At 45.6% G+C, this 115,343-nt stretch carries 106 protein-coding genes and 3 pseudogenes (2 of these 109 running past the window's edge); 78 read left to right on the top strand and 31 right to left on the bottom strand.

Translation table 11 applies throughout. The annotated features are described in order from the left end of the window. The 5 genes and pseudogenes from HRM2_RS26750 to HRM2_RS21970 form a co-directional block, all read left to right on the top strand. Window positions 1-291 carry the 3' portion of a hypothetical protein gene (locus tag HRM2_RS26750; protein WP_148214691.1) on the top strand. Its footprint begins 114 nt before the window's first position, so 291 of the gene's 405 nt are visible here — the last part of the coding sequence; its start codon lies beyond the left edge, outside the window; the stop codon is at window positions 289-291. A gap of 73 nt (window positions 292-364) precedes the next feature. Then, window positions 365-730 carry an IS66 family insertion sequence element accessory protein TnpA gene (tnpA, locus tag HRM2_RS21985; RefSeq protein ID WP_049770495.1) on the top strand — a complete coding sequence of 122 codons (366 nt, stop codon included), beginning with the start codon at window positions 365-367 and terminating at the stop codon, window positions 728-730. Further along, window positions 730-996, top strand: a complete 267-nt coding sequence (tnpB, locus tag HRM2_RS21980; RefSeq protein WP_015906234.1) for an IS66 family insertion sequence element accessory protein TnpB — start codon at window positions 730-732, stop codon at window positions 994-996. Before tnpA (HRM2_RS21985) ends, tnpB (HRM2_RS21980) begins: the two co-directional genes overlap by 1 nt. Then, complete coding sequence (locus HRM2_RS21975; protein WP_015906233.1) at window positions 986-1,192, top strand: hypothetical protein; 207 nt, start codon at window positions 986-988, stop codon at window positions 1,190-1,192. The genes tnpB (HRM2_RS21980) and HRM2_RS21975 overlap by 11 nt, the downstream gene beginning before the upstream one ends. Window positions 1,193-1,425: 233 nt before the next feature. Next, window positions 1,426-2,028, top strand: a pseudogene (locus HRM2_RS21970) (class I SAM-dependent methyltransferase); the annotation flags it as partial. Window positions 2,029-2,127: 99 nt separating this feature from the next. Here the strand turns inward: HRM2_RS21970 and yjjJ are convergent. Both yjjJ and HRM2_RS28450 read right to left on the bottom strand, forming a co-directional pair. Next, window positions 2,128-3,465, bottom strand: a complete 1,338-nt coding sequence (gene yjjJ, locus HRM2_RS21965; protein WP_015906231.1) for a type II toxin-antitoxin system HipA family toxin YjjJ — start codon at window positions 3,463-3,465, stop codon at window positions 2,128-2,130. Between the two features lie 140 nt (window positions 3,466-3,605). Beyond that, a pseudogene (locus tag HRM2_RS28450) lies at window positions 3,606-3,722 on the bottom strand (IS91 family transposase); the annotation flags it as partial. A gap of 29 nt (window positions 3,723-3,751) precedes the next feature. Between HRM2_RS28450 and HRM2_RS21960 the strand changes: the two are divergent. From HRM2_RS21960 to HRM2_RS21950, 3 genes are read left to right on the top strand one after another with little or no spacing between them, the layout of a single operon-like run. Then, complete coding sequence (locus tag HRM2_RS21960; RefSeq protein ID WP_015906230.1) at window positions 3,752-4,984, top strand: DUF6361 family protein; 1,233 nt, start codon at window positions 3,752-3,754, stop codon at window positions 4,982-4,984. Next, window positions 4,977-6,803, top strand: coding sequence for a hypothetical protein (locus HRM2_RS21955; protein WP_041273434.1), 1,827 nt, complete (start codon window positions 4,977-4,979; stop codon window positions 6,801-6,803). The genes HRM2_RS21960 and HRM2_RS21955 overlap by 8 nt, the downstream gene beginning before the upstream one ends. Then, window positions 6,800-10,066, top strand: a complete 3,267-nt coding sequence (locus HRM2_RS21950) for a helicase-related protein (protein WP_015906228.1) — start codon at window positions 6,800-6,802, stop codon at window positions 10,064-10,066. The genes HRM2_RS21955 and HRM2_RS21950 overlap by 4 nt, the downstream gene beginning before the upstream one ends. 505 nt (window positions 10,067-10,571) lie before the next feature. Here the strand turns inward: HRM2_RS21950 and HRM2_RS21945 are convergent. Beyond that, window positions 10,572-11,537 carry a DDE-type integrase/transposase/recombinase gene (locus tag HRM2_RS21945; RefSeq protein ID WP_015906227.1) on the bottom strand — a complete coding sequence of 322 codons (966 nt, stop codon included), beginning with the start codon at window positions 11,535-11,537 and terminating at the stop codon, window positions 10,572-10,574. 258 nt (window positions 11,538-11,795) lie between these two features. Between HRM2_RS21945 and HRM2_RS21940 the strand changes: the two genes are divergently transcribed. From HRM2_RS21940 to HRM2_RS21930, 3 genes are all read left to right on the top strand, one after another. Next, a complete protein-coding gene (locus HRM2_RS21940; RefSeq protein WP_015906226.1) occupies window positions 11,796-12,116 on the top strand; it encodes a helix-turn-helix domain-containing protein in 321 nt (106 codons plus the stop codon). After that, window positions 12,116-13,414: a type II toxin-antitoxin system HipA family toxin gene (locus tag HRM2_RS21935; protein ID WP_015906225.1), complete on the top strand. Its 1,299-nt coding sequence runs from the start codon at window positions 12,116-12,118 to the stop codon at window positions 13,412-13,414. Before HRM2_RS21940 ends, HRM2_RS21935 begins: the two co-directional genes overlap by 1 nt. A gap of 167 nt (window positions 13,415-13,581) precedes the next feature. After that, entirely contained in the window at window positions 13,582-14,265 is a 684-nt protein-coding gene (locus tag HRM2_RS21930; protein ID WP_015906224.1) for a hypothetical protein, read from the top strand. Window positions 14,266-14,589: 324 nt separating this feature from the next. Here the strand turns inward: HRM2_RS21930 and HRM2_RS21925 are convergent, their stop codons facing one another. From HRM2_RS21925 to HRM2_RS28140, 3 genes are read right to left on the bottom strand one after another with little or no spacing between them, the layout of a single operon-like run. Then, a complete protein-coding gene (locus HRM2_RS21925) occupies window positions 14,590-15,654 on the bottom strand; it encodes an IS91 family transposase (RefSeq protein WP_012662389.1) in 1,065 nt (354 codons plus the stop codon). Then, entirely contained in the window at window positions 15,651-15,821 is a 171-nt protein-coding gene (locus HRM2_RS28145; protein ID WP_012662388.1) for a tyrosine-type recombinase/integrase, read from the bottom strand. Before HRM2_RS28145 ends, HRM2_RS21925 begins: the two co-directional genes overlap by 4 nt. Further along, window positions 15,803-16,564 carry a tyrosine-type recombinase/integrase gene (locus tag HRM2_RS28140; RefSeq protein ID WP_012662387.1) on the bottom strand — a complete coding sequence of 254 codons (762 nt, stop codon included), beginning with the start codon at window positions 16,562-16,564 and terminating at the stop codon, window positions 15,803-15,805. Before HRM2_RS28140 ends, HRM2_RS28145 begins: the two co-directional genes overlap by 19 nt. 241 nt (window positions 16,565-16,805) lie before the next feature. Here HRM2_RS28140 and HRM2_RS25615 point away from each other — a divergent pair, with 241 nt between their 5' ends. The 3 genes from HRM2_RS25615 to HRM2_RS21905 all read left to right on the top strand — a co-directional run bounded on the left by HRM2_RS25615 (window position 16,806) and on the right by HRM2_RS21905 (window position 19,548). After that, window positions 16,806-18,611: a DUF4062 domain-containing protein gene (locus HRM2_RS25615; protein ID WP_049770494.1), complete on the top strand. Its 1,806-nt coding sequence runs from the start codon at window positions 16,806-16,808 to the stop codon at window positions 18,609-18,611. Next, window positions 18,602-19,144: a hypothetical protein gene (locus HRM2_RS21910; RefSeq protein ID WP_015906222.1), complete on the top strand. Its 543-nt coding sequence runs from the start codon at window positions 18,602-18,604 to the stop codon at window positions 19,142-19,144. The genes HRM2_RS25615 and HRM2_RS21910 overlap by 10 nt, the downstream gene beginning before the upstream one ends. 101 nt (window positions 19,145-19,245) lie before the next feature. Then, the gene (locus HRM2_RS21905; RefSeq protein WP_015906221.1) at window positions 19,246-19,548 is read left to right on the top strand and encodes a non-canonical purine NTP pyrophosphatase; all 303 of its coding nucleotides are present in this window, start codon (window positions 19,246-19,248) and stop codon (window positions 19,546-19,548) included. Window positions 19,549-19,773: 225 nt separating this feature from the next. Here the strand turns inward: HRM2_RS21905 and HRM2_RS26275 are convergent, their stop codons facing one another. Further along, entirely contained in the window at window positions 19,774-19,995 is a 222-nt protein-coding gene (locus tag HRM2_RS26275) for an ATP-binding protein (RefSeq protein WP_269719630.1), read from the bottom strand. Between the two features lie 140 nt (window positions 19,996-20,135). Here HRM2_RS26275 and HRM2_RS27235 point away from each other — a divergent pair, with 140 nt between their 5' ends. The 4 genes from HRM2_RS27235 (at window position 20,136) to HRM2_RS21890 (ending at window position 22,649) form a co-directional block, all read left to right on the top strand. Next, entirely contained in the window at window positions 20,136-20,393 is a 258-nt protein-coding gene (locus HRM2_RS27235) for a hypothetical protein (protein ID WP_015906220.1), read from the top strand. Further along, complete coding sequence (locus tag HRM2_RS21900; RefSeq protein WP_015903890.1) at window positions 20,365-20,646, top strand: transposase; 282 nt, start codon at window positions 20,365-20,367, stop codon at window positions 20,644-20,646. The genes HRM2_RS27235 and HRM2_RS21900 overlap by 29 nt, the downstream gene beginning before the upstream one ends. Beyond that, on the top strand, window positions 20,627-21,475 hold the full coding sequence (locus tag HRM2_RS21895; RefSeq protein ID WP_015906218.1) for an IS3 family transposase: 849 nt from the start codon (window positions 20,627-20,629) through the stop codon (window positions 21,473-21,475). Before HRM2_RS21900 ends, HRM2_RS21895 begins: the two co-directional genes overlap by 20 nt. 325 nt (window positions 21,476-21,800) lie before the next feature. Next, window positions 21,801-22,649 (top strand): tyrosine-type recombinase/integrase, encoded by an 849-nt coding sequence (locus HRM2_RS21890; protein ID WP_015906217.1) that lies wholly within the window; start codon window positions 21,801-21,803, stop codon window positions 22,647-22,649. Window positions 22,650-22,848: 199 nt separating this feature from the next. Here HRM2_RS21890 and HRM2_RS27910 read toward each other — a convergent pair whose 3' ends face one another. From HRM2_RS27910 to HRM2_RS21840, 13 genes are all read right to left on the bottom strand, one after another. Continuing rightward, entirely contained in the window at window positions 22,849-23,019 is a 171-nt protein-coding gene (locus HRM2_RS27910; RefSeq protein ID WP_232364119.1) for a hypothetical protein, read from the bottom strand. A gap of 108 nt (window positions 23,020-23,127) precedes the next feature. Beyond that, window positions 23,128-23,376 (bottom strand): ATP-binding protein, encoded by a 249-nt coding sequence (locus tag HRM2_RS28135; RefSeq protein ID WP_269719596.1) that lies wholly within the window; start codon window positions 23,374-23,376, stop codon window positions 23,128-23,130. Then, entirely contained in the window at window positions 23,342-23,863 is a 522-nt protein-coding gene (locus HRM2_RS21885) for an ATP-binding protein (RefSeq protein WP_015906215.1), read from the bottom strand. Before HRM2_RS21885 ends, HRM2_RS28135 begins: the two co-directional genes overlap by 35 nt. Next, complete coding sequence (gene istA / locus HRM2_RS21880) at window positions 23,856-25,328, bottom strand: IS21 family transposase (RefSeq protein WP_015906214.1); 1,473 nt, start codon at window positions 25,326-25,328, stop codon at window positions 23,856-23,858. The genes HRM2_RS21885 and istA overlap by 8 nt, the downstream gene beginning before the upstream one ends. Next, entirely contained in the window at window positions 25,325-25,465 is a 141-nt protein-coding gene (locus HRM2_RS27905) for a hypothetical protein (protein WP_232364118.1), read from the bottom strand. Before HRM2_RS27905 ends, istA begins: the two co-directional genes overlap by 4 nt. A gap of 397 nt (window positions 25,466-25,862) precedes the next feature. Further along, the gene (locus tag HRM2_RS21875; RefSeq protein ID WP_041273016.1) at window positions 25,863-26,531 is read right to left on the bottom strand and encodes an ATP-binding protein; all 669 of its coding nucleotides are present in this window, start codon (window positions 26,529-26,531) and stop codon (window positions 25,863-25,865) included. A 1-nt stretch (window position 26,532) separates the two neighbouring features. Beyond that, window positions 26,533-28,221, bottom strand: a complete 1,689-nt coding sequence (locus HRM2_RS21870) for an integrase (protein WP_012663098.1) — start codon at window positions 28,219-28,221, stop codon at window positions 26,533-26,535. Further along, window positions 28,208-28,789 (bottom strand): hypothetical protein, encoded by a 582-nt coding sequence (locus HRM2_RS21865; RefSeq protein WP_012663155.1) that lies wholly within the window; start codon window positions 28,787-28,789, stop codon window positions 28,208-28,210. The genes HRM2_RS21870 and HRM2_RS21865 overlap by 14 nt, the downstream gene beginning before the upstream one ends. Next, the gene (locus HRM2_RS21860) at window positions 28,789-29,160 is read right to left on the bottom strand and encodes a CHC2 zinc finger domain-containing protein (protein ID WP_015906213.1); all 372 of its coding nucleotides are present in this window, start codon (window positions 29,158-29,160) and stop codon (window positions 28,789-28,791) included. Before HRM2_RS21860 ends, HRM2_RS21865 begins: the two co-directional genes overlap by 1 nt. A 300-nt stretch (window positions 29,161-29,460) precedes the next feature. Beyond that, entirely contained in the window at window positions 29,461-29,859 is a 399-nt protein-coding gene (locus HRM2_RS21855) for a hypothetical protein (protein ID WP_012663014.1), read from the bottom strand. A gap of 173 nt (window positions 29,860-30,032) precedes the next feature. Further along, window positions 30,033-30,299, bottom strand: coding sequence for a hypothetical protein (locus HRM2_RS21850; protein ID WP_232364116.1), 267 nt, complete (start codon window positions 30,297-30,299; stop codon window positions 30,033-30,035). After that, window positions 30,268-30,780, bottom strand: coding sequence for a hypothetical protein (locus HRM2_RS21845; RefSeq protein ID WP_015906212.1), 513 nt, complete (start codon window positions 30,778-30,780; stop codon window positions 30,268-30,270). The genes HRM2_RS21850 and HRM2_RS21845 overlap by 32 nt, the downstream gene beginning before the upstream one ends. 183 nt (window positions 30,781-30,963) lie before the next feature. Further along, window positions 30,964-31,503 (bottom strand): integrase core domain-containing protein, encoded by a 540-nt coding sequence (locus HRM2_RS21840; protein ID WP_015906211.1) that lies wholly within the window; start codon window positions 31,501-31,503, stop codon window positions 30,964-30,966. A gap of 124 nt (window positions 31,504-31,627) precedes the next feature. On the opposite strand from HRM2_RS21840, the gene HRM2_RS21835 reads away from it, so the two are divergent. The 6 genes and pseudogenes from HRM2_RS21835 to HRM2_RS21810 all read left to right on the top strand — a co-directional run. Continuing rightward, complete coding sequence (locus tag HRM2_RS21835; RefSeq protein ID WP_012662549.1) at window positions 31,628-33,346, top strand: IS1634 family transposase; 1,719 nt, start codon at window positions 31,628-31,630, stop codon at window positions 33,344-33,346. Window positions 33,347-34,004: 658 nt separating this feature from the next. Beyond that, window positions 34,005-34,274 (top strand): type II toxin-antitoxin system TacA family antitoxin, encoded by a 270-nt coding sequence (locus HRM2_RS21830; RefSeq protein ID WP_015906210.1) that lies wholly within the window; start codon window positions 34,005-34,007, stop codon window positions 34,272-34,274. After that, on the top strand, window positions 34,271-34,804 hold the full coding sequence (locus tag HRM2_RS21825) for a GNAT family N-acetyltransferase (RefSeq protein WP_015906209.1): 534 nt from the start codon (window positions 34,271-34,273) through the stop codon (window positions 34,802-34,804). The genes HRM2_RS21830 and HRM2_RS21825 overlap by 4 nt, the downstream gene beginning before the upstream one ends. 104 nt (window positions 34,805-34,908) lie before the next feature. Further along, entirely contained in the window at window positions 34,909-35,562 is a 654-nt protein-coding gene (locus tag HRM2_RS21820; RefSeq protein WP_015906208.1) for an HAD family hydrolase, read from the top strand. A 172-nt stretch (window positions 35,563-35,734) separates the two neighbouring features. Continuing rightward, window positions 35,735-36,148 carry a DUF1254 domain-containing protein gene (locus HRM2_RS21815; RefSeq protein ID WP_049770493.1) on the top strand — a complete coding sequence of 138 codons (414 nt, stop codon included), beginning with the start codon at window positions 35,735-35,737 and terminating at the stop codon, window positions 36,146-36,148. A gap of 409 nt (window positions 36,149-36,557) precedes the next feature. Next, window positions 36,558-36,851, top strand: a pseudogene (locus HRM2_RS21810) (DUF1214 domain-containing protein); the annotation flags it as partial. Window positions 36,852-36,892: 41 nt separating this feature from the next. On the opposite strand, the gene HRM2_RS21805 reads toward HRM2_RS21810, so the two are convergent. Both HRM2_RS21805 and HRM2_RS21800 read right to left on the bottom strand, forming a co-directional pair. Then, window positions 36,893-38,302, bottom strand: a complete 1,410-nt coding sequence (locus HRM2_RS21805; RefSeq protein ID WP_232364114.1) for a trimethylamine methyltransferase family protein — start codon at window positions 38,300-38,302, stop codon at window positions 36,893-36,895. 170 nt (window positions 38,303-38,472) lie between these two features. Next, on the bottom strand, window positions 38,473-38,793 hold the full coding sequence (locus tag HRM2_RS21800; protein WP_232364113.1) for a hypothetical protein: 321 nt from the start codon (window positions 38,791-38,793) through the stop codon (window positions 38,473-38,475). 719 nt (window positions 38,794-39,512) lie between these two features. On the opposite strand from HRM2_RS21800, the gene HRM2_RS21795 reads away from it, so the two are divergent. Beyond that, window positions 39,513-40,982: a trimethylamine methyltransferase family protein gene (locus HRM2_RS21795; RefSeq protein ID WP_015906203.1), complete on the top strand. Its 1,470-nt coding sequence runs from the start codon at window positions 39,513-39,515 to the stop codon at window positions 40,980-40,982. Window positions 40,983-41,306: 324 nt separating this feature from the next. Here the strand turns inward: HRM2_RS21795 and HRM2_RS21785 are convergent, their stop codons facing one another. Further along, window positions 41,307-41,993 (bottom strand): GntR family transcriptional regulator, encoded by a 687-nt coding sequence (locus HRM2_RS21785; protein WP_015906202.1) that lies wholly within the window; start codon window positions 41,991-41,993, stop codon window positions 41,307-41,309. A 1,237-nt stretch (window positions 41,994-43,230) separates the two neighbouring features. Here HRM2_RS21785 and HRM2_RS21780 point away from each other — a divergent pair. The 40 genes from HRM2_RS21780 (at window position 43,231) to HRM2_RS21600 (ending at window position 91,597) form a co-directional block, all read left to right on the top strand. Further along, a complete protein-coding gene (locus HRM2_RS21780) occupies window positions 43,231-44,739 on the top strand; it encodes an ABC transporter substrate-binding protein (RefSeq protein WP_015906201.1) in 1,509 nt (502 codons plus the stop codon). Window positions 44,740-44,810: 71 nt separating this feature from the next. Next, on the top strand, window positions 44,811-45,737 hold the full coding sequence (locus HRM2_RS21775) for an ABC transporter permease (protein ID WP_015906200.1): 927 nt from the start codon (window positions 44,811-44,813) through the stop codon (window positions 45,735-45,737). Then, window positions 45,734-47,812 carry a dipeptide ABC transporter ATP-binding protein gene (locus HRM2_RS21770; protein ID WP_015906199.1) on the top strand — a complete coding sequence of 693 codons (2,079 nt, stop codon included), beginning with the start codon at window positions 45,734-45,736 and terminating at the stop codon, window positions 47,810-47,812. Before HRM2_RS21775 ends, HRM2_RS21770 begins: the two co-directional genes overlap by 4 nt. Continuing rightward, window positions 47,809-48,750, top strand: a complete 942-nt coding sequence (locus tag HRM2_RS21765) for an ABC transporter permease (protein WP_015906198.1) — start codon at window positions 47,809-47,811, stop codon at window positions 48,748-48,750. The genes HRM2_RS21770 and HRM2_RS21765 overlap by 4 nt, the downstream gene beginning before the upstream one ends. 85 nt (window positions 48,751-48,835) lie before the next feature. Further along, window positions 48,836-50,281, top strand: coding sequence for a trimethylamine methyltransferase family protein (locus tag HRM2_RS21760; protein ID WP_015906197.1), 1,446 nt, complete (start codon window positions 48,836-48,838; stop codon window positions 50,279-50,281). 11 nt (window positions 50,282-50,292) lie between these two features. Continuing rightward, the gene (gene hutH, locus HRM2_RS21755) at window positions 50,293-51,837 is read left to right on the top strand and encodes a histidine ammonia-lyase (RefSeq protein ID WP_015906196.1); all 1,545 of its coding nucleotides are present in this window, start codon (window positions 50,293-50,295) and stop codon (window positions 51,835-51,837) included. A 7-nt stretch (window positions 51,838-51,844) separates the two neighbouring features. After that, on the top strand, window positions 51,845-52,003 hold the full coding sequence (locus HRM2_RS27900) for a hypothetical protein (protein ID WP_232364111.1): 159 nt from the start codon (window positions 51,845-51,847) through the stop codon (window positions 52,001-52,003). Between the two features lie 23 nt (window positions 52,004-52,026). Then, window positions 52,027-52,782: a histidine utilization repressor gene (gene hutC, locus HRM2_RS21750; RefSeq protein WP_148214690.1), complete on the top strand. Its 756-nt coding sequence runs from the start codon at window positions 52,027-52,029 to the stop codon at window positions 52,780-52,782. A 26-nt stretch (window positions 52,783-52,808) separates the two neighbouring features. Beyond that, complete coding sequence (locus tag HRM2_RS21745) at window positions 52,809-54,266, top strand: trimethylamine methyltransferase family protein (RefSeq protein WP_015906193.1); 1,458 nt, start codon at window positions 52,809-52,811, stop codon at window positions 54,264-54,266. A gap of 18 nt (window positions 54,267-54,284) precedes the next feature. After that, window positions 54,285-54,446: a hypothetical protein gene (locus HRM2_RS27230; RefSeq protein ID WP_187149298.1), complete on the top strand. Its 162-nt coding sequence runs from the start codon at window positions 54,285-54,287 to the stop codon at window positions 54,444-54,446. Between the two features lie 36 nt (window positions 54,447-54,482). Beyond that, window positions 54,483-56,342, top strand: a complete 1,860-nt coding sequence (locus HRM2_RS21740; RefSeq protein WP_015906192.1) for an aldehyde ferredoxin oxidoreductase family protein — start codon at window positions 54,483-54,485, stop codon at window positions 56,340-56,342. 151 nt (window positions 56,343-56,493) lie between these two features. Further along, the gene (locus HRM2_RS21735) at window positions 56,494-58,527 is read left to right on the top strand and encodes a urocanate hydratase (protein WP_015906191.1); all 2,034 of its coding nucleotides are present in this window, start codon (window positions 56,494-56,496) and stop codon (window positions 58,525-58,527) included. Window positions 58,528-58,816: 289 nt separating this feature from the next. Beyond that, on the top strand, window positions 58,817-60,433 hold the full coding sequence (gene ftcD / locus HRM2_RS21730) for a glutamate formimidoyltransferase (RefSeq protein ID WP_015906190.1): 1,617 nt from the start codon (window positions 58,817-58,819) through the stop codon (window positions 60,431-60,433). Between the two features lie 775 nt (window positions 60,434-61,208). Next, on the top strand, window positions 61,209-61,454 hold the full coding sequence (locus HRM2_RS27225; RefSeq protein WP_049770492.1) for a hypothetical protein: 246 nt from the start codon (window positions 61,209-61,211) through the stop codon (window positions 61,452-61,454). 679 nt (window positions 61,455-62,133) lie between these two features. After that, window positions 62,134-65,559 (top strand): hypothetical protein, encoded by a 3,426-nt coding sequence (locus HRM2_RS21720; RefSeq protein WP_148214689.1) that lies wholly within the window; start codon window positions 62,134-62,136, stop codon window positions 65,557-65,559. 288 nt (window positions 65,560-65,847) lie between these two features. Further along, entirely contained in the window at window positions 65,848-66,153 is a 306-nt protein-coding gene (locus HRM2_RS21715) for a HigA family addiction module antitoxin (RefSeq protein WP_041273431.1), read from the top strand. Window positions 66,154-66,425: 272 nt separating this feature from the next. Continuing rightward, window positions 66,426-66,659 carry a hypothetical protein gene (locus HRM2_RS21710; RefSeq protein ID WP_015906186.1) on the top strand — a complete coding sequence of 78 codons (234 nt, stop codon included), beginning with the start codon at window positions 66,426-66,428 and terminating at the stop codon, window positions 66,657-66,659. Beyond that, complete coding sequence (locus HRM2_RS21705; RefSeq protein WP_083776634.1) at window positions 66,656-67,015, top strand: type II toxin-antitoxin system PemK/MazF family toxin; 360 nt, start codon at window positions 66,656-66,658, stop codon at window positions 67,013-67,015. The genes HRM2_RS21710 and HRM2_RS21705 overlap by 4 nt, the downstream gene beginning before the upstream one ends. Window positions 67,016-67,109: 94 nt before the next feature. Continuing rightward, complete coding sequence (locus HRM2_RS27220) at window positions 67,110-67,460, top strand: hypothetical protein (protein ID WP_232364110.1); 351 nt, start codon at window positions 67,110-67,112, stop codon at window positions 67,458-67,460. 177 nt (window positions 67,461-67,637) lie between these two features. Then, on the top strand, window positions 67,638-68,252 hold the full coding sequence (locus HRM2_RS21695) for a pyridoxamine 5'-phosphate oxidase family protein (protein ID WP_015906183.1): 615 nt from the start codon (window positions 67,638-67,640) through the stop codon (window positions 68,250-68,252). A 183-nt stretch (window positions 68,253-68,435) separates the two neighbouring features. Beyond that, the gene (locus HRM2_RS21690) at window positions 68,436-72,551 is read left to right on the top strand and encodes a coiled-coil domain-containing protein (RefSeq protein ID WP_015906182.1); all 4,116 of its coding nucleotides are present in this window, start codon (window positions 68,436-68,438) and stop codon (window positions 72,549-72,551) included. 718 nt (window positions 72,552-73,269) lie between these two features. Continuing rightward, entirely contained in the window at window positions 73,270-73,500 is a 231-nt protein-coding gene (locus HRM2_RS27895) for a hypothetical protein (RefSeq protein ID WP_232364109.1), read from the top strand. A gap of 423 nt (window positions 73,501-73,923) precedes the next feature. Beyond that, window positions 73,924-74,808 (top strand): homocysteine S-methyltransferase family protein, encoded by an 885-nt coding sequence (locus tag HRM2_RS21680; protein ID WP_015906181.1) that lies wholly within the window; start codon window positions 73,924-73,926, stop codon window positions 74,806-74,808. A gap of 386 nt (window positions 74,809-75,194) precedes the next feature. Beyond that, window positions 75,195-76,793 carry a cation:proton antiporter family protein gene (locus HRM2_RS21675; protein WP_015906180.1) on the top strand — a complete coding sequence of 533 codons (1,599 nt, stop codon included), beginning with the start codon at window positions 75,195-75,197 and terminating at the stop codon, window positions 76,791-76,793. Between the two features lie 149 nt (window positions 76,794-76,942). Further along, on the top strand, window positions 76,943-77,362 hold the full coding sequence (locus tag HRM2_RS21670; protein ID WP_015906179.1) for a hypothetical protein: 420 nt from the start codon (window positions 76,943-76,945) through the stop codon (window positions 77,360-77,362). Between the two features lie 46 nt (window positions 77,363-77,408). Further along, window positions 77,409-77,792: a hypothetical protein gene (locus HRM2_RS21665; protein WP_015906178.1), complete on the top strand. Its 384-nt coding sequence runs from the start codon at window positions 77,409-77,411 to the stop codon at window positions 77,790-77,792. 107 nt (window positions 77,793-77,899) lie between these two features. After that, on the top strand, window positions 77,900-78,718 hold the full coding sequence (locus tag HRM2_RS21660) for a Rossmann-like domain-containing protein (protein WP_015906177.1): 819 nt from the start codon (window positions 77,900-77,902) through the stop codon (window positions 78,716-78,718). An 83-nt stretch (window positions 78,719-78,801) separates the two neighbouring features. Beyond that, a complete protein-coding gene (locus tag HRM2_RS21655; protein WP_015906176.1) occupies window positions 78,802-79,419 on the top strand; it encodes a class I SAM-dependent methyltransferase in 618 nt (205 codons plus the stop codon). Window positions 79,420-79,431: 12 nt separating this feature from the next. Then, window positions 79,432-79,596, top strand: a complete 165-nt coding sequence (locus tag HRM2_RS26265) for a transposase (RefSeq protein WP_332306297.1) — start codon at window positions 79,432-79,434, stop codon at window positions 79,594-79,596. A 205-nt stretch (window positions 79,597-79,801) separates the two neighbouring features. Then, window positions 79,802-80,284: a universal stress protein gene (locus HRM2_RS21650; RefSeq protein ID WP_015906174.1), complete on the top strand. Its 483-nt coding sequence runs from the start codon at window positions 79,802-79,804 to the stop codon at window positions 80,282-80,284. A gap of 678 nt (window positions 80,285-80,962) precedes the next feature. Then, complete coding sequence (locus tag HRM2_RS21645) at window positions 80,963-81,874, top strand: homocysteine S-methyltransferase family protein (RefSeq protein ID WP_015906172.1); 912 nt, start codon at window positions 80,963-80,965, stop codon at window positions 81,872-81,874. A gap of 118 nt (window positions 81,875-81,992) precedes the next feature. Beyond that, window positions 81,993-83,165 carry an endonuclease/exonuclease/phosphatase family protein gene (locus HRM2_RS21640; protein ID WP_083776633.1) on the top strand — a complete coding sequence of 391 codons (1,173 nt, stop codon included), beginning with the start codon at window positions 81,993-81,995 and terminating at the stop codon, window positions 83,163-83,165. A 55-nt stretch (window positions 83,166-83,220) separates the two neighbouring features. Continuing rightward, window positions 83,221-83,778 (top strand): isochorismatase family protein, encoded by a 558-nt coding sequence (locus tag HRM2_RS21635; protein WP_015906170.1) that lies wholly within the window; start codon window positions 83,221-83,223, stop codon window positions 83,776-83,778. 191 nt (window positions 83,779-83,969) lie between these two features. Next, the gene (locus HRM2_RS21630; RefSeq protein ID WP_015906169.1) at window positions 83,970-85,109 is read left to right on the top strand and encodes a PQQ-dependent sugar dehydrogenase; all 1,140 of its coding nucleotides are present in this window, start codon (window positions 83,970-83,972) and stop codon (window positions 85,107-85,109) included. A gap of 560 nt (window positions 85,110-85,669) precedes the next feature. Beyond that, window positions 85,670-87,316 (top strand): methyl-accepting chemotaxis protein, encoded by a 1,647-nt coding sequence (locus tag HRM2_RS21625; protein WP_015906168.1) that lies wholly within the window; start codon window positions 85,670-85,672, stop codon window positions 87,314-87,316. A gap of 655 nt (window positions 87,317-87,971) precedes the next feature. Further along, entirely contained in the window at window positions 87,972-88,340 is a 369-nt protein-coding gene (locus HRM2_RS21620) for a DUF362 domain-containing protein (protein WP_015906167.1), read from the top strand. A 343-nt stretch (window positions 88,341-88,683) separates the two neighbouring features. Further along, window positions 88,684-89,013, top strand: coding sequence for a hypothetical protein (locus HRM2_RS21615; RefSeq protein ID WP_015906166.1), 330 nt, complete (start codon window positions 88,684-88,686; stop codon window positions 89,011-89,013). Between the two features lie 259 nt (window positions 89,014-89,272). After that, complete coding sequence (locus tag HRM2_RS21610; protein ID WP_232364107.1) at window positions 89,273-90,013, top strand: LemA family protein; 741 nt, start codon at window positions 89,273-89,275, stop codon at window positions 90,011-90,013. 13 nt (window positions 90,014-90,026) lie between these two features. Beyond that, entirely contained in the window at window positions 90,027-90,938 is a 912-nt protein-coding gene (locus tag HRM2_RS21605; RefSeq protein WP_041273427.1) for a TPM domain-containing protein, read from the top strand. Between the two features lie 2 nt (window positions 90,939-90,940). Then, window positions 90,941-91,597 carry a TPM domain-containing protein gene (locus HRM2_RS21600; RefSeq protein WP_015906163.1) on the top strand — a complete coding sequence of 219 codons (657 nt, stop codon included), beginning with the start codon at window positions 90,941-90,943 and terminating at the stop codon, window positions 91,595-91,597. Between the two features lie 496 nt (window positions 91,598-92,093). Here HRM2_RS21600 and HRM2_RS21590 read toward each other — a convergent pair whose 3' ends face one another. Beyond that, complete coding sequence (locus tag HRM2_RS21590; protein WP_015906162.1) at window positions 92,094-92,309, bottom strand: type II toxin-antitoxin system Phd/YefM family antitoxin; 216 nt, start codon at window positions 92,307-92,309, stop codon at window positions 92,094-92,096. A gap of 249 nt (window positions 92,310-92,558) precedes the next feature. Here HRM2_RS21590 and HRM2_RS21585 point away from each other — a divergent pair, with 249 nt between their 5' ends. Beyond that, a complete protein-coding gene (locus tag HRM2_RS21585) occupies window positions 92,559-94,289 on the top strand; it encodes a cation-translocating P-type ATPase (protein WP_049770491.1) in 1,731 nt (576 codons plus the stop codon). 300 nt (window positions 94,290-94,589) lie between these two features. Here HRM2_RS21585 and HRM2_RS21580 read toward each other — a convergent pair whose 3' ends face one another. Next, window positions 94,590-95,846 carry an IS110 family RNA-guided transposase gene (locus HRM2_RS21580; RefSeq protein ID WP_015903451.1) on the bottom strand — a complete coding sequence of 419 codons (1,257 nt, stop codon included), beginning with the start codon at window positions 95,844-95,846 and terminating at the stop codon, window positions 94,590-94,592. A gap of 105 nt (window positions 95,847-95,951) precedes the next feature. Between HRM2_RS21580 and HRM2_RS28130 the strand changes: the two genes are divergently transcribed. The 7 genes from HRM2_RS28130 to HRM2_RS26260 all read left to right on the top strand — a co-directional run bounded on the left by HRM2_RS28130 (window position 95,952) and on the right by HRM2_RS26260 (window position 101,507). After that, window positions 95,952-96,947 (top strand): cation-translocating P-type ATPase, encoded by a 996-nt coding sequence (locus HRM2_RS28130; RefSeq protein WP_269719595.1) that lies wholly within the window; start codon window positions 95,952-95,954, stop codon window positions 96,945-96,947. 188 nt (window positions 96,948-97,135) lie between these two features. Further along, window positions 97,136-97,603: a tautomerase family protein gene (locus tag HRM2_RS21570; protein ID WP_015906159.1), complete on the top strand. Its 468-nt coding sequence runs from the start codon at window positions 97,136-97,138 to the stop codon at window positions 97,601-97,603. 146 nt (window positions 97,604-97,749) lie between these two features. Then, window positions 97,750-98,838: a DUF711 family protein gene (locus tag HRM2_RS21565; RefSeq protein WP_232364106.1), complete on the top strand. Its 1,089-nt coding sequence runs from the start codon at window positions 97,750-97,752 to the stop codon at window positions 98,836-98,838. 87 nt (window positions 98,839-98,925) lie between these two features. Continuing rightward, a complete protein-coding gene (gene tnpA / locus HRM2_RS21560) occupies window positions 98,926-99,291 on the top strand; it encodes an IS66 family insertion sequence element accessory protein TnpA (protein WP_041272989.1) in 366 nt (121 codons plus the stop codon). Continuing rightward, window positions 99,291-99,644, top strand: a complete 354-nt coding sequence (tnpB, locus tag HRM2_RS21555) for an IS66 family insertion sequence element accessory protein TnpB (RefSeq protein WP_012662744.1) — start codon at window positions 99,291-99,293, stop codon at window positions 99,642-99,644. The genes tnpA (HRM2_RS21560) and tnpB (HRM2_RS21555) overlap by 1 nt, the downstream gene beginning before the upstream one ends. A 44-nt stretch (window positions 99,645-99,688) precedes the next feature. Further along, window positions 99,689-101,284, top strand: a complete 1,596-nt coding sequence (tnpC, locus tag HRM2_RS21550; protein ID WP_012662743.1) for an IS66 family transposase — start codon at window positions 99,689-99,691, stop codon at window positions 101,282-101,284. A 40-nt stretch (window positions 101,285-101,324) separates the two neighbouring features. Beyond that, window positions 101,325-101,507 carry a DUF711 family protein gene (locus HRM2_RS26260; protein ID WP_269719629.1) on the top strand — a complete coding sequence of 61 codons (183 nt, stop codon included), beginning with the start codon at window positions 101,325-101,327 and terminating at the stop codon, window positions 101,505-101,507. 91 nt (window positions 101,508-101,598) lie between these two features. Here HRM2_RS26260 and HRM2_RS21545 read toward each other — a convergent pair whose 3' ends face one another. The 5 genes from HRM2_RS21545 to HRM2_RS21525 form a co-directional block, all read right to left on the bottom strand. Next, the gene (locus HRM2_RS21545) at window positions 101,599-102,423 is read right to left on the bottom strand and encodes an MBL fold metallo-hydrolase (RefSeq protein WP_015906157.1); all 825 of its coding nucleotides are present in this window, start codon (window positions 102,421-102,423) and stop codon (window positions 101,599-101,601) included. An 86-nt stretch (window positions 102,424-102,509) separates the two neighbouring features. After that, a complete protein-coding gene (locus HRM2_RS21540; RefSeq protein ID WP_015906156.1) occupies window positions 102,510-103,256 on the bottom strand; it encodes an amino acid ABC transporter ATP-binding protein in 747 nt (248 codons plus the stop codon). Next, complete coding sequence (locus HRM2_RS21535) at window positions 103,249-103,914, bottom strand: amino acid ABC transporter permease (RefSeq protein WP_015906155.1); 666 nt, start codon at window positions 103,912-103,914, stop codon at window positions 103,249-103,251. Before HRM2_RS21535 ends, HRM2_RS21540 begins: the two co-directional genes overlap by 8 nt. A 1-nt stretch (window position 103,915) precedes the next feature. Beyond that, window positions 103,916-104,638, bottom strand: coding sequence for an amino acid ABC transporter permease (locus tag HRM2_RS21530; protein ID WP_015906154.1), 723 nt, complete (start codon window positions 104,636-104,638; stop codon window positions 103,916-103,918). A gap of 76 nt (window positions 104,639-104,714) precedes the next feature. Beyond that, a complete protein-coding gene (locus tag HRM2_RS21525) occupies window positions 104,715-105,617 on the bottom strand; it encodes a transporter substrate-binding domain-containing protein (RefSeq protein WP_015906153.1) in 903 nt (300 codons plus the stop codon). A gap of 997 nt (window positions 105,618-106,614) precedes the next feature. On the opposite strand from HRM2_RS21525, the gene HRM2_RS26255 reads away from it, so the two are divergent. The 5 genes from HRM2_RS26255 (at window position 106,615) to HRM2_RS21505 (ending at window position 115,059) form a co-directional block, all read left to right on the top strand. Further along, window positions 106,615-106,776, top strand: coding sequence for a hypothetical protein (locus tag HRM2_RS26255; RefSeq protein WP_202944669.1), 162 nt, complete (start codon window positions 106,615-106,617; stop codon window positions 106,774-106,776). Window positions 106,777-106,942: 166 nt separating this feature from the next. Next, on the top strand, window positions 106,943-110,485 hold the full coding sequence (locus HRM2_RS21520) for a choice-of-anchor U domain-containing protein (RefSeq protein ID WP_015906152.1): 3,543 nt from the start codon (window positions 106,943-106,945) through the stop codon (window positions 110,483-110,485). A 407-nt stretch (window positions 110,486-110,892) separates the two neighbouring features. Then, window positions 110,893-112,992: a methyl-accepting chemotaxis protein gene (locus HRM2_RS21515; RefSeq protein ID WP_015906151.1), complete on the top strand. Its 2,100-nt coding sequence runs from the start codon at window positions 110,893-110,895 to the stop codon at window positions 112,990-112,992. A 46-nt stretch (window positions 112,993-113,038) separates the two neighbouring features. Further along, window positions 113,039-113,542: a hypothetical protein gene (locus HRM2_RS25600; RefSeq protein WP_049770489.1), complete on the top strand. Its 504-nt coding sequence runs from the start codon at window positions 113,039-113,041 to the stop codon at window positions 113,540-113,542. A gap of 767 nt (window positions 113,543-114,309) precedes the next feature. Then, window positions 114,310-115,059 (top strand): MBL fold metallo-hydrolase, encoded by a 750-nt coding sequence (locus tag HRM2_RS21505; RefSeq protein WP_015906148.1) that lies wholly within the window; start codon window positions 114,310-114,312, stop codon window positions 115,057-115,059. A gap of 93 nt (window positions 115,060-115,152) precedes the next feature. On the opposite strand, the gene HRM2_RS21500 is transcribed toward HRM2_RS21505, so the two are convergent. Further along, window positions 115,153-115,343, bottom strand: partial view of a succinate CoA transferase gene (locus HRM2_RS21500; protein WP_015906147.1) — the 3' portion only. Its footprint extends 1,297 nt past the window's final position; the window shows 191 of its 1,488 coding nt (coding positions 1,298-1,488); the start codon falls outside the window, past its right edge; its stop codon occupies window positions 115,153-115,155.

Genomic DNA, 115,343 nt, shown 5'->3' with positions numbered 1-115,343 from the left:
TCTTGGTATTTGCATCGCATGTCAGAATATTTATGGCTTGGTCTTATACTATTAAAATACGGTAGAAACGAAGGATTAAACAGGGGGATGAAAATATTATTTTTTATCTCAAAAAACATAAAAGATTTTTCTTTTCCAAAACTGTCTAAAATTTTTAGTCTCAAAAATTCTGATCAAAGTGTAATTTACAATATTATCGTGAACAATATAGACAAAGCTGTATTAGCACCTTTAACTGTTTTGTATCGGCATTCTTCACATCCGTTGTTTAATGAAGTAAGCGCCCTATAAACCCCATCTTTTAATGCCTGCCCACCCGTGGCATATTAAGCCAACTTTCACACTACAGGAGGCTTATTCAATTATGACGGAAACTTTACAGGTGCACGGTTCGGTAGAGCAATCGATTTCTGATGATGAACGTGAACAGTTTTGGAAGTCCCATATAGAGTCTTGGTCCCCATCAGGATTAAGCCAGGCAGAATATTGCAGAAGAAACGATTTAAACATACCCCGTTTCAGATACTGGAAGCATAGGTTTCGCAAGGAAAATTTACCCTTAGACTTTGTTCAGATTCCTTCAGTGCCTGTTAAATCAACTCGGCTGTTTCAGCACACTGGCAACCCTTCTCTTCGAATCATTATGAACTCTGAATTTACCATTGAAGTTCAGGATGATTTTTCACCGGTGGTCCTTGAAAAGGTTATTCTGACCCTAAAGGGGATGTGATGTTTTTGTCCTCATCCAACATTCGGGTCTACCTGGCCATGGGCATTACCGACATGCGTAAATCCATTGACGGTTTGTCGATCCTGGTAAGTGAACATCTGGAACTTGACCCCTTTTCCGGCCATCTGTTTGTTTTTTGCAATCGAAAACGCAATATGATTAAAATCCTTTATTGGGACAGGAATGGTTTCTGCCTGTGGCACAAAAGGCTGGAGAAGCATTTTTTTAAATGGCCAACTTCCATAAGAGGAGATCATGACCATTGAGCGGCCCTATACAACCAAGGAAGTCTACAAAGTGGTCACTCCAAAAAAGCTTGTTATTACTACGGCTTTTTATTCTAAAAAAGGTGTTGCTGATCTGAAAGCAGAGTTCCCGAATACCATTATCCTCTTATACGGTCAAGAAGCTGATGATATCAATGATGATGGGATGCTTATGCCCTGGCCTTGGTTTGATTGAGGATAGACTAAAGTAAAATATCTACTGGATAGGCTATCTTTTTGTTGTAACTCTCCCCCAAAACGGCACTTTAAGAATTGAATCAAAATTGCCAACGCTGCTCTTGCTACGGGTCGCAAAAAGCCGCGACCGCAGAAGAGCAGCGTTTATGTGTAATCAGGTGCTGAGTATATATGTCCCAAGATGAATTAGAAAAACAGAATAAGGTCACTGCATAGTACGACAAATTCTCGAGAATGTACGATGTATTCTCTCCGAAAAAGTATTATCACAAAGCAAGGTCGCAGGCTATTAAAGAACTACGACTCAACAAAGAGAAATCAGTTTTAAATGTGCCGGTAGGTACCGGCCAGAACTTTGAATACTTCCAACAATATCTTAGAAATAGTGGATTAATCGTTGGTGTTGATATTTCACGGGGCATGTTAGGCAAAGCACAAAACAAAATAGACCAAAGCCAATGGGACAACATCAAGTTATTGAACCAAGACGTAACAAATTTAGGATCCAGTTTAGTAAATGAGTTTCTGGAAGAGAATAGCCTTAAGGGCTTCGATGCAATATTGTGTGATCTTGGTTTGTCTGGTTTTCCACAATGGAAAGAGGTTATTGATATTTTAGTATCAATGCTATCGACAAATGGGCGTATTGCCATTATGGACTGGTATATTGTGAGAGGTAATTTTGTTAGGTGGATTGGGAAAGGCGAAGTTAATAGGCCAATTGGGCAGCACATAGAAACAAGAGTTGCTGATTTTCAGGTTGATTCATCATTCAATCGTGGTGGCGTATTTGTAGCCTCTGGAAGTAAAATACATGAGAGTAAAAAAACATAACAATCACTGGACGGGACCGCGAGCAACTCAGCCGCCTCTTTCGAGTTTTTTTGGCGTGGCCCGTCAGTTCAAACGTTCACTCAATGGCAGTTTTTATTCTTAATCTACCAGAAGGGAAGCCACTGGATTCCCTCTGCTCAAAAAGGCCCTGAACTCACTAGAGATGTGTTCATCTCCTAGGACGTTTTCCCAGAAGGCATATGCCAATCGCCGTAAGCGGGTGATGTCGTTTTTATTGAGCTCCGGATCAGAAATTTCCGAGGTATCAAAAAAGAATGGCCCAACCTCGCCGACACTTTTTGGGGCAAAGCCCATGGAACACATATCATAACAGGGTAATAGTTTAAACATTTCCCCGTCTACGAATAAGCTGAGGTTCCCCAAATGCATGTCCGTATTGTGAATTAGTTGCCCGAAATACAATAGTTGCCCGGCAACATGAACATCCTGATCACGTACTATCCCCCGCTCTTTCAATGCACCCATCACGCGGACCCAGTTATGGCCGAGGCCAGTAAATTCGTTATCAATTACCTGCAATGAAATCATTGAGTATCTACCGGATACTCCCAAACGGTCAAATCTTTGTGTTTCGAGGAACAGACGTCCTTCTGCTTCGAGGAATCTGGTCTGGGCAGCAGGACATATATTATCATTGATGATTTGCGCTGCATGATATTCGGTTATCAAAATATCACGCCATCTCTTTGCAATATCGGTGTCATCCTTGGGGGAAAATTTAACAATAACATGGGACTCGTAAAGGCTGCTGAACGCGGTAAACTTAGGCTGTTCTCCCCCAGCGGATGACCCCGGAACTTCCCCTTTCAGGACATCCTCTGCCAACTTTGGATATAATTTTTCAGTTACCCCATAAGGCCGGCGGGTCAAACGCAAGATGGACTGTTCTCCAAGGATAAAATTCCCGGGCAGGTCATCGCCATTGGATATCAGATATTTCCCGATATGGGTATTGGTCCATTGCCTTGGATCAGAGGGAAACGCTTCGAGGTGTGTTGCCATTTTACGTGAGATCTGTCTACCTAAAAACCCCTGGGGTCTTAAATCGTAAAGAAAATATGGCAAATCATCGTACAACCCGTTTCCACTCTCACCCAGCAGTAGAGGAGAAATATTTGTTACGGGTTGCAGAAGATAACCACCGTGGATTAACGGGCGAAGGTATGCCACCACACTGATTTTACCGAGGTGGTCCACCAGACCTAATGGTATTTTATTATTCACGCCAAATGCATTGCAGGTCGCTGCATACCTGATTGATCTTCCATCTTGAATATGTGCAATATTGTCGCCCAGCTCCCTGAGTCTGCGTGCAACTGAACTCTGACTCAGGCCGGTTGCAGCCTGGATTTCTTTGGATGTTGAAGGGCCTCGTTTCAGATACTCTTTGATTGACAGCGGCATAGGATAACTCATACTTGTATTTTGGTTTATATAGTGACTAACAAATAATTACACATATTATGGCATATATGTCGTAAAATCAATATATTATTTCATATGCTTAAACCAGTTTGGCTTGATACATGACTTATATATAGAGAAAGCCCCCGGGTACAATCGACAACCCATTCCGGGCGAACTCCTCTTGGGACCGACAAGTTTTCTTTGTTCAACCCGTCAAGAAAACGGGCGCGAAAGACCTTGGTTAAGGCCTTTTGATTGAACAAATACACATTAACAAAAATATTGAGATACAAATATGTCATACTTTTCCTGGCTGGACTATTCAGAATCTGAACGTAATAAAGTCCTTGACCTGGTCAATGCATTGGGAGACCGTGATACGCGGGATGAACTAGGTATCGGCACTGTCAGAGACGCTTATGCAGATCTGCTTTTCCCCGGGACTTCCACAATCCAGACACGTGCCCGTTACTTTCTTCTTGTGCCTTGGATTTATCTCACTATTGAAAGACGGTTGAGATCAACTAAAGCTGCCGGGAAGGAGGACATTGCTAAACGGCTCCGAAATGAAGAAGTGGGCCTGATAAACTATCTTGCAGCATCTGATGACCCGGAAGGAACCATCGGCATTGAGGCTCGTAAAACTTTAAAACGGCTTCCCAGCACTGCCTACTGGAGCGGTCTTTCTGCCTGGGGTATTAAGCTCTGTCATGGTTCACAGGATCAATACAATCATGCGCTTCATGCCAATGGTCCTCCAAGACCTCTGACCGGCAGAGGCAGTGATGACGCCATTGAGGCGGATAGACAAAACTGGCATCCGGGATTGCCGCCTTGCCCCAGGGGGTTTCCCTATGCAGACATCTCTTTCCGTCTAACCGGCGAAGAAGCAGGTTACCTGAGGGAAAGAATTATGCATAATGCCCCAGGTACCTTTCTTGCCTTTCTGGCAGACCAGGGAAAGTCCGGCTCTTCAGCTCAGTTTCCATGGGAGCATCCCCAGATGTGCGAGGTACACGGCAAAATCCGTAAAACCATACAGCATGCTCAAAATTTTTCTGAGACCATTCATGGCGCAGCGTTGCTGTATAATTATCTGCTGGCAAAAGCTTCAGAGCAAGAGGACCGAATTGTTGAATACACCAGGAAGTTTACTTTGTGGACTGAGCTGATCCAGACTCGACAAGAAACGTTTTGCCAATGGGATCGGGAAGAATTCTGGGATACTGCCCTTTCCATGAATCCAAAGATTCCCAGTCAGACAAAATTATTTGTCGATACGTGGTTTGATCTGGCATTGAATACAGATGAACCCCAGCAACTGCTTGATCATCGTCAGACTGAAAATTTTATCCGTGGTAGAGAGCGTTTTTTGAAACGAGGGCAGGCGAGACTCCAGAATCAAAGAGCTCTTGAATTATGGGGGGGAGCAGCCGGGACCGGAAGGCTTGATTATCGGTGGAGTACGGTGAGAACCTTACTTGCCGATATTCAGAAAGCCTTTACAGAGGAGCCTGCAGATGCTTAATCCCCACAATCGAAACCTTATGTTTGAGACCCTCCGTCCCCCTGTGGGGTATCTGCTGGATCATGCCATCGGGTGCACGTTTTCGCTGGATCTTCATGCCCTTCTCACCACACCACTGGCCTTTACTTTTTTTGACTGGGAAGACGAGTCCGGCAGCATTACTTCAGATCCTCTGGCTGTGCTTGAGTCGGTGAGACGCAATGCCGACAGGATCAGCATCTTCTGTCAGGCCGGGCAGATATCTGTTCCACGTAAACAGGAACGGATCTTTGCCTATCTTGAACAGTCTGTTCACGAAGTGCTGCCACCTTTGGCTAACGGAGTATTTCATCCCAAGATATGGCTCATACGCTATACCCATGAAACCGAGCCGACCCAGTATCGGTTTATCTGCCTCAGCCGCAACCTTACCTTTGACAAATCATGGGACACTGTGCTTGTCTTGGATGGACAACTTTCGAAAAGGGTCTATGCATACGCGGTCAACAATCCTGTGGGTGATTTTATTCAGCGGCTGCCCGGACTTTGCCTGACCTCTCTGGATCAGACGACCATCAATAAAGTGGAGCAGATGCAGCATGAGGTGCGACGGGTTTTTTTTGAGCCGCCTGGGGGGATAGAGGAACTTTCTTTTCATCCCATGGGGATACCGGGGTATCAAAATTTCACATTTGGGCCGCCCAAACGGCGGGTGCTGGTCATGTCGCCGTTTCTTTCTGAGACTTTTGTTAAAGACCTGGTCTGGCAGAGAAAAAATTGCGTGCTGATCTCTCGTCAGGAATCACTGGAAACGATCAACCCAGAAACCCTGGAGCAGTATGGAACGGTTTTTACCTTAAATCATGACGCTGAAACCGAAGAATTAGACGATGGGGTGCTTTCGGGGCTCCATGCCAAACTGTTTATTATGGATGACGGATGGAAGGCGAATGTGTGGACCGGTTCGGCTAACGCTACAGATGCTGCCTTTAATACCAATGTGGAATTTCTTGTCTGTCTCAGGGGAAAACTGGGTAATCTGGGGATTGGTAAACTGCTTGAGCAGGAGGGAAGTCATACTAGCTTTTCCGATCTGCTCCAGGAGTACAGGGGGGAGGCAGAACCGGCAGAACCGGATGCGATACAAAAGGCTCTGGAAAAAAGGTTGAGGGCGGTTCGCCTGGCATTACTGTCCGCCAGGCTCTTTGCTGAGATTACACCGGTTGAAAGTACCCGGGAGTTCCAACTGGAGTTAAAAACAGTCTCTGAAAACGAGATGGTCTTAATCGGGGATGTGAAAATTCGCTGTTGGCCGATTACCCTGCCTTCCCATCGTGCAGTGCCGTTTGAAGTGTGCCGGGGACTTGGAGTGAATTTTGGGAAGGTGTCACTGGATGCGCTGACTGCCTTTTTTGCCTTTGAGCTGGAATGTACAGACAATGGCCAAACCTGCACGGAGCGCTTTGTCACAAAAGTTCCCCTTGTGGGTGAACCGGAAGGCCGTATGCAAAAGCTTCTGGGTTCTTTGCTGAAAAATAAATCACAGGTGTTGCGGCTGCTCCTGCTGTTGTTGGCCGATTCGTCAATGTCCATGGAGAAGCTGTCAGCGTTCCACGGTTTTTCGGGCATTGCCGGATCATTCTCTGACAGCTCGTCCGGTGGAATTCCACTCCTTGAATCCCTGGTGAAGGCACTGGCCCGGAGTCCGGAAAAACTGGACAGGATCAACCGTCTGGTTGAGGATCTTGATAAAACTGACCAAGGCGTGAATTTGCTTCCGGACGGATTCATGCCGGTATGGGAATCCATCTGGCAGATCCGTAAAGAGATGGTTTCATGACGACCCGGCCGGATGTAAACGCAGTTCTCCGGGGATTAAAGCCCTTTCAGCGCGACACGGTTGAATATGTTTTTGACCGCCTTTACCATTCCCCGGAAGGCAGCCATCGGTTCCTGATTGCTGATGAAGTGGGTCTTGGAAAAACATTGGTGGCCAGAGGTATCATTGCCAAAGCCATTGACCATATGTGGGATAATATCGATCGCATTGATATCGTTTATATCTGCTCCAATGCAGACATTGCCCGTCAGAATATCAATCGCCTGAACATAACCGGGCAGGTGGGCTTTGCCCATGCCTCCCGGCTTACTCTGCTTCCCGCGATCCTCAAAGGCTTTGATCGTAAATTAAACTTTGTTTCCTTTACTCCCGGCACATCTTTTGATCTGAAGTCAAGCACCGGCATTCAGCAGGAGCGAGCCCTGCTTTTCCACCTGTTAAGGAAGAGATGGGATCTTCCTTACATTCCCTGTTGCAACGTCATGCAGTGTGATGTCGGGGATAAGGACCGGTGGCGTGCATCTTTGAAAAATTACAAACCGGGCCTTGATCTGGATTCACAGATTGTGGCGTTGTTTTTTGATAGGCTGAAGACGTATATTGCCCGGGAAAAAGAGCAGGGCCTTCCTGATCTTCACAGCCGGTTTCTGGATCTATGCACTCGCTTTGCTTATTACCAGGAGCATAGGAATTTATCCAGGGACAAGGTCCGTGAACGAAACAGGGTCATTGGAGAGCTGCGAGCGATTCTGGCAGGAACCTGTTTAAAGGCACTTGAGCCGGACCTGGTCATTCTGGATGAGTTTCAACGCTTTAAACATCTCTTGAACGATGATTCAGATGCCGGGTTGCTGGCACAGGAGCTATTCAGCTATACGGATGAAGATACTGACGTTCGCACCATTTTGTTGTCTGCAACGCCATATAAAATGTACACATTGTATGAGGAGTCCGGTGAGGATGATCATTACCAGGACTTTCTTGCCACCCTTGAGTTCCTTGAAAATAATCCCCGCAACAGTGCTGAAATAAAATTAATAATCGAAGAATACCGCCGTGAAATGTATCGGTTTGGGAATGGGGATTCGGGTAGGCTGCTGATACTCAAGCAGAAGTTGGAAACAGCGCTCCGGAAAACGATGGTCCGAACCGAGCGCATTACATCAATGCCGGGGCATGATGATATGCTGACCGAAATTTCAAATACATCCCTGGGGCTTCCCCCTTCTGAAATCAAGGCCTATCTTGCCATGCAGACCATCTCCGGAATGATCGGCCAGGGCGAAGTTATTGAGTATTGGAAGTCGGCTCCTTATCTGCTGAACTTCATGGATCATTACAAATTTAAAGAGGCCTTTGTCCAGGAGATCAATGGGTCGTCCAATTCCCGATTTACGCAAATTTTACGCAATTCACCCAAGGCTTTCCTTTCCTGGAAGGATATCCAGTCGTATCAGCAGGTGGATCCGGGGAATGCCCGGCTCAGAAAACTGATGGTCGATCTTTTGGATAACGGCGACTGGCGGTTATTGTGGACTCCACCGTCACTTCCCTACTATGAGCTTGCTGGGGCATTTAAACAGTGTGAGGGTAAAAACATCACCAAAAGGCTTGTTTTTTCCTCCTGGACCGTTGTTCCAAAGGTTCTTGCAGCCATAGTGAGCTATGAAGTTGAGCGGCGGATGTACCGGTCTTTTGAAGAAAACCCGGTGAATACAGCGGAAGAAAGACAGAAACGTCGACCCCTGCTGCAGTTTGCCTTCAGCAATGAACGATTGACCGGGATGCCGGTGCTGGGGCTCCTCTATCCGAGTTTCACCCTGGCCCGCCTGGGTGATCCATTACCGTTTTTTAAAAACAGACCTGATAAGGTGACAGAGACCCTCAAGTCCACCGATATACTTACCGGTATTGAACAATGCATTATCGAAAAACTGGCACAATTACCGGACGGGGATGAGGATTTGGAACGAAGCGATGAATCCTGGTATTGGGCTGCCCCCATTCTCCTGGATATTCAGGAAGACAAAGCTGCAGCTGAAATGTGGTTGAAGCAGGCGGGATTGCCCCAGATCTGGAGCGGCAGTTCTAAGATGAATCATGAGGGTGGGGGGGATTCCCGCTGGGCAGATCATGTCGACTATGCTGCTGGGCTCATGGATGGAGAGACTCTGCGACTGGGCAGGCGGCCGAAAGACCTTTCATGGGTGCTTGCTCAAATGGCCCTTGCCGGTCCTGCAGTCGCTGCACTGAGATCCCTGTGCAGGATCTCGGATGATCTTCGGGAGTGTTCTGATAAATCAACGAGAAATAAAGCCGGATGTGTTGCCTGGGGATTCCGGAAACTGTTTAACCGGCCGGAAGTGACGGCCTTGATCAGGGGTATGAAACGGGACGTGCCCTATTGGCGCAGCACCCTTGAATACTGTGTGGATGGAGGGTTACAGGCGGTTCTTGATGAGTATGCCCATATCCTGCAGGAATTTTTAGGCGTGAGTGATCTGCCTCCGGATAATGCTTTACAGGAAGTGGCGAATACCATGACGTCAGCCTTGTCCCTGATGACTTCACGGGTTGAACTGGATGATATCTCATTCAAGAATCCGGATCACTGCATTGAAATCCGGAAAAAGAGCATGCGCAATCATTTTGCCCTGAGATTTGGCGTGCAGCAATCCGATGATGGAAACGAAAAAACCCGTGAAGATCATGTCCGGACAGCGTTCAACTCCCCTTTCTGGCCATTTGTGCTGGCTTCAACCTCAGTGGGCCAGGAAGGACTTGATTTTCATCTCTATTGCCATGCCCTGATCCATTGGAACCTTCCTTCAAATCCTGTTGATATGGAGCAGCGGGAAGGGCGAATTCATCGCTATAAAGGACATGCTGTCAGGAAAAACCTGGCCAAACGATATGCCGATTGTATCACCGACAGTCATCATCCGGATCCATGGGCTGACATGTTTGAAATGGCACGAAACGAACACTGGGAAGCAAGCCGGGGACTCATACCGTTCTGGAGTTTTCCCATCAAAGACGGTGCGCGCATAGAAAGACATGTGCCCACCTTACCACTAAGTCAAGACATTGAAAAGTTGCAGGCGCTTAAAAAATCGCTGGTCATTTACCGGATGGTGTTTGGTCAGACACGGCAGGAAGATATGATTGATTATCTGTTATCCAGGTTAGGAGACGCAGATGTTGATGCTGTCTCAAGGCAATTGCAGATCGAGTTAGGCCCGCCAAAATCGGAGGACGTCTGACCTAATTCCGACACTGAAAATGCTGACGGATAAACCGCAGAATCTGATCTGCAGGGGCATTCCCCTGGATTCCGCCCACACCAACGGCCACGGCAAGTTTCCCCCACATGTACTACCTGCCTGATGCCGGAACTTGCCTTAAGAACGCCTAAGCATTCTTTTACAGGTGCTGCCAGACTGCCTGTGGTTCTCCAAAAATGAATCAGGAAGAAAATGCATGGTAATTTGATCTTGAACTACTGTTTCAGCCAGTTCTAATTTTTTGAATCTGATTAAATTTTAATAACAGGATTTAATTAAACCTTGAAGATACGACAAGATTTTAAATACAGGACGCAGATATACGAAAATTTGAATTTTCAAATTTTCGTTCTCGAAAAATCAGCTTAAGCAGCTTTATCCCATTTATACATATGGTGTAATCCACCAATTCTGGGGGAGGAAATAATTTTTGAAGATTTAAATGGTTTGTTTTGAATTTCTCGTCCGTTTGGAGAATCCCGCCCTACTGCCAATGGCATCTTTCATTGTTGTAATATTCAAAAATTTGGTTCAGAAAGTCCCTCAAATGTTCTTCGTTAAAGATGATCATTTGATTTAACATATCATTTCTAACCGAAAGGACATAGCGTTCTGCCACACCATTTTGCCAGGGACATTTGTAGCTTATCACTTTTGGCTTTATACCTATATCCTTAATGAACTGCTTTACCCGGGCTGAAAAAATTGAATCCCGGTCAAAGATCAAATACTTTGGAGCGCTGTCAAAAGGAAATGCATTTTTCAACTGCTGAACTACCCACTCTGCTGTAGGATGCTCAGTAACATTGAAATGAACGATTTTTCTCCTCGCATGATCAATAATGAAAAATACATAAAGAGTCTTGAAGCTAATGGTTGGGACGGTAAAGAAATCCATACCCATTATGTGCTCGCGATGATTTTTTAAAAACACTTTCCATTGTTGTCTTTTCCCCTTGGTCTTATCCAGGTCATCGGGTCTAATCTTTTTAAGATATCGAGATATGGTTCTTTGAGAAATCTGATTTTTAGTATAGCCAAGTTTCAAAAACTCAGAATACATTCTGGGAGCACCCCAGGTAAAGTTTTCAATTGCTATTTTTTTTATATGCTGACGGATTTCCAGTTTTATTGATGGCCTGCCAAGTCTTTTATGTTTAGCTGACTTTTTGGTCCAATATTTTCTGAAACGCCGCCTTTGCCAGTTAATAACAGTTTCGGGTTTAACGATTATCAGTGCATCCATCCATTTGGGCCAGGTCCTTTTTAATGCGACTAACAACGAACGGGTTAGATCTGTGATATTTTTTGAGTCTTCTTTCTTTGTTTGGTAAATCATTAATTGCTGCCGCAGTTCTATGGTTTCCAAAATAAGGTTATCTTTTGATTTGAACAGGATCTGAATTATTGTGAACTGAAAAGTCAACAGCCGGATAAACGCCCGATACATTATGTGCTCCTTATTTAATTTTCAGCAAGAAACATAACTGAATATCAGGTTCATTTGTGATTGACAATAAAATTTGAAAAACCTGCAATGCGCTGGTATTGTGGTATGATCCTATATTGGCAAACCACAGGACAACAACGTCCCTTTTACTCCAAACAACGAGTACCGAGCGCAAGAATGCATCTTGTCTCAATGGAAAATATAATGTACAATAGATCAATTTTTGAATATTATATTAACCATTGAGGTTTGAAAAAGATGGCAAAAAAAAGAGTGATAATCTCACCTACACTGGAAGATCTTCTATCGACGGTCGGAGAAAACATCAAACTTGCGCGCTTACGCCGCAAAATTACTGCGACCATGCTGGCAGAGCGTGCAGGTATTAGTCGTGTAACCTTAAGAAAAGTTGAGAATGGTGAAAGCAGTGTCACAATGGCTATTTATGCTAATGTTCTTTTTTGTCTCGGCCTTGAAAAGGATTTATTACGACTTGCCGGAGACGATCCTTTGGGGCGGCGCTTACAAGATGCTGAATTGACTCATACAACTGAGCGTGTCGCTAAGAGGAAGAAGTAATGGCTGTAAAACGACATATAAAAGGCCCAGCAAGAAAATCCATTCAAGTTTGCGCTCATTGGCAGGGGTTGGGAAATCCTATTCTGATGGGAACACTTTATGCCGCCCCTTCAAGAGGAAAAGAGATTTTTTCTTTTGAATACTATCCTGCTTGGCTCAAGTCTTCGCATGCACAAGTTCTTGACCCTGGTTTAATGCTATTCTCAGGCCCGCAATATGCTCGCGACGGGCATGATAATTTTGGCTTGTTTCTGGATTCTTCTCCAGATCGCTGGGGCCGTGTTTTAATGCAACGCAGAGAGGCTCAACAAGCGAGAGCAGAAGAAAGAAATGTGCGCCCACTTCTTGAGTCAGAGTATTTACTTGGCGTCTATGATGGTCATCGCATGGGGGCTCTACGCTTTCGCCTGGGAGATGATGAGCCTTTTTTAGACAATCAAGAAGATATGGCTGCACCGCCATGGACAAAATTACGGGATTTGGAATATGCCAGCTTGCAGTTAGAGCAGGATGATGCTGAAAACGACAAGGACTATATGAAGTGGCTGAAAATGCTTATTGCCCCTGGAGGGTCACTTGGTGGGGCACGCCCCAAAGCGAGTGTATTAGACGAGAATAGTCATCCATGGATTGCCAAATTCCCTTCTCTCCGCGATGAAATCAACGTTGGTAAATGGGAATACCTTGTTTGTCAATTGGCGAAAAAAGCAGGTATTGTAATGGCACATTCTGATATCCGACATTTTTCAGGAGAATATGATACCTTCCTCACAAAGCGATTTGATCGGACAGAAAAAGGTGAGCGCCTACACTTTGCCTCAGCCATGACGCTTCTTGGCAAAAAAGATGGTGATGGAGGGGATACAGGTGTCAGCTATTTGGATCTTGCAGATTTTCTTGTCCGCAATGGTGCACAAGCCAATGAGGATTTGGGACAGCTTTGGCGGCGGATCGTCTTTTATGTATGCGTATCCAATACTGATGATCATTTGCGAAATCATGGCTTTATGCTGACGGATAGAGGATGGGCACTCTCACCTGCTTATGATATCAACCCTGTTGCAACCGGTGGCGGATTAGCTCTTAATATCTCAAAAGAAGATAACAGCCAGGACCTTGATCTTGTGTTAAGCATTGCCCCTTATTTCCGTGTAGGCAAGGATCGTGCAAATGAGATCATCCAGGAAATAACCACTGTTGTAAGATCTTGGCCGAACATGGCAAAAAGACTAAGTATACCATCTCGTGAATTAAGCGTAATGAAAAGCGCTTTCCGAGTGGCAGATGAAAGCACATAATTTCATTGGCGAGTGTGATTAATGGGACGACCATAAAATTATAATATTCTGCCTGTATATGACGAAATTTCAGTATCTTGGATCAATGCCGATTTCCAACAAAAAAATGCACCGGATAAACCGGTGATTTTCGTGTTATGCGATTTAATAATATTTAAGAATAATCAATGAAAAAGACTTTAATTGTATTGGGGATAATATTAGCTGTAAGCATTGTTGCTTACTTAGTTGTAATTTTCTCTTATGTTGTCAACTTTGGTGCAACTTGGAGTTGTGAACAAGGAGACTGGGGAACATTTGGTGATTTTGTGGGTGGCACGCTTAACCCACTATTTAGCTTCATGGCATTGATTGCAATTTTAATAACCATTGTGCTACAAAGTAAAGAGCTTGAACAAACAAGAATTGAGCTTGCTCGCACGGCAGAAGCGAATGAAAAACAGTCTATTTATCTTGCGTCGCAGCAACAAAGAGATGATATCTACCGCCTAATATCTAAGCTCGCAGAAAGAATTAACAATACTTACAACAAAAACCATTTACCAAATGAGCATTCTATTTATACGGCACTGATTGGACCCTTGAACGTTAATGATAACGATGCATACTTTACTTTGACTGGTGAAATGCTAAATCCACAATCAAGTGGTTACAGCAGAGTAAAATATATTGAGTCAGACCTAAAGTCATTGGCATCTCTACTTGACGAGTACGAAGTAATTTCGTCTAAAATTTCATCCAAACCGACACCTTTACGAAGTTTCTATGTTAATGAATACTCTCATATGGTTAAGGTGTTTTGTGATGAAAAATGGTTCGATGAAGCTTTGATCGAGTACTATTCAAAATAAAGCATAACGAATAAGGTTAGATTGTGTGAGCGCAGCGAACCACAATCTGAACCGTTTGTTGGACAAGCCCGGTCACACCTTATATAGAAAATAGCTTTTTCGGAGCAAGGCCGCCTGATCAGACGGATGTGGGGCAGGACCGGTTCTTTTTTCGAAAAATTGATCTTTGAAATAAATTCATCAAATTATCGAGGCCGTTCGAACCCAAAAAGGCTGTTTTCTGCGCGCAAGTATGCGTTGCCGGGAGAACCAGTTTCCTTTCACGCTTAGTGATGTGCGGAATTTGGATTAGTCAACACCTCCTTTTCAGCTCGTTCATGCTGGTCAGGCAACCAGCGGCAGAAGAATTTGTGTTTGGATGATTTTCATCTTTGCTCCACAAATGGGACAGGTGATGGCGGGTCGTTTTTTCTGTCTGCTTGCAAGCATACGGAATGGAATGACTCGCAATATTAGCTGAAGGAGTTTAATGAGTTTCTTGCTGCAGGGATGAAGGAATCCATAACACCGGATTCTACGAAAACCCTTGGGCAGGATATGGAGCATGAGCAGATAAAGAAATTTTTCTCCGGTCACGGTCCGGGTTTTGTATTTTTTAGACTTTGCGTGCAGGTAACGGAAGGTCACCATGCCGTCTTCGCATCGCAAGATGTCCTTTTCCTGAATGACTCCCCGGTAAAGATATTTTCCAAGATAGATGATGGCCTTGTCGCCGTTGCCGACGTTTTTGCAATGAACAATCCACTTTTCGGGGCAATCCCCGGGCAGTTTCAGGCCCTGATCGACCAAGGCTTCCAGCATTTTTGCCCGGAAGACCTTTGCCAGGGCCCTTTCGTTGAAGAGGTATCCGGCCTTTTTCTTCCATAAACGGGTTAGCATGTTGATGCTTGCCGCGGGCATGACGACATGAATATGGGGATGATACTCGAGCTCTCGTGAATGCGTGTGGAGTATGGCGGTGAACCCGGCTGCTCCACCAAGTTTTTTGTCGTTCCGGGTGAAGGTTTTCAGGGTCTCCTGGACACAATCAAACATCAGGGAATAGACGATTTTCTGGTGCCTCCATGTCAAGGCCCGAAGTTGCCTGGGGAGGGTGAAGGTGGCCAGGTAGTATTCGGCCGGGAGTCGCTTGTCCAGTTGATTTTCGATCCACTGCTGGTTTTCATGGTTCTGGCAATGGGGGCAGTTTCTGTGACCACAGGAGTGGGGAATATATCTTTTTTCGCCGCAGTCATGATCTGTGCATTGTGCCAGCATGTGCGGGCCATGCTCCTGCCTGCACTGCTCCATAGCCCAGAGGGCCTTTTGGTGACTGGGTAGGATTGAATCTTTGTATTGCTCCAGAAAGCCATGCTTGAATTTGTTGATTATTGTGGAGATTAGAATCATTTGACACCTCCCCAGGTAATATCAAAGGTGTCGGTCAAGGAATTGACGGCCTGGCGGGCGTTGTTTTTAGTGACGGTCGTCAGGTGAGTATATCTGGAGGTAGTCAGGATGCTGACATGTCCCAGGATCTGCTGGAGTTCGACAAGATCTACGCCGGATTCCAGCATATGGGTGGCATAACTGTGGCGAAGCGAGTGGCATGAAATTTTTTTTTAATACCGAGTTGCGTGACCACGGCCTTCATGGCAGTCTGAATTCCGCCTCTGTCCAAGGGCGTATCTACCAGATGTGCATTTTTCAGCCCCCGCTTCCGATTGGGAAAGAGGAACTCTGAGTGTCGATGGACAGACCAGAAATTTCTCAGGGTCTGCAAGGTCTTCTCCGGCAGGGGAACCAACCTGTCCTTGTTTCCCTTGGCGTCGCGGATGTGGACCCGCATATTGACAGAATCGATATCGCCGGCCTTCAACCTGATTCCTTCTCCAAGACGCAAGCCCAGTGAATAGGCTGTGAAGAAGAAAACCCGGTAACTCAACTGTCGTGTAGCGCAGACCAGTTGTTGGAGTTGTTCTACCGAAAGAATATCCGGAATCCTGGTGGTCTTCGGTGGTTTGATCAGGGGGATGTCCTCCCAGGTCTTGCCCAGCACTCTGGTGTAAAAAAACTTCAGGCCATAAAGGTCGAGCTTGACTGCACTCCAGGAACGGTTCTCGAGCAGGTCGTTGAAGTAATCAAGGAGTTGGTCGGTGGTCAGGTTTTCGACCCGGCAGTCGAAATAGTTGCCGATCCGCCTGATCGCCCGTGAGTAGGCCTCGATGGTCTTAGGTTGCAGGCCTGCCAGTTTCAAGCATTGAAGATGCTTATGGTAATACTTGTTGAATTTTGGATCATTGGGCATGCTGGTGTCCATTGTAAACCTCCTTTTTGAAGTAACTGGTCAATGGCGGATGCGTTGGCATCGCCTTTTCCGGTATATCACTATAAGAAGGCAAAATTAAAATGTGTTGATTTTTAAAAAAGGTGGGACTTGCAGTCTCCGCGTAGCGGCTTCGTCCAACAAGCGGTCGCAGTGGATCGGGCTTCCATATTGCTCTGCCTGCTACTGAGATAGTCATTAACCCTTTGTCTGAGCATTGGAGAATGAATCAATAATGAGTAAAATATTTAAAATATTTGTTTCGTCTACATATATCGATCTTGTTAAGGAAAGAGAACAGGTCATAAAGGCGTGTCTCGAAATGGGACACATACCTGTAGGAATGGAAATGTTTAGCGCCGCAGAAGAAGAGCAATGGAAGATTATTCAAAGGCAGATTGATGAAAGTGATTATTATGTAATATTGGTGGCTCATCGATATGGCTCTACAACCGAAGAAGGAATTTCTTACACAGAGAAAGAATACGATTATGCTGCCTCAAAACGAATTCCGATTCTTGGTTTTGTAATAGATTATAGCGCTGCTTGGCAACCGAATTGGATAGATCAGGATGAAAAAAAGAAAAGATCACTTATATCTTTTAAAGAGAAAATAAAAAATAGGCTAGTTGACTTTTGGTCTGACAAAAATGAATTACATGCTAAGTTTTCTATCGCACTAATGAAAGCAATTGCAAATAATCCGCGTCCTGGCTGGGTACGAGACACTATACAATTAAATTTGCTAGAGTATGAAGGGCAAAGGGATTTTAGTAAAATTAGAGATTTTGCAGAGCAATCGTTAAATGAAATCGGCAACGATACATTACATATCTACATGACGAACTTTGACTTTAAAAAACAAGGGTCATTAAGAGATAAATGGCATAAATTTTTTATAGATAAAGGAAACAGGGTTTTTCAACACTTAATCTATTGTATTAGAAGCGCTGATGATTGTGATTTTATACTTGGTCAAATTGAAACTATTAAAGAGTTTAGGGCCAAAGAAGGTGTAAATATCAATTACGAGCTCAGGGTTATTTTCGATCATGCCCAAACCGACCTAAGCCCATTGTCTTTATTAATTTTAGATGATCAAAAAGCATTCCTGTCTCACGATACAAAAAATAATAAAAAAATGTCACTTCAATGTTATCGTAAAAAAGATGTAGAGTTTATTAAACGCCTTTGGGAATCATTTTTACATAAAGATAATACGCTTTTGTATAGCAAAGAACTTGGAATAAGAGAGGATAGCATTAAATTGTTATTGGCCAGAAAATCAGCCTACCTAATAAAGGATAACTTTAAAGAAGATGAAGTGCATAGAATTTCTTTGCTAATTAAGGATCACAATATTTTTATCTCAGAACCTATTGGTTGCTATTTAATAGGCAGTCTTACAAATATTAATAGCGTTCAAGCAAATGATATAGACCTTGTTTTTTTATTTGATGGGAAAACATGCCATCCAGAAGAAATGATAAAGATGACACACCTGCCCGGACTTGTTAAGGCGCTAAACATAAACCTCAATCTAAATGGTATACCCTATTCAAATAATAACATAGGTTACCCAACGATCGATATCTTGTGTGATTGGACTGAATATATTAAAAAGCAAGACGCAGTGTCAGTAATCGATATTGCCCTCGGAAATTATAAAATGCTTTGGGGTAATAACGACGATTATTTAGAACTTAAAAACACAGAATTAAACAATCAATTAATTAAACAACGTCTCGCAACGTCATATAACTATATAAAGAGAAACTGTTCCTCAAAAAAAGAGACGCTTATCAAAATCGCAGGGAAACAATTTCTTCAGTCTTTTTCAACCATTCAATCGTCTTGCTTTAATCCAAGTTTATATTTAAAAAACATAGAAAAAAACAGTCAAGTTTTATATTTAAAACCTGTCTTAGCATATTATTCCCCTGAAAGTTTTCTTGGTAGCGATATAATTGAGGAGATCTTGGAATGCTATAATATTTTGAGAGCCATAGAGATAGAGAGGTGTAATGTACAATGGATATAAAATTATATAAAATAAATAATAAATCTGAGTTGGCACAGTATTACTCATTAACCCATTATAAGATAGAAAAAGAATTTTTTTCTTTCACGCCACTGTGCCCTGATGATTTTGAGAATGCATTAAAAATTTATAACAAATTTATTCCTTTAATAGCAGGCGACATAAGAGACAGTTCAGGTGAACTATTGGGGTATAAAATATGGAAAAAAATTACAGATTGGCATTATCACAGCATGATTGAAATCATAAGAAAGTCCCAAAGAAGAAAGGGGTTTTCAAAAAAATTATCTGATAGCATAAAAAAAAATGTGGCCCCTAAATTAGAATACTTAACTAAAATTGTGGGTGTTGAAAATATCTTGATAGAATGTGAACCTGCAACCTTTACACCGCTCCATCACAGCTTATCGATTTCGAAAGAGGAATTGGTATTAATGGAAAATTTAAATCTTCAATGTGACTTAAGAATTATTCCAGAGCATTTTTTAACACCTGGCAGGGATGGGTTCTTAAAAACATATAAAATCATCTAACCATTGTTTCCAGGGAATTGCTTCCGCTGTGTTCCAGCAACCCATGAACCGCAAGTTCACGGCAGTCATTTTTTTTAAGAGTATTAGAGAGGAATCAAAAATTGGAAATCCGTTTTGTAACTAAAAACCCGCATAAGGCTAAGGAAGTAGAGTCCATTATAGGCGATATTGGTATTTCCATAATTCATGCTCCTCTCAAAATTCATGAAATTCAGACTGAAAACATTTATGAAATTGTCAGAGATAAGGTACTAAAGGCTTTCGAGCAAATTGGAAGGCCTGTTTTTATAGAGCATACAGGACTCTATATCAGTAGCCTTAACGGTTTTCCCGGGGGCTTAACACAATTGTTTTGGGATAAATTGGAAACAGGGGCGAGAAATCCAGCCAAAAACATCGTTTAAAAACCAGCCACAAGGTCTGGGTGACGCAAATCTGCGTATTTGATTTTAATTAAAAATCAATATTCACTTATTCCTCTGAACTCAAAGAAAAGACCTCCTGGTTGATAAAGGATGCAGAAATTGAAATTATTACAAAGATGTACACTCTGATTATAGCGCACAAATCCAGGCGTTAAATCAGGTGCTCATCCTCCAAAAGTTCTGCGCCCCTATGGCTAATTTTTACTATGATCTCTTTCGATAACTTTCTCCCTCCAGGATAAGGATTTCCGAGTTGTAAACGAGTCGGTCTGCAATCGCCGTAGCGGCGGTGGTCCCATCAAAAATGTTTCCCCATTTAGCGAAGGGCAGATTAGTCGTAATAATTGTCGACTTTTTTTCGTGCCGTGCGCTTATGACCTGGAAAAATAGATTTGATCCATCTTTGCCCAGCGGAAGATAACCAATTTCGTCTTATGACAAGTTGAATATTATGTGAAGTAAAGTACAAAAGCCCTTGCCAATCCGGGATTTATTTAAATCTAACTTCACATAATAATTAAATGATAGAGGTAGCAGTGTACCTTTTAATAAAAAGAGGAGGAAAAATGAAAAACACTGCTATTTCATTGACAGACTTAATTCGCAAATCAAAAAAGCATCTATCTCTGCTTGGTTATGCAAAAGGAACAAAAAACCATTATTGCCGTATTTGGGAACATTTCCTAAAATATGCGGACCAAAAAGGTTATAATGGACCCCATAATTTGAACCAGTTGCTAAGAGACACAACAAGTGCTAAAGCCAGGTTCAAATTTATACCGGAACAGGAGGTCCATGAGAAAGAGTTACAGCGGAAAACTTAAGGCAAAAATGGCAATTGATATGATTCGAGAACAAGAAACCGTGGCTGAATTATCATCCAGATATCAAGTTCATCGCTCAATGCTTACCAAATGGAAAAAAGAGGCAATAGAAGGGTTGCCCGAACTTCTTTCAAAGACAAAAAAGAACAAAAATGATGATGAAAATTTGATTGCAGGCTTATACATGAAGATCGGTCAACTCGAAGTAGAGAATGACTATCTAAAAAAAAAGGTTGAGGCAATTAGTAGCTGATAGAAGGCACCTGATAGATATAACCCACTCAGATATCAGCATTAACCGGCAATGTGAATTGCTGCAAGTTTCAAAAGGAGCCCTTTATTACCAACCAAGGCCAATAGATCCTTACACGCTTTTGTTAATGGATCTAATTGACAAACAGCATACAATAACCCCTTTTTATGGGAGCCGAAGGCTAGTGGCCTGGTTGAAGCAGGAAGGACATCCAGTAAATCGCAAGCGGGTTCAAGGACTGATGAAAAAGATGAGGATTGAAGCCATCTATCCCAAGCCCAAATTAACCAGGAGGAATGAAGCACATAAAGTCTATCCATATTTATTGAGGGGTGTAAACATTGCAAGAATCAATCATGTGTGGAGTACAGACATAACTTACATTCGAATTGGTAATGGTTTCGGGTACTTAACGGCGGTTATAGACTGGTTCAGCAGATATGTCTTGTCCTGGCGACTCAGTAACACCCTTGAAAACACCTTTTGTGTGGAAGTCCTGGAAGAAGCCTTAAGTATCGCTGAACCTGAGATTTTCAACACAGACCAAGGCTGCCAGTACACAGCGACAAATTTTTTGAAGGTTCTGACAGACCACAAAATCAAGGTCAGTATGGATTCAAAGGGCAGAGCACTCGATAATATTTTTGTGGAGCGCCTTTGGCGAACGGTTAAATATGAAGAGGTTTATTTAAAAAGCTACCAGAGCATGAAAGACGCACAAAGCTCATTAAAAACTTATTTGAATTTTTATAACAAAAAGAGGCTTCACCAGGCATTAGAATACAAGACCCCTGAGTCAATCTATTGTATGGTTAATGAAATGAAATAAAAGGAATTCTATCTGATTAGATTTGGGAGGCCAGCCCCCCAAGCCCCCCGGGATTTAACGCTTAAAGGACCAAAGTATGGAAAGGGCAGTGCGTGGTGTAATCTCACTGCCCCTATACTTCAGTCACCAGCTGCGGCGCTTAGGTTGCTTCCCAGCATGGCCTTATCCTCCGAGCTGGCAGGGAAAGATACCAGGGAAAAATAAAAATTTAAAGACTTCTTTTAAAATGGTCAAAGGAGGTTAAACCTCACGCATAAAAAAAGGCATTTGGGTTGGCAAATTAAATTTTAAATGTAGCTTAAAAAAAGGGAGAATCGGTCTTGACATGGGGTCCACTTTAGGTCATAAGCATTTTTCAAATGAATTAGGTGACTCATTCTTGGATGATTGTTTCGGAATTCAGCCAGGTATGAAGCTTTTGAACTCACAGGTTTTTAAAGTAAGAACGATACATGTCTTGGCTGATATGTTGGAAAACAATTGTTTTTTAAAGTGTCATCAAAAACCAGGAAAACAAGCTTCTCCACAGTTTAAAGATATTTTAGAAAACTATGGAAAGCTACAATTAGCAAAAAAAATATCAAAACGAACGCTCCAGGGTAAAAAGATTATTCTGGTTCGATTCCTAAATTTTCTTAATAAACAGGGAATTACTGGCATTGAAGCCCTTACATCAGATGAAGTTTTATCTTATCTTGATACGTTAAAAGAATACAGCTCTAACACCAGATCTGGAATTATGTACACTGTGAGAGATTTTTTATTGTTCCTTCACTTAGAAAAGCATATCAAGACCCCTTTAAATAATTTATTCCCTGTCATTTTTACCAACAAATATGAAAGACTTCCATCATATTATTTATCAGAAGAAATTCATAAAATCCTTTGCCAGATTGACAGAAATACAGTGATCGGGCGTAGAGATTATCTTATTTTGCTTTTAGCTGTCCAGTTTGGCATGCGTGCTGGCGATATCCGTCAACTTAAATTTAAAAACATAAAATTGAGTCGAAACACTGTTGAATTGGTTCAGCAAAAAACAAAAAGATTTCTGCAATTACCAGTGACAAAAGAGTTGAAATACGCTTTAGCCGACTATCTGAAAAATAGTCGACCAAACGTGGATGACCCACATATTTTTATTAAAAGTAGGTCTGTCCATCCGAAAAATTAGATCCGGACAGAATTATAGTTATATTTGAAACAAGAACAGGTCACAAATCTAAAATCCAAGGGAATTCAAAAACGTGATTTGATAATTCCCCAAAAAATATCGCTCTTTGAAAGAATGATCAAGAAATGACGCTGAGTTTTGGTCAAAATCTAAGATCAGTAAATCAGCTCAAGTTGGATATGCTGTAACCAAAATCTTCTTATGCGGCTTTCTGCCAATCATATCGATGATGAAGACCGCCAACACGTGGCAAAGCAATCACCTTTCTGATTTCTGGCTTTTCCTGGACAGGCCTTCCTCTTGGTGAATCTTTATCCAGACCAAGATGCGTACGATCCATATGATAATACTTGAAATATTCGGAAAGCATACGCCTCTGTTAGCGGCGGCGTGAAAATGTCATAAAATGCCCGGTTTGAAAATGTATGTTTAAAAACGGCCGGCGGATCCCTTTTTTTGGGTCTGCCGGCCATAAGATTTATTCAGTTTTTTCTTTTCGCATTCTGTAACTTGCTCCTTCGATGACCACCGCCTCGGTATGATGCAGTAATCTATCGAGCAAAGCAGAGGTAAGTGTGCTGTCATTGTTGAAGATAGCAGGCCAGTCCTGAAACACACGATTTGTGGTAATAATGATCGATCCTTGTTCATATCGTTGACTGATAACCTGGAACAGTAGGTCTGCACCGGTTTTATCGATAGGCAGGTACCCCAGTTCGTCTATCAAAAGCAAAGAGGGTTTGAGGTATTTTTTTCAACTCCTGCTTCAACTGACCTGCATGCTGTGCTGCCACAAGATTATTCACAGCATCGATGGCAGATGTGAACAACACATTCTGATTTTTGAGACAGGCCTGGTATCCAAGTGCTATAGAAATATGGGATTTCCCCACCCCGACGGGCCCAATGAGGATAACATTGCTTTTTTCTTCGATGAACTTCAGGCGGAATAGGTTTTCAATCTGAACCCTGTTGATTTTTTTTGGCCATGACCAGTTGAACTGATCCATTGTTTTTACAACCGGGAACCGGGCCAGGCGGATTCGACGTAGAACAGCCTTGTCCTTTCGCAGCCCAGCCTCCTGTTTGATCAATTCTGATAAAAAATGGACATGGGTCCATTGTTTTTGAGCGGCTGCTGTTGCCGCAGTTTCATAATTTTCCCTGATATAGGGAAGCTTCAGATACGCCAGGTGCATCTCAAACTCATTCATGGTCACCTCCTGTTTTGTATACGGACAGATCCGGTGGATCAATGGTCAAGTTCAACAGATCACTGCTTCTGGTGACATGTAGTGCACCGGGTTCATGGGTCAGACGGGACCGCTGTTCCAGGATATTGGTGATGTATTCACTTGAAAAGGCATCGAATTTAATGGCATCTTCAATGGCCAGGGCGACCTGTTCTTTGGAATAGATCTCACTGAGGGCAACAATTTTGCGAATATGATGGAAGGGGGTCAACCGCCGCTGGCCCAACTGTTGATAATATTCTGAAGCCTTGTCAGACAGGGATAAAAAACGCATATAAATAGCCTGGTCTGCTGCTTTTTTCCTTTGTTCCAGCAGTACTTTGGAATGATCTGGGTTCTGGATATCCTTTTTCCTGTCATAACTTCTGGCATGCCGGGCCACCAGGGTACTATCATGGTAGATGCCCAGGTGATCCGGATATTTTCTCAAGGTGAGTCTGACACCGGCCAGTTGGGCAGGGACCGTGTATCGGTTGTCGTCAAGGCTGACCCTGTACTGAACAGATGCACGTACCTGGCTGGTCTGACCAATATCGTAAGGTGAGACCGGCAAACCTCGAAGATAGGGCTTTTCATCTGCAAACATATCTATGGGACGCTTGCCGGTTTCTTTATGAATTCTGACATTGGCCACCGTATCCAGCCATTGTTTCGCCAGCGGTTCCAATACGCTGAAGTCCGGTATATCCAGGCCGCTCAATAAATTTTTTTTGACATACCCTACCGCGTTTTCCACCCGGCCTTTTTCATTGCCCTTGCCCACGTTGCAGGCCACAATTTTAAATCCATAATGACTGGCAAAATCAAGATAACCCGGGTTGAACACCGGACTGGTTCCGAGGGGTCTCTTCAACACAGCGGATTTGAGATTATCCACCATTATTTTTTCGGGAACCAAACCAAAAAAACGGAACGCATTCTGATGACATCCCAAAAAATGCTCCATGGTCTGGGATAAGGTAAATTCAAGATACATCAACCGGCAGTAACACAGCACCATGACAAAAAAGCTCAACCTGCGAAAGGTGGACCCTACACGGACCGAACCATATGATCCCCAGTCTACCTGGGCGCATTCACCCGGTGCAAACACCAGTTTCAAAAAGGGTTTTACTTTGGGTGGACGGATTTTCCTGACATAATCCTCCACAATGGTGATACCACCTTCAAACCCGTCTTCCCTGATACGTTGAAAGATCTGCTTGGCGCTGTACGGATGGGTTTCCAGCAACCGGATGATCTGGTCTTTGAACGGATCCAGCTTGCTTGTTTTGAATGCAGTTTTCCTGGGATGATACTTTTTTTCATTAGCCCAGAATGCCACGGTCCGCTGATCCAGGCCCAGTTTGACGGCCACCTGGCTGTATCTCAGATGATCTCGGGTGTAATAATTTCTGATCTGCACATACGTTTCATAATCAATCATCGGCCACCTCCTGCCGCACCGGCCAACACTTCTGCCAGGCTCATCATCTGACCCGAACCCCGGGGAATAACACGGGGTTCCAGACTGAGTACCTGGTATATCGGCTCCTGCCAGGCGATCAAGTTGTTTTTTATCAAATGATAAGATGCAAATACTCTAACGCTTTTTATCTGCCCTGTTTTTATAAAAAAGGCCTCAATAACATTTATAATCAGCTACTTGCATAGCATTGGCCCTAATCGTGTTTTCGCAAAATACTCTAACGCTTCAAATAAACATCATTTTTTACAGTAGGTTAATGCTATTTTATAGCAGTGTTGCACGGAATGTGTATTTCAAAAATCAGTCAATGAAGTTTGAGAAGTTGTAAACAAAAATAGACCATTCGCTAAAAAAGCGTAATGGTCTATCCTGATTTAATTATCTTGTCCGAGGTATCTAATCTGGACGATCTAAAGTTTTAGAACAGCAAAATCAGTCCTTTCTGGCCTCACATTATTTCTTGGTGAAATTTTTCCATGTGCCTTATGTTCGTTATTGAGGAGGAAGATCAGAGAGAAATTCCAAGGCAAGATTGATGTCAACAAAGGTGTATTTCAACTCCTTTGCTCTGTCCCTGCAGTCTGTACAAATTTCTCTGAATTTTCTCATATCGCCTTTGGTCGTCATATAAATCTGTTCAATGGCCTCCTGTTCAATATCCTTGTACTCGACAATGAAATCTTCTACCACAATCGGGTATAGAATAAGCGTTTTCAAGCGGCTGAGGATGTCTGGATGCTCGCGGGTTAAAAAGGTCCTCACCTTTGGTAATCCTGCAAATACAATGGGAACACCGGCATCGATAACCCTTTTGAGGTAGGGCCAGACCCGGGGATCAAGATCGTTTGCCTCGTCGATTAAAATAAAGCAGTTGGACAGACTGCATATCATTTCCAAATATTGAGGGGTTCGCCGGTAGGTGGCGATTGTGTCGTAATTTAGCTTCTTTAAAATCGATGCCAGGGTTTCATGTATGTTGAACAGTGACTCCACCCAGACGGCATGAAGTTTTTTCGGTTGCAGCAATTTCAAGAAACGGGTTTTACCCACGCCATAATCACCCTCGATCAAGACGCTCTGCCTACGATAGATTCGGTTATATGTGGCCCCCAGATAAGAAATGCGGCGTTTGTCATTTATAAAATCTTCTTTTCGTTTCATGTCATATTTCTCCAGAAAACGCATACGGTGCCACATGGATTCTTCGATAATGGCTTTCACAATCGAGAATAAAAGCATTGAACAGCACTGCCCCTTTTATATTCGTGGGTTGCTGCATCTTTTTTATATAGGTGGTGTATCTTTTCTGGTTATGCTGAAGGATTTGCTTTGCCATGGGCATGGAAAGACCTTTTTTATAATTTTTAATCAGGAGGGGCCGATCGACGACCATGCTGTTGTGCTCCAAAAAGGCGATGATCTGATCCAGCTCATTTTTGTCCGGCAATATGGTCAATACTTTTAACGGCTTTTCAAAGGGCTTTCGGGCAAGGGCTTCTCCCCAAAAAATACCATCCTCCCTGGGCTCAAAAAGGAAAAGCTTGTCATTGTATCTGGATATCTGAACGGGTGTACTTTTATGGGAGCTGAACTTGTCTACACCCATGGTCACATAGTAATCCTGATTTTCAAATCTGATGGTCTTCTGCTTTGATACCGTGGCTTTTGTTTTTCTAAATCCATATTTCATGTGCTCCTTGACCTGATCAGTACAAAAGGTCAGTGTGCTGGTAAATGTTTTAAAAAAGTCTGTGAGCTTTTTATCCGGCACCCAGGCACTGACTTTTCCTTTTTCAGAGAAATAGTGGCGTGTACAGTTGTGTTCATGGCGATATTTCTCCATAAGTGAGCTTGTTTTTAACTCATCCAAATTTATATCAAGGAGGGTAACGGTGATTTTTTCTTGTTTTCCTTTTTTGAAGATGTACCCGGGCTCTGTCTTTACGATCCTTTTTTCAAACGCCTTGATGATTCGGATTTCAAAATTATGAAGGCTGCGGTGGGATGATTCCAGGTGAGCCTTATCCTTGGGAGCATGGATCCTTGAGAAATCAGGTTCCATATAAAACCCGTTCGGGGTGGAATGTTTCAAATTCAAGTCGTTGATGGGGCGCTTAAGATTTAAAAAGCCCTTGGCATTATCCGGCCGGATACGAATCTTTTTTTGGGGAAATGGCCTATCCAGTAAAAATTTGGTGAACAGGTTCACGGAGTTCCAACTGCTTTCGGAAAAATACGCATCCAGGACAAACATATAACGAGAGCCCGTATCATAAAATTCTATGACCTGGGGCTTTTGCCAATGACCCTTGTCGTTTCTGATCTTAAAATATCTAAAAATACAGCCATCCATCTGGATCAGATCAAACACCGGTTCTGGTTTAAAACTATTTTTGACCGGAATATCGTCCTCGAAATCTGGTTTATTCAAATATGATTTGAGGTTTTCACGGTAAACACAGTGCCTGAGGGCATGGATGGAGATCCTCTTTTTGAACTCTTTCTCAAGCCAGTGGTGATAATTTTTAATGGTTCTTGCCTTATGGGTAATAAAGATGAACCGTTGGCTTGACGGATCACACGACTCTTTTACCATTTCTATAAAACGTCTGCGGACCTGTTCGGAGAAAGAACGGGGACGTCCACTGCACTTGCGGCCCTCCATGACCTTCTTTTCCACAAGTAGGAGTGGCCCCGGAATAATGCCGGTTTTTTGATATTGATCTTTGTAATATTTTTTACTTGCTCGTTTGGCCGAGCCTTTTTTGTTCATGATCTTTTTATGGAGCAAAAGATTGAAACGGTCATCAAGCGTCAGAGTAGGTATGACCTTCAGGTTATCCGTGTCCATTGCCGTTCTCCCTTGTCAATATTTTTTCCCGAATGACCCGGTTCCACAATAGCCCAGCCTGGCGAGATGTCTTTTGCCAGTGATCCTGTTGGGCCAGTCGAACCTGGTCAAGCATTGCCTGGACAGCATCCATATAGGCTTTGCTGACCTGATCGGTTAAATCCACAGGTTCGTCTTTACTGCCGGTGTCGTTTTCTTTTGCGGAATCAATGAACTGTTTGATGTTTGGTGCGGTTATCTCCATGGCGGTTTTTAAAAATGCCTTCCATATTTTACGCTGTTCGATGGGATCCAATGGGGCCAGGGGGCGCACCTGGGATTCATTGTTGGGAAGAATGTCTCCAATTGGAGACAGATTGTTGATAACCTTATAGGATTCTATCAGGCGATAAGCTTGGGCTCTGCCCATATCCCAGCGCACTCTGGCATAAGTTTCAAAACTACTGAAAAGATTGAGTTTATACAGCCGGGTATCTTTTATCTCTTTCAGAGCTTTGCCTATTTCATGGAAATGACTCTGATTACGGGCAATAAGATTCTCCAGACGGGTCAACCGATCCTGTTCCATTATCCTAATCCTCCCGGCATGGTCTGGCCGATGCCTCCGATAAAATTTTGCAACCCCTGTCTGGCATCTTTGTTCTGATTCGGAACTTTGACCATCAGGCGTTTTAAGAACAGAACGCTCTCTTTAAACCCGATTCTCTGAACAGTCATCACAAGATCGATGGTGTTGAAGTTTCTTTCACATCGAAAGCACCGGGCCAGGTTGGTGGCTGGGTTTATGGCTGTCTGGAATTCATTACAGATCGGGCACAGAAAACGGAAAAAGCCTTCACTGATTTTTGATGGCATTTCCAGTTGCTCCCTTATCAACATTTCCACAGGGATAAAATTTCTTAATTCAAACAACTCTTGGGATGAAAATTTTTTTGGCATGGGTCCTCACATTTGTCGGGGTTATCAAGGAACTTTGCCTTAAACTCAAGGCAAGGTGTAAAAAATCCTATTTTTAAACTACTATAATAGCCCCATCCTTGTCTGTTGTGTCTTAAACGCCTTTAGGTATTAGTCCGTTCGTATCTCCTTTGTTTTCAGAGGTTTAGGTTAATGATGTGTCTTAAAACCCTAAGTCGATTACTTTGTTGGGATATCAATGAATTACAGTTGGTTAAGCCTATGATGCGTCTTGAAACTCCGATTCTATTAGTCGAGGTTTTTATCCATAAACACCCCCCCCTATCTGAACGCAGTTTTTGAATCGTATGACTGATTCAGTATTTGCCAAGCTACATATTGGATGACGATCATATTTCTTGTTCCATACTCGTTTTCTAAAATTTCATATGGCAATACGGGCTTTGCCAGGCAGTTGGGCGGGGGGTGTTCATGGGGAGGTATGCTGGATTTAAATTCCTTAGAAGATTCTTCCTCAATCTTTTCTAATTTTTTACCCAGATAGTTATTTTTAAAATATTCACCGTTTTTTTTGTTCCATTTTTGACAGTTTCTTCGGTGCTGTTCAGTTTTGCAGGCAGACCTTCCGCATGTCGTCTGTCGTCCTTTTTGGCGGACATCCGGCTTAAACCATTTGCGGCAAATACAGCAGGGGCGTTTTCCACTTGAACTTTTTGCCATTATATTTTCTCCAAATTTAAATCTGGATGAAAATATAGTCCTAAAAATTGATTTTGTCGTAAAAGCGGCGGGGTAAGCGGGGTATGATTTATTTTCTATTTGGCGGGGTATTTGCGGCGGGCTGCCCTAATCATAGCGTTATAGTATTTTGCGAACGATTTGGGGGGTAGGCGTTAGAGTATTCGCATCTTAACAATCAAACCGGACCGGGCCTGCCGCAGGGTATTCATATCCATGTTCAGCTGCTTCATGATTGATTTATCCGCGTAGTAACTCAGCCCCCGGGCATCCGCAACACAGACTAAGAACAGATACAAGGCCGATTGTTCATGGCTGCATGACTCAATGTACCGCTGCCGGACCAACCGGTGATCGATCCAGCTGAAGCTTTTGGGAATTTTACGAATTCTATTTTTCAGAACCGGTTCTTTTACAATCATGCTTATCTCCTTTGTTTTGGGGTAGGAACAATAAAACTTCCTGCCCGAATTGTTCCATACGAAGGAGGGTCCTGGCTATGTCATCTTGTAACGTTGAACCGATAAAACTGGATATTAAACCAATTATTACAGCTGGTTGTACGGTTAAGTGATCTTGTAACGCATAAGATGACTGTATGGAAATATCCTCTTTGTTTTCAGCAGGTTGTAAAGGTAAGTGATCTTGTAACGCAATCGAAGGTTTTTTGCGTCGACTATACCCCGGGTTCTTTTTACGCCATTTTTGAACCCGCTCAACATTATCCGGACCAGAAAAATATCCCTGGTTCTCAAGCTTGGTTAACCATTTTTTCTGACTGGCCGCCTTGCTGGCCTTTCGACATTCAGGCTTTCGGCAATATTCTTGCTTGTTGATATTCCTGGGATCGGGGGGAAACAATTCATTGCAATTCTGGCACTTTCGCTGTTCATTCTTTTTCATTCACAACCAGCCTCCACATATCATCGTCCAAGATGTAGATATGGTTATGCCTGAAAAAGATTGTCAGTGAAACGGGAAGAAGATGAAGAAAATCTGTTTAAAAAAATTGAAATCAGGAAGAAAATAAAAAGAAGAAGGGTACATCTTCAAACCAGGAAGAATATGGCACTTTCAGGTCGCCCCTCACAGCCTCAAATGATCTTCATTCAAAACAACAAGATGGTTAAGACAATCATTCTTGATACTCCCGATCAGTCGCTCGCAATATGGATTTTGCCATGGACTTTGTGCTGTGGTTTTTACTTCTGTTATTCCCATACCTCGAACTCGATTTTGAAAAACCTTGCCATAAATTCCGTCACGGTATCTTAATAAATATTTCGGTTCTGAATCCCATGGACATGCTTCAACGATCTGCTGTGCTGTCCATTCGGCACTTGGATTCTCAGTCACATTGAAATGAACAATTTTACGATTCTCATGCAACAGAACAATGAAAACATATAATACCCGGAATGTTGCAGTAGGTACGGTGAAGAAATCTATCGCAACTGTATTGTGCATATGGTTTTCTAAAAATGTTCGCCATGTTTGGGAGGGAGGCTTTCCTGTCCTGAATCGTTTCAAATAATTTGAGACCGTTGTTTCATCAATTTTGATACCCAGCGTCAACAACTCTCCATGGATGCGCGGGGCTCCCCATGTTGGGTTTTCGTTGGCCATTGTCTTAATAACTGACCTTTCGCTTATTTTTTAGAGGTATTTGAATTAACGAGGCTCTTTGCACTGGACAATTAAGGCCAGCCGTGTCATGGTCATCATAAAACCCATTACCTGGAGGTTTATGATGGCCCCAAAAATTGAGAGAATCGATACGATACCGCTTATCATCGCAACCCTTGAAAAGATGAACGTTCAAAAAACAATTGACAGTATTTTTATTGCTCATGGTAACTGGATCGGTCTCAGCTATGGTCAGTTGACGGTTTTGTTCGTAACCTATGTGTTGCATTCCTTGACCCATCATTTTTACGGGGTGGAATCCTGGGCAAATCAACATAAAACAGTTATAGAACGTGTGACAGGCTGGAACGTGGGTGAAAAAGATGCCACAGACGACCGCCTGGGGAAACTTGCACAGGTGTTTGGAGAAAACGACGAATACATATCAGAGTTTCAGATTCAGATGGGGCAAGGCATTATCTGTGCTTACCAGTTACCGACAAAAATTGTTCGCTATGACACCACGGCTTTCAATGTGTACCATGACCCAGAGAGCAGAAAGAACGGTATCTTGGAATTTGGTCACAGCAAAGATCATCGGCCAGATCTTCTTCAATTCAAACAAGGCCTTGCAACATTGGACCCGTCTGGGGTTCCCATTTTAAGCGAAACTCTTCCGGGGAACCGTGCTGATGACCCCTGCTATTTCCCAGCCTGGCAGCGTATGGTGAAAACCATCGGCAACCCTGATTTTTTGTATATTGCAGATTGCAAGGCAGCCGCCCTTGAAACCCGTGCTGCAATAGATCATGAAAAAGGATATTACCTTTTTCCATTACCAATGACCGGTGAGATTCCCCGTCTTATCAAAGAGTTGGTTTTGAACCCTGGGCAAGCCTTTCAAGAGATTGTGTTGCTCCCAAAAGATGAAGACCAAAACGAACGGGTGGTAGGCAAGGGATTTGTCGTGAATCAGCAAATGGAAAAACAGCTCGAAAGCGGAACAGTTCATCGATGGCAGGAAAGATGGATGGTTAGCCTGAGTAATAGCCATGCGCAGCGTCGGAAAAAATCGTTTCAAGATCGTTTGGACAAAGCCGAAAGCAAATTGGCTAAACTTAAGGCAAAGACCAACGACTCCGTAGATTCTTTTAAGCTCAAAGCCGAAAAGATATTGCAGGCATGTAACGTTGAGGCCTATTTTCATCTTGAAATCAACGACTCCGTAACCTTGCAGAAAAAATATATTGGTAGAGGACGCCCAGGGCCAAACACCCCTTTCAAAATGGTGGAAGTCCTGAATTTGGACTTAATGGTAAATCGAAATGAAGAGGCGATTGAAGAATTCAAAGCGTTGGCTGGTTGGCGGATCTTTGCAACCAATGTTGACGAAAACAGTATGACGCTTAACCAAAGCACACAATACTACAGGGATGAGTGGCTTGTAGAACGGGGTTTCCATCGACTAAAAAAAGGGCATATCCCTGTACTGCCTTTATTTTTACGTCTGCAGAAAAGAATCAAAGGCTTGATGGTAATGTTGACCATTGCCCTTCAGGCATTGACCCTGATGGAATTTGTCGTCCGCAGGGAGTTATCCAAAGCAGATGAACCTATTGCAGGGCTTGTTCCCGGAAATCCAAAAATGAAGACAAAACGCCCCACTGCAGAACGATTGCTTTCACAATTTGACAGCCTTCACCTTTTGATCGAAGAAAAGGGAGAAAAAATTTCCGGTGTCGTGGTTGAAGAATTGACGGCTTTACAGAAAAGAATCTTAACGCTTCTGGATTTGCCAGAAAAAACCTATGACCTTTCCTTCGTGGTCGGAAAAAAAAATTAGGCGTACAAAAATGAGCGAAACCCAAGTAATAAGGTTTCTGATTTCAATTGATATTTTAGGTCTTCCGGGTCCTCTTTTTCGAGATTTCCAGGTCCAGAAAAACTTGAACCCTTTACGATGCCAGCCGATTACGGTTTCAGGTTTTACAATTATAACGGCATCTTTCCAGTTTTTCCAATATCGTGATAATAAAATCCAAAATAATCGATCTCGCAATCGAATTTTGGGTCGTTTATTGGAATGATGGTATATGGATAACTGATGGCGTAGCGCAATATTTTCCATAGCGAGGGCAGAGTGATTTTTAAAAAGCGAAATCAGGATTGAAAACAACAAATTCAGCAAAATCTATGATTTTTCCATTCAGTAACATCTTTATTTTGATATTCAGTGTATGTATTTCCCCTGAAAATGAATTCAAATATCAGAATGAATATTTATTCTTTGATAATAATTTTGTCAATGATTACAGTTGTTACCTAATTTTTCGGAGGGACAGGGTAGGCGTTAGAGTATTCGCATCTTAACACATGATCTAATATTGGCAAACCACAGTTTTTGTACGGACCAATTCCGTACTTATTGACAAGGCGTTTAGAATACTATACTCTTAATAAAGTACGGAATAATTACGTACGAAACAAAGAGGAGGACAACAATGGCTACCACTCGCCTTGACATGAGATTAGATCAAGAGATTAAAGCAAAAGCTGAAAAAGCGTCGGCCTTGCTTGGATTAAAAAGTCTTACTGAATATATTGTCAAACTAATTGATGAAAACGCAACCCAGGTGATTGCTCAACATGAAAGTATCATCGTTGAAAATGATATTTTTGATCTTTTTATTAGTGCTTGTGAAAAAACTCAAAAACCAAATAAAGCTCTGCTGGATGCGAAATCTTTTGCCAAAAAGCAAGGGATCAAATGAGTTGGGCTAAAGAATTCATAGAGCTTGACAAGGCTATCCACGATCGGGCTTCATTTGATTGCGGTGAAGTTGAATTAAATGAATTCATCCGAACTAAGGCTGCAAAGCATATGATCGCAGGCATAAGCAGAACAATGCTATTGCCCGCCTCCGTTCCACTTCCTAACGGTAAATACCCCATTTGTACCTTTTATACAATTGCACCTAGTTCTATTAGCAGAGGAACTTTACCAAAAAAACTTATGAAAAAGTTGCCACGTTATCCTGTGCCAGTATTTTTACTTGCTCAGTTAGCTGTTCATTCAGAATATCATGGTCAAGGTTTGGGGAAAATCACCCTAATAAAAGCACTTGAATATTTATGGGAAATAAATTCTCACATGAGAGCCTATGCAATTATCGTCGATTGCATAAATGAAGCTGCTGAGAATTTTTATTCAAAATACGGTTTTGAAGTATTGTGCTGCCAAAATAGTAAGGTACGAATGTTCATGCCAATGAAAATTGTAGGGCAATTATTTCAACAATAATATTCATATCGTACCAGATGTTCGATTTTACAACTTAAAAATGCACCGGATTTCACCGGTGATTTTCGTGTTGGACAACCCACTAAAAACACGAGGGAAATTACGTGAAATATAAGGCTGTTATTTTCGACTTAGACGGGACGTTGCTTGATACCATAGAAGACCTTGCAGATTCAATGAATCGTGTTTTGCATGATAGAGGGTTTCCAACACACCCGACAGAAGCATTTCGCTATTTCGTCGGTAGTGGAATAGCCATGCTTGTGTCACGCGCACTGCCACTGGATAAGCGTAATGATACGCTGGCAGCAGATTGTTTGGAGGCGTTCAAAAGGGAGTACAACTGTAACTGGAACAAGAAGACCAAGCCGTACAAAGGGGTATCAGAATTGTTAGATGCCCTTACTGCAAAACATACTAAGATGGCTGTGCTTACAAACAAACCTCAACATTTCGCTGAGCTCTGCGTTCGGGAGTTTCTTTCCAACTGGAAATTTGCAGTGATACTTGGCCAGAGAGATGGATTTCCCATTAAGCCTGATCCCACGGGACCACGAGAGATAGCCCGGCGTTTGGATATTCCATCACAAGAGTTTCTCTATCTTGGTGACAGTGATGTTGATATGATAACGGCTATTGGCGCCAACATGCTCCCAGTTGGCGCGATGTGGGGATTTCGTTCAAAGAAGGAGTTGCTGGAAGCTGGTGCAGTTAAAGTCATTGGTTGGCCAACGGAACTTCTGGAATTTGTGGACTGATTGCCCAACAAATCGCTAAACTCGCGTTGCCAAAAGCCGCGCCGCTTCGCTCTGCAACTTTTGGCAACCGGTTAGCTCAAACGTTATACACCTGTTTATTTTGAAATGATCTTTCAGGCACTTAAGAAAGTGGAAATGAAAAAAACTGCTTAGGAAAAATGTTCATTTCTATTTGGCCACATCAATAATTTCGTCCGTGCCGAGTTCAATCGCTATTTTTTTCAACGCCGTGAAAATTGATGCTTTCGGCAAGCTCTGCCACCACAAAAAGCCAACTACCATCGAAAAGCAGAACGTCGTGCGAATGAACCGCGACACCCTCTATTCCAACGGGGTTTTTGATTTCGATGCTGCACCTCTGACAATAAACATGCCTGACCCCGGACAGAGATTTATGTCTTTACAGGTCATATTCCAAGACCACTACACGGTGGACGTTGTTTATGCGCCAGGTCTTCAAGCTTACACAAGGGAGAAGGTGGGAACACGCTATGCGTACCACATTTTTCGCACATTGGCAGACCCGCAAAATCTGGATGATCTAAAAGCGGCCAATACCCTTCAAGACGCGATCAAAGTAGAGTAGAGAAAAAGCGGCATCTTCGAGGTACCGATCGCTGCAATTTATACCTCAGTATTTCCAATGTTATCACCGGAAAAAAACTGACCCACCCACCACCGGTTTTTTGACCCACCCTAAATAAAAAATTCAATAATTGCATATACTTATGCATCTTGTTCTTTTTCTTAAAACCGGTGATTTCTATATTTTTTTCTTTAATATTTTTAAGTTACTGAAATAATTGACTTATTTTGACGATGTGTTTTGTTGCCGCAGGCAACCGCTAAGATTAATAAGAAATAGCTGAATGTGGGCGTTTGCAATGCCTTTAAATCATGACATATATTTTTCAGGGTGGGTCACTATAAAGCCCTTTGGTGGGTCAGGAATTAACCGGTGATAACAATTTCCAAAAAACAACGACGGGAAGACGCCATATCCTTTGGTGGATAAAGACATTCCTGTGGACGGTTTTTGGTCCATCAGCGTTTATAACGCCAAAGTCTTTTTCGAGAAAAACGATTTTGCGGCTCACTCAATCAACAACTTGACAGCCAAACCAGATGCGGACGGATCATTCTCCATTCTCTTTGGCGGTGACCCGGCAGGTGTCCCAAACTACTTTCCGATTACATCCGGTTGGAACTACACCGTCTGCCTCTACCGCCCGAAAAAGGAAGTGATCAACGAAACTTGGAAATTCCCGGAAGCACAGCCAGCGAATTAATACATGCATTCCGTAAAAATATTCGATTCTGGATTCCTTCATTATAATGAGATAATATCTATTCCTTTTTCCTTTGCGGCGGCCTTGACAATTTTATCAAGTTCTCGATGGATTTCAGGTGTCAGACTTCTGGGCTCATGGTTTTTCAATATTTTTTCTGCCTGAGCTTCTGCCTTTTCCATGATGCCTTTGCTTCCCTTGGCCATCCAGGCATCCCTTGATTCACGCGAGATAAGGGGAGGCGTAAGCAATTCTGTGCGGCAATGCTTTAATGTGTGGGGATGGGAAAGAAAATTATTGGGAAAATGGCCGACTTGTTGGAACAATTCCAATTCCATCGTCTCTTTACGGACTGTGATACCTTCAATGGAACGCCCAATCATTTGAAACACTTCACAGTCCAGCATCAATTGGGCATCAGACCAGATCGTATGATTTTGAATCATTCCTGCTCCCCATATAAGATTAATGCCAGCCAAGGCTTCCAACTGTCCTTGAAGGGCTTTCTCAAAACCTGATTGGGGGTCATAAATTTTGCTGTCGGTATTTGGACCATAGATCATGCTGTGAATACCGTAATATCTTGCAAGCTGTGCTGAAGCCACGGTTAACATCCCCAATTCAATACTTCCGGAGGCCAGGGTGCCGTACCGCATGTCCATGGGAAGGGTGAAACAGCTGTACATCACTCCGGTCCCGGGGCGGAGTAATTGAGTGACCACCAGCATTGAAAGAATTTCGGCATTCATCAGCGCTATTGTACTGGACAAAGTCACCGGTGCACTGGTTCCAGGACTGGCCATGGACTGAAGGATAACAGGTAGACCCGCCTGGCACGCAAGTTTAATGGCATCAATCTGTTCTGAGTGCCAGCTCAATGGGGATGATGAAGATGCTTGAATCAAAACGTCCTGGCCCGTCAAACGCCCTATTTCAATGCCCCATTTCACACTATCTTCCATTGCACCCAGAGCAAATATTTTGGCACTGTTACGCAGGCACAGTGCATAATAACAAACCAGATTAATCTCCACGGGGCAATCTGAAATAAATCCCAATCCTGCGTTGGCACCGGCCATAATATCTAATGCATCCGTAAGCCTGAGTGTTTTCTCTGCGTCTGCCACTGTTCCAGGCCTTAATTTTCCTGTTTTGATGTCCATTATTTCCATACCGCTGCAAGGGCCAAAATGGACCCTTTTAGGCTCAAAGAGCAAATCATTTTTTCCGTTTGCAGATTTTAAAGTAAATTCTGAAGGGCAGGTATTTAAGGCTTTTTCAATCAATTCAGAGGGAAGCTTTGCGATCTTTTTTTTCATATTGACACGACAGCCATGGTCAGCCAATAAGCTCAATACAGCATCATCCTCTATAAATACACCGATTGTGTCAAGCAGTTGAAGACTCATCTGATGAATGAGCTCAATTTCATTCTGATCAATAACTTTCAAAGGCTCTTTACAATAAAAACTTTGAGACATCATTTTCCCTTTCTGTTTTCTATTAATTTAGTATCGCAGATTTTATAACTTGAACGAAATAGCTTGCCTTTTGGCCCATCTACTGCGTTGCATCAAAGGCCCAATAGGGCCGAGCTATTAAACCTTTAATGCGCCTCTCACTACTGGTTGGTCAACGCACCAACGGCTGCCGTGCGTACCGCCACCGATGATTGCGCATTGTCTGCTAAAAATTCCTGGCCGTCTTTGATAAAGATTGCACGCCACTGGGTCTCGTTTATGCGCCTGGGACAAAGGTCTTTCAGTTGAAAGGAAAATCCTTTGGCTTCCAGTATTGCAGATAGTTCCGGAGCAGCATGAATGTCATGGGCAGCATGGGTGGGAACTGCTTCACCAAGGTAATGTTTGAGTTGCTTTTCCTGTAATTCGGGTATGGATTCTGATATTGTGGTCTCCAATATGATGGTTTTGTGTGCGGGCATGAAGTTAACGTCTCCCTGCATGGGGGATATTCAACCACTAAATGCAGTCAGGGTCAATCGTTTTGAGAATTTTATGAATATTTTAGAGGAATTAAACCCGTTTTCTTCAAGTTTTGGTATGTTTAGTCACCTCAAGCTGGACTGAAAAGGAAACCCGCCCCCCGGGGGAATTTCCTTTTCACAGTGAATAATAAATTTGCAATTTTTATTGCAAAGAAACTCAAACAAGCGCCCCTGCTTCCACTTATATTGTTGTGAACAACATAAGCAAAAAATGGGCACCCTTCATTCCTACTTTACACTTTCATGTGGTGCCTTCCCATTTTGCAGTGATCATTCTTAAAAAGTGTAAAGTACTTTTAGAGTCAAATGAAGGATGCTAAAAAATGAAAATAAATCCATTTTTTCGACGCCAAATAGTTACAAATTTTTAACCGCTCTGGTTATAATCAAATTCGTTTAGGTTTTTAGAACTTATAATATATCAATAAATTATTTTGATATATTATAATTAGATATTAATAATATTTAAAATCAAAATTACAATATTTATTCGATACGGTATTGATGGCAAGCGATCAACATGATACAGGATTAAAATGGTTTTTAAATTAAAAATGTTCGGGTATGTTTTGATTTGGGTGGGATGAAAACGGTATCCCTGGGGAATCGGCCTAAAAAAATAAACAACATTTTTTTCACAGTGGAGGTCAAAAAACGTGATTCAGTCTTCAAATATTCAAACCAAAGCCGTTGGGATGAAAATCCTGACCGAGGACCAGATCTGGGAAATCAAACAGGCGGCCTTTGATATTATTGAAAAGGTGGGGTTTAAATGCCAGCACAAAGAGGTTCACAAGATGATGAAACAGGCAGGTGCCTGGGTGAAGGAAAACAACATCAAAATACCTCGATATATTGTTCAAGAGTGTCTGGTGACAACCCCCAAGGGATGGACCATCTTTGACAGGAATGGCCGTCGGGCCATGGAGGTGGAAGGGGAAAAAAGTCATTATGGGACCTCCACAGCCAGTCCCTTTACACGGGATGCATTCACCGATGACATCCGCAAGACCACCATCAACGATATCGCCCTGGGTGCCAGGGTCGCAGACGCGCTTCCCGGAATCGATTTTGTCATGCCCATGGGAACGGCCCAGGATGTACCGGCAGATGCGGCAGAAGTTCATGAATTTGAAGCCATGGTTTCCAATACCACCAAACCTTCTGTCTTTATCGGCTACACAGCGCTTGGCTGCGAATATGTTTACGAGATGGCCGCTGTGATTGCAGGGGGCCAGGAAAACTTAAGCCAGAAGCCCTTTCTTATCGCCTACCCCGAAGCCATTGCCCCGCTTTTTTTCCCCAACGAAGTGGTTGAACGAATCTTTGTGGCAGCCGACCGGTTTATGCCCCAGCTGCCCGGCTCAACCGTCCAGGCAGGGGCAACCGGGCCGGTTACCCTGGCAGGAGTGATCACCCAGATCACGGCGGAATCCCTTATTCATATCACCATTGCCCAATTACGCAAACGAGGGTGCCCTGTGGCCATGAGCGGCAATGTGGGTATTCTGGATATGAAGACCGCTCTCATGGCAATGGGGGCGCCGGAAAACAATCTGGCCCTGATTGCCCAGGCAGAGGTGGCACGATCGTTTGGACTGCCCACCTGGGGCCTGGCCGGTGCAACCGATTCAAAACTGCTCGACGCCCAGTCGGGCCTTGAAAGCGCTTTTTCTATATTGAGCCAAGGTCTTTCCGGGCTCAATCTGATCCATGATATGGGTTATATGGCCTCGGGTATGGCCTGCTCTCTGGAACAGCTGGTAATGGGCAATGAAATTGTGGGCATGACCAAACGCTTTGTTGAAGGGATTACCGTCACCCGGGAAACCATTGCCCGGCAAATCATAGAAGATGTCGGACCGGGCGGTCATTTTTTGGTCCAGAAGCATACCGTGGACCATTTTAAACAAGAGCTGTGGACTTCCAAACTGCTCAACCGCCAGACCATTGATGCCTGGAAGACATCCGGCAAACCGTCCATGGAAGACCGGGTAAAGCAGGAAGTTCGGGAAATTTCTGAAACACACCAGCCAGATCCCCTGAGCGACAAAATCATATCCGAGCTGGATCGATTGAAACGGGAAGGGGAAAGGGAAATTCTTGCCAAATTGGAAAAAGGATAAGCAAAAATCATGGTCAATGGGTGCAGCAAACCTATACTTGTCTGCGGTTTGATAACAGCCAGGGGCAAGGATATGAGATCTCCAGAGAACGGGCCAAACAGATTGGGGGTCCATTCCAACAAAAAAAGGTTGATGCAATCGGGTGAATTGGGCCGGGATGACAAGGGCAAACTGATGGGGCCATCTGCAATTGCTGCCCGGGCTGCTGTTTTCCCCATTTGCCGGCCCGGAAAATGCCATTGAGATGAAGAAAATATGATAGCCATATTAACCAAACAAACCGTAAAAAGGGAGGGAAGTATATAGCCACACCGGTCCAGAAAATCACCGTCCGCGACTGGATTCGGAAACCCCCAGGTGCCAGGAACCGGCTTCTTCCTGCATGATTTTGTCCATGATGCTTGTTCTGGCGTCATCCAGCTCTTTTTGAAGGGCTTTCTTAGCACCCATTGGATCATGGGCTTTCAGCCGTTCTATGAGTCGGCCATGGACATTGCTCATGATTTTTCCCGAACGGACAATAATCATAAACCGCGCCAACCGATCGTGTAGATGTTTGATTTGTTTGGCCAGTTCCTGGTTACCCGAGGCCTGGGCAATCAGAAAATGAAAGTTTTTATTTTCTTCGGTGTACCGGGCATAATTGGCATCGTCATCTGTTGTAAACCCTTCATGTACGTTTTCAAGACGGATAACCTGCTCATCAGAGATTTTTTCTGCCGCACGTTCAACAGCTGCCAACTCGAGGATTTGTCGAAGCTCCAGCATATCATTGAGTTCTTTTAAGCTCACCAGGGTAATATAGTAACCCGATCTTGGTTTTATGGTCACCAGATCTTCCTGACTGAGCATTTGCAAAGCATCCCTGACAGGTGTGACGCTGGTCCCGAATTCATTTTTTAAAATGTCAATGGATAGCCGTTCTCCTGGTTTTTTCTGACCGGTAATGATATCGGCTCTGATCCGCTGATATATGGTGTGCTTGGTTTCATTGCCTATTTTTCTGGGCATGGAGTTTCTCCTGTTCGGTAATTTGATGCAGATGTGTCTATATAATAGTCCGTTTTTAATATCAATAATTTAATTGTTGTAGCTTATAGAATTGAATTTTGATTAGTTGATAAATATATTAATCAATATTAGTATTATTTATTGATATATCAAAATCAATAAAAAGTGATTTCAAAATACATATTTTAGGGGATCGGAAATTTTAAAATACACCAATAGGGCGCTGGATTTTAATTTTTCCGAGTCCCTTAATCTGTGCAGTATTCATTATTTGCGGATGGGTGGCCGGGAGCTTCGGGTGAAGGCTGGAGCAGCAGGAGAGGGCAAAGACCTTTTGCCCCGGATTTCAGCCCCGTTCGAAGCCCCTCTGGTCATGGACTGTTCTTATAACCCACATGTCCTAGCGGACACAACGAAATATGAAACACGATGATACAGGGCAGGCGATAGTACCATTCCGCCCCCTTTGGTTACCCTGACCGGAACGGTAAACGTCGGGGGGATTTCTGCCCTTCCAGACTAAAGCGCAGGAACTGCGGGCTAAAGTCCTCAAACAGCCTGCGCTTCTTAACGCCTGGAAGGGCAAAAATCCTATCCCCTTTGGTTTACAATGTTCCGATCAGGGAAACCAAAGAGGGCTCGAAAGTCGAGACTTTCACAATGATGTTTCGACATGCGTTTCTTATAAACCGCTAAAACAAACTACGAAAGGAAAAAGAGATGAAGGTATTGATAATCTTTAACCGTGAGCCATACGACAATACCGATGTGACTTGGAACGGGTTGCGCTTGGCAAACGGGGTCAAACGGTCAAACGGGTCGGACCAAGCAAAAGCTTTTAACCGTTTGTTTTTATGCGAATAGTTTTGTTTAATTGGACAAAACCGGCTCTTAGATGCCCCCTTTTGATCGTGAAATGGGTGTTCTAAGAGGAGATTGAGGCCAAAATAAACGTCAAAAATATAAATTGTGATACTTATTAAAACCGGAATGACACCTGGTCTTTTTTAGTGTTGACAAAGAAAAAGAGAACTTGTACGCACTAGTCTATAATAGTACAAACAATACAAGACAATACCGGGTGGAACAGACCGGATAAGCAGCATACAGCCAATTTGAGACCGGAAAATGGGTTTACATAACCCAAAAAAAAATGAGGGAATGGATCCTGATGAAAGTTGGATATATTGTGCCCTAACACGGCTTTTTTAAACCCATCACTAAGAAAGGAAACCCCATGAAATCAAGTCACTTGTACCGTTTTATTCTTGGATGGATTGCAATTTTCGCGATCATTTCAAGTTCCAACGCCATGGCGGCAACAGCCACCAAAATCAGAATCGGATCCCAGCCCGTAAACGCTTTGGATCCCCACTTTATCGCCAGTATCGCAGATATTCTGGTCACAGAGCAGATGTATCATCACCTCACCTTTATCGATCCCAGCAACAACCCGGTCTCTGATCTGGCCCTCAGCTGGGAGTCCCCGGACGGCAAGGTCTGGACCTTTACCCTGGATGACGGCCCTGTTTTCAGCAACGGTACGCCGGTAACAGCAAAGGATGTGGTCTTTTCCTACAATCGCCTCCGGGACCCGAAAATCGGCGCCCCCACGGTAAAACTCTATGAAAATGTTTCAGAAATAACCGCTCTGGATGACCACACCGTCCGTTTCACCCTGAACCAGCCCAACCCGGACTTCCCTTCGGACGCGGGTGATTTCCACGCATGTGTCATCCCGGACGGCACCAAGAACCCTGGAAAAGCGCACATCGGTTCCGGCCCTTACATGATCAAATCCTATTTCCCCGAAGACCGGCTGATCCTGAAAAAAAATCCCCATTTTAAAGGCAAGGTCAACCTGGATGAAATTCATTTTATTTTTTCTCCTGACATTGGTGGTCAGATCGAAGCCCTCCGGGGCGGAGAGCTGGATTTTGTGGGCGGTCTGACCACAGAATTTGCCGAAACCATTAAAAATGCCTCCAACACCAAGCTGCTGCTCAACTCCGCCAATATGCACTGGGTCATTCACATGAGAAGCGATGCCGGACATGTGGCGGCTGACAGCCGTGTGCGCAAGGCCTTGAAACTGGCCACGGATCACCAGTCCATCATCAATGCCGTTCGCCCGGGCCTGGCCTCCGTGGGCAACGGGTTCTCCCCTGTGGGACCTGCCTTTGCCGGACTTCACCTGGTTGAAAAACCGGTCATGGACCTGGAAAAGGCAAAGGCTCTGCTGGCGGAAGCCGGTTTTGCCAAGGGCCTCACCATTGATTTAGTGGCCCAGAACCAGTTGGATGTCATCCCCATTGCAACGGTCTGGAAGGAACAGATGTCCAAAATCGGCGTCACCGTCAATATCCAGGTAATCCCCACCGATGTCTATTACGGCGAAGGTGAAAATTCCTGGCTCAAATGTGATTTCGGCATCACGGACTGGGGGTCACGGGCAACACCGGTTACCTATTTCAACCTGGCCTATGTGAGCGACGGTCCCTGGAGCAGTTCCCACTGGAAGGATGCCGAGTTTGATGACCTGGTCCATCAGGTGGGCATTGAGATGAAACTGGACAAACGTACCGAGCTGTATCATAAACTCCAGCGCATTCTCATTGATCGCGGGCCGGTCATTGTGCCCTATTTTGAAAAAGCCGTGGTGGGTGTCTCCAAGAACCTGAATGGGGTTGAACTGCCGTCGGACTGGGCACGGACCCGGTTCTGGAACGCAAGTATCACCCGTTAACCCCCTCAGCTGCCGGGACAGCCTTGCAAGCATCGACCAAGGCTGTCCCCGAAATAAAAAAGGAATGCCTGATGAACCACACCGAGTCCAAACGATTGTCCTCTGCAGACGAAGCCGCACTCCTTGCAGATGCAGGGGTGCCGCCACGGGCCTCTGCCTGGCGCACAAACTTGAAACGCCTGGGGCGAAATCCCCTGGCCATGACCGGGACCTGTGTGTTCGGTTTCTTTCTTCTCATGGCATTTATCGGGCCCTGGGTGAGCCCCCATGAATTCCAGGCCCAGGATATCGCCAGCCGGCTCCAGCCTCCCAGCACCACCCATTTTTTCGGAACCGACCAATTCGGCAGGGATATCTTCAGCCGAATCGTTACCGGTAGCCGGGGTATTTTTCTTCTGGGTGGCACCGGCACCATCCTGGCCGGAATTGTCGGCATCACCCTGGGACTTTTGGCCGGTTACCTGGGCGGATTGTGGGATGAAATTCTCATGCGGATCCTGGACATTTTACTGGCTTTCCCACCCCTTCTTCTGGCCCTGGTCATCGTTTCCAGTGTCGGGCCCAACATGGGCAACCTGATTCTGGTGGTTGCCATTCTCTATGTTCCTGTTCTGGCCAGGGTTACCCGCAGCATGGTTTTGGACATCAAAACCAAAGAATTTGTGGAATCCGCCATCACCCGGGGTGAAAAACAATCCCATATACTGTTCCGCGAAATTCTGCCCAATGCCATTCCTCCGCTGCTTGTGGAACTGGCCATGCGATTCTCCTATGCCATCTTCCTGGTGGCCTCCCTGGGGTTCCTGGGACTGGGTGTTCAACCCCCATCACCGGATTGGGGGCTGCAGATCAATGAAGCAAGATCTTACTTTACCCGGGCCCCCTGGATGCTGCTCTTCCCGGCCGGGGCCATATCCCTCCTGGTGGTTTCCACCAACCTGATGACCGACGGACTTCGGGACATACTCAATCCCGATGCGGGAAAGGGGACCTCATGAACACTTCAAAGGGCACCGCTCTGGACATCCGCAACCTGACCCTGGGGTATCGAACCGAAGACACAGAACTGGATGTCGTCCGCCAGGTTTCCCTCAGCATACGGGCCGGCGAGAGTTTTGGCCTGGTCGGGGAATCCGGATCCGGAAAATCCACCCTGGCCATGGGCGCCATCGGCTATATGCCCGATAACGGATATATGCGTACAGGAGAGGTCTTTCTCAAGGATCGCCGCCTCACCGGCCTGACCCGGCCGGAGATGACCCGGATTTGGGGAAAGACCATTGGCGTGGTTTACCAGAATCCTCTCACCGCCATGAACCCGTCTCTGACCATCGGACAGCAGATGGTCGAGGCCGCAAAATCCCATACCGACCTGTCCCGGGTCCAGGCCCTGGAACTGGCACATGAGATGCTGACCCGGGTGGCCATGCCCAAACCAGAAGCCATTGTAGCCCAGTACCCCCACCAGCTGTCCGGGGGCATGCTCCAGCGCTGTGTCATTGCCATGGCCATGATCAACTCGCCGGACCTGCTCATCATGGATGAACCCACCACCGCCCTGGATGTCACCAGCCAGGCCGTGGTTCTGGATCTGGTGGCTGACCTGAGAGAAACCTTTTCGTCTACCATTCTCTACATCACCCATGACCTGGCCGTGGTGGCAAAGATCTGCCAGCGCATCGGCGTGCTGTATGCCGGTGAACTCATGGAAGTGGGAACCATACATGACATTTTCAACCGGCCGGCCCACCCCTACACCCTGAGCCTTTTGGGATGTGTGCCCCACTTTGATGCCCAGGCCAGACGCAGGGCCATGGACAGTATCCCCGGGCGCATCCCCCGCATGGACGAGCTTCCCCAAGGGTGTGTGTTTGCCCCCCGATGCCAGTTTGCGCTTCCTGAATGTCACACAAAACAGCCCCGGCTTGAGACCGTTGACAAGGAGCACCAATCGGCCTGCATCCGCCATGCCCATATTCTGGGTCTGGCCCGTGACACCCGTCAGATGAAGGCTTACCCCACACCCAAACCCGGCAAACAGGTGCTGTCCATCAGCTCGTTGAAAAAATACTATCCCGCTTCCGGCTCTTTCTTCTCTTCCCGGAACGCCAAGATGGTCAAGGCGGTGAACGGGGTGAACCTGACCCTTGACAAGGGGTTCACCATGGGCATCGTGGGGGAAAGCGGATGCGGAAAAACAACCCTGATCCGAACCATTATGGGCCTATTATCTCCCACCCAGGGAGAGATCCGCCTGGACAATATCGCCCTGGCCCCCCGGGTGGCCGACAGACCCCTGGACACCCTGAGAAAAATTCAGATGGTGTTCCAGAACCCCGAGGCCTCGTTGAACCCGCGCCATACCATCGCCCAGTCCATCCAGCGTCCCATGGTGCAGCCGGGGATACTGAGCCGCCGGGAGATCATCACCCGAACCTTTGCCTTACTGGAAGCCGTCAACCTGCCGGCCAGCTATTACAACCGGATGCCCGGGGAACTTTCCGGGGGTGAAAAGCAGCGGGTGGCCATTGCCAGGGCATTTGCGGCCGATCCCAGTGTGGTGCTTCTGGACGAGCCCTTGTCCGCCCTGGACGTGTCAGTCCAGGCCTCTTTGATCAACCTGCTCTTCGAACTCCAGCACCTGAATAAAACCACCTATTTGTTCATCTCCCATGATCTGGCAACGGTCCAGCACCTGTCCGACTGGATTGCCGTCATGTACCTGGGCCGGATCATGGAAACCGGACGATCCGACAAGGTGTTTGCCCCGCCCTACCATCCCTACACAGAGGCCCTGCTGTCCGCCATTCCCGTTGCCGACCCCAATATCCAGCAGCAACACATCCGGCTTGAAGGCAGTGTGCCCAGTGCCATGGAAATCCCGGACGGCTGCCCCTTCCATACCCGGTGTCCGAGAAAGCGGGGAAGCCTGTGTGAAACCCAGGCCCCCCCCCAGCAGGAAGGCCTGGATGGCCACAGCATCTGCTGCCATATCCCCATGGAGGAACTGGGCCGTATCCAGGCTGCAGCCTTTGTTCCAACCCAGAAAACACAGGAGGCACCCCTTTCATGAAACAATTTATCCTAAAACGCTTCGGGTTTGTCCTGTTGACCCTCCTGGTCTCGTCCATCCTTATTTTTATCGCCACCCAGATACTGCCCGGGGATGTGGCCCGGATGATTCTGGGGCGGTTTGCCACGGACGAGGCCCTGGCAAATCTCAGAGAACAACTGGGGCTGAACCGACCTCTGCTGGTTCAATACACAAGCTGGTTATGGAATTTTATCCAGGGGGACTGGGGCGTTTCCCTCAGTACGGACAGTCCTGTAATGGAACTTGTGTTCAGCCGGCTTAAAAATTCGGCCATGCTGGCGGTGGTGGCCTTTGCCATGTATGTCCCGGCAGGCATTTTTTTGGGGCTCATCGCTGCCTTTCGGCGGAATCGGTTCCTGGACCATATTATCTCCGTGGGCTCGCTTGCCTTTATCGGCCTGCCGGAATTTGTGACCGGTGTTATCCTGGTATCGGTTTTTTCCATCAAACTCCACTGGTTCCCGGCCAACGCTGCCATTAATCCGGAAGCAGGGTTTTTGGAAGCCCTGCCCAAACTGATCCTGCCCGCCATTACCGTGTGCATGGTCAGTCTGGCCTACATCACCCGCATGACCCGCTCCAGCACCCTGGGGGTCCTGGCCATGGACTTTGTGCGAACCGCATATTTAAAAGGACTTCGGCCCTACCAGGTTTTGTTCTGGCATGTACTGAGAAATGCCCTGCTGCCAACGGTTACGGTGGTGGCCATCGGCGTGGGATGGCTCATTGGCGGGCTCATTGTCACCGAATCTCTGTTCAGTTACCCGGGACTGGGACGGCTTCTGTTGTTCGCCATCCAGCGCCAGGACCTGCCGCTTATCCAGGCATCCACCCTGCTTCTGGTATCCATTTTCTGTGTGTCCAACCTGGCCGCAGACATTCTCTATGCCTGGTTAAACCCGAGAATCCGGTACTGATGATTTCAAATTACCCGTCACTTATGACGACAGCAAGCTTAACCCTACTACACCAAAATGTTCGCATATTTCTAAGGAGTCTAACATGTCAAATTTTGAAATTGGTTTTGAACCCACGCTTACCTTCCTCAGTGATGAAAATAAGCAGAAACTCTATACCTCAGCCCTGAAAATCATTGAAGAAACCGGCATGATCGTATTGCATGACGGTGCTGTAAAACTGCTCAAGGATGCCGGCTGCAGCGTGGAAGAGACCGGCAAGGGTAGCCGGATCAAAATCCCCGCCGCCCTGGTGGAAAAAGCAAGAAAAACCGTTCCCAACAATATTGCAATCTATGACCGTGAGGGCAACCATGCCATGGATCTGGGAGGGCGCCGGTCGTATTTTGGTACGGGTTCCGACCTGCTCTGGTCTGTGGAGTCAAAAAACATGGAGCGCCATCATACCGGTCTGGCAGACATCAAAACTGCGGCAAAGGTGTGCGATGCACTGCCGAACATCGATTTTATCATGTCCTTTGCCCACCCCCATGACATCACCCCTTCCCGATCCTATCTTGAAAGTTTCAAGGCAATGGTGGAGAACTGCACCAAACCCATTGTCAATACAGCAGAAGGACGAAAGGACCTTGCGGCCATGTGGGAAATCTCCAAAGTGCTCCGGGGCGGAGAACAACAATTGCGGGAAAAACCTTACTGGATTCAGTACGCGGAACCCATCAGCCCGTTGAAACATCCCTTTGACAGCTTGGATAAACTGATTTTCTGTGCGGAAACCGGCTCTCCGGTAATCTACTCACCGGCCCCCATTGCCGGTTCCACAGCCCCCATGACCATTGCCGGGCATATTGTACAGGGACTTGCAGAATCTTTTTTCGGCATGGTGGTTCATCAACTGGCCGCACCCGGGGCTCCCTTTCTCATGGGAATCGGCGCTGCTGTTCTGGACATGGGCACCAGCCAATGCTCCTACAATGCACCCGAGTACATGATGACCTATATGGCCATGGTGGAGATGAGCAATTGGCTCGACATCCCCAACTGGGGCTACGGCGGCACCAGTGATGCCCCGATTCCGGATATGCAGGCATCCTATGAAGCCGGCCTGGAAGCCTTCATGTCCGTTTTTGCGGGGTCCAACCTCAACCATGACGTGGGATACCTTGATTTTGGACTCAGCGGCAGTCTGGAGATGATCATAATTGTCAATGAGATGGTGGATCAGATCAGACGGATGCATAAAGGGATCCCCATTAACGATGACACCCTTGCACTGGACGTGATTCCAAATGGCGCTGCCCAGGAACATTTTCTGACCCAGCCCCACACCCTTAAACATTTGAGAAAAGTGCAATGGACACCGGAACTCTTCTGTCGCAAGAGCCATGAGAAATGGGTGGAACAGGGTCGAACCTCCCTTCTTGACCGTGCCCGCACCAAACTGAACAAGATTCTTGAAAATCATATCCCCCTGGCCATTGCCCCTGAAAAACAGCAGGCCATTGATGACATCACCGGTCAATTCATTTAGGAAAACATCCCATGACACGTATATTTCTGGATCGAGAAAAAATAACCAATGATGATCTGGTCGCTGTGGCCCGTTATAATGCTGTGGCAGATTTCTCTTCGGAAGGCGAGGCACGGGTGGAGAAAACCTCTGCCCTGATCCGCAGGTGGATTGCGGAAAAACGAGTGATTTATGGCATTACCACGGGGTTTGGTGCCCTTTGCAATGTGACCATACCCGAAGAGGATACCCAGCAGCTCCAGAACAATATCATCATGAGCCATGCCGCAGGTGTGGGAAATCCCCTGTCCGAGGAGGTGGTCCGGGCGATCATGGCCTTAAGGATTCATGATCTGTCCATGGGATATTCCGGGTGCCGGATGAAGACCATCCGTCATATGCTGGCGTTTCTCAACAACGGCGTTTCCCCCATTATCCCTGAAAAGGGGTCTGTGGGTTCCAGTGGAGATCTGGCGCCCACGGCCCACCTCGGGCTGGTTCTCATCGGCCAGGGAGAGGCAATTTATCAAGGGAAACGCCAGCCCGGCGGTGACATCCTGCGACAGATCGGTCTTGAACCCCTGGTCCTGGAAGGGGGAGAGGGCCTAGCGCTTATCAACGGCACCCAGGTGATGACGGCCATTGGCGTCCTGGTGGTCAATGACGCCATCCAGCTCTCCAAAACCGCCGATATTGCCTGCGCCATGAGTCTGGAAGTGCTCATGGGGAGCAACTCTGAATTTGATCCGAGGATCCATCAAATTCGTCCCCACCCCGGACAGATTGCCACGGCCGACAATATTTTAAAATTGATTGCGGAAAGTGAGATCATTGAATCCCACCGGGGATGTGCCCGGGTTCAGGATGCCTATACCCTGCGCTGCGCCCCCCAGATTCATGGTGCCAGCAAGGATGCCGTTGCCCATGCAAAGCGGGTAATTGATATTGAGATCAACTCCACCACCACCAATCCCCTTATTTTCTCCGACACGGAAGAGGTGCGCCTGGGCGGCAACTTCCACGGGCAACCCGTTGCCATGGCAGCGGACTATCTGTCCATGGGTATTGCCGAGCTCGGCTCTGTATCCGAGCGCCGGGTGGAACGTCTGGTCAATCCCCAGCTCAGCGATCTTCCTGCTTTTCTGGTGAAAAACAGCGGGCTTAATTCCGGATACATGATTGCCCAGTATGTGGCGGCAGCCCTGGTCTCCGAGAACAAGGTACTTGCCCATCCCGCCTGTGTGGATTCCATTCCCACCTCTGCCAACAAGGAAGACCACGTCAGTATGGGCACCATCGGTATCCGCCAGAGCCGTGAAGTCCTTGGCAACGTGGAAAACGTGGTGGCCATCGAGCTGTTGTGTGCAGCCCAGGCCTATGACCTGATCACCGAAAAAAAACCCATGAAAGGGGGGCTTGGCACCCGGGTGGCCTATGGGGTGATCCGAAGCCATGTGCCCTATCTTGAAAGCGACAGGGATCTTTCCCGGGATATTGAAACCATGGTAAAGGTTCTCAGAAGCGGTGAAATCCTAGCAGCTGTGGAAAAAGCCATCGGCCCGATCTCCGGCAGTTGAACAAGAAATGCCCCCTATAAAGGGGGATAAATGCGTGGGCCAGAATGTTCCCAGGCCGGACAATGATCGTTATATTTATAAAGACATGGAACTGCTCAAGGATCTGGTTCACCATGGAGATCTCTTGTCCATTGCAGAAAAAGTGGTAGGGGAATTGGAGTTTTAATGGTTTTTAAACTCAGGAGGCAGATGAAAGATTTGACCGAGGAGCCCAAAGCACTTTACCAGCAGGTCAAGGCCCATATTTTAAAAAAAATTGATTCCGGTGAGTGGCTGCCGGACACAAAGATTCCTTCAGAAAACCAATTGGTAAAAACCTTGAATGTCTCGCGTATGACGGTCAACAGGGCCATGCGCGAGCTGTCCGAGGACGATCGCCTGGTTCGCATCCAGGGTGTTGGCACCTATGTTGCGCGTCCCAAGCCCATTGCCGCCCTGTATGAAATCCGAAATATTGACGAAGAGATCAAGGAATGGGGCGGAATTTATTCCTGTACGGTGATTCTATTGGCACAGGAAAAAGTGTTTCCCGAATTGGCAGTGGCCATGAAGATGCCAATGGGAACAAAGGTGTTTCATTCCGTCATTGTTCACAAGAGCAATGGTAAGCCCGTAATGCTGGGTGATCGCTTTGTGAATCCCCTGTTTGCCCCGGATTATCTGAAACAGGACTTTACAAAAATAACCCCGTCCAAATACCTCATGGGCATTATTTCTCCCACCGATATCGAACATATTATTGAAGCGGGTCTGCCCGATGAACAGACCCAGCAGTTGCTGGAGATCACCGCCCAAGACCCCTGCCTCTACCTCCATCGTCAAACCTGGAGCGGGGAAGGGGTGGTGACCCACAGCCGCATGATCTATCCCGGCACCACCTATAGAATCAGCGGCCGGTTTAAAACGGTGTTCAGCTATCACGAGCCTTCACTCGGTAAGGCTTAGCCGTCCCATTGAACGGGAGAGACCCCATGAATACGCACAATTTGTATGTGAATACTGCCCACCTTTCCCCTTTGACCGAACAACAGGTCAACCAGATTCACCATGCCACCCTCCAGATTCTGGAAGAAACCGGCATCTGGGTTGGCAATGAGACCTTATTGGAAATGGCCCGTTGTCGCGGCCTTTGTGTGGACGGGCAAAAAATTTGTTTTACAGAAGCGGTTCTGGAAGAGGCCCTTTCAACGGCTGCCAATGCGTTCACACTCAAGGCCAGGAACCCGGAAAATGATCTGAAATTTGCCCTTGATGTCACCGCAGTGGGAATGGGCCGGAGTGCCCCCTTTATAATGACCCCTGAAGGGAACAGACGGAATGCAACCGGGGCAGATTTTCTGGAGTTAATGAAACTGGGGCAAAGCCTGAATGCGATCCAGATGCCCGGCCCCCTGGTTTTCCCCGAAAAAATGGCCCAGGAGGATGTCTACGCGTTCATGATGGCAGCCCAGGTGCGCTATTCAGACAAGCCCTGTCACCTGTCCAAGGGCGAGGATTTAAAAATTTTATGCATGGCCATGGGCATCACGGTTGATACCCTGAAAAAGGATGCGGACAAAGGGATCAGCTACGCCCAGACCACCGTCAACAGCCTGTCTCCCCTGGCCCTTACCAGCGGGCAGGGACAGTTGTTAATAGATGCGGCAGAACATGGCATTGCCATCTGTCTTTCTCCCACCCCGGCCACCGGATCTACCGGGCCCTGCAGTCTCATGGGGAACCTGATTTTAAACAATTGTGAAACCCTGGGGATGCTGATCCTGTCCCAATGGGTTCGTCCGGGGCTTCCTGTTTTCTACGGCGCCTTTCCCAGTGCTTCGGATATGCGGACCATGAGTGCCACCTATGGCGGACCTGAATCCCGAAAGATGGAGCTTGCATCCGCCCTGATGGCCAAACATTACAACCTTTTGTCCCGAAGCAATGTGAACAATGATGCCCAGGTCTGTGATTTTCAGGCCGGGGCCGAGTCCATGTTCAACCTTGTGACCGCCTTCCAGGGTCAGGTCAATTTTATTCCGGGTTGCGGACACCTGGCCAGCTTTGCCGCAGCCTCCCAGGCCAAACTGATTCTGGATGCTGAGCTGACGGAATATGCCCGGTATTTTGCAAAACCCATCCCGGGATCTGACAGCCTGGACGAGACCATCAAATTGATCCAGGAGACAGGCCCCCGGGGCAAATATGTCACCAGCTTCCATACCTTTTCCCATTTCAGGGAGGTGCTGCACCATCCGGATCTTTTTCCAAGGGTTTCCCATGATAAATGGTGCAAGGGCCGGAAAAGTTTACAGGCAGACGCCCAACACAAGGCGGATCATCTCCTGGAAGCTTACCAGCAACCCCCCATTGACAAGGATCTTGATCGCAGGCTTGCTAAGTTTTGTGAACCGGGCCTAGGGGAAAACTCGTGTGAAGCTGACAGATGAAACAAATAGAAATAGAAAATGTGTGACGACATACGGAAAATGCCGGCGGCTGTTGGGGGTGATGGGGTTGCGATCCCGGGGAACCGGGCAAATGCCAGGCTGAAAGCAGCCAACGAGAACGGAGAAATTCACATGGAAGACCAATTGGCGGATGCGCTCCGGGCCCTGGCTGAAAGCTAGGCCCTGGGTGATCTTTTATAGAAGGGGGAAACGTGTATGATGAACCATCTGGGAAGCATTGTCCATGTGGACTTGTCAGAAAAAAAGGTAACCATTGAACCCTTTGGGGAAAAACTGGCCCGGACCGTTTTGGGCGGATTTGGATTCAACACCTGGTACCTCTACAAAAACCTGCCCAAAAATGCCCTGGCACTGGGTCCTGAAAATATCCTGATCATCAGTTGCGGCCTGCTCACGGGTACGGCCGCCCCGGCATCCTCCCGGAGCCATGTCAGCGCCAAGTCGCCCCTGTCTGGACTCATGGGCAGTTCCAGTGTGGGCGGTCACATCGGTGCCCGGTTAAAGTCCCTGGGAATTGCCGCCATGGTGATCCGCGGGCGTTCAGATCTACCGGTCTCGCTTGTGGTGGATAAAACCGGTGTTTCCTTTCGAACCGGGGAAGATCTTTGGGGACTTTCTACCCGCAACACTGAATCCGTTCTGAGAAATGAACGCCAGGGCCAGAACGTGGAAATTTTATCCATTGGGGTGGCTGGAGAAAATTTGGTTCCCTTTGCCTGCATCATGAACGGGACGGATCATGCTGCCGGACGGACCGGCATGGGTGCGGTCATGGGGTCCAAGAACCTTAAGGCCATCCTGGTGGCCGGGGTCAAAAACCTGGAGAAATCCTCCCCTGAAACCAAGGCCCTGGTCAAGGCGTATATCGGCAAAATCAAAGCCGGGCTTCCCATTTACACGGATTTCTCCACCACCGGCAGTTCCGCCCATATCCAGTGGCTCAACGATACCGGCCAGCTGGGAACCCGGAATTATCAGGAAGGTACCATGGACGGGGTAGAAAAAATCGACGGCAAGAATCTTCTGACCTATGTCGAAAAAAAAACCAGCTGTCACCGGTGCCCGGTGCATTGCAAGGCTGAAATCAAAATCAAAGCCGGCCGTCACCAGGGATTCCATGGGGGTCGACCCGAATATGAGACCGTCATCAATATGGGCTCTTTGTGCGGACTGAAAGATCCGGATGAACTCTTGTATCTGTCCAATCTGGCCAATATACTGGGGATAGATACCATTTCCACAGGGTCCATCATTGCCTTTGCCATGGAACTCTATGAACGGGGCATCATCACCACCCAGGATACCGGGGGACTTGCATTAACCTGGGGAAACGCCCAGGCAATGGAGGCGCTCATGCATCAGATTGCCCTGAGAAAAGGATTCGGGAAAATTCTTTCCCTGGGGGTCAAGGGGGCTGCCAGCGTCATCGGCAAGGGATCCGAACAATATGCCTACCACACCAAAGGGGTTGAAATTTACGGGTCAGATCCCAGGGGAAGCCAGGCCATTGCCCTCTCCTATACGGTTTCCCTCAGGGGAGGGGATTTTACCAGCGTATACCCGATTCCGGCCTTTCGCTACACCCAGGAAAAAGCACAAAAAGAATTTGGCACCACGGCGATTATGGAGCCCCATATCATCGACGGAAAGGGGATTCTGGTTCGAGGCTGTCTTTTGACTTCGGCCATAATCGATTCTCTGGGGCTTTGCAAGGTGCCGACCCTGTCCATTATGGCAGATTTCACCCTGGAAAACGAAAGCGATCTGATCCGGGCCATTACCGGTCTGGAATTGTCCGCCCAGGAGCTGTTTTACAGGGGGGAACAACTCATCAACATGGAAAAACTATTCAACCTTGCCCACGGTGCCTCCCTGGAAAACGACAACCTGCCCGGGCTATTTCAGGAAAAAGGGCTTCCCCATGGGCCGGTAAAAGGTCTTCTGGTGGAGGATCTTTCGGTCATGGTTCAGGATTTCTACACGGTCATGGGATGGGACGAGGCAGGAATTCCCACGGGTGAAACCCTGAAACGCCTTAAACTGGAGGAAATCTAAAAAACTTATACTTGATATTGACAAAGGGGAAGGGGGTCATGCATGTGGTTGTATATACATGCTTGTATAATAGTCCAGGACCGGGCAAATTTATTGCCATCGGTTCACACCTGTCCACGGACATGACAAATGATCTGGAAGGGAAAATAAGATGCTGAAAAATACAGATGTTTCCAATGCAATGACGATTAAAATAGAGGACATATTTACAGAACTGCCGGAGATGCCGGATTTCCAGCCCGGGATCAGACGGGCCCCAAAAAGGGCCATGACCCTGAATAAAGGCGAAGTCATGCTGGCAGTGAAGAATGCCCTGCGGTATATTCCCGAAGCATGGCACAAAATCTGTGCCCCTGAATTTTTAGACGAGCTGTTAACCCATGGAAGAATCTATGGATATCGGTTCAGGCCCAGGGGCCGTCTTTACGGAAAGCCCATTGACGAATACACAGGAAAATGCATTGAAGGCCGTGCCTTCCAGGTGATGATCGAAAACAATCTGGACTTTGAAATTGCCCTGTATCCCTATGAGCTGGTGACCTATGGTGAGACCGGTCAGGTCTGTCAGAACTGGATGCAATACCAGATGATTAAAAAATATCTTGAAAATGTCACCCAGGACCAGACCCTGGTGGTGGAGTCAGGTCATCCCCTGGGGCTGTTTCAGTCTTCTCCCGCATCTCCCCGGGCCATTATCACCAATGCCATGATGGTCGGTCTGTTTGATGACCAGGAAAACTGGGAACGGGCCATGTCCCTGGGGGTGGCCAATTACGGACAGATGACGGCGGGGGGATGGATGTACATCGGTCCCCAGGGCATTGTCCACGGCACCTACGGCACCCTGCTGAACGCTGCCCGGCTGGAGCTGGACGTCCCTGAAGACGGGGACCTCACCGGACGGTTGTTTGTCACCTCAGGCCTGGGCGGCATGAGCGGCGCCCAGGGCAAGGCCATTGAAATTGCCAAGGGAGTCGGCATCATCGCAGAAGTGGATGAATCCAGGATTCAGACACGATATGACCAGGGCTGGGTCAGCATGGTGACAGCAGAGCCGGGGGCCGCCTTTGATGCTGCAAAAAAAGCCATGGCAGAAAAAAAGGCCCTGGCCATCGCCTTCCACGGCAATGTGGTGGATCTGCTGGAATATGCGGTTGATCATGATATCCACATTGAACTGCTTTCCGATCAGACCTCCTGCCATGTGGCCCATGGTGGCGGATATTGCCCCCAGGGACTGAGCTTTGACCAGCGGACAGAAATGCTGAAAAAAGATCCGGATGCCTTTATAAAACGGGTGGATGCCTCGTTTGTTCACCATTATGAACTCATCAAGACCCTGGTGGAAAGAGGCACCTATTTCTTTGATTACGGCAATGCCTTTATGCGGGCTGTGTTTGATGCCGGGGTGACCCAGATTTGTAAAAACGGGGTCAATACCCTGGACGGCTTTATTTTTCCCTCCTATGTGGAAGATATCATGGGCCCCTTGATGTTTGATTATGGATACGGCCCCTTCAGATGGGTCTGCCTTTCAGGAAAGTCCGAGGATCTTTTAAAAACCGACCAGGCTGCCATGGCCTGCATTGATCCAGACAGAAGATCCCAGGACCGGGATAATTATATCTGGATCAGGGATGCCCAGAAAAACAAGCTGGTGGTGGGAACCCAGGCCAGGATCCTCTACCAGGATGCGGCGGGAAGGGTGGCCATTGCCCTTAAATTCAATGAAATGGTCCGGAAAGGTGAGATCGGCCCTGTGATGCTTGGCCGGGATCACCACGACACCTCCGGCACGGACTCTCCCTTCAGGGAAACCGCCAATATCAAGGATGGCAGCAATATCATGGCGGACATGGCCATCCAGTGTTTTGCCGGGAACTGCGCCAGGGGCATGAGCCTTGTGGCCCTTCACAACGGCGGCGGTGTCGGAATCGGCAAGGCGATCAACGGCGGCTTTGGTCTGGTTCTTGACGGCAGTTCCCGGGTGGATGAGATTATCAAACGGGCCATGCTCTGGGATGTCATGGGCGGTGTGGCCAGAAGATCCTGGGCACGGAATGAAAACGCCCTGGACACCTGTGTGGAATTCAATGGGCAATACAAAGGCGAAGCCCATATTTCCATTCCCTACCTCACCGACGAGCAGATGATCGCAGATCTGGTGGACGCAAAGATAAAATAACGATTCGTCTGAATTTTTATCCGGGGTTGACAACAGGTGAAAAACCCCGGTAAAAATCCAGACCGGGAGGGAAAAATACACGGAAATTTAATCATAAAAAATGCCGCCCAGGTGGTAACCTGCAGCGGATTTACGGCCAAACATTGATCCCCTGGATGTCAAAATCAGGGCCGCCATCAAAACCGGTGATGTGCTCATCGAAAATGACCCGTACTGTGGCAATTATTTAAAAGGGGTTCGCGCCGGTGCCATTGAAAGTTAACCGCAGCCCCACAGTGGAAAGGAAAAAATGAAAAAAATAATCGAGTGTGTGCCCAATTTCTCAGAGGGACGCGATAAAAATGTGATAAATGCCATTGCCGAAGCCATTCGTGGGACAGAAGGGTGTACCCTTCTGGATGTGGATTCCGGCCAATCCACCCACCGGACGGTCTACACCTTTGTGGGGGATACTGAAACCGTTATCCAAGGGGCCCTGGCCGCAGCCCGGGTGGCCAGAAAAAAAATTAACATGGCCCTTCACAAAGGAGAGCACCCGCGATTCGGGGCCATGGATGTCTGCCCTTTTATCCCGGTGGCCAATGTCACCATGGAAGAATGCGTAGAAGTTTCCAGGCAGTTTGCCCAACTGGCGGCCGAGGAACTGGGTGTTCCTTTTTTCCTTTATGAAGAAGCAGCTGACCAGGAATACCGGCGCAAGCTTCCCGATGTACGGAAGGGAGAGTACGAGGCCCTGGAAGACCGGCTGAAAGATCCCAGATGGAAACCGGATTTTGGCCCCGCAAAATTTGTGCCCTCCTGGGGTGCTACGGCCACGGGGGCCCGGATGTTTCTCATTGCCTATAATGTAAATATTCTGGGCAGCGCCAACCAGGCCCATCGAATTGCCCTGAACCTGCGAGAAGCCGGCAGGGGAAGTGATCAGCCCGGTAAACTCAAGGATGTGAAGGGAATGGGCTGGTTTGTGGATGAATATAATATGGCCCAGGTCACCGTCAACCTGAACAATTATCATGTGACCCCGATTCATCTGCTGTTTGAAGAGGTCAAGAGGGAAGCTGCCCAACTGAACCTTGCCGTGGCCGGTTCCGAAATCGTGGGCATCGTCCCGCTGGAATCCCTTATCATGGCGGCAGAGTACTATATTGAAAAAGAGGGGCTGTTCATTTACGAAGAAGCCCACAAGGTCCGCCTTGCCGTCGAACGGCTGGGGCTCAATTCCGTGGCACCGTTCATCCCCGAGGACAAGATCATCGAGTATATTGTGGCCGAACCCCCGGAAGAACCCCTGGCCTCCATGAGCCTGCGGGGATTTATCGAAGAAATTTCCGCCCGGACATCGGCTCCCGGAGGCGGATCTGCCTCTGCGGCCATGGCAGCCATCGGCACAGCACTTGGTTCCATGGTGGCCAAGCTCACCCAGGGCGTGAGAAAATTTGAATCTGTGGAACCCCAGATGCAGAAGAGTATCCCGATTCTCCATGAATTGACCCGGGCGCTGATCCCCATGATTGATGCAGACACCTCTGCGTTTAACGAATACATGGAAGGCCTGAGGCTGCCAAAGGGCACTGAGGCCGAAAAAAAGGCCCGCCTGGCAAAGATGCAGGCCGGCCTTAAGACCGCCATTCAGATTCCTTTGGCCACCATGCGTCTGGGGGATACGGCATGGGATACCCTGTGTGAGGTGGCAAAATATGGAAATCCCGCATCCAAATCAGATGTTCAGGTGGGGGCAAAAGCCCTTGAAACCGGAATTTGGGGGGCCTATCAAAATGTCCTTATCAACATGAAAGATATCAAAGACGAAACCTTCAAGGCGGAAACCATGGCGGAAACCATGGCCATTGAAAACCGCTCCAGACAAATGTGCGCCAAGGTGCTGGACATCCTGGAAAGTATTTAACCTGTGAGAATCCTTCAATGGCCTTGGTATATCAGATAATTTCGCCGGAAAAATTCAGGGAAATCCCCTGGAAAAACGGCCAGGGAACCTGTCCTTCGCAATTGATCGTACTCTCTGAAATCATTGACAAATTTGCATTCTTCTGTCAACCTGAAACCATGATTAAAATGCTTGGAAATCTTGTTTCGTTCATATGGTCAAAGTTCAAAGTCACTTCGAATCTTGCTGCTGAAAACCTTGTGCTTCGCCAACAACTGGCCGTAATGAAATGGACAAACAAGCGGCCTAAAATTCGAAGGGCAGATCGGCTTTTCTGGGTGTTGCTTTCCCAAATTTGGACTCCTTGGCGCAAATCTCTCATCATTGTAAAGTCGGATACTGTTATCTGCTGGCATCGAAAGGGTTTCAAACTTTTCTGGAAATTCAAATCCACCGGCCCGGGAAGGCCTCAGGTCAGTCGTGAAATCCGTGATCTGGTCAGAAGGATGGCTACAGCCAATTCAAATTGGGGTGCGCCCAGGATTCATGGGGAATTGCTCAGGTTGGGGTTTGAGGTCTCCGAACGAACCGTATCGAACCGGATGCCCCGACGTCGGCCGAATTCAAAGCCGTCCCAGACCTGGCGGACTTTCCTGAAAAATCATTCCAACAAGTGTTCGATTGACTTTTTCTCTGTTCCGACAATCTCCTTTAAAGTTTTGTTCGTCCTGGTGATCCTCAGCCACAGCCGCCGCAAAGTCGTACATTTCAGTATAACCTCAAATCCGACGGCCGAATGGACAACCCAACAGATCGTGGAAGCCTTCCCCTGGGATACGGCACCGAAATATTTGATGCGGGATCGGGACTCATCGGGATGCTGGCAGGACAAGGGGACTCCACCATCATCATGGCCACCATCCCCGTGGCCCTCACCTCCACCCTTTACGGCATCGTGCTGGAAAACTTTTTTTTCTCCCCTTTGCTGCAAACATACGGGAAAGAACCCTTCAGGAATTTTTTCTTCAAAAGATCATTTTAGAAGGGGTGGTTGCCATGTCAGAGGATCTTCACCCACAACTGCTGGAACGAAAACGGGTATTATTTTTAACACCGTCTGCCAGACAGGGCCGGTTTGTATCCTATGAAAAAATACGCCAACGCTTGAATCTATCTGAAGAAGTCCCGGAGAACCTATAAAACTTTCTTTGTATCAGTCTGATAAATTTTTTTTAAAAGGAATACTATAAAATCAGCCCTGTCAGCAGAACTAAAAATGATCATAAAAACACCACCAGTGGATCAAAGACAAACCCATGCCATATGTGGTTGTTCGATGTTTATCCATATCTTTCAGAGATAGAATCGTTTTTTTAAGCTTTCCCATAGATATATTGACAGAAACAACCCTTTTATCTACTCTATTACGCTGGTGACGATACTACAAAAGAAGCATCCTAAGATGGTGACATGAATATGATCACTTTTGTTCATATTGACTAAGAAATAAATTGACACCTTAAAACCCTTTTTTTCTGGTTGATATCTGACCTAACGTCACGACGGAATATTGCACGTGTTCCAACAGAATTTGACTAAAGGAGATTGATTTCATGTTCAGACATGTCCGAACCGCACAAATCCCTATACTTATCTTTTTTATTTTCTTGTTCATCGCAAATCCTTGTCATGCAGGTGTTCTTTATTCAAAAAATGAGCTGATGATTCAAGGAATCAGATATGTCAGCATCAGTACCCAGTGGCAGGCCGAATCCAAATTTCATCAAAAAAGATGGCATAGAATCAAGGCTATGAAAGCCTCTGATCAAAAGAAAGTAATCCTTTTCAATGAAGAAATGGCCCGCCATACTAAACGAAGTCATGATCTTGCAGGCCAGAGAAATGACATCCAGGAAGTGCTGATTAAAGAAACCAATGCCAGGGTTAAAAACAGCAAGGGACAGGTTTCAGGACAACTCAATGACACGGCCGGTACAAAATTCGGAGAAAAGGGATACAGGGGTATGGCAGGAGACAGGGATATGGGGGGTGGCTCAAATACCACCCAAAAAGTTGAAGACGTGCTTCAGGAGATGGGATTATACAATCCAGATCCCAGTAAAAAATCCATTGTCGAGGTGAATTCAAAGGCGGGTACCCTGGAAATTAAAGGTGATTTTGATTTGACCATTAACAAATCGGGTATGCAGGCCAAAGCGGGTACCCAATACCATCAGATTCAGGTGGAGATAGATGCCAGAAATCCGGAGACCTATGTTTCAGAATCCATGAAAACCAGATCAGACGGTAAACTTGTTAAACAGCAGGTGGGCACTGAGTATGTTGAGGTGCAGGATCATAGGAAAAAAGCATCCAAAGGCCTGGCTGCAGATGGCGATTCTCTGATCAAAGAGCCCGGGAAGATGCAGGGTATGGCAAAGGGGACAAAAAAAACCTTGGACATGGGGCGGGTCAACGATGACGCTTTAGAACAAATTCTAAAACAGAACAGTATAAAAGACAATCCTGTGGAATTCAAGAAAAAACTACAGGCGGTCAAAGAAGGAACGCTTTCCATCACAGATGCCCATCAGGCAGAACGGATGAGAAGAGCCAGCGAAGATGTTTTTGCTGCAACAGAACAGGTAACCTTGCGCCAGACCAAAAAAGATATTGTGGATTTAAGGGCCAAGGCTGCCGCCAAAGCCCCTGGTGACCCAGTCCGCCTGCAAATCGAAGCGGAAATCGTTGACACTGTCACTAAAATGAAGCAGACAAAGGCTGCCAACGAAGCGTTTTTATCCTCAAAGAAAATCCAAAAGACACAGGCGGTGGTCAAAGAGATCTCACCCAGCCCCAAAAAAATCACACCAGAAACGATAGATGTCGAAATCAAAGAGATTGAACTGTCCCGGCCAGCTTCGGTCAAGCAAAAGGCGGCCAAGACATTTGGCGCAGTCATGCAGATAGCCGATATCGGCCAAACCTGCCAGACCGTGGAAGACTATATGGAGGGCAGGCAGTCTCTGGGTGGAGCCGCTGTTGTCATTGTGGATCAATACGTCACTCAGGGGGCCATTGGCACAGGCAAGCATATTTACAATACCTCTGATGACTATCTTGCCACGAGAAAAGATATCCAAAAGGCAAACCAGAACAATATGACGGCCTACTTGAGCCAGTGGGAAATTCAACTCAGAAAAACAGGGATGTCCGGTCAGGAGGCCAAAACCTATGTGTCTAATGCCATGTTATCCGGCGATCTGACCATCCTTGAGAGAAAAGCCGGTATCTTGAGGGCTGAAGGCAAAGCCTTTGAATCCCCACATCTGGTAACTGAAACCTATGAAGCAGATGATACCTTATGGAAAAGAACAAAAAACACAGGGGAAGGAATAGGCAAAGGAATTTATGACAGTGCCACCTATTCCATAAAAGCACCGGGCCGTATGGTGGAAGCCTGGGCTGAAGGAGAGCTTAAAGAGGCGCATCTGGATGCCTATGCAAAAGAGCAGACAGCATCGAGTCGGTCCACCATTTTTCAAAAACTAGTGGGTGCCGGCGTGCCGTCCAGAAAAGCTCTGGAGGTCATCGACAAATATGAAGAAAATGATACTGCACCGTTGCGTGAATTGTTTAAACAAACCCGTGCCAAATTAAATGCGGATGAGGCCGCGGCCAAGGCCGAAGCTGAGGCTGCTGAAAAAGAAATCCAGATACGGGCGGCCAGACTTGAGCAGATATTAAAACAGTACATGACCTATCTTGAATTTTTAAAAACATCACCACTGACCTTAAACAAGGAGCCTTCACCCATTGAACTGCCTAGTGAAGGGGAATCCGTGCTTGTACAATTCTCCATAGACAACCCTCAAGGTAATTATTTGAATGTGATCCGGTCCATGGAAAAACTGATTCAGGAAATCTCAGGTGTCCCGGGCAAAGTAACGATTGCTTATAACTTTGATATCCCCGGAAAGCCAGGTGCCGAGCCCAACATATGGCTCACCGAAAATCTAAAGAATGCTGGAATCTACCCCGTGACGGCTAAAGTTGATGTGGGTATCCATGGTGCAGGGCTTTCCGGTCCTTTTATGGCTTTAAGCCAGGATTTTATCCGGCCAATATTTGACAAGGTAGAAGTGGTGGTGGCGGGTGGTGATGTCGATTATTCAAAAGGCATTTGGCCGGAGCTTCGAAAGACAAAACAAACCGATATGGACGGCAGAATATCCATGACAACCGGTGCTGCCAAGGAGGTGAGTTACGACTGGGTTGCCAATACAGGGAATAAAGACAAACAATGGGGAACCGTTCAGATCAAAATGAGTACTGACGGCAAACGGATTGAAGAAGTCATCCTCGAGTCTTTTTTTGATTACGAAAGTGCATATCATCCATTTAAAGAGCGCAAGGTGTTTAAGAATTTTATTCTCTACTCTCTGGACAAGGAAACCCCAACAAAGGCCACCCATGCCTATTATGTCATGGATGATAAGAATGATTACATTTGGGGCACTTATGAAAAAGCTGAGTTTGACACGGATACAGGCGGTTTTAAACCGTATAGTAAGCCGCTGGTCATGGGTCAGGCAGGCCATACCAAAGTTGTAGTTCACACGCCCAGGCCAAGTATTCATTTTAAAATGAGTAATGACATCCAAAAGCAAAAGTGGGCAAAAAAAGAAGAAGTTCGGATAGAGAAAAAAGCCGCTGAAAAAACCAGACAACTGGCAGCCTCTGACGGTTTATACTATGAGGGCCCCATGGGGGAAAAAGAAGGATTTAATGGAAAAATAAAAATCAATATTGGAACAGATAAAACGTCTGTGGCGGGTGATTTTCATTGCACTCGGGAAATGACCAAAGATGATAAGACCGGTAAAGTGATTGTCAGTGGAGAATTTCTCGGTGCCCTAAACCCGGGGACAGGCCAGTTAGAAGCCCAAGTGATCAATGGGAATATGTATTCCTACAAGAAGCTGGATGGTAAATGGTACCCGAGCGGTTATCCCCAGGGCATGTCCAAATCAACTCGATTAATAGGAAAAATTGAAGGGAATCAAATACACGGTCATGTGGGCAATGGTAAACAAAAAGTCTTTTTTTGGACAGCGGTTCCTGCAAAACCTGGGGAGAAAAAATAGTTTCAAGTGTAGTAATGGCTTTTCAATGCCCAATGGACAAAATCACCTCTTTTTCATTGCGACTGGATTCCTGTGGGAACATGGTACGCCCACCAGGCATTTACCGCAAACATCAGCATAGCCAATGCCCTTTAGTTTTTCAACATTCTCCAATAACATATCGTAACATTTAAAACGGTCAAAAAGGATAGGAAGACGCTTTTTATCAGGAAAAGTATGAGAGAATGCCCATGATGTAGAGATTGTTGATTATCATAAGGGGTAAAACTATGGAAAAAATTATCTCCAATAACACCAGGCGATGTACTTATTGAAGAGTTTCTAAGGCCAATGGGCATTAGTCAGAACCAATTGGCAAAAGATATCAATGTCCCGGCAAACAGAATAAGTCAAATCATTCATGGGAAAAGGGAAATTTCTGCGGACACAGCACTGAGGTTAGGTAAATATTTTGGAATTGAACCAGAATTTTGGTTAAACTTACAGCTCCGTTATAACATGAAAATAACTATAAGTAAGGTGGGGGAAAAAATTGAAAAGGAGGTAAAAGTCCATTTTTCAAATACACACGGTCAAAAATTTTCTCCTGCATAGTATCGCAATCCACCAACTTGTGACAAACTCGCGACACAACTTATGACATCCCTATAGAAACTTGTGGTCCATGGATTCAGACATATCCCGCAAATCAACTTCGACTCTTCCGTGGACCATAAAATCCCAACAAAAAAATACTGACGGACGGGCCGCAGATTCTTTTTTAACCTTTCCCCATCTGCTAAAACAGTCCATTGACTTTTGGTTTATTGGTCCCTATAACAGGCCTGTAAATAAAGCTCCAAGATGAGTACTTAAAAGGAGGTCGTATGTTGCAGGCAAAATTTAGCGTTGAAGAAACTCAAGCCCAGTTTTTGAATAATTTTAAAGTCTATGGATTTAAGGATAAAAGCTCTATGCTTCGTAAGGCTATAGAGCTTTTCAAGAAAGAAATGGAACTTGAAAGTTTAAGAGAATCCGCTGAGTTATATTCTGAAATTTATTCTGAAGATGATGATTTAAAAGAATTGACCGCGACTGCATTAAATGGATGGCCAGAATGACAGTGCTGAAAAGAGGTATGGTTATTGACGTCAATCTTGATCCGACAAAAAGTTCAGAAACTGGAAAAGTTAGACCATGTGTAGTTGTAACTAACGATATTTATAATGAAAGAATTCCTGTTATCCAAGTTGTTCCAATTACTGAATGGAGTGCAAAAAAAGCTCGAATAAAAACCAATGTTGAAATTTATCCTTCACCCGATAATGGTCTATCTAAAAAATCGGTAGCAGACTGTTTGCAGACACGTCCAATAGATCATCGTCCTAGGTTGGTCAAAATTCGAGGGAGATTGTCAATTGACAAAGTACAGGAAATGAACCAGTCTTTAAGGGTTGTATTTGAACTTAATGCATAGGACAAAATATCTTAAACACAACCATTGTGCTTCGCAATTAATAGTACTATCTGAAATCATTGACAAATTTGTATTCTTCTGCCAACCTGAAATCATGATAAAAATGCTTGAAAATATTGTTTTGGTCATATGGTCAAAGTTCAAATTCACTTCGAACCTCGCTGCCGAAAACCTTGCACTGGATGAACTTGCTTATGCTGCTTGCTATTCCGCTTCTGAATTGCGGTACCTCGCGGCTATGCATGATGACTGGCAAACCCGCAATGCCCATAACATTTATCGGCTGATCGGGGACCATGATAAAATAAAACCCACGTGGTTTGACGTTACTGAGTATCTCCACAACCTTGAAGAAATGGTTGCATCCCTTGAAGCTTGCATTGAAGAAGTAAACAGTGATGCAACATTCATCGCAAACTTAAAGTCATTGCCGCACTTGGCTTAAAGCGCCATGCTGAAGCAGTTCATTCTCATAATGCATAACTCAATCTGGTGGCCGGGTTGATGACGGTGAAGAGATCTATCCAAACGGAATTTTTAAATTTAATATCACAAAGATGATTGAGTATACAAGCTCCTGGCAGGCGATGCTGCATTGCTCTTAGCAGAATGGTAAATTGACATGATATTTGGAAAAAAGGAAAAGATCTCAACACTGGACGATGTTCTCAGTTCGAGCTGGAAAAGCCTCCATAAAGGCGTTCGAAATTTCAGGCATCCGTTTTATCGACCAGCCCTTGCCACCATGGATGGCAACAAGCCCGACGTACGGACTGTTATCCTGAGGGGATTTTCGGATAAAGATCGGACATTGATATGTCATTGTGATGCCCGATCTCCCAAGGTTTCACAGATCCAGGGTAATCCTGATGTGAGTTGGTTGTTTTATCATCCTGACAAGTGGTTACAGCTGCGTCTTTCAGGAACTGCTAGGGTTCATACCAACGATAAAATAGCTGAATCCCAGTGGAAAAAGGTGTCTCTGACCAGCCGAATCAATTACTGCTCCAGAACCTCGCCTGGTTCACCCATGGGAAAAGCGTCTTTGGCTCCGTCGAGTTTTCTCCGTGACAAAGCACCCAAACTGCTTGACCATCCCGAGGCACGTAAAAATTTCGCCGTCATTGTCTGCCGATTCGATCAAATGGACTGGCTGCTGTTGAAATTGACGGGTCACATTCGGGCGAAATTTCATTGGGAGGATGATCGGATAGACGCATCCTGGGTAATCCCCTGATTTTGTCAGCTGACGTCGGAAAATTGAACTCCTGGGGTTTGAAACTCATCGTCAGAAGGGTTCGACTAACCAACATTACAATCACGATTGCTTGACTGGCTTCCCCTGTGCAAGGTCAAATAAGGTATGATAAGGAAATCCCAAGAGCACTGCCAGTAACAATATAGTCAAGGAGAGAAACTGATGGGTAAGGAATCAAATGAAAAAAAGTATAGTGGAAAATCCCCACCAACGAGAAGTTTAAATCTTATAGAAAAGATGATCACTCAGGAAAGCAAGGATGTGATCAGCTCTAAACCACTTCGGGTAAAGGCCCTACCAGAAAAAGGCAAATCCCGGAGCACTCTTGCTGGGGAGCCGAAACACGATGCTGAAAGCCAGTTAGATCAGCATATGCACAATCAGCTGCATGAAATGATGCAACAGAGGGAATTTCAGAAAGTTATTGATTCCCCGCCCCAGGCGGCCCGTTATCTGTTAAATGCTGCCATGGCATCCGATGCTTTTGCTGGTAAGTATCCGGAAACGGGACTATTGCCGGTACGGTTATTCAACCTTGATGAAATTCCTCCTTTACGCGTGTGGCACGGCAGCAAATGTGAATTTTTTATCAGCGTGGGGAAGAATCTGGATGTCGAACTATCTGTCAGTGCTGAACCTTTACCCAAAGGAAACCTGACGATTGAACGGTCATCTGATACAAGTTGGTTGTTCTGTTATAGCCCAGACCTGAACGATAAATTTCCATTTACAGTGACAATTACAGACAATTCGAGCCAGCCTCCGCTTTTTCATGCATTTGAGCTAACGCCGCTTGTCAATCTATCTCTCGAACAAACGGTTTTTGGCCTGGAGAGCCATGTTGTGCCTGAAATAATAGATTTTGGGAAACCAGAAATCATTCAAGAGAAAGTCGAACATACCCATTTTCAGGATCCTGGATTTGTTTTTAACTACAAGAGGCCGACCATAGAAGCCGCTGTAACGCTCCGTAAGGTTCAAATTATTGGGAAAACGATCGTTTTTGATAGTGATGACGATCCATACGGTCTCTATGCAACGTTTAACGGTGCTCAGGATATTGAGCGCTTTGAAATTTATGCTGAAACGATGGCTGTTCGAAGTCCCCTGCGGCTGTATCAGACAAATATTTTTATCCATGCAAAAGAGCTGCGGTTTGAAGGAGATGTGGCACAGATCAAAACCACTCCATGGGAGAGAACGGAAAAACCCGGTACGAGCCAACCTGGGGAGGATGGCCTCACCGCTGGGGATATCACGCTGAATCTTGGTTCTCTTCGGTCCGATCCAGCGCCGGCGAATGTCAAACGCTTTGACTTGAGTGGAGGTCCGGGTCAGGCGGGTGGGGTGGGTAAAAATGGAACCAACGGTCCCAGCATTGACCAGTATTGGAAAGATTTTCAATGGAAGGATTCAGGTATCAGTTTCAAGAAGACCGCGCCCGGTGATTGGTGGATTATATACCAGATTGCCTATTGCCAGTCATTCCTGGGTATTCCAATTAAAGCCTTCAGCAACGGTACTGAAAATGGATGGCCGGGCGACGGCAAGCCTGCGGTACCTTCTGGAAAGCCTGGTGAAGGCGGCAACGGTGGTGTGCTGACGTCCACTGTTGATTTGTTCAACGATTTTTTTATTGCCGGCGGTAAAGCCGGTGCGGCGCCTAACCCCCCTGGGGGTTATTACCGAGGCGGAGTTGCAGGTAGACCCATAAAATCCATTAAATACAAAGCATATTACATGTTTGCCGCCCGATTTATTGAGATAGGGAAACATGAAAGCAAATCTGGAAAAAATGAAGATGTCAAATATCCAGAGAAACCCTATGGCGCAACTGGTGCATATCGAACCGAAGGAAACCGATATGCCTGGCTGAATCCAATTTTGATGACCAAACTTCTCAACTACGCCAAAGACGATTACCTGGGTAACCGGATCAAACGAGCCGGATCCCGACTGGAAAATTATTGCAAATTTTTGGATGGATATCGGTCAGACCCATCTTGGAAATTGTTGCAGCAAACAGACCCGTTTGAACTGGAACAGATTCACGATGAAATGCAGATTTTACTGCATAGGATCAGGAACAACCTTGATTACTTCGGCAACCCAGCAGGATGGGTACCGCTTCTCAGCTTTGAGGTCAATAGAACCATATTTTCAAATGAAATTGACCGTGCATCAAGCATACTTTATTACATCTACTGTATCAAAAACAAGGCGTCTTCAGCAGAAAAGACATTTCATGCATTGGAATCGGCCCGTTCTCAACTTGAAAAAGATATTGAGGCTGCCATATCTCAATACGATGAGACGATATCTAAGATCTCAGCTCTAACAACCCAGGCGGAAAACCTGCAGAAAAAAACGGTGGAAGTCCAGTTCAAGTTGCAGGCAAAAGAGGAAGAACTCAAGAATAAATCTGCCCCGCCGGCCTGGCTCACCATGACACGGCTGAGTCTGAAAATAAGCGGCACCATTATCTCAATGATTCCAGTCTATCAGCCGGCGATGGGTATGGTTGGAAGTGGCATGACATTGTTAAGTGACCTTGATCCTGATAAACCCTGGGAAACCATTATTGGGGCAGCCGATATCACGACAACCTTTTTGAATTCCAGCTATGACAATGCTGCCGGCGATCTTAAAGACAAGATGACGGATAAGAAAAAACTTCAAACAGCCGATCCACGAGGTTCCCTGTCCAAAAAGATCAATTATTTGAATTCGGCACGCAAATCGGCTTCTGCTCTTTCAGCCGGTTTAAAAGATATACAGGGTTTCATGGAGAAACAAAGTGTACCCGATTCCAAAATGATCGCCGAACTCGAAAAACTTAAAAGCCAGTCCAAAGAATACCAGGGATTGGTGCAGGAAATTAAAAATATCATTGAGCAGAAAAGAAATTTTGCCGAAAAACTGGCCACTGCCATGCAGGACGCATCATCGCTTTCAAATTTCGTGAACCGCAGCATTTTAGCTGTTGATGCCATGTATCTCGATATGGAAAAAGTGCAAAGAGGTTTGGACAAACGGACGATAAGTTACCTGGAGGACATGGAGAGGCGCACTTACGATCGATTGTTAAAATACCATTATTACATGGCCAAAGCGTACGAGTATAGGCTCCTTGAACCCTACACCCAGCCCCTGGATTTTAAGCAATTGATCAAGAGGCTCGAACAACTGGCCGGTGTCGACTCCTGGGACAAACTGTCTGCACAGACATTTATGCAGACCTATTCTGTCGTCTATAAAGAAAAACTGGCCGAAATTGCGAGCCAGATTTTTCAAGGGTATAACGAACGGGCCCGTGAAGGTTCGTTTCGGTTCGAATACCTTCTTTTAGATGATGATTTAAAACGACTGAATCGCGGTCAAACGATCACGGTGGATTTTGCTCGCTACCTCCCGAACGAAGAAAATCTTCGAATCATTGACCTCCGGATTCTGATGTACAGTGAGAAAGATAGAAAGGGAGATATTAAAACAACCCCGGTAAAAGGCAAATATCCACCAAATGCATACATTGATCTGACTTTCAGTCATCCTGGTATCTCTTGGATCAAATCAGCTGGAAACGTGTATCAGTTTCTACACCAACACATAGACGGCGGCAATCCCCTGGTTTGGCGCGCAAGATATCACCCTGGTACGGACCTTGTAGACCACAGTACACCCAGCGCTGCCAGTGAATCTCTACTGCGATCTCTGCTGGAAGGAGATGCGTTGTCAGACATGATGCTCTACAGTCGCCCTTCTGTGTGGTCGGATTTGCAGATCTCCAAGTCCGGGTATCCCAACAATGGCGGAGATGTTGATATCACCCATCTTAGGCTCGAGTTGAGTTACGACTATTTCAAAAGCTCTGATTCCATCGTTTATAAGGAAATTATTGTAACTGCAATTCAATCGGACAACTCAGGTTTGACAACAGCCTCTGAAGCGGATTTTGAACCCTACTTCATTGTAGAGAAACCGGACAGAAACCTGAGACAGGACGCAAGAGGCTCATTTTTAAGGTGTTATTCGTCGGATTGGAATGGTCAGGTTACAATAACTGCCCAGCCAAAATATGGAGACTGGGTATTCAACAAATGGACCGATGTCACTGGTCACGATTTAACCCAGGCCAAGGATAACACCATTGTACTTGATCTGAAAAACAGCGAGGTTGTCTGCGCCCAGTATCTTACCCCTGGGGCCGGAGGTCGAAAGCCTGCCCGGACGATTTACGCGCTTCCCAATGCCCAGATCATGCTGAGCGCTAAAAAATAAAATCCATTTTAAAGGACAGCTATGGGAAATATCTGCTGACGACGTTTACCTTCATTTTTGGAATATTTTTTCAAACCAAATAAATAGCCTGTAAATACAGGGCGCAGATATACAGACCTTTTGAACTTCGAACTTTTCTGGAAATTCAAATCCAAAGGCCCGGGAAGGCCTCAAGTTAGTCGTGAAATCCGTGATCTGGTCTGGAGAATGGCTGCAGCCAATCCAAACTGGGGTGCGCCCAGGATTCATGGGGAATTGCTCAGCCTGGGGTTCGAGGTTTCTGAACGAACCGTTCGGCCTGAAAACTTAAATCGTTCTGATATAAGCCGGCACGGCCGGAACGAGGTATGGCTCCGGCCTCAACGAATTTTGAAACACCTTCATTGACAATGCTTTGGCGAGTGTTTCATATAACCCACATGTCCTAGCGGACACAACGAAATATGAAACACGATGATACAGGGCAGGCGATAGTACCATTCCGCCCCCTTTGGTTACCTTGACCGGAACGGTAAACGTCGGGGGGATTTCTGCCCTTCCAGACTAAAGCGCAGGAACTGCGGGCTAAAGTCCTCAAACAGCCTGCGCTTCTTAACGCCTGGAAGGGCAAAAATCCTATCCCCTTTGGTTTACAATGTTCCGATCAGGGAAACCAAAGAGGGCTCGAAAGTCGAGACTTTCACAATGATGTTTCGACATGCGTTTCTTATAAACCCACATGTCCTGGCGGACACAACGAAGCATAAAACTCGACAGTATTAGGCCGGTGGGAACGGGTGTTGCACTGAACGGATTAAATGGCAACGGTGGACACGAGGTCCAAGGAGTTGCCATTTCCCTCGGAGCAGGCCATGGACGGCCTGCGAGAATGAGTGAAGGGCAACACCCGTTTCCGCCGGCCGGTCGAAGAGAGTTTCTTATAAAAAAAGCATCGAACGGTCTTTGCTGATCAGTACTCAGAATCGACCTCAATTAAAAATTTAACACTGAATCCGTCCTTTCTAATAAACTGAACAGTGGGTATTTCATTCAATCGCTGCACACAGGAGAATATCTTTTCGACAAATTTACCACGGATTAATTTTTGCGAAGGACAGGTATCCTGGGGATCAAGGTAGACCTGGTCCGCTCCATGTTCCTTTCCATGTTCATGTGCTTCTATTTTCTCATTGTGGGCTTTCTTTTTATGTACATTTAAATGTTGCGCGCAGGTCTCGCACCGTGTAGGGACCTGCGTCTTGAAAAATACATAAAAAAAGGATTGTCTTTTTCCTGGTACTCCTATCTGATGCTCGACTTGAAAAATAGGCAAAACCCGTGTAGATTAACTTTTCCGTGACAACCGACGCTATTTTCAGGAGACAGATACAAATTGAATATTATAGAGACCATTAAAACCCGGGGCCTGCTATTTGACGGCGGCATGGGGTCCATGCTCATTGCCAGAGGACTGCAGGGCGGAGACGCCCCTGAACGTTGGAATCTTACCCGTCCCGAAGCCATTCAAGAGGTGCACCAGGCCTATTATAAGGCCGGGGCCGATATGGCCACCACCAACACCTTCGGGGCTTCGGCCATCAAACTGGCCAAAATGGCCGTCACCGAAGGCATGGAGGAGATCAACCGGGCCGGCGTAAAGGTTGCAAAGGATGCAAAAGAGGTCTGGGGCCCCGGAAAATTTATTGCAGGGGACATTGGCGAAGCGGGTGACATGCTGGCCCCCATGGGCCCCTTGTCCCAGGAGGACGCCCAGGCCTGTTTCAAGGAGCAGGCCGAGGTACTGGCCCATGCGGGGGTGGATATTTTCATCATTGAAACCCAGTTCGACCTCAACATGGCCCTGGCAGCGATCCGTGGGATTCGATCGGTAACAGATATCCCCATTGCCTGCACCATGACCTTCAAACAGACCCCCAAAGGATTTTTCACCATCATGGGCAACCCGCCGGCCGAGTCCATGAAAACCCTTGCAGGTGAAGGCGCTTTTGTTGTAGGCGCCAACTGCTCCATGGGCAGCGATACCATGGTAGAACTGGCAGGTGTTATCCGGGACGCTGTGGACACCCCCGTCATGATCCAGCCCAATGCCGGGATGCCCCAGGCCGGGCCGGACCAGACCGTGACCTACCCGGAAACAGCTGATTTTTTTGCGGACAATATCATGAAAATGAAATCCCTGGGCATCGAAGTGGTCGGCGGATGCTGCGGCACCACTCCGGACTACATCCGCACCATCCATGACCGATTGAACCGGTAAACAAGGTTTGTTTAAAGAAGCACTGGACGCCTACGCCCAAAAAGGACTGAAACAGATACGCAAGGTCCTGGATAACGCCTTAAGTGTTGGGGGAATCCACTCAGAAAGACTATTGCAGTTGTTTTATGGCAAAAACCCAGCTTGAACTGGCGGCCGGGTAAACAAACCTTACGAACTGGCAGCGGCAAAACTGGGTGAAATAGAAGCGATGTACTAAGATATCTTGAAAAGGGATTCGGCAGTCCATTGGGCCGGCAGCGAGCCACAATCGCAGTGGGCAATCGTTCCTGCATTCTTTGCAGGGACAATTGCTTTGTTTGTCTGGTTTGAGAGAAAGGGACTCTAACCGTAATGATCGTATTTTTTTCTTATAGGATATTCAATACATGAACCCATTATGGATTTTGGCGGCATTCCTATTTGGTGCTGTTATCAGCAGAATCGGTCTGCCTCCCCTTGTGGGATATCTGCTGGCCGGATTTGCACTGAACAGTTTCGGTGTTACGGGCGGAGAACTGCTGGGATCCGTAGCCGATGCCGGTGTTACGCTGCTCCTGTTCACCATCGGACTGAAGCTGAAAATTAAAAGCCTTGCAAAACCCGAAGTCTGGGCAGGCACATCCATTCACATGATTGTAACAGTTATTTTTTTCGCCTCTGTGGTCTGGATGCTTGGTTTTTCAGGAATACCCCTTTTTGACCAATTGACCTGGCAGACATCGTTGCTGATCGCGTTCGCCCTGAGTTTTTCCAGCACGGTCTTTGCCGTGAAAGTGATAGAGGGAAAAAAGGAGATGGCCTCGAGGCATGCGGCTGCAGCAATCGGCATACTGATTATGCAGGATATTATCGCGGTCATCTTTTTGGCGGTGTCCACAGGAAAAATTCCTTCCGTATGGGCCGTGCCTTTTTTGGTTTCGCTTATTATTGCAAGACCTATTCTTGGAAGACTCATGGCCATGTGTGGTCATGGCGAACTGCTGATGCTCTTCGGTATCCTGATGACGGTTGGCGGGTACAGCGGATTTGAATTTGTCGGTTTGAAAGGTGACCTTGGGGCGTTGGTGGTGGGAATGCTTTTCGCCACTCACCCCAAGGCCCCGGAACTGGCCGACAGGTTGCTTGGATTTAAAGATCTGTTTTTGATCGGTTTTTTTTTAAATATCGGCATTTCCGGCTCTCCAACACTCACAGGTTTCATAATTGCGCTGCTGCTGGCTCTGATCATGCCGTTCAAGACCGGTTTGTTTTTTATCCTTCTTACCCGTTTCAAGCTACGCGCCCGCACATCGCTGCTTGCCTCCCTCAGTTTGTCCAATTACAGTGAGTTTGGTCTTATTGTCGGCTCTATCGGAGTTGCCAACGGCTGGATCAGCAGTGAATGGCTTGTGGTAATTGCCATTGCACTTTCACTGACCTTTATCATGGCCGCACCTTTGAATTCAGCTTCCCACAAAATATATGCGCGTATTTCAGATCATCTGAAATATTTCGAGACTTCGATACGACTGCCGGAAGACGCGCTCATTGATCCGGGCGACGCTGAAATTGCGATTCTTGGTATGGGCGGCGTCGGAACGAGCGCCTATGATGAATTAAGGCGTCGATACGGTGATATAGTGATCGGTATTGATTTTAACACGGAAAAAGTGGAAGAACACCGGAAAAAAGGAAGGCGTGTATTTTTTGGAGACGCCGGCGACAGTGATTTCTGGAAACGCGTCGAACCGTCCAAAAGCCTGATTTGTCTGGTCATGCTGGCCCTGCCTGATCCCAGGACAAGCATATTTTCAATTCAACAGATGAAGGAAAGAGGTTACAACGGTCAAATCACTGCGTCTGTCCGCTATGAGGATGAAATGCAACTTTTAAAAGATGCCGGGATTGATGCCGCATACAATTTATATGAAGAAGCCGGTGTTGGGTTTGCCGACCATGTGTGTGAGCATATGGATTATTGTAAACTCAAGAATGTCGAATTGTGAAGGGGGCAAGTATACTTTTGACCCTTTCAGGACTATACAATAATTAAAACACATGTGGCCGAGCCTGTGATTTTGGTGATTCACGGTGCCGGTCAGCACCGCATTGCAATAATTTTTATCTGTTTGTAAATAAAAAAGGAGATGTCCCGATGACACGTAATCATGGAATTCTGTTTGTTGTTTTGTCCATTTTTTTTCTTGTTTCAGCATGCGGTTCAGATGGCAGCAGCGAGGCCAAATCAATTATAAAAAATCAAGCTGCCGTGACCGAAGATTATGTTAATGGGCTGGCAAATGCTAAAAATGCCGATGATGTGGTTGGTGTCATTGAACAGTACACCAACGGGATGAAAAAATTGATTCCAGAGCTGCAGGAGTTTCAGAAAAACTATCCAGAATATAAACAGGGTAAACTGCCTGGGGGAATGGAGGCAGATATCAAGCGGATGGAAGAAGTGTCTGCAAAGATTCCAGCGGCCATGATGAAGGTGACCCAGTATATGATGGACCCCAGGGTGCAGGAAGCAATGACCCGGATGGGAAATGAAATGACAAACTTGAATCAGTAGGAATTTAAATTGAGATTGTCATAACAATATTCAATTGGTTTTTTAGGTGAAAATCAAGAACGATTCCACGGGGGATTGTTCCGGAGGGGACATCCTGTCCCTGAACCTGCAGTACCGCGTTGAGGCCACCAACGAGGATAAATGGGCCATCGGCACCTATCAGCTAACGGGAAAAGACCCCGCCATGATCTGGATATCACGCAGCAAAATCGTGGATCTGACCAGAGAGCAGGCTGAGGTCATGGCAGATAAAATGGTGAGCAATCTTCGTTTACCATTCCATGATCCAGAAACCTTTATCAGTAACAAAATCAAAGTGTATAAGTCTTTTGGGATGGGACAAGTACACTATGTTTTTTGCCAGGAACAACTGGGATACTGGATTTCAGCCCCACCAGGAGATGGGGAAAGCTGCTGTTCTATTTTTTAAAAAATGATGTTTGACAGTCGCTAAAAATTGGCACAAACTCTGAGTTATTTGTAAATGGCCATGGGGCAGAAATATCAAACCACAAGAGAAAGGATTGGATATTTAACATGCACCTTAAAGATGAATTTCGAAAAATCGTTACACACCTGACAGCTCAATTTACCATACCACCCATCGAAAAAGTCTTCTTTCCGCCCTTCTATAAAGGCGGCCAGCCCAAAGAGGCCGAGTTTATGGCGATCAGCCTGGAAGGCGGAGCCGCAGGCCTCAGCTATATGCTTCTGCCTGACAGCAAAGAACAGGCTTATACAAAATTGCAGCCTGAAAATTTTATCGGCAAAAAACCAATAGAATATGCGCTTGAATTCGGGACTACCGATCAGATCAGGCAGATGATTAGCCTGGCCGCCATCAACGCGGTTTGCCAGCAGGTAATGCGGATGACGTGTTTCGAGGTGGATACCACCACCGATTCCCTGGGATTGCTGTCCATCTCAAAAAATGACCGGGTCGGCATGGTCGGTTTGTTTCACCCGCTGATTAAAACCATTCAAAAAACTGGTGCTCAACTGGTCGTTGTCGAGAAAAAGGCAGATCTGATTAAAAATTTTCCTGACCTGCAGATAACGCTGGACCCCGCCGAACTCCAAACCTGTAACAAGGTCTTGTGCACAGGCACGACGATTTTAAACAATTCTTTGGACGACATTCTGACCCATTGTTCCTTGAATGCGCTGATTTCAGTAATCGGCCCCACGGTAGGATTCTTTCCGGATCCGCTGTTTGCCCGTGGCGTCAATGTGGTAGGAGGCCGGGTGGTTAAAGACGGAGATATGTTAATCCGGCGTCTTGAACAAAGAGAACGCTGGGGGGAGACCACCGAAAAAGTGTGCTTCCGCAAAGAGACTTATGTGGGTATCATTTAGTATCCACACGGTCCGGATCAGTAATGGCCTTATTCTCTCAGGCCAGGGAGGATAAGGTTCGGATATGAGCTTAAACATTGATTATGGATAATTATTCTGACTTTACTGCAAAAATATATGATCCGCTGCTTTACCTGGCTCTTAAACAGGTAAGGACAGCTGTTATGAACGAGCTTTCAAAATATAAGGACAAATCCATCCTGGACCTTTGTTGCGGGACAGGAGACCAGCTGAAGTTGCTTTCAAAAAATGGGTTTAGAAATTTACATTGTCTGGATTCATCGGATTCTATGCTGAAGATTGCCAGGAAAGGCAATTGCCCGATTAATATATATGCTGAAGATGCCACTAAAACAGGCCTCAAGACCGGATCGTTTAATGTCATAATTATCAGCTTTGCCATACATGAAAAAGATAGAAATACGCAGGAAATTATGGTGAATGAAGCACATCGAATTATGAAAAAAAACGGATTAATGTTAATCGTTGATTTTATTTTTGATGAAAGGACAATGTTGCCTGGCAAGCTGGGTATTGTTTTAGTAGAAAGAATGGCAGGCAAGGAGCATTATAGGAATTTTAGGAACTATATAAAAAATAATGGGTTGTTGAGCCTGTTAAAACCGGAAAAATTTGAACTTATTAAATCCGAAAGAAAACTTTTTAACGGATTAAGCATTTCGCTTTACAAGAAGAATTAATAACGTGGAATTTTGAGAATACGATACTTGATTTTAACTAAAAAATGCACCGGGTATTATTCAGAAATGACCCTGGGTGCTGGTAAATTCATTCGAAGATTGTTGCGCCATGTTCTGCCCAGGGGATTCAAAAAAATCCGGCGCTTCGGTTTTTTGTCCCCTGGTAAGGCTTTATAAATTGCTGCCGGAGTATGTTGACCCTATTTCCCTTGTGTTGTAAGAAAACAGGCGATATATATTTTTTTATATACGCACCTCAATTAACTATTTTTAATGGTTTATTATAATCAAAAGTCACAGCGCATAACTATTTTTCACGGTTCTGCGGTATTAGAGGAGGGAGGCAGTTTAGCTGTATTTCAATTATATTAAGGAGGTTGTCATGATTGCAATAAAAAGAATACTCGCACTGACTGACTGCTCTGAAGCATCATCAGATGCATTATTGTATGCAATAAAAATTGCAAAAAACTTTAAGGCTGACCTGATTGTGCTAAAGGTCTTTTCCACTCCTGTTGAAACCATCCAGGATGGTATGGTAATCAGGGATTATAATGTGGATAAAAAAAGGCCTGAGCAGGTCCAGGAAATTGAGGCATTTTGGAATCGTTTTGCAGAAAATGGCATTAAACCTGAATTCGTAAACCTGCTTGGAGATCCATTTGATGAAATTCTACGGTATTCCCAAAAGCATTCAATTGATATGATTGTCATGGGGACCCACGGTCGTACCGGTTTTAAGCACATTTTCATGGGAAGTGTAGCAGAAAAAGTGGTCCGGTATTCTTCCATTCCAGTACTGACAGTCAAACAAAAAGATTTTGAGTATCGTCAAGCAGATAATCTATTATCAAGTAAAATCTAAAAAAAGGATCGATAGTCTTTTTATATGAAACACTCACCAAAGTATTGTCAATGATGGTGTTTCAAAATTTGTTGAGGCCGAAGCCATACCTCGCTCCGGCCGTGCCGGTTATACAGACCTATTCTGTCGTCTATAAAGAAAAACTGGCCGAAACTGCGATCCAGATTTTTTAAGGGTATAACGAACGGACCCGTGAAGGTTCGTTTTGGTTCGAATACCTTATTTTTAGATGATGATTTAAAACGGCTGAATCGCGGTCAAACGATTACGGTGAATTTTGCTCGCTATTTCCCGAACGAGGAAAATCTTCGAATCATTGACCTCCGGATTCTGATGTACAGTGAGAAATATAGAAAGGGAGATATTAAAACGACCCAGGTAAGGCCCATGATCAAAATAAAACCTCCCACATGGCGTGTCTTTTGAGCCGTCTTCTTCGTTGCCTTAATGGGCACATATTTCAGACAAATATCCACCAAAGGACAGCTATGATTTGTGGCAGGCCAAACAAAATATAGATTTTTCAAAAATAGAACCTCTTGCAATACCAGCTTAACCTAACCAAAAATGACCCGGATTTCACCGGTTGTTTTCAAGTTAACAAGGACACCGGTTGCGGGATGAACAAGGAAGTGGATCAAGCTTGTTTGTTGCTCGATGACGTTCAAGGAATCAACAATGGGAACGAGAAAAATTACTATCCTGGACGGTGGTATGGGAAGGGAACTGAAAAAATGGGGTGCGCCGTTTAAACAACCTGAATGGTCAGCATTGGCAATGATGGTTGCCCCCGAGATCGTCAAGGAGGTACATAAGGCTTTTATTGCAAGTGGCGCCTCAGTGATAACGACCAACAGTTACGCCCTGGTCCCCTTTCATATCGGCGAAAAACGATTTAAAGATCAGGGCAAGGCTCTGGCAACATGCGCGGGTAAGATGGCGCGTTCAGCTGTCACTGAAACCCAAACCGGCGTCCGGGTTGCCGGTTCTATTCCTCCGTTGTTCGGTTCCTACCGTGCCGATCTGTATCGATCGGAACGAGTTGTTGAAATTGCATCCCCTTTGATTGAAGGACTCAGCCCGTATGTAGATTTATGGCTTTGTGAAACACAAAGTTTAATTGATGAACCCATCCGTATTAAGTCATTGATTGATCGCTTGGACATTCAACAAAAGCCGTTCTGGGTGTCTTTCACCCTGGAAGATTCTCAGTTAAACAATGAACCTTTATTACGCTCAGGCGAATCTGTTGTGGATGCGGTCAAAGCGATGGTCAATGCCAAGGTAGATGCTATTTTATTTAATTGCTGCCAACCGGAGGTCATCAATCAGTCCGTTAAGGTAACTCAGCATCAGTTGGCATCCATAGGTGCCAAAAACATTGAAATCGGAGCTTATGCCAATGCTTTTCCGCCGCAACCCAAGGATGCAACAGCAAACAAGGGGTTAAATGAGTTACGTGCTGATTTGACCCCATCAGCATATCTGGATTGGGCTCGGCAATGGATTCAAGATGGAGCGACTTTGATCGGCGGTTGTTGTGGGATCGGCCCCGAGCACATCGCAGTACTGGCTGAAAACTTGGTTTAGGTAAAATTTGGTGAATCACATTGCAAGGGGGTTGGCCCAGAATGGTAACTTGAAAACACCAGGGTCGATTGTGCTTTCATGCTCGTAAACTCCGGGGGCGACCAACCTGGGCATAAACATGGACGCCCAGACAGCCTCTGTACGCTTGTTGTTTGGGCAACTTATGAAAGGGGGATTTATCATGCCGCGAACCAATATGAGAGACTTAAGCTTTGCCACATTCAATTTGTTAAATTTGCAAATTCCCGGAGGATTGACCTATTCCAACCGACCGCCCTATCCAGATGATGAAGAAGGGAAAAAAAATTATTACAAGAAAGTCATGTGGACTGCTATGCAAATCCGCCGCCTTGATGCCGAAGTTATTGCCTTTCAAGAATTATGGGCAAAACAGGCATTGATTGATGTGTTTGAAAAAGCTCAACTTCAAAATGATTATGACATAGTCGCACGTGATGCACCTGGGCGTGGTAAACCGCAAGTTGCATTGGCAGTGAGAAAAGATCGGAATAAAAATTCCCAACTTCTGGACGGTTGGGAATGGATTGAAACATTTCCAGACAATTTTAAATTTGACAAGCTGCGTGAGAGTTATGGTGCAGAAGAAGAGATTACAGTCACAATTGACAAATTCTCCCGCCCTATCTTGCACGCTGTGATACAGCCTGAAGGCCGAAGCCCCAAGCCACCGGAAATTTCAATTTATGTGGCGCATTTAAAGTCAAAAGGACCGGCTCGCTTGAGTTTTGCCGAACCGCAACCTGATGCGTTGATTCATTATGCTAAAATTACCAAATCGGCTGTTTCGCACATCCGCAGGATTATGGAAGCAGGGGCAATGCGCGCCATGCTTGACGCAGTGATGAAATGTGAAGATGAGGATGCCATTTCTCCGGTGGTGCTTCTGGGTGACCTGAACGACGATACCTTGTCCGTAACGAATGAACTTTTATCTGATCAACCAACCTATCGAGTGGTGGAGAAGAGCAGTGCTGGCCGTTCATCGGATAAAGGGCTTTATTCTGCTGAAAGATTGCAACAATACCGTTCTTCTCGACATGTCTATTACACGCATATTTACAAACACAAACGCGAGAGCCTGGATCATATCCTTGTATCTGAGGAGTTTTATGATCATTCCCGAAAACGTCTCTGGTCTTTCCGTGAATTGGAAGTTTACAACGATCATTTAAACCGAGAGGCATTCGAAGAAGAAGGTGCTTCAGATCACGGCCAAGTACGGGCCTATTTTGACTGGAATCCTATGCCTGGGGAAATCGACGTGACATAATTCCGGGGCAGGTTACCACCTAATCTTTTTAAATTTCTACTGTGGAGATTGACGTATGTTACGTTCCGAATATGTGGCTACCCGTGAAAATAGTTTGCTTCTGATTATTGATTTCCAGCAGTCGATGCTCAAGGCTATTAATTCGTGGGAGGAAATCGCCCGTAAGGTGGGTCAACTCATCAGATCCTCCAATGTTCTTGGTATTCCAATTTTACTGACGGAACAGTACAAAAAAGGACTCGGTGAAACCTTGCCTGAACTGCTTCAGGAAATTAATTCACCCCAGATATTTCAAAAGGAACACTTCAGTGCTTGTCTGGAAAAAAACTTCATTCCCACGGTTCAATCGTACAATGTTAAAAAGATCGTGGTGGTCGGAATGGAGGCCCATGTATGCGTCCTGCAAACTTGCCTGGATATCATGAAGTCGGGTTTTCAAGTACATTTGGTGGCAGATGCCGTGGCATCCCGTGTAGATGAGAACCGAGATATCGCAATTGATCTGCTGAAACAGGCGGGGGCTGTGATCAGTTCCACTGAGATTGTTATTTTTCAATGGGCTTTAAGGGCGAACACCGATGATTTTCGAAAAATTTTACCCATTGTTAAATAATCAATGTTCTGACTACAGCAGTGTCCGCAGTTTATACTGGCCCAGATCCATTCGTTTTTTGACGGTAATGGCCGAGTATTAAGGTTATTGTCAACCCTCTGTCTTTATAAGGCAGGATATGATTTTAAACGTCTGCTCACCATTAGTGAATATTATGATCGTGACAGACTCTCTTTAAAGAGGAGCGACTTATGCAATCATCACGATTAATACGTTACCTATCCCTGTTATTGCTCCTGCTTTCCTGCAGTACCTATGCTGAACCTGTGGATGACACAATTAACGGTAATGCAGGTTCAAGGCTCTTTGTCGAGAGCTTTGGAGCATTCAATGAACCCTGGGCCATGACCTTCCTACCGGACGGAGACCTTCTGGTAACTGAAAAAGGTGGCTCTTTGTTCATGGTTCACCTGGATAACCGTACCAGGGTTCCTGTCAAAAGCGTACCTAAAGTAGCTTACGGCGGTCAGGGTGGTTTAGGCGATATAATTCTTCATCCCCAATACAAGGAAAATCACTGGATATACTTGTCCTATGCTGAGCAGAACAAGTCAGGAAAAAGAGGGGCTGTTGTTGTCCGGGCTCGATTTAATTCTGGATCCGGCAAGCCAGAAATTGAAAACCTTGAAGTCATCTGGCGACAAAAACCAAAAGTTTCGGGCAACGGCCATTACTCACACCGGCTGGCCTTCAGCCCGGATGGGAAATTATTCATCACTTCCGGTGAACGACAAAAACAAACACCTGCCCAAAGCTGGACGCAAAATTTGGGCAAAATAATAAGGTTAAACGCGGATGGATCCGTACCACCTGACAATCCGTTTCAAGATAAGGGCGAACTTGCAAAAACCTTCTGGTCACTTGGGCATCGCAACCTTCTTGGTATGGCTTTCGACAAACAGGGACAACTGTGGACACACGAAATGGGGCCAAGGCACGGTGATGAATTCAACCTGATCATTGGAGGCGATAATTACGGTTGGCCAATTGTCTCCTGGGGCGATCAATACTCCGGTATTCCCATTCCCGATCATGATACGCGTCCGGAATTCAATGCACCGGAGATATACTGGGTGCCAACCGTTGCCCCTTCAGGGCTTATCATATACGACGGCGCCATGTTCCCAAAGTGGCAGAACAATGCCTTTCTCGGAGGGCTCAGATCAAAGTCACTGGTACGAATCAGGATTGAAGGTGATCAAGCCCATGAGGTCGAACGATTCGCCATGAATAAACGTATACGAGAGGTTGAAGAGGGGCCCAAAGGGGCCATATGGATCCTGGAAGATCAAAAAGGCGGTCGATTGCTTCGGCTCACGCCACACAAGTAAACAAAGGGACGATTTCATGAACGAAGAGCAACACATTGGCTGGGTAAAATGGCACACCGTGAGCCAGGCCTTTTTTTATCTGCGTCCAGGCTGAAGAAGGAATTTATAGAAATACGGTTACATTATTGTGCAAATGGTTCGATGATATTTAAAATTGCTCATGGTACCCTTTCTGCGATACCCAATGCATCTGTTCTGCTTAGTCCTCTCACCACACAGGAAGCATTCATTTCATATGCAACTTTTAGGTTGTATGTGGTCTACAACCAATCCGCCAGATATTATTATAGATCACAGATCCAGTTTATGATATTGAAGACGCGCTTGCCATATCATTAGATGAAGACTATTGTCAGGAGCTATACGAGATGAGAGTTGAAGATGCTTCCATAAAAAGTTTTGTTAACTAACAGATACTTAGGACTGAAAATTTAATTGTTTGAGCAAAAATACCAAGAGGGACAGAGCAAAATGATATCTCGTCGGATTAATTATGTTCATTTTATTTAAATTTTGTTCCTTAGTTAAATTTGCTGCAAAATCAATGAATGGAGAATAACATGCAAGGAATTTTGAACAGCACAACCCTAATCAGAAAATTCCACCTGATAATCGGGGTGGTGAGCTTTTTTGCTGTCTTTAATATTGTTGGTATGTATGAAATTGCCAAAACAGGATATTTTCAATTTTTAGAAAGAGAGCATATCGAGCTTGTCCAATTGCTGGACAAGCAATTTTCACTATTGAAGCAAATCGAGGATGAGGAACAGTTTAAAGAAATTTTAACCCGACAAAGCTCAGCACGATCCACTCTGGGGATGCGCCCACTACTGGAGGAAATTATTCTCCAACCACAAAGAGTTTTTGAAGGGGTGTTTTTGCCTGAGGTCTGGACCTTTAAACTCTTGGGCTTTGGCAAGGCATTTGACTTATGCGAAAAGGACATTGTCAATGATACACAAGCGATGGCCCTCATTGATCAATATTTGTCCAAAAGTCTTGACAAAAAAGACTTTATTGATGCTTTCCAAAACCTGATTCCGGAAATATACAGTAACTCTTATGGTTTTGCCGAGGTTATTCCGGCTGCTCGAATTTTGGTTCGCAACATTCTTTTAGTCTGTAATTTTCTTTTTTCTGCTCTACTCATAAGTTTTTTGCTTTATATTTCGAAATCTATCTATAAACCCATTCAAAAAGGAATTGAGTTTGCAAAATCAATGTCAGAAGGAGATCTCACACATACCCTTGATGTTAATCGGACAGATGAAATAGGTACTCTGATTCGTTCTTTAAATGAAATGGCACAAAAGCTTAAAGAAATGTTTTCAGATATCATATCTGGCTCTCAAAATCTTACTGCATCATCTACAGAACTCTCAGCGATTTCAGAACAAATTTTTACCAATTCTGACCAGACAGCCAAAAATTCTAATAGCGTTGCAAGTGCAGCGGAAGAAATGTCGACCAATATGAACAGCGTCGCTGCGGCAACAGAACAAGCTACGGCGAATATACAAATGGTTGTTGCAGCAGCGGAAGAAATGACGGCAACAATTAATGAAATATCAAAGAACACAATCAAAGGAAGTGAAACAACAATTCAAGCAGTTCAAACTGCAAAGCAAGTTTCAGAACAGGTCGATAAGCTTGGGAAGGCAGCAAATGAAATCAGTCAGGTTACAGAAACAATTGCTGACATCTCAGAACAAACTAATTTATTGGCACTTAATGCGACCATAGAAGCTGCAAGGGCTGGTGAGGCAGGGAAAGGGTTTGCAGTTGTTGCGGGGGAGATCAAGGCTCTTGCTCAGCAAACAGCCGCTGCGACTAATGAAATAAGTTCAAAAATAAATGGAGTTCAAACAACCACAAAAGAATCTATAAATGCTATTGAGTCAATTGTGGATATAATAAATGAGATAAACGAAATTGTAACAACGGTAGCAACTGCCATAGAAGAACAGTCGGCAACAACCCAAGAAATTGCTATCAATGTCAGTCAAGCTGCAGCTGGTTTAGGTGAAATAAACGAAAATGTTAATCAGACATCTGTGGTTGCAGGCGAAGTGACACAAAGTATTACAGTTGTCAGCCAAGCTGCAAATGAAGTGAACTCTGGCAGTAAACAAGTGATGAGCAGTGCTGCTGAATTATCAAAATTAGCTGAAAATCTTAATGAAATGGTGGGCAGTTTCAAAATTTAGAAATTATGACCTTGCCGAGTTTTGTTGTTCGGTAAGGTTATGACTATTATGATAATATCATATTTTTATATAGTTGAAGGGGGGTAAGAATATACATATTTTTTTTACCCACCCCAATTAATTAGAGTAAAAAATCCTTGTTTCAAAATTGATGATTAAAATAATTATTAAACCGGTAATTATTTACCCGACCTTTATGCAGAATATTTAATTTTAGGAAGTTTGAAGTAATTTGAAACCCGGCCCGGCATTTTTGAAGCTTGCGCGAGTGGGATATTGCCCTCCTTTTTAGGTCCTCTTTTGTTCTTGTAGCTATGTTTTTGACCCAGAAAAAGTGTTTTGAAGAAAAACAGGATGTTTTAATAACCATATAATGCACTGGATAAACTATTGATGAAAATGTTAACCAGGACGCCGGGCGTGGGATGGACAATCGCCCGGTAATATGTTAACGCTGAATCTTTAGCAAGCGTAGCGGTATAACATGGTTAATACAGACAGCGCCGCGAAAGCTTCAGCGGCAATCAAGGATGATAGCCCTTATCCCATTTTTATCGGGCCTGTTAACAAACCGCTGCACCTAGGCAAGATAGCGAGGTAAACATTGTAATAAACTGCAGGAATTTATTAAGTTAAAAAAAGGAGATAAAACGAAATGCCATGGATAAATAAAGAATTGTGTACGGGATGCCAAACATGCATCGATGAATGTTCTGTCGAGGCAATTTCGATGGAAGAAGACATTGCCTTTATAGATGAAGACGAATGTATACGATGTGGGGTTTGTCATGATGTATGCCCAGAAAATGCAGTTCGTCATGACGGAGAACGAATCCCTGAAGAAGTGCAATCTAATTTAATTTGGGCCAAAAAATTGCTAACGCATGAATATTATTCCAATGATAAGACGAAACAAAAACAGCTTATTGAACGTTTGCAACGTTTTTTTACTAAAAATAAAAAAGTGACCGAACAAACCATAGAGCAGCTTAAAATTCTGCAGAATACGGAATATGCAGACTAAACCAAAAGGGGAAATATATGTTTATAATATTGATCCGGTTATCAGTATTTGGCTTGAATATAAGGGGGGGCGGATCAAGCAAACAGCCGTAATGACAAGATGGGGTCGAACCAAACAAATAGACGTAATTCCTTGTTAATAGATTTAAAATAATTTCAAAAAATTCCTTTATAGTCAAAAACCATAGAAGATAAAGGTACCGGGTAATAATACTATTTGCCAAGGGTTTTTAGACGGTGGTAACTTTGCCCAAAATTTAAAATAAATTAAAAGTGCTTGACAGGAGGTTGCAAAAAGCCTTTTTGGGACATAGTAATAATATTAATGTCAGGAGATAAATAGCATGGATAGAGATACCATATTGGCTTTGGAGGAAGCGCCCCTCCTGGATATCGTGGGAAAAAATTTTAATGTCAAACTTGGAGGGTTGAGGGATGAGGAATATCTCACCCAGGCCTGGCGTATCATGGAGATTCTGGTTGAAAAGGGGTGGAGTTTCGATATGAGGCTTGAACGAAATTTAAAAAGAATAGACGGATACAAATTCGACAACGGCCCCGGGACCATCTTTGCACAGCACGGCTCCTGGCCCTATTTTGACACCATGTGTGAAGGTATTTGTAAAACCTGTCTGGTCGCCCTTTTACTCACCGAAGGTGTCAAGACAGATTGAGCCTCCCTTTCTAACGTTAAGGAAGAAGCCGTGGAAAGGCATTATCAAATATGGCAGATTCCGCCGATGATCCTCCCTTGATAAATTGGAAGGTGTGTTAACCCACAATTTTGAGAAAGAAAGGTGTGAAATTAATAAATCCTATTCGTGATTCATATAGGGTATGTGAAGAGCCTATTGCATGGCATAAGAATGAAGTCCCATATGGAAATTTTCGAGAATGTGATTAATAGAATTTAGCCTTCCAAAGCGTTGGATTGTGGGGTTTAGCAAATTATCATCTGGTGTAAAAAATGCCAGTTATTTCAATCAGGCAGCTCGTAATGTTGCTTGTATTGCAGCGGTGATTTGTAGAGCACAGGGGGAGATCCAGAAAAAGACAAATGGTTGGAAAATTTTGGAGGTATCAATGATTAAAAATCTTGTTCGTTTAATGGTGGTGCTCCTTTCATTCAGCCTGATATCCAGTTGCGGATACAACAGTATACAACAAAATGAAGAATCTGTATTCAAGGCATGGGGGGATGTGGAATCCAATCTCCAGAGGCGCGGCGACTTGATTCCAAACCTTGTGGAGACCGTTAAAGGGTATGCTGCCCATGAAAAAGAAACGCTTGAAGCGGTTATTGAGGCTCGGTCCAAAGCAACATCCGTTCAAGTCTCCAACAAGGATCTGGGCAGCGCAGACGCTATGGCGCGTCTCAGCCAAATGCAGGGAGGACTTTCCTCTGCACTCTCCAGGCTTATGGTCGTTGTTGAGAAATACCCAGATCTCAAGGCCAATCAGAATTTCCTGGATCTTCAAAATCAATTGGAAGGGACTGAAAACCGTATCAACGTAGCACGTCAAAGATATAACCAAGCCGTGGAACTGTTCAATTCTTCCATTCGAAAATTTCCGAACAGTCTCACCAACAGTTTTCTGCTTCACCTTGACCGGAAGGAATATTTCAAGGCAGATGAGCCGGCAAAAAGTGTACCCAAAGTCAACTTCGGTTAATAAGCGAGAACACATGAATAAATTTATTATGAGAAGGCTGATAAATTATATGTGGGTGGGCAGTCTTTTGATCTTTTTGTGCGTTGTTCGGGTATATGCTTTGGAGGTGCCGGAACTGAAGGGACGGGTGAACGACTATGCCGGGATGCTCTCTTCTGCCACGGTAAATCAGCTTGAAATCGTGCTCAGCGATTTAGAGCGAACCGATTCCACACAAATTGTTGTGCTTACCCTTCTTTCCCTTGAAGGGGAGAATATCGAGGATTACTCGATTCGGGTAGCCGATGTCTGGAAAATTGGCCGGAAAAATCTGGATAACGGTGCTATATTGATAATTTCTAAAAATGACCGTAAACTCCGCATTGAAGTCGGGTATGGTTTGGAAGGAACCTTGACCGACTTGGTGGCCGGGCGTATCATTTCGAACATCATCGTTCCCCAGTTTAAAACTGGCAATTTTGATCGCGGCGTGATAGCTGGAGTTCAAAGCATGATCCATGCGGTTCATGGTGAATTCAATGCAGAAGGAGAAATCCACCGTCCTGAACCTCGCGTGGGTGCATGGCCCTCAAATCTATTCAGTTTAATTGTCTTCACTTTCCTAGTTAACAGGATGGGGCGGGTCCGTCGTAGGTTCGGTATCCTGTCCGGGGGGATCCTTTTTCCCATCCTTTGGGGCATGGTTTTTAATTTTGGTTTTTTCTGGTCTATGGTTATGATCCCCATCGGTGCCCTTGGGGGATTTGCAATGAGTTTTTTGGGATCCCCTCTGAGATCTAACCCTTCCTCTCCTCAAAACAGACATGGCGGGGGATTCTGGTTGGGTGGCGGTTCCGGTGGCAGTGGGTTTGGCAGCGGTGGATTTGGCGGTTTTTCAGGGGGCGGCGGTGGTTTTGGAGGCGGCGGTGCCTCCGGGGGGTGGTAATAATGAAATCTTTAGCCCAACAGTTTTTATCTGATCAAGACAGGAAAAAAATTATTCAAACGGTTAAGGAAGCGGAACAGAAAACCGCCGGTGAAATCGTTCCCATGGTGGTTTCTCACAGTTACACATACCCCATGGCAGATGTGATTTGTGGTGTCGTGTTTGCCCTTCCGATCTCATTGGTGCTTACTCATTACATCGGCGGATGGTTGTGGATCGGTGACCGTAATTGTTTGTTTTTTATAGGTGTTTTCGCCGTCTGTTTCATGGCCTTTCATCAGGCGTGTAAAAACATTTCCTGGTTGAAACGTCAGTTCATTTCCCAACGAGAAATTCAGGAAGAAGTTGAGGAAGCGGCAACTACCAGTTTTTTTCGTGAGGGACTTCATCGAACTCGATATGGGACAGGTGTTTTGATCTTTATCTCTGTTTTCGAACGTAGGGTTTGGGTCCTTGGAGACCAGGGCATCAATAGTAAGGTGTCAAAGGACCAATGGGATAAAATTATCCATATCATTACCCGAGGTATTAAATATAAAAACCAGGCAGAAGCTATCTGTCATGCAGTAAAAGAGGTTGGACAACTGCTTCAGGTGAACTTTCCCATCAGGCAGGATGATCAAAATGAATTGAAAAATCTGATTGTAAAAGAAGATTGAAAATTATTTTAGGTTAACGTTTTGACCTGTCCTTCGCATTAATCCGTCTTAGCTGAAATTATTGACAATTCCAGTAGGGACTGATAGATCCCTCAAGCATTATGGAAACAATTTTTTTCACTGTACCAACAGCCAATTTCAAAATTTTGTATGTATTTGTAATCCTATGGCATGAACGATGGAAAGTTGCTCACTTTAATGTAATCTTGAATCCGACAGCCCGATGGACTGCTCAACAAATTATAGGCGCATATCCCTGGAATACAAAACCAAATAGAACCCACCTCTGCCTTTCAAAAGATGCACCGTTCGAACTTCAGGTACAATTTGAACCGAAAAATGGTATGTTGATACCCCTTCTAAGGGTTGGAGGGCTTTACCATCGTTATATATGGAAAGAGGCTGCTTGATGATGGGAGAAACGCCGATTGAATAATGATAAAAAACAGAAACTGGTCGACTTGGGGGCGGATAGGTTGGGGCAGGATATAAATAGTCAATAGTGGTATCGGAGTTGTGCTATTTCAATTGCATTTTTAGGTGATCGCAAAAGATATGCTGTTTCTTCAAGCGATTCATAATCAGCAAGTGAAATAATAACAACAGACTTTGATGATTTGCGTGTCACAATAATTGGCGAGCGATCATCACAGACCTTATCCATTGTTTTTGCAAGGTTTTGTCTTGCAGCGGTATATGTTATAGCTTCCATTTTTGATTCCTCCTGTACAGTATGTTGTACGTATGTGTATTAAATTGTCAAGCAAAAATAAAAGCTCCAACAAGCCCCTTGTACACGGACCAGGCTAGGTCGCGCGGTTTTTGGGGTTTTCGTTAATCAAACTGTTTAGTCCTTTCGGCTTGTGTCGCTATTCGCCGCCCGGCTGATTGGCCTGTTAAAAGAGGGCAGGGATATTTGTGTTTATGTTTTGCCTGGGATATGATTTTTAGGTATTAAATTTTGTCGGAATATAAAATCACAGAGGAAATGATGTTTTATCAAAAAACGAAGGAAGCTGTTTGTGAGCAATTAGGCGTTAAGCCCAGTGATGGGCTTGATCCATTGGTTTCCAAACAGCGGTTGATGGAAAATGGTCCAAATGCTCTGACCCAAGAGTCGCCGGTGCCACCTTGGAGACGATTTATCAATCAATTTAATGATGTAATGATTTTTATTTTGATTGGTGCTGCTGCCATCAGTTTTCTTGCACACGAAACAGCTGATGGGTTTATTATTTTGGCCATTGTCTTTTTAAATGGTGTTCTGGGTTTTGTGCAGGAAAACAATGCTGAAAAGTCAATGCAGGCATTGAAAAAAATGCAGATTCCATATGCACAAGTCCTAAGGGGTGGTGTCCTTCTTAAATTACCTTCCATCGACTTGGTTGCAGGAGATATTGTACAGTTGAATTCGGGAGACGTGGTGCCGGCTGACGGGCGCCTGATTGAAACAGCTGGATTGAAAATCGAAGAATCTCAATTGACAGGGGAATCTGTTCCTGTTGATAAACATACCCGGATGATTTTAGAGGATAATCCACCGCTTGGTGATCGTTACAATATGGCATATGCCACATCCCGTGTAAGTGCGGGGCGGGGGCGGATGGTTGTCACTCAGACGGGCATGAACACTGAAATAGGGCATATTGCCGGTCTTTTGAGTCGAGAAGTAGAGGAAAAGACACCACTGCAAATTCGATTGGCCCAGCTGGGTAAAATACTCGGAATCAGTGCAGTAGGGATATGTGCTTTTATTTTTGTAGTTGGCTGGTTACAGGGACGCGAAGTGTTTGAAATGCTGATGATTGCCATTTCATTGGCCGTTGCTGCCATTCCGGAAGGCCTGCCTGCAATTGTGACGATTGTTCTGGCCATGGGCGTGAAACGGATGATCAAAAGCAATGCGATTGTGAGGAAATTGCCAGCCGTTGAAACTTTAGGTGCTGCATCGGTGATTTGCTCCGATAAAACAGGCACATTAACGCAAAACAAAATGACCGTCACACACATAGTGATTGATGAACGGGTTGAAGTGTCTAAAATTAAGACACTCGATGACAGGCTACGCATGCTCATTGAAACGGCTGTATATTGTAACGATGCCGGTTTAAGCGAAAATAGTGATGGCACCCTGCTTGTCGGCGATCCCACTGAAACGGCTCTGCTTGTCATGGGGCAGTTGTTTGGCATCAACCAGGGATCTTTGGACGCCGGTAAACGCAAAGGTGAAGTCCCATTTGATTCCGATCGCAAACTCATGAGCACCTTTCATGAACAAAACGGTGGATATCGGGTGTCAGTAAAAGGTGCAGCAGATCAATTGCTTGAACGGTGTGACCATCTGATGTCCCCTGATGGCATACACCCCCTTACGGATGCAGACAAGACACGGATAATCAATGAAGTGAAGGCCTTGTCAAAAGAAGCACTGCGTATACTTGGTTATGCCTATCAGGTTGTTGATCGGTTGCCTGGACAGATGACGTCTGAAACCGTTGAAAAGGGGCTTGTTTTTATCGGTTTGACAGCCATGATGGACCCCCCGCGTGAACAGGTAAAACATGCCGTTGCCACAGCACACGCTGCAGGCATCCGTGTTGTTATGATAACAGGTGATTTATATGTAACACTCCCCTCGAAAAAGGGAATAGTATCCTGTTGGTTTTTGGGTCTTGTCCCAAGAACACTTTGATTGACGCTACAGATTGAAAATATCAAATCGATAGAATTCTTCCTGTCGGGTTAATAATTCAGGCACGGAAGACAAGTTTTTAAATCATCAGTAGTGGTCGGTTTATTTTAGATAAGTTTTATATGCGTAGTTCCCCCGATGGAGGACTAACAGTTTGTTGTGCAAAAAACCGACCCGTCATGTTATATTCGCGCTCTAAGGCTTCATTTGATCATCCGACGTTTGTTTACCGAATCAATAATTTCTTTGTCTGCTGTCCTTCTCTAAACAATACCTGTTAAAAACGTGCTGTCAATTCGATTAATTTCCACAAGGCACAAGTTTCATGCCTAATTCATCAGCCTTTTTTGCTAAATTTTTTAATACTCTTTGCTTGTTGGGCTTGCTCAGGTACTCTTCGCCAAGATCTTTATACGTGTCTGCATTTTTAATGATGCTGTAAATGGCTTTTGCAATTCTATGGGCTATAGCAACAATGGCCTTTCTGGCACCTCTCCTGGATTTCAGTTTGTAATATTTGGCCTTGTAATAAGAGCCTTTTTTCTTGATTGCTGCCCATGCAACCTGGACTAAAATCGTTTTGAATGGATGATTTCTAACTGCATTTCTGCCACTTTTCCGTTTTCCTGCACTTTCATTATTCCCGGGGCACAGGCCTGCCCATGAAACAAATGCTGACATAGTTTTGAATTCATTTAGCGTAACCCCGACTTCTCCTATAATGGATTGTGCCGATTTTTTATCAACACCTGGAATTTCGTCTAAACGCTCCAATAAATCTTTGTGCTCACGTGTAAGAGATTCCAATCGAGTATTAACTTGTTCAATCATTTTTTTAAAAATATTGATAATTTCCATCATCTCAACAAGTTGAAAACGATGGTGATCTTTGAAATATCCATTAAGGCTTTTATGCAGTTCCTGCGTTTTTTTCTTAAGGCCGCCTTTGGTGCACTCCTGGACCTTTTCCAAGCTTAGTTCACTATTATTGCATAATAAATTGATCAGGTTCGTGCCTGTCAAACCAAACAAATCCGAAACTATTGAATCAATTTTTATATTTGCAGTAATGAACAGCTTGTGAACACGTCTTTTATAATCGGCAAGGGATTCGGTGTATGTTTTTCTCAATCGGCTTAATTCTCGCCATTCCCGGACATTCCCCGGAGGGATGAAACTACCTCTTACTAAACCGTGTCGAAGCAGTCCGGCAAGCCACTTGCTGTCACAGATATCAGTTTTTCGGCCAGGAACGTTTTTAATATGTCTGGCATTCACCAAAACGACTTCAATTTTATCTTCAATGGTATTATAAACCGGATGCCAGTATACCCCGGTACTTTCCATTGCTATAATTGGGCAATTATTATCAAGCAGCCATTTTTTCATTTCTTGCAGATCGTGAGTGAATGTTGAAAACTCTCGAATCTCATGGTGCTCACCTCCTGCATTATTCAAAGTGATTAAACAAGCTGAAATTTTGTCTTTATGAACATCCAAACCACAACAAATAGGGTGAACGATTTGGATTAATGTGCTATTTGATCTCTTGGTCATGACTATCCTTTCGCTTTTGTTTGGGAAGATAAAAAAAATTGGATAGTTATGACCATTTTTCATTTTTTGCAAGTGTTTCATGCTTCGTTGTGTCCGCTAGGACATGTGGGTTATAAAGAAACTGCCATGGCCATCGCAAGAGAGCTTGGTATAATGGCAGCGGATGATAAAGCGTTGTCCGGGGCTGAACTTGATGCTTTGAGTGAGGAACGCTTTTCAACTGAAGTAGAACAAATTGCCGTTTACGCAAGAGTGTCTCCAAGCCACAAAGTTCGCATTGTAAAAGCGTTAAAGGAAAAGGGTAAAATTGTTGCAATGACAGGTGATGGTGTCAATGATGCACCGGCACTCAAAGGGGCTGACATTGGTTGTGCCATGGGGATAACAGGTACAGATGTGGCAAAAGAAGCCAGTGATTTGATCTTGACGGATGATAATTTCTCTACAATTGTAACGGCTGTTAAAGAAGGAAGAACCATTTATGATAACATTCGAAAAGCGGTTACGTTTTTATTGTCCTCGAATATCGGTGAAATTGTCACCTTACTGGTTGCCATCCTTGTCGGGTGGAAAGCACCGCTGCTTGCTATTCATATCTTATGGATCAACTTGATTACAGATTCATTCCCAGCGATTGCACTTGGCTTAGAACCATCGGAAAAGGGTTTGATGACTCAAAAACCACGTCAACCGGAAACGCCGATTCTTGGTGATGGTCTGGCACGCTTGATTATTCTACAGGGTGTCATGATTGGCGCTTTGAGCTTGACGGCATTCAGGATTGGTCAACAAACCGATCTGGTAACTGCTCGGACCATGACATTTATTACGTTGAGCTTGTCCCAGCTCATTCACAGCTATAATGTTCGCAGCAGATCTTTGAGTCTCTTTAAATTAGGATTTTTTAAGAATCACTATTTAAATTTAGGCGTTATGGCCTCATTAGTCTCCTTGTTTACCGTCTATTTTGTGCCTCCATTCAGAGACATATTCAAGTTAACCCTGCTCTCGTGGACATCGTTTTTGACCTGTGTTGGATTGAGCCTATTAACCCTTGTGATCATGGAAAGTGTAAAATCAAGGTACAACGTTACAAAATGATGTGTGGCCTTTCTGAAGAAGAAAAGGGTGAATGTTGATTAAGTTGTCAGACCTGTAACTGCTGTAATTCGGTTGTAGTATTTTAATTTTTGAGTGAGAATGGAGCGTACAGAACGCAAAAAAGGAATAGACCCAGGGCAACGGGTTGGGCCGGTAAACTTAAAACAAAACAAGGATTAAATGATTTCATGCCACATCTCATAGTAAAACTGTATGCCGGGAAATCTGCACAGCAGAAAAAAGATCTGACCGAAAAAATCGTGAAAAGTGTTGTTGAAGCCATAGACTGCAAAGATGCAGCTGTTTCTGTTGCCATTGAAGAATTTGAACCCCATGACTGGGCTGAAAAAGTCTATAGGCCGGATATCCTTGGGGGTTGGGCAACCTTATCTAAAGAGCCAGGCTACAACCCCTTTTCCCCGAAAGCGGAAGAGAAAAAACAGAATGATACAGCAGGCTTGATGGAATATCTCATGGACGCGGCAGCCCGTTCAGGCCAGGAAGGTGCCGATGGGAGGTTTAATCCCATGGCATGGCTGGACCTTGAACTGGAGGAGAACCCCCACTCCTTTGACCCGTTTTTTAATACCCCATGGAATGAGTTGTCTGACCCGGAAAAAGGAGAACGAATGATGGCTGTCAGGCGAATGTTGTAATATAGCAGTTAATTAAAAAAAAAGGCCGTGCCCATCAAACCTGCATAGCCCCCTATTGCTGCAATATATCCTGCCCCTTGGTGATCTTGTCATGATACGCAGGCAGAGGATCAACTTTAAAGCCCTTTATGAGCAGGGGGTGAATTTTGGAGCTTTCAGAAAGGACTATTAAATTGAGTTATAAAAATAAAGATCTTTGTAGAATTAGAACAATAACCACTTTTTTATCATTGGATAAGGGCAAAGAAAGCTGGAGAAAAGAAGTCCTTAAGGCCTCTCATTTTTGTTTGGATTTATCAAAAGAATTTAATAAAAATGACTATATCGTTCAGTCTATAAGGATTGTTACCAATCCGTTTGGTGAGTATCTGAACACTGAAAATATAGAGAGTGCAAGAAAAGACCTGGCCTATCTGAGTAATCTATTAGATTCTTCGGATATGTCTGGAATACGAATCCGGTTTGCCATTGGAGAAGCCAGGACCAAGCGTGAAATTGAGATGCTGCCTGAATTGGTCAAGGAATTTGGGGATCTGTGCAACGTGTGTGTGAATGTCAATTTAGATGATTATGGTATTCTTAACAACGAATTAATTCAGCAGGCATCTGAGGCCGTTGTGAAAATAAGTAAAATTACGCCAAGAGGAGAGGGGAACTTTAACTTCACTGTAAATTTCAATTGCGATCCTCTGATACCTTACTTCCCGGCAAGTTATCACAGAAAAGAGCTTGGTAACTGCTTTGTCGTTGGCCTTGAAACACCAGATTTACTTGTCAGCGTACTTAAGGAATTTAACCAAAGCATTGATACCCATAATCATAATACCTTATTTAAGGGATATTATGATGTTATGAGCAAAGCGCTTCAATATCATATATCAACAATCAAAAAGATAATTGACCAGGCAAATGTTGATAAGACTTTCACTTTTTCTGGTTTTGACAGTTCAGCAGCGCCTTCTAAAAATTGTGCAAGTATGGTAGCGGTTTATGAACAAATGGGTATTGCGTATTTCGGATCATCTGGTACGGTTGAAGCATCATCATTATTAACAAAAGTTTTCAAATCCATTAAAGATGTCGAACTTGTTGGTTTTTCAGGGCTCATGCTTGCTTTAACAGAAGATACAGGACTTGCTCAAGGAACCATTCGCTCAAATTTTGATATCCGGTCGCTGTTAACTTACAGCTCGGTTTGTGGCATTGGCCTGGATACGGTGCCAATACCAGGGTAAGCGCTCTATAAACCCCATCTTTTAAAGCCTGCCCACCCGTGGCATATTAAGCCAACTTTCACACTACAGCAGGAGGCTTATTCAATTATGACGGGAACTTTACAGGTGCAGGATACGATAGAGCAATCGATTTCTGATGATGAACGTAAACAGTTTTGGAAGTCCCATATAGCGTCCTGGTCCCCATCAGGATTAAGCCAGGCGGAATATTGCAGAAGAAACGATTTAAATATACCCCGTTTCAGATACTGGAAACGTAGGTTTCGCAAAGAAAATTTACCTTTGGAATTTGTTCAGATTCCTTCAGTGCCTGTTAAATCAACTCGGCTGTTTCAGCAAACTGGCAATCCTTCTCTTCGAATCACTATGAACTCTGAATTTACCATTGAAGTTCTGGATGATTTTTCACCGGTGACTCTTGAGAAGGTTATTTTGACCTTAAAGGGAATGTGATGTTTTTGACCTCATCCAACATTCGGGTCTACCTGGCCATGGGCATTACCGACATGCGTAAATCCATTGACGGTTTGTCGATCCTGGTAAGTGAACGTCTGGAACTTGACCCCTTTTCCGGCCATCTGTTTGTTTTTTGCAATCGAAAACGCAATATGATTAAAATCCTTTATTGGGACAGGAATGGTTTTTGCCTGTGGCACAAAAGGCTGGAGAAACATTTCTTTAAATGGCCAACTTCCAAAGAGGAGATCATGACCATTGAGAAACGTGAACTCACCTGGTTGATGGATGGCCTCAATATTTATCAGAAAGAGGCCCACAATTCCTTGAAATATTCGACACTTTATTGATAATAAAGGTTTAAAATTTCAGCTCTTTATGCTATGTTGTGCGCATGATTATCGAAGCCAACATAGCCTCTGAAAAGGTTAATGAATTACAGAAAATAATCGATTCCTACTTAAGAAAGGAAAAAGAATATTTATCTGAAATCGACATCCTTAATGAACAAATTCGTTGTCTTAAAGACAAACTCTTTGGCCGTAAAAGTGAAAAGAAGCCAGTTGACGACAAACAACTCTCTCTGTTTGATCTACCGGAAGAAAATTTTTCGATAGTAGAAGAGCCTGAAGAGGACGATGAAATTGTTGTTCCAAGCCACAAACGCAAAAAGCGTGGACGCAAGCCCATCCCTGAGGACCTTCCCCGGATAGAGGTTATCCATGATATAGATGAGGCCGAAAAGCTTTGTAAATGCGGTTGTTTGAAAACATGCATTGGAGAAGAAGTATCTGAGCAACTCGATATTGTTCCTTCAAAAATCCAGGTCATTCGCAACGTCCGTCCTAAATATGCCTGTAAAAAGTGTGAAGGGGTTGAAAGCGATGGTCCCACAGTTGCCATTGCACGGCTCCCTGAACAGATTATTCCCAAATGTATTGGAACGCCGGGCCTGATTGCCTTTGTTATAACTGCCAAATTTGTCGATGCTTTACCCTTTTATCGTCAGGAAAAGCAATTTCTGAGAATCGGGGTAAAGATCTCCAGGGCAACCATGTGCAACTGGGCACAAAAAATATGCGAAAGTTGTGAAATACTTTTTGCAATGCTCAAAAACGAAATCCTTTCGGGACCATTAATCCAGATCGACGAGACTCCGGTCCAGGTTCTCAACGAGCCTGGAAAAAAGAACACAACTAAATCCTATATGTGGGTATTTCGAGGAGGGTCCCATGAGCATCCCGGTCTCCTTTTTGAATACCACCCCACCCGTGCAGGTGATGCTGCTGTTGCGTTTTTGCAGGGATATACAGGTGTTGTTCAGACAGATGGGTATTCTGGCTATGGCTTTCTGGATAATGAGTCAAATATCTCTCACATGGGGTGCTGGGCACATGCACGCCGTAAATTCATGGATGTCGTTAAGGCTGGTGGAACAAATAAGAATGGCAAACCCAGAGCTGGTGCTGCCGATCAGGCGCTGAAATACATCCGGAAGCTCTATAGAATTGAAAAAGAAGCTAAACTGATCGAGTTAACCGGTGAAGACCTTGTCCAGGAACGACAGGCAAAGGCCAAACCGGTACTGGATGAATTCAAACGCTGGTTGGATGTCAAAATTGAAGAGGTTCCACCCAAAAGTTTATTGGGAAAAGCTATTGGCTACGCCTTAAATCAGTGGCACAGACTCATTGTATATGTCGAAACGAGTCATGTAACCCCTGACAACAATATGGCTGAAAACAGCATCAGGCCCTTTACGATAGGTCGAAAAAATTGGTTATTTTCGGGAGCACCAGAGGGAGCAACCGCCAGTGCAGGAATCTACAGCCTTATTGAAACTGCCAAAGCAAATGGCCTTGAGCCATATTGGTATCTTCGCTTCCTTTTTGAAAATCTTCCCCAGGCCATGACTGAGGCAGATTATAAAGCCTTGTTGCCACAGTATCTGACACCGTCCCAACTCTCAGGCCCACCTAAAATCTCATAATTTGCCTGTGCTGACAAGGTGCGGTTTATAGAGCGCTTACATACCAGGTGATACACCCATGGACAAAATTTCAGCCCTCATGAGAGATACCGGTACCATGGCATATCGTTTGAACAAGCCCTTAACCGTTCGGCTGTTTCCTGTACCGGGATTGAAAGCAGGTGACATGACTGCTTTTGAAAGTGATGATCTTTGCAATTGTGCAGTGCTCGCTGTCCCATAAATGCTGCAACGGCCGCCACTTGATGTTCAGCCAAATATTTTTTGGTGATAATATGGCTTATCAACCACAGTTAGACTTCTCTAAATTTGATTTAGGCTATGCATATGGTCTGGCCTGTAGCAATCTTTTCAGCTCCCAGTTCCCGGTGAAACCGGCACAGGGCGTCAAAACCCGTACAGTGCATGGGTAGCAGACGGTCCACAGGATGGGCCTTAAAATATTCAACGGTCCGACTTAGCTGATCTTCGGACCCCAGGAGATGGAACCCACCCATGACCATGTGAATCCGGTCCTGCCCGGTCACGGCTTTGGCATGTTCACAGATATTGCATATTCCAGCATGGGCGCATCCGGCAATGACCACGCAGCCCTGATCGGTTTTAACGGCCAGGGCAGTATCATCTTCAAGAAAATCCGGGGCCTGTTTCCCATTCACAAGCTGGTAAAATTGGGTGGACACCGATTCAAACCCATTGGACCGGGGGACCTGGCCCAGGAAATAAACGGTGGGTGTCAACTGCCTGGGGCCTTCAGATAATTCCAAGTCAAAGGAGGCCTCAAGTGCCTCTCTGGAAAGGGACATGCCGTTGAATTCCCCGGTGGGCTTGTGCCGGTCCGTAAATACGGCCGGGTGGGCAATCAGTTTTGTTTTTTTGATCTGACCTGCCAGAAAGGCAAGACCGTCGGCATGGTCCCAGTGACCGTGGCTTAGGGCGATCCATTCCAGGGCGTCAAGGTCCAGACCCAGGAGGGCTGCATTGTCAAGGAATACATCCGAGGGACCGGTATCAAAAAGGATGTTCTGCTCAGCCCGGATGAACAGGGAGAGGCCATGGGCCCCTTTGAAAATCCGGTCCTTGAATCCCATCATTACCTGGTCTTCACATAATACGCTGATCTCAAGTTTTGGTTTCATTTTTTTGCTCCTTAAATTTCAATCTTTGTTGTGGACAAGCCCTATATCGGGTTGAAGAATGAAACCCAGCAATTGGCTATTTCTTTTTATCCGATTCCATCAAACGGTTCGTGCATCACCTTACCCAGGAACTGCCGGGTCCGTTCATGAACCGGGTGGGAAAAAAAGTCCCGGGCATTATTCTTTTCCACAATCCGGCCCTGGTCCATAAACACAATTTCATCTGCGGCCCTGCGCGCAAACCCCATTTCATGGGTGACCACCACCATGGTCATGCCGGACCGGGACAGGCTGGCAATGACTCCAAGGACTTCTTTAATCATTTCCGGATCCAGGGCCGATGTGGGTTCGTCAAAGAGCATTACCTCAGGTTCCATGGCCAAAGCGCGGGCAATGGCGGCCCGCTGCTGCTGGCCGCCCGAAAGCGTGGCCGGGTATTTGAGGGCTTGATCCGCGATACCCACCTGGTCCAGCAGGGCCAGCGCCTTTTCCCGGGCCTTGACCCGGGACATCTTTTTAACCTTCACAGGGGCAAGGGTGAGGTTGTCCAGTACAGTCTTGTGGGGATACAGCTCAAAATGCTGGAATACCATGCCGATGCGCGAACGCAGGGCATAGATATCCGTATCCCTGCCCTGGACAGGGACCTTGTCCACAAAGATTTCACCGGATTGGTATCGTTCCAGGCCGTTGATGCACCGAAGCAATGTGGATTTTCCCGATCCGCTTGGACCGCAGATGACCAGGGTTGTGCCTGCTTCAATAGTGACAGACACATGGGCAAGGGCCTGGTAGCTGCCGTATGTCAGACCAAGATTCTTGATTTCAATCATAAGAAGCTTCCTTTGCCTTGGACCGGTGTTCCAGGTAATGACCCAGGAACGATCCCAAGGTGCATATGATAAAATAAACACATGCTGCAAACAAGTAGAGTTCAACGGATCGGGCTTCCCGGGCATCCACCAGATTGACCCGGCGCAGGAACTCCCGAAGCCCGATGACATAGGCCAGGGAAGTGTCCTGGAAAACCACCACGCAATGGGTGATGAGGGCCGGAACCATTTTGCTCAAGGCCTGGGGCAGGATCACATGAACGGTCAGGTCCCAGGGCCGAAGTCCCGTTGCAAGGCCTGCCCTTTTCTGGCCAACAGGGACTGCCTGAATGCCCGCCCGGATGATTTCGGCAAAATAGGCGGCTTCATACAGGATAAACGAGAGGACCACTGCAGGCAGTTCCCCCAGGGATCGACCCAGGAACACCGGGACCAGAAAATAAATCCAGAAAATCACCAGGATCAATGGAATTCCCCGGAAAAAATGAATATAGATACTGGCCGGATAATAGACCAGCCGGATGGAGGAAAGCCGGCCAAGACCCAAAAGGATTCCCCAGACAAGGCCGCCTGTGATGGCCATGACCGCTATTTCAAAGGTCAACCACAGCCCGCCGGCCATATACCCCAGGTTGTCATAAATAACGGAAACGTCCATATCATCCCCCCCGCCGGATCAGGCCTGGAATCGTCGTCCATTTTTCGATGCGCCACATCACCAGGGCCACGCCCTGGGCAATGGTCAGGTAGCAAAGGCTGGCGGCCGTTGTGGTTTCCAGACCGTGCCAGGTAAAGGAATCAATGATATAAGCCGTATGGGTGATCTCCATGACACCGATGGTCATGGTCAGGGCAGAATTTTTAAAACAGGTGAGAAACTCTGTGGTAAACGCCGGGATGATGATCCTGAAAGCGTAGGGCAAAATTACGTAACCGTATACCTGGGCCGGCCTTAAGCCCGTGGCATAGGCAGCCCGGTACTGATCCTCTGAAATGGCAAGAAACCCTGCCCGGAATTGTTCGGCCACCCTTGAGGCCGTGTACATGCCAAGTCCTGTGGCCCCGCACCAGAAGGCATACTCCGGAACAGTGTCATACATCCAGTCCTGGATAGAACGGGGCAAGAGCAGCGGGGCCGCAAAATACCAGAAAAACAACTGAACCAGGAACGGAATATTTCTAAACACCAGGACGTATCCAAGCCCCAAGGCTCGAAGACATTTGTTGTGAAACACCCGGCAGGCAGCCACCCCGATTCCCAGGACCACGGCCACGCACCAGGCAGCCAGGGAAAGAGTTAAAGTCGTCCAGATTCCCGAGAGCATCATGGCGCCGTAGGGCTGCCGCCAGAGTACGGACCAGTCAAAGGTATAGTTTAGCAAAATACTCCTGTGCAGCCGGGGCGTTCATCCGTGGTCGGCCCCGGCTTTTTGTTGAACCTTTTGTTCAAGGAAATGGCTATTCAGGATAACTTAAGGATTTGAGAAGCACCTTGTATTCGTCGGTCATGGGCAGGGGGACCACCCCGTCTGGACCGAACCATTTGGTGTACAAGACCTCGAATCGGCCGTCCTTGATCATGTGGATCAACGAAGCATTGACAAAGTCCCGCCATTCTCCCTGGCCTTCGGGCAGGATGAATCCATAGGGTTCATAGGTCAGGTATTTGCCAACGATTTTCCAATCCTGGGGATTTCTGGCCTTGGCCCGCATCCCGGCCAGTTGGCTGGCATCCGTGAAATAGGCATCAATCTTGCCCTGCTGAAGGGCAAGAAACCCCTTATTGTGTTCCTCAAACAGGACTTTTTTGCAGGCCGGTTTGACAAGCCCCTGCTCAATGGCCCGGTCCATTCCTTTTATATTGGCTGTGGAACCGGAGCCCATGCCCACCCGTTTGCCCCCAATATCGGCAAAAGAGGAAATGGGACTGTCTTTGGGCACAAGAAGCCGGGTACCCGTCAGAAAATAGGGCAGGCTGAAATCCACCACTTCTTCCCGGGCCAGGGTAATGGTGGTAGAGCCGATGCCCATGGCTACCATGCCGTTGGTTACCATGGTAATCCGGGTTTTGGGATTCATGGGATGCTTGACCAGCTTGATTGGTTTGTTGAACTTTTTTTCCAGGTCTTTAACCACTTCAGTTCCCAGATCAATACCGAAACCGTCCCAGGAACCGTTCTTATCAATAAAACCAAAGGGCACAGAACCCTCCCGGAATCCCATGTGAACTTCACCGGATTTTTCGATTTTTTCCAGCAGGTTTTCATCCCCGGCAACGGCATGATCCATGTTTCCTGTAATTCCAAGTAGAATTGCCAGACTGTAAAAGGCCGCAACGGCCACGCCCATCATTTTTTCCATGTTTCCTCCTTTTTTAAAGTCATTGAAACCGTGACGGACGGATTGGGCATTAAGGGGCTCAGAAATAAATAATTCCTCAATCTTGCTTGTCTTTCAGCTCGTCTTCTGTGTTGCATCAAAGGGCACATCTTCCAATATGCTCCCTTTCATAACGCCTTGAATACGAGTTGAAATCCTGCATCATACTTGTGGAATTATTTACATCTGAGCCCCTGAAGCCCACCCCGCCCGTAAAAAAAATTGAAATCTCTTTCTGTTTTGCCCGAGAGTCTCTTATAAAAAAAAATGAAAATCCAATTGTTAATCGTAATGATCAATCAGATTGCCATATGCGTTTTCTATAACCGGCATGGCCGGAGCATGGTATCTGCCCTGGCCACAACGAAATTGGAAACGCCTCCATTAGTGATGCTTTGGTGGGTGTTTCATATAACGGCCATGTCGGCCTGCCGACACAACGAAGCATGAAACACGATGATACCGGGCAGGCGATAGTACCATTCCGCCCTCTTTGGTTACCCTGACCGGAACGGTAAACGTCGGGGGGATTTTTGCCCTTCCAGACTAAAGCGTAGGAACTGCGGGCTAAAGTCCTCAAACAGCCTGCGCTTCTTAACGCCTGGAAGGGCAAAAATCCTAACCCCTTTGGTTTACAATGTTCCAGTCAGGGAAACCAAAGAGGGCTCGAAAGTCGAGACTTTCACAATGATGTTTCGACAAGAGTTTCTTATAAACCCACATGTCCTGGCGGACACAACGAAGCATGAAACTCGATAGCAGTAGGTAGGCGGGAACGGGTGTTACCCTGAACGGGTTAAATGGCAACGGTGGGCATGGACGCCCAAGGAGTTGCCATTTTCCTCGGAGCAGCCCACGGACGGGCTGCGAGAATGAGAGAAGGGTAACACCCGTTTCCGGCTGCCGGTTTGAAGTGCGTTTCTTATAAAAATCACCACAGTTGGACTGGGTATGGGAACTAAAACTGTAGACGGGTAGAATGAAAAAGAATAAAAATAAAAGAAGACAGAATTCCGGGGGAAAAGAGACATCCATTGTCCGGTCCTCGGATGCAGTGTCCCTGACATTTGTCGCGGCAAGTGGTAAGTGCGGCGTTGAAGTGGTTTATGCGGATGAAAACATCTGGATGATTCAAGAATAGATAGGTCGGCCAGACCTCAAATAGTTGCGACAATCGTACCAACCCAACAGTGCAAATCGTACCAGGCTACTCGAATCAGTAGTTTGTCTTTGAAAAAAACCATTGAAGCGGGTGAGCCGAAAAGAAGAAGTCTGACCATTTTAACAAATAAGATGGGGGAAACAAAATGACCACTCTCAACACTTCGATTAGATTTGCAATTATTATCACATGTGCACTCTTTTTGATCTTTGCGGGATGCAGCAGCAGCAACAATGATGATGATAACTCTGCTGAACTCCCGCCGGAAGATAATACGGTGGCCGAATTTATTTATCTCGGCAGCAGTTACACCATTGATGTGTCTTCCCACACCAGTGCAACGGTCAACGAAGACTCAATTGCTGTCTTCTATCCCTCCGATGTGGCCCAGGAGAACCGGCCGGCGGGTTATGACTTCCCGGACGGACTGATTTCTTTTACCATAGAAAATTTAAATCCCGCCGGTGGCGATACCGTGACCGTTGTAATAACGTTTCCCACGGTTTTTGATGCCGATGCTAAATATTATAAGGTCACGAATGCGGGTTTCGAGGAGTACGGTGGCGCTGTTATCAGCGGCAATCAGGTGACGTTGACCTTAACTGATAACGGCATTGGGGATTCGGATGCCATAGCCGGGCAGATTACAGATCCGGGCGGTGTGGCGGTTCCCGTTGGAATCGGTCAAACCATCGAAAACAGTCAGCCGATGATCACCCTGGAACAGTGTGTCAATACAACAACGACTTACTCTCAATCACGCCCCGCATTAACAGCCCTTGCTAATGGTCAGTATCTGGCTGTCTGGCAATCCTACATTCAGGATGGCGACAGATACGGGATATACGCCCAGAGATTTGATGCCGCGGGTGTGAAACTGGGGGTGGAGACACTGGTGAACACGACAACTGAAGGAATGCAGCAAATTCCCAAGGCCGTCGGCTTGCATGATGGTGGGTATGTCATTCTGTGGTTGACTACGAATGGCCAGTTTTACGGGCCGGGTGATTTATATTTTCAGAGATACAATTCAGATGGCCTGGCCGTGGGAGATGAGACCCTGGTCGGTTTTACTCTGACTGTCGGATCTACAAATAAAAGTATTGACATCACCGGGTTAACCGGGGGCGGATTTGTTATTGCCTATACCATTTATGACCATGGTGGAGGGGAGTATGTGAGGTACGGAATCGCCACACAGGTGTTCAATGCCGCAGGTGAAAGGATCATCGCTGAAACCATTGTCAATGCCAGTGCCGATAATCATAAGCATCTTCCTTCTGTTGAAGCATTAAGTGACGGGGGATATGTCGTGGCCTGGCAATCCTATTCTGCATCTGCCTCCCTGGAAGATGCAACTCGACGAATCTTTTTTCAGCGCTTTGATGCCGACGGCCAGCCCGTCGGTAGCGAAACACCTGTGGGCACATCAACCGTGGGAAACCAGAGATTTCCGGATGTCGCGGTTTTCGCTGCCGGGGGATATGTTGTGGTATGGGAGGGTAATGATCTCGACGGCCACCAGTTTGACAGTGATATTGCCATTCGTGCGCAACGCTTCAGCGCTTCCGGGGAGGCCATTGGACCGGAAACGCAGGTGAATCCTTTACAAAATTACGATAAAGGTCCAGTTGTATCAAGTTTCAGTGACGGTGGTTATATCGTGGCATGGGAGTCAAACCGGTTGTGGTTTGATAACCCCGATGACCGAATGGATATATGGGCGAGACGCTTCAACGCTTCCGGCTCACCCATGGAAGATGCGTTTTTAGTCAATTTGCGAACTGATTATGTTCAAAGAACTCCTGCCGTTGCCGTCCTGGCCAATGACAGTTATGTCGTTGCCTGGGAATCGCTGTTCACGACCGATAACAGATCCGAAGATGTCTATGCGCGGCGGCTTCTCACTACCGGTATCGCCATGGGCGATGAGAATACATCAACCACAGTAGACATTTTACCTTATGCCTTTGACCGGGATACGGATGATGTCTTGAGTCTGTATGACTGTCAGATCATCGAGGGTGACGGCAGTGTCAGTCTCGTGGAAGGGCAAATCGTTTTTGATCCAGAGATGTATTTCGACTATCTCGCCCAGGGAGAACGCACTACGGTCACCCTTGAGATAAGGGTTACGGACGACTCGGGTGAAATTAACGCCGTCAGCGAGCCGGCCGTTGTGGATATTATCATCACCGGCACCAATGATCTTCCGGTGGTTACTGCCCCTGTGACCGCATCGGCAACCGAAGAGGATCTGCAATTCAATGTTAATCTGTTGGAAAATGCATCCGACCCTGATGGCGACAGCTTGAGCGTTATTGCCCTGAACCTTGAAAGCGGTGATGCCACTGGTGTTACCGTGGGAACCAATGCGCTCAACATCAACCCGGCAGACTATGTGTCTCTGGACGAGGGTGAAAGCAATGTCATCGAATACAGTTACACGGTGTTTGATGGCTTTCAGGGTGTTTCCCAAACAGCCTCCATCACCATCACCGGCCTCGACGATGAACCGGAACCTGGGCCAGAGGATATTCAGGTCAACACATGCACTGACGGCGATCAAAGGGGGCCTTCCGTTGCGGTCCTGAGCGGCGGCGGATATGTGGTGGCCTGGAGATCCGAAGACCAGGATGGAGATGACGACGGTATTTATTTTCAGCGCTACAATGCCGATGGCAGTGAACTTGGGGATGAAACATTGGTCAACACAACCTGGGAGGAAAGACAGTGGCAATCGGAAGTCAGCGGCCTGACCGATGGGGGCTTTGTCGTCACCTGGAGACACGATGATGGCACGGCTGCGGACAACATCTATCTCCAGCGCTTTGATGCATCCGGCGAGAAGGTCGGCAGTGAGACCCGAGTGAATACAACCACAACCAATTACCAGTCTCTCCCGGACGTGGCGGGGTTGAACGGCGGTGGTTATGTGGTCATGTGGTCCTCCTATGTGTTTAACAATTCCCATGATGTGCATGCACAGCAATACAATGCCGCTGGCAACGCTGTCGGGGACGAGACCCGGATCAATACCACCACGGAAAACTCTCAGACCCCGGGAGGCATTATCCCATTGAGCGATGGCGGCTACCTGATCACCTGGAGTTCCAGGGATCAGGACGGGGATGGCAACGGCGTATATTTTCAACGCTATGACAGCAGCGGCATTACGGTCGATACCGAGACCCGGGTCAATACCACCACGGTTAATTCCCAATCGGGTGCTGACGCTGCGGCTTTGAGCGACGGGGGATATGTCATCACCTGGACTTCCTATGAACAGGATGGTTTTGATGGCGGCATTTATCATCAACGCTATGTTGCTGATGGCAATACTGTCGGCTTTGAAACCCTGGTCAATACCACCACAGACAACCATCAGGATTTTGCCCGTGTAACAGGACTGAGCGGCGGTGGGTATGTTGTCACCTGGCTCTCTGCATTTCAGGATGGCAGTGAATACGGTGTCTATTCACAGCGCTATGGTGCTGATGGAAAACCGCTCGGTACCGAAACCCAGGTAAATACGACAACGGAGGGAGACCAGAACGGTTGTTCCATCGCCGCAATCAATGGGGGAGGCTACGTTATAACATGGGAATCCGACGGCCAGGATGGTGATGGGTATGGTATTTATCTCAAGCAGTTTGATTCAAACGGTGAAGTGGTAACTGTCCCCTGATGGGATGCTATTTAGTGTTTGAACGAAAACTCACCTATCTGCTGCGTTGCTTCACAAAGCTACCAAATTATAAATCGGGCCTCACGTACTAATGTACGCTCTGGTTTCAGCTTTGTTTGCGCCTTGCATCTGGGCAAGTTTGTGAGCATAGCTCCTCTTCGAGCCATCCAAACAAAGGTTTTCAGTCAGGCACTAAAGATCAACTTTCGTGATTGGCTGCTTGCATGGGGGGTAAGCTTGCATTATTACACTTTTGTTCGGCTTAGAAAGCGGATAAGATATTGTCAAAAGCATGGAGCCTGATAAAAGATTCAGCCTCCAATAATACAAGCATGACCCCGATTATCAAAACTGAGGTCCGAAAGTTGGTTTTTAGTTCATTGATTTAAGATAGTTAAGGAGAAAGTATGGCATTTGTTAAAGATATTAAACTGGGAACCAAACTGATCAGCGCGTTTCTGGCAGTCAGTATTCTTCCCCTCATGATTTTGGGGTTTCTGGCCGTGAAATCTTCTTCCACAGCACTTTCCACCGAAGCCTTCAACAAATTAGAAGCAATCCGGCAAATTAAGAAGTTTCAAATTGAATCCTATCTTTCTGAAAGAATAGGGGATGTCAAGGTCCTTGCCAACAATCCATTCACAATTGAAGCAATGAAAGCGATTGATGCGGCATTTGAGGCCGATGGCGGGGTTGAGGGTGGAAAAATTAAGGGCCATACCGATGAAGCCTATGATGCCCCGGATGGTTATCGGTCTGTCCATGACCTTTATTTTCCAACCTTTAAGCATTATATGGAACAATATGGGTATTATGATATTTTCCTCATGGATACGGATCACGGCGATACTTTCTTCACCGTTACCAAGGAGTTGGATTTTGGGCAACGGGCAGCGGATATTGATTCGTCTCTTCGGGATGTGTGGCGTCTTGCCGCCAAAGAGGGAAAAATTATCATTTCAGATACCAAACCCTATTCACCGTCCAAAAATGCACCGGCTCAGTTCATTGCCGCCCCAATAAAAGAGAGGGGAGAAACCATTGGTATCCTTGTTTTTCAATTCTCCATTGACGCCATTAACAAGATCATGCAGGAACGGGATGGGATGGGGGAAACCGGGGAAACCTATCTGATCGGTCAAGACAGGCTCATGCGGTCGGATTCATTCCTGGATCCGATCAACCATTCGGTAATTGCCTCTTTTGCCAATCCAGCAAACGGCGCGGTGGATACAGTGGCTGGAAATGCGGTTCTGTCGGGAAAAACAGGGAGAAAGATCGTTATCGACTATAACGGCAATCCGGTTTTATCCGCTTATGTACCAATAACCGTTGGTCTCTCCTCCTGGGGACTTCTGGCGGAGATTGATGAAGCAGAAGCCTTTGCACCCATTAAAGCATTAAAATGGTTCATCTGGATCATTGCATTGACGGCAGCTATTGTTGTTACATTTATAGCCTTTGGGGTCAGCAGATCCATTTCCGCTCCCATTATCCAAACGGTTGGGATGGCCCAGGAAATTGCCAGGGGAGACCTGACCCACAAACTTGATATTCACCAGAAAGATGAAATCGGAATTCTCGCAAATGCTCTGAACACGATGTCTGGAAATTTAAGATCCATGTTTTCAGATATTGCAGGGGGCACCCAGACCCTGACGGCTTCTTCTACAGAGCTCTCAGCCATTTCAGAGCAGATGAGTGGCAATTCTGAGCAAACAGCAGAGAAATCAAACACTGTGGCTGTTGCTGCCGAGGAGATGGCCACCAATATGAACAGTGTGGCCGCAGCCACGGAACAGACCACCACCAATATTCAAATGATAGTTGCTGCCTCAGAAGAGATGACTGCCACCATTACTGAGATCGCAGGCAATACCGCCAAAGGCAGCGAAATTACTTCCCAGGCAGTTAAAAAAGCCAAGGAGGTCGCCGGAAAAGTGGAAGCGTTGGGAAAGGCCTCTGCCCAGATTTCCAAGGTCACGGACGCCATTGCTGATATTTCTGCCCAGACCAACCTTCTGGCTCTCAACGCCACCATTGAAGCGGCAAGAGCAGGAGAGGCAGGTAAAGGATTTGCCGTTGTGGCAGGAGAGATTAAGTCCCTTGCCCAGCAGACGGCAGAAGCAACTGGAGAGATTAATGAAAAGATTTCAGGCGTTCAGACCACCACGGCTGAATCCATTGCTGCCATTGAATCCATTACCATGGTTATTACTGACATTAATGATATTGTAAACACGATTGCCACGGCAATTGAAGAACAATCCGCCACCACCCAGGAAATTTCAAACAATGTGAGCCAGGCTGCCCAGGGCCTGCAGGAAATTAATGAAAATGTCAATCAGATCTCGTGTGTTGCCGGGGAGGTGACTCGGGAGATTTCAGAGGTGAACCAGGCTGCTTCAGACATGAACACGGGCAGCACCCAGGTAAATGAAAGTGCCATTGAACTTTCCAGGCTTGCAGAAAACCTGACCCAAATGGTGAAACAATTTAAACTTTAAAAAAAGAAATCACTTGAAACGAAAAAGAAATGGAGCTTTTTTTGTTATGAAACGGACAATTACAATTGGCTTGTCACTTTTGCTGTTCTCCTTGCTATGTGCTTGCAGCCAGCAAGCTAAAAAACAACAGAACCTCGGTTCATTATTACCGAAAAGTATCGGCGAATGGCAGCAGATTCAGCTGATCACTGGCACTGAAGCCCTGGAACAAATCAACAGCCTGCATGGCAAAGATATTATCGTAGAAGCTGGGGCCATCGGCACCTACCAGCTAACGGGGAAACGCCCCGCCATGATCTGGATATCACGCAGCAAAACCGCGGATTTGACCAGAGAGCAGGCTGAGGTCATGGCAGATAAAATGGTGAGCAATCCTCGTTCACCATTCCATGACCCAGAAACCTTTATCCGTAACAAAATCAAAGTGTATAAGTTTCTTGGGATGGGACAAGTACACTATGTCTTTTGCCAGGAACAACTGGGATACTGGATTTCAGCCCCACCAGAAGATGGGGACAAACTGCTACTTTATTTTTTAAAAAATGGATGAATTGACATACTCCCATAGTGAAAGCGTTTGGGGCCAAGAACTGCTTATGATATCCATTTTGAGGATTAAAAGCAGGCTCTTTTTGGCGTGCCTCCAGTAAACCATCACTTGATGGTCAAATAGCCAAAAATGATATTTATTTAAGGATAAAAAATATCGGAACAAACGTAAAATACCATTTACGTTTGACTGTGGCGAGGTATATGTAAGAAAAGAATAAATGGCAGATAACATTTTTTTGCACTGAACGTCAAACAGCTGGCGACAGTGAAAATGACGTTTGCAAACAGGAAGGAGGTCATTAATATGCCAAATAAAGATGGTACTGGGCCAAAAGGTCAGGGGCCTAAAGACGGTCATGGAAAAGGGAAGGGTAAGGGCAAAGGCTCTGGGCAAGGGCCGATGACTGGGGGGAAGAAAGGAACTAAGAAAACAACCCAAAAGTAAAATAAAGGGGGCAAGCTTATGATTAACTGTTGCTGGTGATTCTGATAGCTTTACTTCATGTTCAGGCTGCTAAGGATTCAATACTTGAATGGAAATGATGGTCTCTGCGGCTTATGCAACCACCGCTGCCATATCAAGGAGAGTAAGGAGGGGATCTGCAGGGTACGGGAAAACCAGCTTAAAAGTATGGCAGTTCAACCAACTTCTATCCCTGAATTCAAAAGCATAGCGAAAGTTTTTACCCAATACGCATGGAAAGGCCTCCAGTCGCTCGTCATGAAATGCCAGCGGTGTGGGAGTTGAAAAAAGGAATTTGCAAAATGAAAGCACATGATATGGAAATCACCATCGTTTTTGATAATTATCACTATAATCCGGATCTCACTTCCCTCTGGGGATTTTCGGCTTTTTTGCAACTGCCCAATCATACAATACTTTTTGATACCGGCAGCAATGGGCATGTACTTTTAAGAAATATACAAACTTCAGGCTTAAACGTCAAAAATATTGATACACTTTTTATCTCTCACCCACATTGGGACCATATAGGAGGTGTTGACTCAGTTATAGAAGAAAACCCAAACCTGCATATTTTTGCACCTGACTCACTCTCGAAGTTTTTGCTGAATGATTTAAAAAATCAAGTCCAGGATCTAACTGTTCTCGACTATCAGGCAACCGAACTTTTTGATCATGTATACTCGACTGGAGTTATGGCCGAAGATTGTATAGGTGAACAATCAATGATCATCGATACAAAGGAAGGCCTGGTCGTCATAACCGGCTGTGCTCATCCCGGCATTGTCAATATTGCCAGAAAGGCCAGACAGATTATGGACAAAGAGATCCTTCTGTTAATGGGAGGATTTCATCTGCTGGATGAGAATCCTGCAGCGATACAACAAGTGATACAATCTCTGCAAAATGAAGCAGTCAAGCATGTGTGTTCAACTCACTGCAGCGGTGACCTGGCCAAAGAAATGTTTAAGGAAAGTTTTAAGGAAAAATATATTGCAGGAGGAGTTGGGAAAAAAGTGAGCCTGCCAGATACCATCTTCAAGAGATTCTGAAGGAGAACCCCACTCCACTATGGGGGGCGGAGCAGGTTTTTTATTTCCGAGTCCCTGAGCTCTGCCCCCCATCTATTTGACTTCTCTTTCCAGTCAGCAGTTGGGGAGCATTTCCCCAAATTCTTTAAAATTTCGGTGGAGTTCAAAACAGCGGGTCAGGTCGTGGCAGATATGACCACAGCTGCCCTTGGCTACATATTCTTTTAAATAGGGTCGGTATAAGGGATGGGCGCAGGTATTGATTATTTTTTCTGCGCGTTCCAGGGGGCCAAGTCCCCTTAGAT

Origin of the sequence: Desulforapulum autotrophicum HRM2 (genome assembly GCF_000020365.1) — a bacterium.
Lineage (GTDB): Bacteria > Desulfobacterota > Desulfobacteria > Desulfobacterales > Desulfobacteraceae > Desulforapulum > Desulforapulum autotrophicum.
This window is presented reverse-complemented; position numbering and strand designations above follow the sequence as displayed.

Bases quoted from the DNA above. Each gene is read 5' to 3' on its own strand.
- tnpA (WP_049770495.1), top strand. From the start codon at position 365: ATGACGGAAACTTTACAGGTGCACGGTTCGGTAGAGCAATCGATTTCT.
- tnpB (WP_015906234.1), top strand. From the start codon at position 730: ATGTTTTTGTCCTCATCCAACATTCGGGTCTACCTGGCCATGGGCATT.
- HRM2_RS21975 (WP_015906233.1), top strand. From the start codon at position 986: ATGACCATTGAGCGGCCCTATACAACCAAGGAAGTCTACAAAGTGGTC.
- yjjJ (WP_015906231.1), bottom strand. From the start codon at position 3,465: ATGAGTTATCCTATGCCGCTGTCAATCAAAGAGTATCTGAAACGAGGC.
- HRM2_RS21960 (WP_015906230.1), top strand. From the start codon at position 3,752: ATGTCATACTTTTCCTGGCTGGACTATTCAGAATCTGAACGTAATAAA.
- HRM2_RS21955 (WP_041273434.1), top strand. From the start codon at position 4,977: ATGCTTAATCCCCACAATCGAAACCTTATGTTTGAGACCCTCCGTCCC.
- HRM2_RS21950 (WP_015906228.1), top strand. From the start codon at position 6,800: ATGACGACCCGGCCGGATGTAAACGCAGTTCTCCGGGGATTAAAGCCC.
- HRM2_RS21945 (WP_015906227.1), bottom strand. From the start codon at position 11,537: ATGTATCGGGCGTTTATCCGGCTGTTGACTTTTCAGTTCACAATAATT.
- HRM2_RS21940 (WP_015906226.1), top strand. From the start codon at position 11,796: ATGGCAAAAAAAAGAGTGATAATCTCACCTACACTGGAAGATCTTCTA.
- HRM2_RS21935 (WP_015906225.1), top strand. From the start codon at position 12,116: ATGGCTGTAAAACGACATATAAAAGGCCCAGCAAGAAAATCCATTCAA.
- HRM2_RS21930 (WP_015906224.1), top strand. From the start codon at position 13,582: ATGAAAAAGACTTTAATTGTATTGGGGATAATATTAGCTGTAAGCATT.
- HRM2_RS21925 (WP_012662389.1), bottom strand. From the start codon at position 15,654: ATGATTCTAATCTCCACAATAATCAACAAATTCAAGCATGGCTTTCTG.
- HRM2_RS28145 (WP_012662388.1), bottom strand. From the start codon at position 15,821: ATGCTGGAATCCGGCGTAGATCTTGTCGAACTCCAGCAGATCCTGGGA.
- HRM2_RS28140 (WP_012662387.1), bottom strand. From the start codon at position 16,564: ATGGACACCAGCATGCCCAATGATCCAAAATTCAACAAGTATTACCAT.
- HRM2_RS25615 (WP_049770494.1), top strand. From the start codon at position 16,806: ATGAGTAAAATATTTAAAATATTTGTTTCGTCTACATATATCGATCTT.
- HRM2_RS21910 (WP_015906222.1), top strand. From the start codon at position 18,602: ATGGATATAAAATTATATAAAATAAATAATAAATCTGAGTTGGCACAG.
- HRM2_RS27235 (WP_015906220.1), top strand. From the start codon at position 20,136: ATGAAAAACACTGCTATTTCATTGACAGACTTAATTCGCAAATCAAAA.
- HRM2_RS21900 (WP_015903890.1), top strand. From the start codon at position 20,365: ATGAGAAAGAGTTACAGCGGAAAACTTAAGGCAAAAATGGCAATTGAT.
- HRM2_RS21890 (WP_015906217.1), top strand. From the start codon at position 21,801: ATGGGGTCCACTTTAGGTCATAAGCATTTTTCAAATGAATTAGGTGAC.
- HRM2_RS27910 (WP_232364119.1), bottom strand. From the start codon at position 23,019: ATGCTTTCCGAATATTTCAAGTATTATCATATGGATCGTACGCATCTT.
- HRM2_RS21885 (WP_015906215.1), bottom strand. From the start codon at position 23,863: ATGAATGAGTTTGAGATGCACCTGGCGTATCTGAAGCTTCCCTATATC.
- istA (WP_015906214.1), bottom strand. From the start codon at position 25,328: ATGATTGATTATGAAACGTATGTGCAGATCAGAAATTATTACACCCGA.
- HRM2_RS21875 (WP_041273016.1), bottom strand. From the start codon at position 26,531: ATGAAACGAAAAGAAGATTTTATAAATGACAAACGCCGCATTTCTTAT.
- HRM2_RS21870 (WP_012663098.1), bottom strand. From the start codon at position 28,221: ATGGACACGGATAACCTGAAGGTCATACCTACTCTGACGCTTGATGAC.
- HRM2_RS21865 (WP_012663155.1), bottom strand. From the start codon at position 28,789: ATGGAACAGGATCGGTTGACCCGTCTGGAGAATCTTATTGCCCGTAAT.
- HRM2_RS21860 (WP_015906213.1), bottom strand. From the start codon at position 29,160: ATGCCAAAAAAATTTTCATCCCAAGAGTTGTTTGAATTAAGAAATTTT.
- HRM2_RS21855 (WP_012663014.1), bottom strand. From the start codon at position 29,859: ATGGCAAAAAGTTCAAGTGGAAAACGCCCCTGCTGTATTTGCCGCAAA.
- HRM2_RS21850 (WP_232364116.1), bottom strand. From the start codon at position 30,299: ATGATTGTAAAAGAACCGGTTCTGAAAAATAGAATTCGTAAAATTCCC.
- HRM2_RS21845 (WP_015906212.1), bottom strand. From the start codon at position 30,780: ATGAAAAAGAATGAACAGCGAAAGTGCCAGAATTGCAATGAATTGTTT.
- HRM2_RS21840 (WP_015906211.1), bottom strand. From the start codon at position 31,503: ATGGCCAACGAAAACCCAACATGGGGAGCCCCGCGCATCCATGGAGAG.
- HRM2_RS21835 (WP_012662549.1), top strand. From the start codon at position 31,628: ATGGCCCCAAAAATTGAGAGAATCGATACGATACCGCTTATCATCGCA.
- HRM2_RS21830 (WP_015906210.1), top strand. From the start codon at position 34,005: ATGGCTACCACTCGCCTTGACATGAGATTAGATCAAGAGATTAAAGCA.
- HRM2_RS21825 (WP_015906209.1), top strand. From the start codon at position 34,271: ATGAGTTGGGCTAAAGAATTCATAGAGCTTGACAAGGCTATCCACGAT.
- HRM2_RS21800 (WP_232364113.1), bottom strand. From the start codon at position 38,793: ATGCCCGCACACAAAACCATCATATTGGAGACCACAATATCAGAATCC.
- HRM2_RS21785 (WP_015906202.1), bottom strand. From the start codon at position 41,993: ATGCCCAGAAAAATAGGCAATGAAACCAAGCACACCATATATCAGCGG.
- HRM2_RS21780 (WP_015906201.1), top strand. From the start codon at position 43,231: ATGAAATCAAGTCACTTGTACCGTTTTATTCTTGGATGGATTGCAATT.
- HRM2_RS21775 (WP_015906200.1), top strand. From the start codon at position 44,811: ATGAACCACACCGAGTCCAAACGATTGTCCTCTGCAGACGAAGCCGCA.
- HRM2_RS21770 (WP_015906199.1), top strand. From the start codon at position 45,734: ATGAACACTTCAAAGGGCACCGCTCTGGACATCCGCAACCTGACCCTG.
- HRM2_RS21765 (WP_015906198.1), top strand. From the start codon at position 47,809: ATGAAACAATTTATCCTAAAACGCTTCGGGTTTGTCCTGTTGACCCTC.
- HRM2_RS21760 (WP_015906197.1), top strand. From the start codon at position 48,836: ATGTCAAATTTTGAAATTGGTTTTGAACCCACGCTTACCTTCCTCAGT.
- hutH (WP_015906196.1), top strand. From the start codon at position 50,293: ATGACACGTATATTTCTGGATCGAGAAAAAATAACCAATGATGATCTG.
- HRM2_RS27900 (WP_232364111.1), top strand. From the start codon at position 51,845: ATGCCCCCTATAAAGGGGGATAAATGCGTGGGCCAGAATGTTCCCAGG.
- hutC (WP_148214690.1), top strand. From the start codon at position 52,027: ATGAAAGATTTGACCGAGGAGCCCAAAGCACTTTACCAGCAGGTCAAG.
- HRM2_RS21745 (WP_015906193.1), top strand. From the start codon at position 52,809: ATGAATACGCACAATTTGTATGTGAATACTGCCCACCTTTCCCCTTTG.
- HRM2_RS27230 (WP_187149298.1), top strand. From the start codon at position 54,285: ATGTGTGACGACATACGGAAAATGCCGGCGGCTGTTGGGGGTGATGGG.
- HRM2_RS21740 (WP_015906192.1), top strand. From the start codon at position 54,483: ATGATGAACCATCTGGGAAGCATTGTCCATGTGGACTTGTCAGAAAAA.
- HRM2_RS21735 (WP_015906191.1), top strand. From the start codon at position 56,494: ATGCTGAAAAATACAGATGTTTCCAATGCAATGACGATTAAAATAGAG.
- ftcD (WP_015906190.1), top strand. From the start codon at position 58,817: ATGAAAAAAATAATCGAGTGTGTGCCCAATTTCTCAGAGGGACGCGAT.
- HRM2_RS27225 (WP_049770492.1), top strand. From the start codon at position 61,209: ATGGACAACCCAACAGATCGTGGAAGCCTTCCCCTGGGATACGGCACC.
- HRM2_RS21720 (WP_148214689.1), top strand. From the start codon at position 62,134: ATGATTCAAGGAATCAGATATGTCAGCATCAGTACCCAGTGGCAGGCC.
- HRM2_RS21710 (WP_015906186.1), top strand. From the start codon at position 66,426: ATGTTGCAGGCAAAATTTAGCGTTGAAGAAACTCAAGCCCAGTTTTTG.
- HRM2_RS21705 (WP_083776634.1), top strand. From the start codon at position 66,656: ATGACAGTGCTGAAAAGAGGTATGGTTATTGACGTCAATCTTGATCCG.
- HRM2_RS27220 (WP_232364110.1), top strand. From the start codon at position 67,110: ATGATAAAAATGCTTGAAAATATTGTTTTGGTCATATGGTCAAAGTTC.
- HRM2_RS21695 (WP_015906183.1), top strand. From the start codon at position 67,638: ATGATATTTGGAAAAAAGGAAAAGATCTCAACACTGGACGATGTTCTC.
- HRM2_RS21690 (WP_015906182.1), top strand. From the start codon at position 68,436: ATGGGTAAGGAATCAAATGAAAAAAAGTATAGTGGAAAATCCCCACCA.
- HRM2_RS27895 (WP_232364109.1), top strand. From the start codon at position 73,270: ATGTCCTGGCGGACACAACGAAGCATAAAACTCGACAGTATTAGGCCG.
- HRM2_RS21675 (WP_015906180.1), top strand. From the start codon at position 75,195: ATGAACCCATTATGGATTTTGGCGGCATTCCTATTTGGTGCTGTTATC.
- HRM2_RS21670 (WP_015906179.1), top strand. From the start codon at position 76,943: ATGACACGTAATCATGGAATTCTGTTTGTTGTTTTGTCCATTTTTTTT.
- HRM2_RS21660 (WP_015906177.1), top strand. From the start codon at position 77,900: ATGCACCTTAAAGATGAATTTCGAAAAATCGTTACACACCTGACAGCT.
- HRM2_RS21655 (WP_015906176.1), top strand. From the start codon at position 78,802: ATGGATAATTATTCTGACTTTACTGCAAAAATATATGATCCGCTGCTT.
- HRM2_RS21650 (WP_015906174.1), top strand. From the start codon at position 79,802: ATGATTGCAATAAAAAGAATACTCGCACTGACTGACTGCTCTGAAGCA.
- HRM2_RS21645 (WP_015906172.1), top strand. From the start codon at position 80,963: ATGGGAACGAGAAAAATTACTATCCTGGACGGTGGTATGGGAAGGGAA.
- HRM2_RS21640 (WP_083776633.1), top strand. From the start codon at position 81,993: ATGGACGCCCAGACAGCCTCTGTACGCTTGTTGTTTGGGCAACTTATG.
- HRM2_RS21635 (WP_015906170.1), top strand. From the start codon at position 83,221: ATGTTACGTTCCGAATATGTGGCTACCCGTGAAAATAGTTTGCTTCTG.
- HRM2_RS21630 (WP_015906169.1), top strand. From the start codon at position 83,970: ATGCAATCATCACGATTAATACGTTACCTATCCCTGTTATTGCTCCTG.
- HRM2_RS21625 (WP_015906168.1), top strand. From the start codon at position 85,670: ATGCAAGGAATTTTGAACAGCACAACCCTAATCAGAAAATTCCACCTG.
- HRM2_RS21620 (WP_015906167.1), top strand. From the start codon at position 87,972: ATGCCATGGATAAATAAAGAATTGTGTACGGGATGCCAAACATGCATC.
- HRM2_RS21615 (WP_015906166.1), top strand. From the start codon at position 88,684: ATGGATAGAGATACCATATTGGCTTTGGAGGAAGCGCCCCTCCTGGAT.
- HRM2_RS21605 (WP_041273427.1), top strand. From the start codon at position 90,027: ATGAATAAATTTATTATGAGAAGGCTGATAAATTATATGTGGGTGGGC.
- HRM2_RS21600 (WP_015906163.1), top strand. From the start codon at position 90,941: ATGAAATCTTTAGCCCAACAGTTTTTATCTGATCAAGACAGGAAAAAA.
- HRM2_RS21590 (WP_015906162.1), bottom strand. From the start codon at position 92,309: ATGGAAGCTATAACATATACCGCTGCAAGACAAAACCTTGCAAAAACA.
- HRM2_RS21580 (WP_015903451.1), bottom strand. From the start codon at position 95,846: ATGACCAAGAGATCAAATAGCACATTAATCCAAATCGTTCACCCTATT.
- HRM2_RS21570 (WP_015906159.1), top strand. From the start codon at position 97,136: ATGCCACATCTCATAGTAAAACTGTATGCCGGGAAATCTGCACAGCAG.
- tnpA (WP_041272989.1), top strand. From the start codon at position 98,926: ATGACGGGAACTTTACAGGTGCAGGATACGATAGAGCAATCGATTTCT.
- tnpB (WP_012662744.1), top strand. From the start codon at position 99,291: ATGTTTTTGACCTCATCCAACATTCGGGTCTACCTGGCCATGGGCATT.
- tnpC (WP_012662743.1), top strand. From the start codon at position 99,689: ATGATTATCGAAGCCAACATAGCCTCTGAAAAGGTTAATGAATTACAG.
- HRM2_RS21545 (WP_015906157.1), bottom strand. From the start codon at position 102,423: ATGAAACCAAAACTTGAGATCAGCGTATTATGTGAAGACCAGGTAATG.
- HRM2_RS21540 (WP_015906156.1), bottom strand. From the start codon at position 103,256: ATGATTGAAATCAAGAATCTTGGTCTGACATACGGCAGCTACCAGGCC.
- HRM2_RS21535 (WP_015906155.1), bottom strand. From the start codon at position 103,914: ATGGACGTTTCCGTTATTTATGACAACCTGGGGTATATGGCCGGCGGG.
- HRM2_RS21525 (WP_015906153.1), bottom strand. From the start codon at position 105,617: ATGGAAAAAATGATGGGCGTGGCCGTTGCGGCCTTTTACAGTCTGGCA.
- HRM2_RS26255 (WP_202944669.1), top strand. From the start codon at position 106,615: ATGAAAAAGAATAAAAATAAAAGAAGACAGAATTCCGGGGGAAAAGAG.
- HRM2_RS21520 (WP_015906152.1), top strand. From the start codon at position 106,943: ATGACCACTCTCAACACTTCGATTAGATTTGCAATTATTATCACATGT.
- HRM2_RS21515 (WP_015906151.1), top strand. From the start codon at position 110,893: ATGGCATTTGTTAAAGATATTAAACTGGGAACCAAACTGATCAGCGCG.
- HRM2_RS25600 (WP_049770489.1), top strand. From the start codon at position 113,039: ATGAAACGGACAATTACAATTGGCTTGTCACTTTTGCTGTTCTCCTTG.
- HRM2_RS21505 (WP_015906148.1), top strand. From the start codon at position 114,310: ATGAAAGCACATGATATGGAAATCACCATCGTTTTTGATAATTATCAC.